General features: G+C 38.8%; 85 protein-coding genes and 5 tRNA genes (1 of these 90 only partly in view). 51 read left to right on the plus strand and 39 right to left on the minus strand.

The window, feature by feature from the left end; translation table 11 throughout:
- The first annotated feature begins 78 nt into the window (after nt 1–78).
- Both AC21OH_RS07250 and AC21OH_RS07255 read left to right on the plus strand, forming a co-directional pair.
- A complete protein-coding gene (locus AC21OH_RS07250) occupies nt 79–801 on the plus strand; it encodes a hypothetical protein (RefSeq protein WP_487370178.1) in 723 nt (240 codons plus the stop codon).
- Between the two features lie 27 nt (nt 802–828).
- Nucleotides 829–2,679 (plus strand): monovalent cation:proton antiporter-2 (CPA2) family protein, encoded by a 1,851-nt coding sequence (locus AC21OH_RS07255; RefSeq protein ID WP_487370177.1) that lies wholly within the window; start codon nt 829–831, stop codon nt 2,677–2,679.
- Nucleotides 2,680–2,891: 212 nt separating this feature from the next.
- On the opposite strand, the gene AC21OH_RS07260 is transcribed toward AC21OH_RS07255, so the two are convergent.
- A complete protein-coding gene (locus tag AC21OH_RS07260) occupies nt 2,892–3,842 on the minus strand; it encodes a DUF2628 domain-containing protein (RefSeq protein WP_487370176.1) in 951 nt (316 codons plus the stop codon).
- Nucleotides 3,843–4,073: 231 nt separating this feature from the next.
- Here AC21OH_RS07260 and trmB point away from each other — a divergent pair, with 231 nt between their 5' ends.
- The 12 genes from trmB to rlmKL all read left to right on the plus strand — a co-directional run bounded on the left by trmB (nt 4,074) and on the right by rlmKL (nt 18,849).
- Complete coding sequence (trmB, locus tag AC21OH_RS07265; RefSeq protein WP_487370230.1) at nt 4,074–4,859, plus strand: tRNA (guanosine(46)-N7)-methyltransferase TrmB; 786 nt, start codon at nt 4,074–4,076, stop codon at nt 4,857–4,859.
- Nucleotides 4,860–5,526: 667 nt separating this feature from the next.
- The gene (gene rlmH, locus AC21OH_RS07270; protein WP_487371641.1) at nt 5,527–6,015 is read left to right on the plus strand and encodes a 23S rRNA (pseudouridine(1915)-N(3))-methyltransferase RlmH; all 489 of its coding nucleotides are present in this window, start codon (nt 5,527–5,529) and stop codon (nt 6,013–6,015) included.
- Between the two features lie 456 nt (nt 6,016–6,471).
- Nucleotides 6,472–7,965 carry a cytochrome ubiquinol oxidase subunit I gene (locus AC21OH_RS07275; RefSeq protein WP_487371642.1) on the plus strand — a complete coding sequence of 498 codons (1,494 nt, stop codon included), beginning with the start codon at nt 6,472–6,474 and terminating at the stop codon, nt 7,963–7,965.
- Nucleotides 7,965–8,981, plus strand: a complete 1,017-nt coding sequence (gene cydB / locus AC21OH_RS07280; protein WP_487371643.1) for a cytochrome d ubiquinol oxidase subunit II — start codon at nt 7,965–7,967, stop codon at nt 8,979–8,981. Before AC21OH_RS07275 ends, cydB begins: the two co-directional genes overlap by 1 nt.
- Before the next feature lie 12 nt (nt 8,982–8,993).
- Nucleotides 8,994–9,167 carry a hypothetical protein gene (locus tag AC21OH_RS07285; RefSeq protein WP_487371644.1) on the plus strand — a complete coding sequence of 58 codons (174 nt, stop codon included), beginning with the start codon at nt 8,994–8,996 and terminating at the stop codon, nt 9,165–9,167.
- A 692-nt stretch (nt 9,168–9,859) separates the two neighbouring features.
- Nucleotides 9,860–10,615, plus strand: coding sequence for a DODA-type extradiol aromatic ring-opening family dioxygenase (locus tag AC21OH_RS07290; RefSeq protein ID WP_487370876.1), 756 nt, complete (start codon nt 9,860–9,862; stop codon nt 10,613–10,615).
- Nucleotides 10,616–10,794: 179 nt separating this feature from the next.
- Nucleotides 10,795–11,568, plus strand: a complete 774-nt coding sequence (queC, locus tag AC21OH_RS07295; RefSeq protein WP_487370843.1) for a 7-cyano-7-deazaguanine synthase QueC — start codon at nt 10,795–10,797, stop codon at nt 11,566–11,568.
- 294 nt (nt 11,569–11,862) lie between these two features.
- Complete coding sequence (locus AC21OH_RS07300; RefSeq protein WP_487370844.1) at nt 11,863–12,198, plus strand: hypothetical protein; 336 nt, start codon at nt 11,863–11,865, stop codon at nt 12,196–12,198.
- A gap of 493 nt (nt 12,199–12,691) precedes the next feature.
- Nucleotides 12,692–13,186: a peroxiredoxin gene (locus AC21OH_RS07305; protein ID WP_487370845.1), complete on the plus strand. Its 495-nt coding sequence runs from the start codon at nt 12,692–12,694 to the stop codon at nt 13,184–13,186.
- Between the two features lie 61 nt (nt 13,187–13,247).
- Nucleotides 13,248–14,792, plus strand: a complete 1,545-nt coding sequence (locus AC21OH_RS07310; RefSeq protein WP_487370846.1) for a dihydrolipoyl dehydrogenase — start codon at nt 13,248–13,250, stop codon at nt 14,790–14,792.
- Between the two features lie 216 nt (nt 14,793–15,008).
- Complete coding sequence (locus tag AC21OH_RS07315) at nt 15,009–16,187, plus strand: mechanosensitive ion channel family protein (RefSeq protein ID WP_487370847.1); 1,179 nt, start codon at nt 15,009–15,011, stop codon at nt 16,185–16,187.
- Between the two features lie 259 nt (nt 16,188–16,446).
- Entirely contained in the window at nt 16,447–18,849 is a 2,403-nt protein-coding gene (gene rlmKL / locus AC21OH_RS07320) for a bifunctional 23S rRNA (guanine(2069)-N(7))-methyltransferase RlmK/23S rRNA (guanine(2445)-N(2))-methyltransferase RlmL (RefSeq protein ID WP_487370848.1), read from the plus strand.
- A 596-nt stretch (nt 18,850–19,445) separates the two neighbouring features.
- Here rlmKL and prmC read toward each other — a convergent pair.
- Both prmC and AC21OH_RS07330 read right to left on the minus strand, forming a co-directional pair.
- Nucleotides 19,446–20,360: a peptide chain release factor N(5)-glutamine methyltransferase gene (gene prmC, locus AC21OH_RS07325; RefSeq protein ID WP_487370849.1), complete on the minus strand. Its 915-nt coding sequence runs from the start codon at nt 20,358–20,360 to the stop codon at nt 19,446–19,448.
- Between the two features lie 2 nt (nt 20,361–20,362).
- On the minus strand, nt 20,363–22,261 hold the full coding sequence (locus AC21OH_RS07330) for an AmpG family muropeptide MFS transporter (protein ID WP_487370850.1): 1,899 nt from the start codon (nt 22,259–22,261) through the stop codon (nt 20,363–20,365).
- Between the two features lie 306 nt (nt 22,262–22,567).
- Between AC21OH_RS07330 and AC21OH_RS07335 the strand changes: the two genes are divergently transcribed.
- Together AC21OH_RS07335 and AC21OH_RS07340 are read left to right on the plus strand one after the other, a co-directional pair.
- A complete protein-coding gene (locus AC21OH_RS07335) occupies nt 22,568–23,500 on the plus strand; it encodes a LysR substrate-binding domain-containing protein (RefSeq protein WP_487370851.1) in 933 nt (310 codons plus the stop codon).
- A 251-nt stretch (nt 23,501–23,751) separates the two neighbouring features.
- Entirely contained in the window at nt 23,752–24,753 is a 1,002-nt protein-coding gene (locus AC21OH_RS07340; RefSeq protein ID WP_487370852.1) for an LLM class flavin-dependent oxidoreductase, read from the plus strand.
- 123 nt (nt 24,754–24,876) lie between these two features.
- Here the strand turns inward: AC21OH_RS07340 and AC21OH_RS07345 are convergent, their stop codons facing one another.
- The 4 genes from AC21OH_RS07345 to mnmG all read right to left on the minus strand — a co-directional run bounded on the left by AC21OH_RS07345 (nt 24,877) and on the right by mnmG (nt 28,596).
- Complete coding sequence (locus AC21OH_RS07345) at nt 24,877–25,227, minus strand: hypothetical protein (RefSeq protein ID WP_487370853.1); 351 nt, start codon at nt 25,225–25,227, stop codon at nt 24,877–24,879.
- A 142-nt stretch (nt 25,228–25,369) separates the two neighbouring features.
- Nucleotides 25,370–26,356, minus strand: a complete 987-nt coding sequence (locus AC21OH_RS07350) for an AEC family transporter (protein WP_487370854.1) — start codon at nt 26,354–26,356, stop codon at nt 25,370–25,372.
- A 34-nt stretch (nt 26,357–26,390) separates the two neighbouring features.
- On the minus strand, nt 26,391–26,600 hold the full coding sequence (locus AC21OH_RS07355; protein WP_486536176.1) for a ChaB family protein: 210 nt from the start codon (nt 26,598–26,600) through the stop codon (nt 26,391–26,393).
- 67 nt (nt 26,601–26,667) lie between these two features.
- On the minus strand, nt 26,668–28,596 hold the full coding sequence (mnmG, locus tag AC21OH_RS07360) for a tRNA uridine-5-carboxymethylaminomethyl(34) synthesis enzyme MnmG (RefSeq protein WP_487370855.1): 1,929 nt from the start codon (nt 28,594–28,596) through the stop codon (nt 26,668–26,670).
- Nucleotides 28,597–29,197: 601 nt separating this feature from the next.
- Between mnmG and AC21OH_RS07365 the strand changes: the two genes are divergently transcribed.
- Together AC21OH_RS07365 and AC21OH_RS07370 are read left to right on the plus strand one after the other, a co-directional pair.
- On the plus strand, nt 29,198–30,667 hold the full coding sequence (locus AC21OH_RS07365; RefSeq protein ID WP_487370856.1) for a M16 family metallopeptidase: 1,470 nt from the start codon (nt 29,198–29,200) through the stop codon (nt 30,665–30,667).
- Nucleotides 30,668–30,893: 226 nt separating this feature from the next.
- Complete coding sequence (locus tag AC21OH_RS07370; RefSeq protein ID WP_487370857.1) at nt 30,894–32,429, plus strand: M16 family metallopeptidase; 1,536 nt, start codon at nt 30,894–30,896, stop codon at nt 32,427–32,429.
- Between the two features lie 149 nt (nt 32,430–32,578).
- Here AC21OH_RS07370 and AC21OH_RS07375 read toward each other — a convergent pair whose 3' ends face one another.
- Together AC21OH_RS07375 and AC21OH_RS07380 are read right to left on the minus strand one after the other, a co-directional pair.
- Complete coding sequence (locus AC21OH_RS07375) at nt 32,579–33,175, minus strand: hypothetical protein (protein WP_487370858.1); 597 nt, start codon at nt 33,173–33,175, stop codon at nt 32,579–32,581.
- 193 nt (nt 33,176–33,368) lie between these two features.
- The gene (locus AC21OH_RS07380; protein ID WP_487370859.1) at nt 33,369–34,241 is read right to left on the minus strand and encodes a D-Ala-D-Ala carboxypeptidase family metallohydrolase; all 873 of its coding nucleotides are present in this window, start codon (nt 34,239–34,241) and stop codon (nt 33,369–33,371) included.
- A 530-nt stretch (nt 34,242–34,771) separates the two neighbouring features.
- Here AC21OH_RS07380 and rodA point away from each other — a divergent pair.
- The 4 genes from rodA (at nt 34,772) to AC21OH_RS07400 (ending at nt 39,975) form a co-directional block, all read left to right on the plus strand.
- Entirely contained in the window at nt 34,772–35,914 is a 1,143-nt protein-coding gene (gene rodA / locus AC21OH_RS07385) for a rod shape-determining protein RodA (protein WP_487370860.1), read from the plus strand.
- A gap of 233 nt (nt 35,915–36,147) precedes the next feature.
- Entirely contained in the window at nt 36,148–37,416 is a 1,269-nt protein-coding gene (locus tag AC21OH_RS07390) for a putative DNA modification/repair radical SAM protein (RefSeq protein ID WP_487370861.1), read from the plus strand.
- A gap of 89 nt (nt 37,417–37,505) precedes the next feature.
- Complete coding sequence (locus tag AC21OH_RS07395) at nt 37,506–38,498, plus strand: TIGR03915 family putative DNA repair protein (protein WP_487370862.1); 993 nt, start codon at nt 37,506–37,508, stop codon at nt 38,496–38,498.
- Nucleotides 38,499–38,772: 274 nt separating this feature from the next.
- Nucleotides 38,773–39,975 carry a glycosyltransferase gene (locus AC21OH_RS07400; protein WP_487370863.1) on the plus strand — a complete coding sequence of 401 codons (1,203 nt, stop codon included), beginning with the start codon at nt 38,773–38,775 and terminating at the stop codon, nt 39,973–39,975.
- 646 nt (nt 39,976–40,621) lie between these two features.
- On the opposite strand, the gene AC21OH_RS07405 is transcribed toward AC21OH_RS07400, so the two are convergent.
- Nucleotides 40,622–41,773, minus strand: a complete 1,152-nt coding sequence (locus AC21OH_RS07405) for an endonuclease/exonuclease/phosphatase family protein (RefSeq protein WP_487370864.1) — start codon at nt 41,771–41,773, stop codon at nt 40,622–40,624.
- Between the two features lie 433 nt (nt 41,774–42,206).
- Between AC21OH_RS07405 and asd the strand changes: the two genes are divergently transcribed.
- The gene (gene asd / locus AC21OH_RS07410) at nt 42,207–43,352 is read left to right on the plus strand and encodes an aspartate-semialdehyde dehydrogenase (protein ID WP_487370865.1); all 1,146 of its coding nucleotides are present in this window, start codon (nt 42,207–42,209) and stop codon (nt 43,350–43,352) included.
- A gap of 404 nt (nt 43,353–43,756) precedes the next feature.
- Here asd and AC21OH_RS07415 read toward each other — a convergent pair whose 3' ends face one another.
- The 13 genes from AC21OH_RS07415 to rimO all read right to left on the minus strand — a co-directional run bounded on the left by AC21OH_RS07415 (nt 43,757) and on the right by rimO (nt 59,383).
- Nucleotides 43,757–43,885, minus strand: a complete 129-nt coding sequence (locus tag AC21OH_RS07415; RefSeq protein ID WP_486536187.1) for a methionine/alanine import family NSS transporter small subunit — start codon at nt 43,883–43,885, stop codon at nt 43,757–43,759.
- Between the two features lie 87 nt (nt 43,886–43,972).
- On the minus strand, nt 43,973–45,490 hold the full coding sequence (locus tag AC21OH_RS07420; RefSeq protein ID WP_487370866.1) for a sodium-dependent transporter: 1,518 nt from the start codon (nt 45,488–45,490) through the stop codon (nt 43,973–43,975).
- Nucleotides 45,491–45,835: 345 nt separating this feature from the next.
- Entirely contained in the window at nt 45,836–46,615 is a 780-nt protein-coding gene (gene lpxA / locus AC21OH_RS07425) for an acyl-ACP--UDP-N-acetylglucosamine O-acyltransferase (protein WP_487370867.1), read from the minus strand.
- A 127-nt stretch (nt 46,616–46,742) separates the two neighbouring features.
- Complete coding sequence (fabZ, locus tag AC21OH_RS07430; RefSeq protein WP_487370877.1) at nt 46,743–47,228, minus strand: 3-hydroxyacyl-ACP dehydratase FabZ; 486 nt, start codon at nt 47,226–47,228, stop codon at nt 46,743–46,745.
- Nucleotides 47,229–47,325: 97 nt separating this feature from the next.
- Nucleotides 47,326–48,390 (minus strand): UDP-3-O-(3-hydroxymyristoyl)glucosamine N-acyltransferase, encoded by a 1,065-nt coding sequence (gene lpxD / locus AC21OH_RS07435; protein WP_487370868.1) that lies wholly within the window; start codon nt 48,388–48,390, stop codon nt 47,326–47,328.
- Nucleotides 48,391–48,592: 202 nt separating this feature from the next.
- Entirely contained in the window at nt 48,593–51,085 is a 2,493-nt protein-coding gene (gene bamA, locus AC21OH_RS07440) for an outer membrane protein assembly factor BamA (RefSeq protein WP_487370869.1), read from the minus strand.
- 68 nt (nt 51,086–51,153) lie between these two features.
- Complete coding sequence (gene rseP, locus AC21OH_RS07445; protein WP_487370870.1) at nt 51,154–52,650, minus strand: RIP metalloprotease RseP; 1,497 nt, start codon at nt 52,648–52,650, stop codon at nt 51,154–51,156.
- Nucleotides 52,638–53,840 carry a 1-deoxy-D-xylulose-5-phosphate reductoisomerase gene (ispC, locus tag AC21OH_RS07450; RefSeq protein ID WP_487370871.1) on the minus strand — a complete coding sequence of 401 codons (1,203 nt, stop codon included), beginning with the start codon at nt 53,838–53,840 and terminating at the stop codon, nt 52,638–52,640. Before ispC ends, rseP begins: the two co-directional genes overlap by 13 nt.
- Before the next feature lie 185 nt (nt 53,841–54,025).
- Complete coding sequence (locus AC21OH_RS07455) at nt 54,026–54,835, minus strand: phosphatidate cytidylyltransferase (RefSeq protein WP_487370872.1); 810 nt, start codon at nt 54,833–54,835, stop codon at nt 54,026–54,028.
- A gap of 288 nt (nt 54,836–55,123) precedes the next feature.
- Nucleotides 55,124–55,906: a polyprenyl diphosphate synthase gene (gene uppS / locus AC21OH_RS07460; RefSeq protein ID WP_487370873.1), complete on the minus strand. Its 783-nt coding sequence runs from the start codon at nt 55,904–55,906 to the stop codon at nt 55,124–55,126.
- A 21-nt stretch (nt 55,907–55,927) separates the two neighbouring features.
- The gene (gene frr, locus AC21OH_RS07465) at nt 55,928–56,482 is read right to left on the minus strand and encodes a ribosome recycling factor (protein ID WP_487370874.1); all 555 of its coding nucleotides are present in this window, start codon (nt 56,480–56,482) and stop codon (nt 55,928–55,930) included.
- A 239-nt stretch (nt 56,483–56,721) separates the two neighbouring features.
- Nucleotides 56,722–57,447 carry a UMP kinase gene (pyrH, locus tag AC21OH_RS07470; protein ID WP_486536197.1) on the minus strand — a complete coding sequence of 242 codons (726 nt, stop codon included), beginning with the start codon at nt 57,445–57,447 and terminating at the stop codon, nt 56,722–56,724.
- A gap of 364 nt (nt 57,448–57,811) precedes the next feature.
- The gene (rimO, locus tag AC21OH_RS07475; protein ID WP_487370875.1) at nt 57,812–59,383 is read right to left on the minus strand and encodes a 30S ribosomal protein S12 methylthiotransferase RimO; all 1,572 of its coding nucleotides are present in this window, start codon (nt 59,381–59,383) and stop codon (nt 57,812–57,814) included.
- An 875-nt stretch (nt 59,384–60,258) separates the two neighbouring features.
- On the opposite strand from rimO, the gene AC21OH_RS07480 reads away from it, so the two are divergent.
- The 3 genes from AC21OH_RS07480 (at nt 60,259) to AC21OH_RS07490 (ending at nt 64,382) form a co-directional block, all read left to right on the plus strand.
- The gene (locus AC21OH_RS07480) at nt 60,259–61,662 is read left to right on the plus strand and encodes a two-component system sensor histidine kinase NtrB (RefSeq protein ID WP_487370816.1); all 1,404 of its coding nucleotides are present in this window, start codon (nt 60,259–60,261) and stop codon (nt 61,660–61,662) included.
- 202 nt (nt 61,663–61,864) lie between these two features.
- Nucleotides 61,865–63,814: a sigma 54-interacting transcriptional regulator gene (locus AC21OH_RS07485; RefSeq protein ID WP_487370817.1), complete on the plus strand. Its 1,950-nt coding sequence runs from the start codon at nt 61,865–61,867 to the stop codon at nt 63,812–63,814.
- Nucleotides 63,815–64,297: 483 nt separating this feature from the next.
- A tRNA-Leu gene (locus AC21OH_RS07490) sits at nt 64,298–64,382 on the plus strand.
- Nucleotides 64,383–64,588: 206 nt separating this feature from the next.
- Here AC21OH_RS07490 and AC21OH_RS07495 read toward each other — a convergent pair.
- Entirely contained in the window at nt 64,589–65,683 is a 1,095-nt protein-coding gene (locus tag AC21OH_RS07495; RefSeq protein ID WP_487370818.1) for a protein kinase domain-containing protein, read from the minus strand.
- A gap of 187 nt (nt 65,684–65,870) precedes the next feature.
- On the opposite strand from AC21OH_RS07495, the gene AC21OH_RS07500 reads away from it, so the two are divergent.
- The gene (locus AC21OH_RS07500; protein WP_487370819.1) at nt 65,871–66,752 is read left to right on the plus strand and encodes an ATP-binding protein; all 882 of its coding nucleotides are present in this window, start codon (nt 65,871–65,873) and stop codon (nt 66,750–66,752) included.
- A gap of 55 nt (nt 66,753–66,807) precedes the next feature.
- On the opposite strand, the gene AC21OH_RS07505 is transcribed toward AC21OH_RS07500, so the two are convergent.
- From AC21OH_RS07505 to AC21OH_RS07515, 3 genes are all read right to left on the minus strand, one after another.
- Nucleotides 66,808–67,986 carry a ribonuclease Z gene (locus AC21OH_RS07505; protein WP_487370820.1) on the minus strand — a complete coding sequence of 393 codons (1,179 nt, stop codon included), beginning with the start codon at nt 67,984–67,986 and terminating at the stop codon, nt 66,808–66,810.
- 104 nt (nt 67,987–68,090) lie between these two features.
- Nucleotides 68,091–69,383 (minus strand): adenylosuccinate synthase, encoded by a 1,293-nt coding sequence (locus AC21OH_RS07510; RefSeq protein ID WP_487370821.1) that lies wholly within the window; start codon nt 69,381–69,383, stop codon nt 68,091–68,093.
- 297 nt (nt 69,384–69,680) lie between these two features.
- Nucleotides 69,681–71,021: an ATP phosphoribosyltransferase regulatory subunit gene (locus tag AC21OH_RS07515; protein WP_487370822.1), complete on the minus strand. Its 1,341-nt coding sequence runs from the start codon at nt 71,019–71,021 to the stop codon at nt 69,681–69,683.
- Nucleotides 71,022–71,684: 663 nt separating this feature from the next.
- Between AC21OH_RS07515 and AC21OH_RS07520 the strand changes: the two genes are divergently transcribed.
- Together AC21OH_RS07520 and corA are read left to right on the plus strand one after the other, a co-directional pair.
- Nucleotides 71,685–72,071, plus strand: coding sequence for a DUF2237 family protein (locus AC21OH_RS07520; RefSeq protein WP_486536206.1), 387 nt, complete (start codon nt 71,685–71,687; stop codon nt 72,069–72,071).
- 8 nt (nt 72,072–72,079) lie between these two features.
- Nucleotides 72,080–73,288, plus strand: coding sequence for a magnesium/cobalt transporter CorA (gene corA / locus AC21OH_RS07525; protein WP_487370823.1), 1,209 nt, complete (start codon nt 72,080–72,082; stop codon nt 73,286–73,288).
- A gap of 101 nt (nt 73,289–73,389) precedes the next feature.
- On the opposite strand, the gene AC21OH_RS07530 is transcribed toward corA, so the two are convergent.
- Together AC21OH_RS07530 and folD are read right to left on the minus strand one after the other, a co-directional pair.
- The gene (locus AC21OH_RS07530) at nt 73,390–73,842 is read right to left on the minus strand and encodes a phosphate-starvation-inducible protein PsiE (protein ID WP_486536207.1); all 453 of its coding nucleotides are present in this window, start codon (nt 73,840–73,842) and stop codon (nt 73,390–73,392) included.
- Between the two features lie 159 nt (nt 73,843–74,001).
- Nucleotides 74,002–74,865, minus strand: a complete 864-nt coding sequence (gene folD, locus AC21OH_RS07535) for a bifunctional methylenetetrahydrofolate dehydrogenase/methenyltetrahydrofolate cyclohydrolase FolD (protein WP_487370824.1) — start codon at nt 74,863–74,865, stop codon at nt 74,002–74,004.
- A gap of 1,088 nt (nt 74,866–75,953) precedes the next feature.
- Here folD and AC21OH_RS07540 point away from each other — a divergent pair.
- From AC21OH_RS07540 to AC21OH_RS07555, 4 genes are all read left to right on the plus strand, one after another.
- Nucleotides 75,954–77,597 carry a sodium:solute symporter family protein gene (locus AC21OH_RS07540; protein WP_487370841.1) on the plus strand — a complete coding sequence of 548 codons (1,644 nt, stop codon included), beginning with the start codon at nt 75,954–75,956 and terminating at the stop codon, nt 77,595–77,597.
- A gap of 73 nt (nt 77,598–77,670) precedes the next feature.
- Entirely contained in the window at nt 77,671–77,802 is a 132-nt protein-coding gene (locus tag AC21OH_RS07545) for a putative transporter small subunit (protein WP_487370825.1), read from the plus strand.
- A 261-nt stretch (nt 77,803–78,063) separates the two neighbouring features.
- Nucleotides 78,064–78,137 (plus strand) — tRNA-Cys (locus tag AC21OH_RS07550).
- A gap of 118 nt (nt 78,138–78,255) precedes the next feature.
- Nucleotides 78,256–78,342, plus strand: a tRNA-Leu gene (locus AC21OH_RS07555).
- A 464-nt stretch (nt 78,343–78,806) separates the two neighbouring features.
- Here the strand turns inward: AC21OH_RS07555 and AC21OH_RS07560 are convergent.
- Nucleotides 78,807–80,054: an LD-carboxypeptidase gene (locus AC21OH_RS07560; protein ID WP_487370826.1), complete on the minus strand. Its 1,248-nt coding sequence runs from the start codon at nt 80,052–80,054 to the stop codon at nt 78,807–78,809.
- A gap of 214 nt (nt 80,055–80,268) precedes the next feature.
- On the opposite strand from AC21OH_RS07560, the gene hemB reads away from it, so the two are divergent.
- The 6 genes from hemB to argB all read left to right on the plus strand — a co-directional run bounded on the left by hemB (nt 80,269) and on the right by argB (nt 89,188).
- Complete coding sequence (hemB, locus tag AC21OH_RS07565) at nt 80,269–81,279, plus strand: porphobilinogen synthase (RefSeq protein WP_487370827.1); 1,011 nt, start codon at nt 80,269–80,271, stop codon at nt 81,277–81,279.
- Nucleotides 81,280–81,673: 394 nt separating this feature from the next.
- Nucleotides 81,674–83,707, plus strand: coding sequence for a UvrD-helicase domain-containing protein (locus AC21OH_RS07570; RefSeq protein ID WP_486536212.1), 2,034 nt, complete (start codon nt 81,674–81,676; stop codon nt 83,705–83,707).
- Between the two features lie 175 nt (nt 83,708–83,882).
- On the plus strand, nt 83,883–85,274 hold the full coding sequence (gene mgtE, locus AC21OH_RS07575; protein ID WP_487370828.1) for a magnesium transporter: 1,392 nt from the start codon (nt 83,883–83,885) through the stop codon (nt 85,272–85,274).
- A 31-nt stretch (nt 85,275–85,305) separates the two neighbouring features.
- Entirely contained in the window at nt 85,306–85,770 is a 465-nt protein-coding gene (gene dut / locus AC21OH_RS07580; protein ID WP_486536214.1) for a dUTP diphosphatase, read from the plus strand.
- A gap of 315 nt (nt 85,771–86,085) precedes the next feature.
- Nucleotides 86,086–87,996, plus strand: coding sequence for a phosphohexomutase domain-containing protein (locus AC21OH_RS07585; RefSeq protein ID WP_487370829.1), 1,911 nt, complete (start codon nt 86,086–86,088; stop codon nt 87,994–87,996).
- Nucleotides 87,997–88,276: 280 nt separating this feature from the next.
- On the plus strand, nt 88,277–89,188 hold the full coding sequence (gene argB, locus AC21OH_RS07590) for an acetylglutamate kinase (RefSeq protein ID WP_486536216.1): 912 nt from the start codon (nt 88,277–88,279) through the stop codon (nt 89,186–89,188).
- A gap of 188 nt (nt 89,189–89,376) precedes the next feature.
- On the opposite strand, the gene AC21OH_RS07595 is transcribed toward argB, so the two are convergent.
- The 4 genes from AC21OH_RS07595 to AC21OH_RS07610 form a co-directional block, all read right to left on the minus strand.
- Entirely contained in the window at nt 89,377–89,718 is a 342-nt protein-coding gene (locus tag AC21OH_RS07595; RefSeq protein WP_487370830.1) for a hypothetical protein, read from the minus strand.
- A gap of 204 nt (nt 89,719–89,922) precedes the next feature.
- A complete protein-coding gene (locus AC21OH_RS07600; RefSeq protein WP_487370831.1) occupies nt 89,923–90,285 on the minus strand; it encodes an arsenate reductase in 363 nt (120 codons plus the stop codon).
- Nucleotides 90,286–90,596: 311 nt separating this feature from the next.
- Nucleotides 90,597–91,097, minus strand: coding sequence for a hypothetical protein (locus AC21OH_RS07605; protein ID WP_487370832.1), 501 nt, complete (start codon nt 91,095–91,097; stop codon nt 90,597–90,599).
- Nucleotides 91,098–92,227: 1,130 nt separating this feature from the next.
- Complete coding sequence (locus AC21OH_RS07610; RefSeq protein WP_487370833.1) at nt 92,228–92,668, minus strand: barstar family protein; 441 nt, start codon at nt 92,666–92,668, stop codon at nt 92,228–92,230.
- Between the two features lie 1,199 nt (nt 92,669–93,867).
- On the opposite strand from AC21OH_RS07610, the gene AC21OH_RS07615 reads away from it, so the two are divergent.
- The 9 genes from AC21OH_RS07615 (at nt 93,868) to AC21OH_RS07655 (ending at nt 105,214) form a co-directional block, all read left to right on the plus strand.
- Complete coding sequence (locus AC21OH_RS07615) at nt 93,868–94,323, plus strand: TonB C-terminal domain-containing protein (RefSeq protein WP_487370834.1); 456 nt, start codon at nt 93,868–93,870, stop codon at nt 94,321–94,323.
- Nucleotides 94,324–94,829: 506 nt separating this feature from the next.
- Nucleotides 94,830–97,502 (plus strand): leucine--tRNA ligase, encoded by a 2,673-nt coding sequence (leuS, locus tag AC21OH_RS07620; protein WP_487370835.1) that lies wholly within the window; start codon nt 94,830–94,832, stop codon nt 97,500–97,502.
- 2 nt (nt 97,503–97,504) lie between these two features.
- Nucleotides 97,505–98,224, plus strand: coding sequence for an LPS-assembly lipoprotein LptE (locus AC21OH_RS07625; RefSeq protein WP_487370836.1), 720 nt, complete (start codon nt 97,505–97,507; stop codon nt 98,222–98,224).
- Between the two features lie 38 nt (nt 98,225–98,262).
- Complete coding sequence (locus tag AC21OH_RS07630; RefSeq protein ID WP_487370837.1) at nt 98,263–99,399, plus strand: DNA polymerase III subunit delta; 1,137 nt, start codon at nt 98,263–98,265, stop codon at nt 99,397–99,399.
- Between the two features lie 344 nt (nt 99,400–99,743).
- Nucleotides 99,744–101,207 carry a permuted SH3 domain-containing protein gene (locus AC21OH_RS07635; RefSeq protein WP_486536529.1) on the plus strand — a complete coding sequence of 488 codons (1,464 nt, stop codon included), beginning with the start codon at nt 99,744–99,746 and terminating at the stop codon, nt 101,205–101,207.
- 173 nt (nt 101,208–101,380) lie between these two features.
- Nucleotides 101,381–103,345 (plus strand): MacB family efflux pump subunit, encoded by a 1,965-nt coding sequence (locus AC21OH_RS07640; protein WP_487370842.1) that lies wholly within the window; start codon nt 101,381–101,383, stop codon nt 103,343–103,345.
- Nucleotides 103,346–103,743: 398 nt separating this feature from the next.
- Nucleotides 103,744–103,819, plus strand: a tRNA-Lys gene (locus AC21OH_RS07645).
- 216 nt (nt 103,820–104,035) lie between these two features.
- Nucleotides 104,036–104,111, plus strand: a tRNA-Lys gene (locus AC21OH_RS07650).
- A 554-nt stretch (nt 104,112–104,665) separates the two neighbouring features.
- Nucleotides 104,666–105,214 (plus strand): hypothetical protein, encoded by a 549-nt coding sequence (locus AC21OH_RS07655; RefSeq protein ID WP_486536528.1) that lies wholly within the window; start codon nt 104,666–104,668, stop codon nt 105,212–105,214.
- Between the two features lie 429 nt (nt 105,215–105,643).
- Here the strand turns inward: AC21OH_RS07655 and AC21OH_RS07660 are convergent, their stop codons facing one another.
- On the minus strand, nt 105,644–105,841 hold the full coding sequence (locus AC21OH_RS07660; protein WP_486536527.1) for an SDR family NAD(P)-dependent oxidoreductase: 198 nt from the start codon (nt 105,839–105,841) through the stop codon (nt 105,644–105,646).
- 320 nt (nt 105,842–106,161) lie between these two features.
- Between AC21OH_RS07660 and AC21OH_RS07665 the strand changes: the two genes are divergently transcribed.
- The 3 genes from AC21OH_RS07665 to AC21OH_RS07675 all read left to right on the plus strand — a co-directional run bounded on the left by AC21OH_RS07665 (nt 106,162) and on the right by AC21OH_RS07675 (nt 110,357).
- Nucleotides 106,162–107,013, plus strand: coding sequence for an aldo/keto reductase (locus AC21OH_RS07665; protein ID WP_486536526.1), 852 nt, complete (start codon nt 106,162–106,164; stop codon nt 107,011–107,013).
- Between the two features lie 189 nt (nt 107,014–107,202).
- The gene (locus AC21OH_RS07670; protein WP_487370838.1) at nt 107,203–109,470 is read left to right on the plus strand and encodes a PA5441 family protein; all 2,268 of its coding nucleotides are present in this window, start codon (nt 107,203–107,205) and stop codon (nt 109,468–109,470) included.
- 17 nt (nt 109,471–109,487) lie between these two features.
- Nucleotides 109,488–110,357, plus strand: coding sequence for a DUF3142 domain-containing protein (locus AC21OH_RS07675; RefSeq protein ID WP_487370839.1), 870 nt, complete (start codon nt 109,488–109,490; stop codon nt 110,355–110,357).
- Nucleotides 110,358–110,517: 160 nt separating this feature from the next.
- On the opposite strand, the gene AC21OH_RS07680 is transcribed toward AC21OH_RS07675, so the two are convergent.
- The 4 genes from AC21OH_RS07680 to AC21OH_RS07695 all read right to left on the minus strand — a co-directional run.
- The gene (locus AC21OH_RS07680; protein WP_487370840.1) at nt 110,518–110,709 is read right to left on the minus strand and encodes a hypothetical protein; all 192 of its coding nucleotides are present in this window, start codon (nt 110,707–110,709) and stop codon (nt 110,518–110,520) included.
- A gap of 345 nt (nt 110,710–111,054) precedes the next feature.
- Nucleotides 111,055–113,142: a catalase gene (locus AC21OH_RS07685; protein ID WP_487371097.1), complete on the minus strand. Its 2,088-nt coding sequence runs from the start codon at nt 113,140–113,142 to the stop codon at nt 111,055–111,057.
- Between the two features lie 394 nt (nt 113,143–113,536).
- Nucleotides 113,537–114,067: a DUF2726 domain-containing protein gene (locus AC21OH_RS07690; RefSeq protein ID WP_487371098.1), complete on the minus strand. Its 531-nt coding sequence runs from the start codon at nt 114,065–114,067 to the stop codon at nt 113,537–113,539.
- 197 nt (nt 114,068–114,264) lie between these two features.
- Nucleotides 114,265–115,343 carry the 3' portion of an SPOR and LysM peptidoglycan-binding domain-containing protein gene (locus tag AC21OH_RS07695; RefSeq protein WP_487371099.1) on the minus strand. The gene runs 322 nt beyond the window's last position, so 1,079 of the gene's 1,401 nt are visible here — the last part of the coding sequence; its start codon lies beyond the right edge, outside the window; its stop codon occupies nt 114,265–114,267.

The following is a 115,343-nucleotide window of genomic DNA, read 5'->3' on the forward strand; positions in this document are numbered from 1 at the left end:
AATGTCGTTAGTTATTAATGCTATATCGCTAGGTTATGATAACATGGTTTTATTACTCTTAATAACGATAGTACAATTATGTCAAGACGTTCCGCTCCATTTGTTGTTCCAGTAGATCTCGATTTAAGCCCTACATCAGAAGCAAGGGATACAAAGACGCGTCAGAAACGAGCCAAAGAACTACTGTCTACGCTTCAAGCCGATATTGCTGCTTTTAAAGAGAATCAATTTGCGCCCGACATCTTACGCCAAGTCCGTGATATGCCTATATATCAAGGTAATTACGATGAAGTAGCAGCCTATCATAAACGCTGGAAGCCGCTTATAGATAGAGCCATGCAGTTTTACCCAGCAGCATATCTACCTCCTGACAACCTACCACTACCCGCAAGTTTAGAGATACCTCAGTTTATTTATCACGTACAGCGTCTCCACTTGACCAAAACCCGCGCAAAAGAGTCCAAAAACTTTGGTTCTGTGGGAGCACTGATTGATAAATGTGGTGAATTCTCCGCTGAAGAATGTCTCCGCCTTGAACGCGTGTTTGAACAGGATGAAACGGCTCGTTTAGTCGCTCACCGTGAATTTATAGACTTAAGGGCTTATATATTTTGTCGCAATCATAAAGGCGAGATGTTAGATCCTGAGCGTGTGCGTTTCTATCGAACTGGACTGATTGTTCATGCCCTACCTGATTTTAAAATAGTTGACAGCCGTCAAAAACCGCGCAAACGACGCAACGATGCTTATACCCATCCGTTAGCTGATAATGGCGTTTGGAAAGTTTATAAAAAGAAATAAACTACCCTACCAGATAAAGGACTTTTAATGTTTGCAGCCTCTTTTTTACAACCAGGCTTAATGTTACAAGCGACAATATTCTTAGGTGCGGCACTATTGCTCGTACCGCTTGGCAAACGGCTGCATATCTCCACTGTGCTTGGTTACTTAATTACAGGGTTGCTATTGGGGCCCAGTGTATTTGATGTTGCGGGTGATGCAGAAAGCCTGCTACATTTTTCAGAGTTTGGCGTCGTAATGCTTTTGTTCGTCATTGGACTTGAGTTACAACCGTCAAGGCTTTGGGCGCTACGGCGTTCAATTTTTGTATTCGGTGGTCTACAAGTGGGTATTACTGGCCTATTATTGATGGGCTTATTATATCAATTTACCCAATTAAAATTAGATACTGCTTTTATAGTGGGCTTTGGTTTGGCGTTATCCTCTACCGCATTTGTGCTACAAGTTTTGAATGAAAAGCAGCAACTGTCTAGCACGCATGGTCGTGAAGCATTTACTATCTTGCTGTTCCAAGACATCGCCGTCATTCCTCTTCTAGCAGCCATCCCTTTTTTGTCAGGAATTAGAGAACAAAGCTATGACTTAATCTATTTCGCCAAAGTAGTCGCAGTCTTTGGGGGGCTCTTTTTTGTTAGTCGCTATGTCGTGCGTCCATTTTTTAAATTTGTGGCGCTAAGTGGTGCAAATGAGCTACTCACCGCAGTAGCACTTTTTATAGTGATGGGCGTGTCCATCCTTATGGGTCAGATTGGATTGTCCATGGCACTGGGTGCTTTTTTGACCGGAGTATTGCTCGCAGACTCTGAATATCGGCATGAGCTTGAAGCCAGTATTGAGCCATTTAAAGGTCTGTTATTAGGTTTATTTTTTATGTCTGTGGGAATGCTTACTGATGTTAAGCTTATTATGGAGCACCCATTCATTATCATTAGTGCCGCCCTGGCGCTAATGTTTATAAAGTTTGGGGTAATCAGTATTATTGCTCGGCTATTAGGCAATCGTCTACCTACCAGTATACGACTTGGGGTGACGTTAGCGCAGGGAGGGGAATTCGCTTTCGTATTATTCGGTACAGCAGCCAATCAAAACGTACTTAGTCAGGAATACTCAAGCTTACTGACGCTTGTTGTTACCATATCTATGGCCTTAACCCCGCTTGGATTTGTATTACTTGAAAAGTTTGCAGAGCCTAAATTTGCCAAACGTCAACCCACAAGAGAGTACGACAGTATTCCAGACCACGAGCACCCAGTGATTATTGCAGGGTTTGGGCGCGTTGGTCAGATTATTGGGCGCGTACTACGTATGCATAATATCGAATTTACAGCCATTGAAAGCTCAGCAAATCAAGTTGATTTTGTCCGCAAATTTGGTAACCAAGTGTACTATGGTAACCCGCAAAATCCGCAAATATTAAGAACAGCTGGTATAGATAAAGCTAAAATTTTCATCATTGCTATAGATAATGTTGAGCGATCTATCTCAACAGCGCAATACCTTCATAATCATTATCCTCATTTAGAAATCCTAGCCCGCGCCAGAAACCGCAATCACTATTATAGATTGCGCGATGCAGGGGTAAAGCACATATGGCGTGAGACCTATTTATCTTCTCTCGATATGTCAAAAGAGTCGTTAAAGCTACTGGGTATTTCAGCTGAAAAAGCGCGTGAGACCATTACAGCGTTTAGAGATTATGATGATAAGTTATTGGCTCAACAACAAGCCATATATGATGACGAAGCCAAAATGATTGAGTCTGTACAGTCCTCAATGATGGAGCTTGAAAGTCTATTTGATGCCGATCACACCGAAGGCAAAAAGCTTGATTTAGACGAAATTGAAACGGCGGTAGGTATAAACAAGCACCAATCATAAACGTTTAAACCAATAGTACTTTTAATCAATAGCATTTTAACCGTCGACCTTCTTAGAGACAGGTTCTAAGGTACTAAGGTGCTAAAGTACTAAAATGTAAAGGGAATAACGGCAAATTGATTGTAAAGGTATAGGGCAAGTCCCTATCAATCAGTTTAAGGTGTTGGTTCAAGTCGATTGCCAAAGTTATTTATTAGGTTTAAATTGAGATACTAGTCTTCACGGCATATTGAAGGCTTTTGTTTGTCATTTAGTGTAGTCATGCATCTCCATTCTTCGGTTTTATTAGTACTGGTACGGTACATGATATAGGTTTGATTGTTTAAATTTCGATTGGGGAATGGTACATTTTGAATGGTGGCGATAAGCACACAGCTGGTTTGTAGGTTACCTAAAGAAGGCGTACTTTGAGTCACATCAAACGTTAAGTTTGTTAAATTATTAATATCATTATCAAACTCTATATCTACAGGACAATAGCCTTGCGAGCTATAAAACTTTTCTAATTGAGTTGTTGCAATGCGCGTTTCAATAAAAGTATCTTGGATAATGCCATTTTCTTTAGGTTTCGCATACAGTGGTAAAAACTGTTGTTGTATCACCAGCAACGTGAATAAAAACATACCAAAAGCTATGGCCAAACCTACCACACTAACCCCGCCTTCACGCTGCAAGTGTTGTTTTTGTTTTTCAGGGTCACGCGGGTAATCCTGCAGAGCATCTGCAATTTCACGACGTGCCATGCGATAGTAATAAGCATCGGACCACCGCGCCACCATAAACGACCAAAATAACCATATAATTCCTGCAACACTTAGACGGAAAATCATTTGATAAGCATCAGGAAATGAAGACACAAACAAAAATTCAAAAAGACTAAGGATGATAGCGACATTCAACTGGACGAACGACCAACCTGCAACTGTATAAACGATACAGTCCATATAGCGCTTGCGGTATAATAACCAACCAAATGTGGCAAAAAAACCCGCCCAATGCCACTTAGCGGATAAATACCCTTGCTCATCAAATGCTTTAAAGCGTTTCAAATAATAAGACTGTGAACGTTTACCAATAAACCATTTATCAAGCTGTGTACGCTGCTCATCGCTTAGCTGTTCTTGATAAAAAGGTGGAGGTGACGTCTCTTCGATAAATAACATAACAACCTAATTGTAGTTATATGACAAATTCTGAATTGCTCTACTATACAAACTATAGGGTTAAACATCGTTTTATAAAGGGTTTGTGTTTATAATACGCCAAATCTAACCTTTTTTTTAGTTACTTTTTTATGTAAATGTTAAAGGACATACATTACCGATATGAGCACCGATAATTCAATAACGACCAAGCCATCTGAGCTTGAAAAAATCTCACCTAAGTCTCATGATATGGAGGTTAAAAATGTAGAATCACAAGACAGCACTATTACTACCTCAAGCAAAGATGAGGTGTTACATCGCCGTATGATTAATACATTTATGAAACGCCGTACTCATGTTAGTAAACATGCTGAACAAGCCTTAACCGATCCCGCTTATACTAAATATATTGTTAATACGACGGATGAAAGAGGACAAGGTATTGTCAGTGGTATTACAAGTTTACGTTCTTTATTTACCGATGCAAATCTAACGCCCAATGGTCCTGATGCTCCTTTGACATTCGAGATAGGCTTTGGCATGGGTGGGTCATTGATAGACATGGCAAAGGCTGATCCTAAGCGTAATTTTGTTGGGATAGAGGTACACGAGCCAGGTATCGGTAAATGTGCGTTTATGGCCAAAGAAGAAGGGCTTACTAACTTAAAAATCATCAATGGTGATGCCATTCAGCTAATGCAGCAGCTACCAGAAAATCATATTGATCGAATTCAGTTGTATTTTCCCGACCCATGGCAGAAAAAACGCCATTATAAGCGCCGGTTCGTTAGTCCTAAACGTATGGAGATAGTAACCCGCTGTTTGAAACAGGGAGGTTGGTTCCATACGGCAACTGATTGGGAGCATTATGCTTTTTGGATGTTAGACGTTCTAGATGATTTTGAAGGACTGACTAATACTGCTGGCAAGGGCAACTTTACACCGCGTCCTGATTTTCGGCCTAAAACTAAATTTGAACAAAGAGGTATTGAACGTGGTCACGGAGTTTGGGATTTAATATATATTAAAGATTGATCTATTATGGTTTGACTCTGACTTAAATAGATAGATAAATAAACCACAAAATGACCTCACTTATGTATTAGCTTATTAATCAGATTAACAATTAATAAAAGGATGTGAAACCTTTAAAAATTAAGATTTTATAGTTCAGTAACTTTAAAAAATTTTAATGAATATAATTTTTATACTTTATGAATGTTAGAAAATTATACGCGCATAGCTAACAATTATAAGGGGTTCAAAAGTTTTCCCCATTAACTGTGGATAACTTTGTGGATAACCGAGGCATTGACAAGTTTAAACCTACGGTATGAGGTAGATTGAACTAGATTGTATAAAATTTAAACAAAAAAAATATATAATAAAATCAATAATTTATAAACATATAATATTAATTATTAATTTTTTAAAATTAATTTTATTCTTTTATTAATCTATAAATTAAGTTTCACAGTGGCGTGAATATTATTTTGTTACTTGTGGATAAATGTATTTTACATTACTATTTAATTGTGATTTATAGACATATACAGAGGCGCTTTGCTTTAATTATCAAACTATTAGGAAGACTGATATTTAAAATATATACCCTATTAAGCAAGTATAATTTCTATATAGATCAATAATAATATTGACTTGCCGCTCACCCTTAAAACATCTTTCACATATAGAGGTTATAATGAAGTTACGCATCCTAAGTATAGGCTCAAAAATGCCCAAATGGGTTTATACAGGTTTTGATGAATACCATAAGCGTATACAACCGATGCTAACGACTGAGATATTAGACTTATCGCCTGCTAAACGCTCTAACAAACCGTCAGAAGTGAATCTAATTCAATACCGAGAGCAAGAAGGGTCAACAATTTTATCTGCCCATGCTTCTAATAAACGTGAAAAGCTATGGGTACTAGATGTTAAAGGCAAAATGATATCTACAGAACAGTTGGCTGCTAAACTAGACGATGCAATGCAGTTTGGGGATGATATTGCTATAGTCATAGGCGGTGCAGATGGGGTATCTCCTGAAGTTTTAGCCGCTGCAGATTTCAAATGGTCTCTATCAGCACTCACCCTACCTCATCCTTTAGTGCGAGTAGTTTTAATGGAGCAGCTTTATAGGGCCATGAGCATTAATAATAATCACCCTTATCATCGAGGTAATTAAGGTATGACCCTTATTGATATTCTACTGATTGTTGCTAATCTACTACTAATCTAATAATTGATAAGCTATAAATGACTGGCAAACATAGCCATTATAATTTCATATCGGGTTTAACACTTTTACTAATGTTAAACCCTATGTCATTAATATATTCTAGACGCCATTCTATTGATTCGAGCATCACATTCTATATTAGTTTTTAACTTTTAAAATGAACAAAATGAGTGTGTATTCGTGTATTAAGATTAATTAGGTTTATCGCGTGGTTCATCCTGCCTTTTTTAAATCCATAACTTTCAATATATAACCTTTTTCAACTTATAATTGTAGTTGCTAGCTATTAAAAGACGACTTAGGCAATCATCTTAGACATTACTAACGTAGGCTAAGCGAGTCTAAAGTCTTAATTATTTATAGCTATACTGGTCTTAACTTTATCGTACAACGGTGATCATAATGTTCTCTTTTTTAACCGAGTTAGACCCCATTCTTCTGGCTCGCATACAATTCGCCTATGTTGTCTCTTTTCATATTGTATTTCCAGCATTTAGCATCGGCTTGGCTTGTTGGTTGGCCGTACTCGAATTTCGGTGGCTGAAAACTGGAGATGCTATCTATGCTGAAGTGTATAAACATTGGTCAAAAATATTTGCTGTTGTGTTTGGTATGGGTGTGGTTTCCGGCATAGTCATGTCCTATCAGTTTGGGACTAACTGGGCTGTATTTTCAGACAGAACTGGTAACGTACTCGGGCCACTGCTTGCCTATGAAGTTCTGACTGCCTTTTTCTTAGAAGCCTCCTTCTTGGGAATCATGCTATTCGGATGGGGACGTGTTAGTAAAAGAATGCACTTTGTAGCTACAGCCATTGTTGCAATAGGCACGTTGATTTCTGGTTTTTGGATTTTGTCAGCGAATAGCTTCATGCAAACGCCTCAAGGGTTTTCTATAGGGGCGGACGGGCTGTTATATCCTGAAAGTTGGATGGAAATTATTTTTAACCCCTCTTTTCCGTATCGTTATGCACACATGATGACAGCAGCCTTTTTAACCACCGCTTTTGTAGTCGGTGGCATCGGCGCCTACTATCTACAGTCTAAAAAACACGCTGATCACCGCCCGCACGGTAAGGTTATGCTGGGCATGGCAATGATTATGGCGACGCTTATTGCGCCTTTGCAGGTGTTTATTGGAGATGAACATGGCTTAAACACCTTAGAGCATCAACCAGCAAAAGTAGCGGCAATGGAGGGTATTTGGGAAGATGAGCGAGGCGCTGCTTTGCGTCTTTTTGCGATTCCTAATCAAGACACCCAAAGTAACGACTATGAGCTATCAATTCCATATGTGTCTGGACTCATCTTAACTCACTCATTGGATGGTGAAGTAAAAGGCTTGAAGAACTGGGCGCCTGAAGATCAACCTCCAGTGCTCATCGTTTTTTGGGCGTTTCGTATCATGGTCGGTATTGGCTTATTGATGGTTGCGGTGGGGCTGATGAGCGCATACAACTATTTTAAAAAGCGGCATTTTGATAGAGATAATAAAGTATTTCATTACGCTTGGATGGCAATGACGCCATTAGGATTTATCGCATTGTTAGCTGGATGGTTTGTCACCGAAACCGGAAGACAGCCGTATACTGTTTATGGTGTATTGCGGACAGCGGACAGCGCATCACCCCTTATTAGCTCGCAAATTGCGACCAGTTTGGCAGGATTCATTATCGTGTATACTTTCATTTTTGGTTCAGCGACGATATATATTTTGCGTTTAATTGCATTAGGCCCACAACCTTTTGAAGATGTCGATGATGATAATTTCTTCGAACACTCAATCACAGAAGGTCAGGGTCGCACTTTAAGTGGCGATAGCAACCCAGAAGAACATACTAAAGAAGGTAAAGACCTCTCATCGCCCGCTGATGATAATGAAAAGGGATTACGCTAATGATGAATTTTGGTGATGTACTCGATTTACCACTCATTTGGGGCGGGCTTATCGCACTGGCGGTATTTGTTTATGTGTTACTTGATGGGTTTGATTTGGGCTGCGGCATCCTATTTCCCTTTGCAGGATCAGACAAAAACCGCAGTCGAATAATGAACTCCATAGCCCCTTTTTGGGATGGCAATGAAACCTGGTTGGTATTGGGCGGTGGCGGCTTGTTTGCTGCGTTTCCAGTCGCATATGGTATTATAATGACAGGACTGTATCTACCCGTTATCTTTATGCTATTCGGGTTAATCTTGCGCGGTGTTGCCTTTGAGTTTCGTTTTAAAGCCAAACAACGACGATATATCTGGGACTTTTGTTTTCATATTGGCTCTGTTCTAGCTGCGTTTATGCAAGGCGTCATGTTAGCTGCGCTGATACAAGGTTTAGAAGTTAAATACCGTTTATTTGCAGGTGGACAATTTGATTGGTTAACGCCTTTTGCCTTTGTTTGTGGTATTGCGATTATCATCGGTTACGCCTTATTAGGCGCAACATGGATGATTATAAAATCTGAAGATAAGCTACAAACATGGGCGCGTAAAGTCGCGTATTGGCTGCTTATTGCTCTACTTGTTGCGATGGGTGTGGTAACCGTGTCCATGTTCTTCTTAAATGTTGAAGCAACTTCGCATTGGTTTAAATTCCCAACGTTATTGTACCTTGCGCCGATGCCGCTGATTGCCATTGCGCTGTTTTTTGTTATGCGTAAAGACCTAAAGGGTGAGCGTGAATACCGTCCATTTCTATTGACGATTTTATTATTTCTGATGGGCTATATAGGTGTTTGTTCCGCAGTATTCCCTTATATCGTACCGTATGAGATGACGATGCATGAAGCGGCCGCTGCCGACACTTCACTGTCCTTTATGTTGATTGGTGCAGCTATTATGCTACCCATTATTTTGAGCTATACCGCTTATGGCTATTATGTCTTTAAAGGTAAGAGCTCGCATGAACACATGTATTAACAGGGCTTGTGTATGAAACGTATTAAAGAAAATTCTGAGGAGAGGTATTCCGCCTCTAATCCTAAACCCATTAAAGGACTGTCTAAAAAACAGTCCCAGTGGGTTTGGTTTGTGGGTCTTTATCTAACTGGATTGCTAACTGTTTTATTAATCGCTAAGCTAATAAAATGGGGTATGGGGATTTAAGGTTTATATACATATAAATAAATTATAGATCTTTAGTCGTTATTATTTATATAGTGGTTTAATTCAATGATTTAAAATCCAAGCTTGCAAATAAAGTTTTAAAGAGCTAATAGTAAACACTATTTCTAACTACTGATTCTAACTAAAGATATAGTTTCTTTATCAACTTCTTCTACGGGCGCTTTATAGTCTTGGCAATAAAGCATGTAAAGATTAAGTTACTCAAATATTGTTTAAACCAAAAATACTTCTACAAAATAATTTTCACATAAATACTCAGTAGACTCATAATTTAATAAACCCTACTCAAAACAGCCATTAATTAATTAATTTAAATATTAAATCTAATATATCTCAAACTGTAACTGACCAACATAAAAAGACTTTGACAACCTTTAAGATAATACCCTATTTAAAATGCTTTATCTTGACCCCATATTTTCTAGAAGACCAATTCTAATGCACATACTACTAATTCAAACCTAAAGACGAATCGTAGAGCGTTGGCTCGTGCAGAGTCGTCTAAAAGCACTTTTCCTAATACAGTACTATCTCATAATTATGATAGATCAATATCTATGTCTAGTAAAAAGAGAAAGACAATAAGAAAAAATTATATAGCATTAAGCAATCTAACGAAGGTTGTGCCGCTTGATGCTAGTGATGTGTTGGCGCCGCATAGTCCTGCCAGCATGTTACCCAGTTTATTTATATCTCACGGTGCGCCGTCATTCGCCCTAGATAGAAATACCAACACTAATGCTTTAGCACGAACCGGGCACAACTTACCTAAACCCAATGCTATCATTATCATGTCCGCACACTGGGTTAGCCGCTCTTTAGAAATATCAAGTAACCCTATGCCACCTACTTGGCATGACTTTTCAGGTTTTGATAATGCTTTATATGATCTTGAATATCCAGCCAAAGGTAATCCCAAACTTGCTGAATCTTTATCTCATCAACTAAACGATATGGGGATTTTAAATAGTTTAAATCCATTGCGTCCTTTAGATCATGGCGTTTGGGCACCGCTCATGCATCTTTATCCTTTAGCGGACATTCCAATCGTGCAAGTCTCATTGCCGCAGCATTATGACGCTTATGCTTGCTATCAATTAGGAAGTCTATTCTCATTATTAAGGCATCAGCAAATAATGATTATAGGTTCTGGTAGTATCACTCACAATTTAAAACGACTAAAATGGGATGCGTCTAGCGAAGACTTAGCCGCTAAAAATTTTAGGACGTGGCTTTTATCTCAACTCAAAACTGACATACCTAAAGCCTTAGAATGGCAAAATTTTGATAACATAACTGCAATCCATCCAAGCTCTGAGCATTTGTTACCTTTGTTTTTTGCCTTAGGGTGTGGTCAGCGAATGTCTGTCATCCATGAAAGTATGGCACACCATAGTTTAGGCATGGACATATATCGGTTTGACTAAGTCAATAATATAACGCTTTTGTATAGCAATGTCCGTATAATTCTACGGCTGTAAAATCCTATAACTATGGAATCTTAATAAAGCGTTCTACGATTTAAGGAGTAGTAAATCAGCGTTACCCCCTACTCTTTTTTACAACTTTAACTTTATAACATTGTATGATGTTCAGGACCCTAAATATGACGAATCTCGATACTTCTGCATCTCACACTAACAATCCTAGCGACCCATCACTATTAGATGCCTCACAAAATGCAGTGGTACTACTCTCTGGGGGATTAGACTCTGTGACTTGCCTGTATTGGGCGAAAGATAGATATGCTAAAGTGACTGCGGTGAGCTTTAATTATGGTCAACGTCATAATAGTGAGCTCGTTGCCGCTAAAGACATAGCCAAACAAGCAAAAGTTGATCATAAAATAATTGATATCGATATCGCTCAGCTAGGTGGCTCATCGCTTACTGATTATGAGTTAAGCGTACCCGATGGTGATGCTGACAAATTTCTAACCCATAATGATACGATTGATAATCAAGCCATTCCTAACACTTATGTGCCGGCGCGTAATACGATATTTTTGTCATATGCATTGGCTGTGGCGGAAGTTACCAACGCCAATCACATCGTCATTGGCGTAAGTTCAGTTGACTACTCAGGTTACCCTGACTGTCGACCAGAATATATCAATGCCTTTGAGACCATGGCAAATCTAGCCACTAAAGCAGGTGTAACAGGTCATAAACTGCATATTCAAACACCTCTACAGAAACTGTCTAAAGCGGAAACGATTGAACTGGGACATTCATTAGGCGTCGAATATGAACAAACTATTTCATGCTATAAAGCTGATGCACAAGGTAGGGCTTGCGGCGTTTGTGACAGTTGCACGCTTAGAAAAAGAGGGTTTGCTGATGCAGGACTACCGGACCCCACTCGCTATGCCGCTGTATAAGAAGGCTGCTATATATACAGGCTGTTTTAAATTAGTAGCGTTTAAGTTAGTACCGATTCAATTAGTAGCATTTAAACTAGTAACTTTAAAACAGTATCGTTTATAACCGTAGCGTTATTCAAATGGCACTCTATGTACGTTGTAACTAATAAGAAACATAACTTTGCAACCTTATATCAAATATAGTTATTATTTAATCGGTTGAATTGTTAAGGTTGTTACTCTATTTTAGTCTCACATATTTACTTTTCTCTTATGCAGCTAGTAGTAAATGAAACATACAGGATATAAATTATGACATTGTTTAATAAAAAGTTAGCTTCTCTTATTGTTTTAGGTTCTGTGATAGGAGCGCCTGCTCATGCGCTAGATATTAAACAAGATCAAATAGATAAGTGCGTAAGTGGCGTGCAAGAATACAAGATTGCAGATCGTTCTACTGCGATGAAGTTGTGTGAATGTCAGGTTAATGTAAGAGCAAATATGACACTTGGACAAATATGGGAAATTGAAAGCTATGCGCAGAGTGGCAAAAATCCTGCTACCCTCCCTTATGCCGCTACCATGCAACAAGAGCTTCAACAATGTACGACGGGGCTGACATTAAACCCACCTCAAAAACCGCAATAAGAATTAAATGGTTTTCATTTAACGGCAGCTTAAGTAGTTTTATCATATAAGCGATTGATCAAATGCATATTTAGTTAAACATGCTCTTGGACATAAGGTTTTGACTCTTGTATTGCTATGTAGATTGACAGTTGACTATCCTATACATTTTACTATCACATATTTGGTGTTATCACTAATATAGATACTTGAATTCACTTAAGTATTACGAAAGGAGACTGGCAACCGCCAGTCTTTTTTTATAGGATTATTTGCATGCTTGCAGTTAACTAAATTTTTTTTTGGCTCATAAAATTTAAAATCAAATGATTAAAATTGTATTACAAACCTTATTTTAATCTATAAATTCGTTTTAGTTGTCTTTAAGCCTTTGACTATTTTATATAAAGGCTACGTGCATAATGACTACTTGCTTAATAACTAGTTGCTTAATAACTAGTTGCTTTATCACTATTTTTTAGAGACTACTGCTATTATCACAAGGGAAATAATTATGGCAAAACCTACTGACGAAAACATTACTTTACCAGACTTTAGTATGCCCATGGTGCAAAGAATAAATGACGAGATGATTGAAAGTGAAATCAATTTAAAAGATTTAGTTGAAAACAATAAAAATGGTCTCATTCTCTATTTTTACCCCAGAGACAATACCCCTGGTTGTACTACGCAAGCAGTAGATTTTACCGATAAGCTTCAAGACTTTGATAAACTTGGGTATGACATTATTGGGGTATCTAGAGACAGTATTGAATCGCACAAAAAGTTTATTGAGAAAAAAGAATTACAAATACCTCTTTTAAGTGATTCTGATGAAAAGCTTTGCAAGCACTTTGATGTTATTAAAGAAAAAAATATGTATGGTAAAAAAACTTTAGGATTAGTGCGCTCCACCTTTGTATTTAATAAGGAAGGTAAGCTAACCCATGCACAGCGTAATCTTCGCGCTAAAGAGTATGCCGATAGATTAATTGAAACGTTATCTTAGACTGTAAATTTTAAACTAAATCAACGTTATACATTTTAAATAGATTAGGAAAATTATAAGAATGTCACAAACTATTGAAGACTCAAAAAATATACGTCATGTAGATGCTGCTGTCATTGGCGCAGGAACAGCGGGACACAATGCTTATCGACAAATAAGTAAAGCCACCGATAATGCAGTTATTATCAATGAAGGGATTTGGTCGACTACCTGTACAACCATGGGCTGTATGCCTAGTAAACTGCTTATCGCTGCAGCAGAACGGGCTCATCATGCCAATCATTCGAGTGAGTTTGGGGTGGAAGCAGAAGCGCGCATTAATGGTAAACAGGTCATGCACCGCGTTCAATCAGAACGGGACCGTTTTGCCGGGTTTGCGCTAGATAATGTGGAAAAATGGGATGAGAACAACAAAATTTATGGCCGTGCTGTTTTTAATGACGCAGGTTTAATCGAAGCCCATACTGCCACGGGTGAGGTACAATTAATTAAAGCAGATCATATTGTTATTGCTACCGGTTCAAATCCGTTTGTGCCAGATGGCTGGAAAGAGTCTCTTGGCGAGACGCTTATCACCTCAGATACAATTTTTGAATTACCTGACTTACCAAAATCAATGGCGGTCATTGGTGCAGGCGCTATTGGTCTTGAGCTGGCTCAAGCCATGAATCGCTTAGGTGTGGATGTGGTCATGTTTAATAAATCAGTACGAGTGGGCGGCCTAAGAGATGAGTCAGTCAATCAAAAAGCCATTGATTGCTTTTCAAAAGACCTTGATATGCACCTAGGCTCAAGTATTGACGGTATTTTTTGTGATAAGTCCTCTAACCCACCCATAGCAACTATTAACTATACGGATTATAATGGTAACGCCAAAACCTGGCAGGGAGAGAAGGTGTTGGTTGCAACAGGTAGACGCAACTCACTGCATACGCTTGGGCTTGAACATGTCGGCGTAAAGCTTGATGATAAAAACAAACCTCAGAATTTAGATAAGACAACGGGACAAATAAAAGACTCTAATATCTATATCGTTGGGGATGCCAATGCCTACATGCCTATTTTGCATGTATCAAGTAATGAAGGTTACTTAGCGGGTAAAGAGATTGCTCTTAAAATCAGCGGTAAAGCAGATAAATTAAGCGTTAGTGAAGCAATCGCTAAAAATCCTGATTGCGAAGAAGACAGTGACTTTTTAACAGACATTACCCCAGAGAAATCTAAAACTGCAGCGACTGCTATGACGGTCACTTTTAGTTCTCCGCAGATTATGAATATTGGTAAGTCTATTAAAGATATTAAAGATGATAACTTAACTTATGTGATTGGTGAAGTCAGCTTCGATAATCAAGGTCGCAGCCGGATTATGGGTGTGAACTGTGGATTACTACGCATCTATGCATGCCCTGAAACCAGTCTAGTATTAGGTGCTTCTATGGTTGGACCCGATGCTGAATATATGGCTCACATATTAGCCACGGCGGTAACAAATGAGGTGACTATTGATGGTTTGCTTGCCAGTCCTTTTTATCATCCTACAATACTCGAAGGATTAAGAACCGCGCTTCGTGATACTATCGGTAAAATTCGCAAGTACGAGTCTTAAATTCCATAAATCTTTAGTATGATAGTTTTAACTTAGTATAAATAAAAAACACTCCGAATTATTATTATTTGGAGTGTTTTTTTATATAAGTGAGTACACTTTCCCCTTAAAGTGTCCCAAGCTTTATCTAAATTTCAACTCTATCTAAATATATTGTATATTAGAGTTACTTAAACATACAATTTAGCACTTTTATCTTTTTCGACGGAACCTCCAATGGCTGAAAATGTTGGCTCAAAGATCGGCGCATTTTTTCAAGATATATTGCAAGATTTATATTCAAGCTTTTATATAGCTATCGGAGGCGACTTAGAAGGAGAGTCGCGCGACTGGGCTGGACATGGTGTTGAGTTAATTAGTACCCTTATTAAAGTATTCATTCTACTTGCACTATTAGGCGGCATATATTGGCTATTAATATACGTACTTAAACACAGCCGTGAGCGTTTTAAACTTTCGGAAAAACGCTTGAATATAGCGCGCTCGGCTTTACGCTATATTTGGGTCGTCAGTTGTGTGATAGCTATCATGAGTCAGACAGCTATTGAGCATGAAACAATAACTGCAACGGCTAAAGCCAGTATTTGGGCGGGTATTTATTACATACTGTGGACTTCATCCGATCATGTTATAAATAGAGTATTAAATCATTACGGACTAAATGCCTCGATTGAGCAGTTATTAAAAAACATTTTTTCCGTACTTATTATCGTTCTGGGTTTGGCCAGCGTCATGGCGCAATTTGGATTCGATATTGTCTCTATTGTAGCCGGTCTTGGTATTGTTGGTTTAGCAGTTGGTTTTGCAGCTCAGTCCACTTTAGCAAACTTTATAGCGGGCATTACTATTTTGCTTGAACAGTCTTTTCAAGTAGGTGACTGGGTAAGTATAGGTGACATCGAAGGCCGTGTTATTCTCATTTCGCTCAGAACGACACGCATTTTAACTCGTGATAACATCACGGTTATCGTCCCAAATGATACGGTTGCCTCCTCTCAAGTAGTCAACATCACTTCTAAAAACTTTATCCGTTTTGATATTAGAGCTCGAATAGCTCTTGAAGCCGACATTCAAAAAGCGCGTGACGTTATATTAAACGTTATGGAAGATAATGAAGACATACTAAAACGACCAGAACCTTCAGCGACTGTTGACCATATTAGTGATTTTGGCACTGTATTTATTGTTCGTTTTTGGGTGACGCCTGCGACAGTAGCACGGATTCCTAAATTAAAAGAATCTTTGCATGAATGTATCAAAACCAGTTTGCAACAAGCAAATATAAGTATTCCATACCCTCATATGCGTATACTCATGCCTAAGGATGTTTCCTATCCCATCGAAACCAAACCATTCGAGGTCACCACACATTTAAGTCAAGACAAAGACTCTTAAGACGTGTAGAGACACTACTAAATATGATAAAATCACACCTATTATCCTCTTAAAGACTATTCTACTTCTAAATCGCTATCGCTCATTTATTAAACTTTAAAAATCATTTTTTACGTCTATTTTTTAATGACTATACTATTAAAGCTTGCACTAATATATAGGCGGTTTTTTTAATAGTTGTATCTAATAGTATTGGTATTCAATTTCGATTTTAATGTTAAACAAATTTATAGAGCTACTTATAACGTAAAGGCCAAATATGCCCACCCCTACCCTCGAAAATCCTTCTGTATCAAACCATACCTGCTACGACATAATTATTACCTGTGCAGATGGCTTAGAAGCTCCTTTGCAAACAGAGTTAGACAGCTTTGATATTACCAGTGAGTTTAAAAGTACCGGCCGAATTGCGGTAAGCGCAAGCTTGGAGCAAATATACAAAATATGCTTGTGGTCACGTGTGGCATCGCGTGTCTTGCTGCCCATAAAAAAACGCAATATTAATGCTGAATATGACGTTGTAGAACAATTAAATGGCTTGGCAAAAACGGTAGATTGGACTCAGTGGTTTGGTCTAGACAATACCTTCGCCATCCGCATGAGTGTTGACAAGCGCGTCCAAGTTAGCCAGCAATTTGCCATGCTGCGTATCAAAGACGCTATCGCAGATACCTTTAGTGAAAAACTTGATGCCCGTCCCGATGTCGATAGTAACCAGCCTGACTTCCCTATTTATGCCACCGTCAATGACAAGCAAGCGGAAATCTTTTTGGACCTATCAGGGACCAGTCTGCATCGCCGTGGTTATCGTGTTGCCATGACCGATGCCCCGTTAAAAGAAAATTTGGCCGCTGGTCTGTTGTACACCGTAGGTTGGCACAAAACTAAAAACAGTTATAGTGCACTGATTGACCCCATGTGCGGCTCAGGCACCTTCATTATTGAAGCGCTACTTATGTATTGTGATTATGCGGTAGGTATTGATAAATCTGAGTCACAGTTTGGCTTTTATCATTGGCATGAGCATGATTCTGGGCTATGGGAGCAGTGCGTTATTGATGCCCAGCAGCGTTTTCATAATGGCTTAGAAAAAGCAGCAAGTGGGAAACTGCCTACCATCCTAGGTTTTGATGCCGATGCAGGCGCAATTAAAGCCACCCATAAAAACTTAATCGCAGCTGGGCTTCAAGATATAATTGAACACATTACTCTTGAAACACGACCGCTGTCGCAACTTAAAATTGCACTCGCTAAACCGCTACAAGAGCGTAAATTGAAACGTCCGTTAATTATTACCAACCCCCCATACGGCGAGCGTCTGGGCGATGTAGACTTTATTAAGCCCTTATATCAAGGCCTAGGCTTAACCTTACAGGATATCTTCAACAAGCAAAAATATCAGCCCCTGCTCGGTTTGTTGGCCGCCCATGTCGAGCAAGCTGATGTGTTGCCTATTGAGGAACCACAAACTTTACGCTGTCACAACGGCGCCATAACCGTTTATTTCCGTTATGGTCAGCTCATCCCGTCAGAGGGCTACAACCTTATCACTCGCTTTGAAAAAACTGAAATTAAAGTAGATGAAGCTCAAGATTTTGTTAATCGCCTCCAAAAAAATGTTAATCATCTCAAAAAACTGGCGGCTAAAGAAGACGTGACTAACCTAAGGGTATATGATGCCGATTTGCCTGATTATAAAGTTGCTATTGATGTCTATGGTGACTATGTGCACGTCCAAGAATGGGCGCCACCCAAGACCATTCCGCCAGAGACAGCCCGTAAACGCTTTAACCTAGCGTTAATGGGTATCCGTGAAGTGTTTGGTATTAACCGTGAGCAAGTGTTTATCAAGACTCGTGCCCGTCAAGTGGGTAATACCCAGTATGGTAACCCTGAGGGAAGCCCTTATAATAATAAGAAAGCGAAAAACGATACCCTTGAGCCGAAGAAAGACAATCGTAACCGCTATAAAGGCAATAAATTTCAGCAAGCTCGTGAAGAAGCAAAACGACAAGCGGCGCGTGAAGAAGCAAAAAAGAAACGTAAAATGCATGTGGTGTTCGAGGATGGCGCTTATTTTTACGTCAACTTTACCGACTATTTGGATACTGGTCTGTTTATTGACCACCGAAATATGCGCAGTATGATTCGCTCAGCCAGTCGTGGCTCCGATGTACTAAACCTATTTGCCTATACCTGTACTGCCAGTGTGCATGCCGCTTTAGCTGGTGCTAAATCGGTTACGAGTATCGATTTATCTCAAAACTATCTTGACTGGGGTAAGCAGAACTTCGCCTTAAATGGTCTGGACGTTAATACTTCAAAATATCAATTTATTGCCTCGGATATATTTGATTGGATTAAGGACAATACCGACCAGTTTGATGTGATATTCATTGATCCACCGACCTTCTCAAACTCGAAGAAGTTTCAGGGTACCTTTGATGTGCAACGTGACCATACGGCGCTTATCAACCGTGCTATGAATCGCTTAGCCAATGGAGGCGTGATTTACTTCTCAAATAACTTTAGCAAATTTGAAATGGATGAAGAATTATTTGAGCGCTATGATGTCATTGAGATTACCTCTCAAACAATTGGGTTTGATTTTAATCCAAAAAAACCAATCCATCATAGTTTTGAGATAAGACATAAATTATAGCTTTAACTCATTAGCGTAGTAGCTACGGCTACTTTTCGCTACTATCTTCTTGATTGAGCAATATTAGGTGTCTTCAGTATCGAGTGTCAACAATGTGGACTTATCATAAAATATCACACCGTTACTCCTCTTTAATCGAAAAGATCAGCCTTTTGGGTAATCATAAAAGCCATTTAGACAGTTTTTTTATTTAGGATTATGTAACTTTATAAAAAAAACAACCCCCGTTACAGTGATGACGGGGTTTTTTTTATTAGATTACTTTCTAATCAAAAGCAATTATTGCCTTCACTTATTATGTTTTTTAAATTGACTAGAGTTAGGAGCACCACTCGGCTCCCAGATTGGGTACGATGAAACGGGTTTACCTCTATGCTCTCTCAATGTATCTATGACTTGATCATTGTCTTTTATAGAATAAGGATTTTTTTTATTTATAGAACTATTCTTAAAGTAATCATATTTTTCATCTTTCATGATAGGCTTTTTCGGTAGGGAATGCGTTGACATACAACCAGTTAGTACTACGCTTGAAAATAAAAGGCCACTTAGTAATGAGCGTTTAATAATGAGTTCTCCTTCTATAAGCTATTGATTTATTTATTATATATAGCTAATGTTACTCTATCGTTACCGCCATAATCTTGGATGGTGTTTACGAGATTAAATCCATTTTTATTAAAAATTTCACGTACCTTATTACCTTGATCATACCCATGCTCAATAGCCAACAACCCATCATTTACCGAATAATCCTTGCCTTGGCATACTATCTGTTTAATATCAGTAAGCCCATTTTCGGATGCAACTAAAGCGTTTAGAGGTTCAGCTATAAGGTGGTTTAGGTGTTTATCATTTTCTACGATATAGGGCGGATTAGAAACAATAACATCGAATTTACGGTTGGGTTCAATGTTTGAAAACCAGTCACTTTGTACAAACGTGATATTATTAACGTGGTTACGCAGAGCGTTACGTTTAGCAACTGCCAGTGCTTGTTCTGAGTAATCAATAGCTGTGACTTGCCACTGTTTCGGGTATAGATTATCCAGCTCATGTGCCAAACTAATGGCAATACAACCTGAGCCTGTGCCTAAATCTAACAACTGTTTTGGAGTTTTAGAACCACCTGTTGCAAAATCTTTATTATTAACCTCAACCCAATTTAATACCTGCTCAACTAACACTTCTGTGTCAGGTCTAGGAATAAGCGTATGCTCATTTACTTCAAACTCTAGTGACCAAAACGCTTGCTTACCCGTTAAATAAGCCAATGGCGTGCCAGCCTGCATCTTAGCAATGCCTACTTCAAACTGTGCCTGCTCGTCGTCGGTTAGGACGTAATCCCTATCTGTGATTAAGAAGGATGCTGGTTTCTGTAGAACATGTAATAGCCAGTCAGTTACCCAATGGTTAGGCAATCCAAAGTAATCTTTACGTTTTATGTCATTAACTGTATTAACTTTAGCCAATGAATGCGCAAAATTAGAGTTAGCTTTATTGTTATTCACAATTAAAATTTGGCCTTGTTATTACTTGTGTCACTATTTTCCTCGTTTTCAACAATACTCTCCAAAACCTCATCTCCATAAATATCATCATTGCCTCCAATAACAATGTATTTATCAACCAAATAAATCAGTAGCAAAATGGGTATACCAATTAAGAAGGTGAACAAAAAGAAGAAAGGCCAGCTGGTATTTTCTACAATCGCTCCAGAGTAACCGCCTATGACCTTTGGAATTAAAATCATGATGGATGAGAAAATAGCATATTGTACTGCAGTAAATTTAATCGAAGTCAGCGCTGACAAGAAAGCAATAAATACCATACTGGCAAAACCTGAGGCGAGGTTATCAATTATCACCGCAAAGTACATATACTCTACGCTGCCTTGATGGTAAGTTAGCAGTATAAACAGCAAATTAGTTGATGATGCTAAAATAGCCCCTAACATCATGACTTGCATGATACGCATTCTTTGAGCCAACATACCGCCTAAGAAGCCGCCGACTATGGCCATGATGACGCCAACTAATTTTACGGCATCAGCAATCTGAGTTTTGGTAAAACCCATCTCTTGATAAAACACGTTTGAGATAACCCCAGCCACGATATCAGAAATACGGTATAGGCCTATTAAGGCAAGCAGCAACAAGGCTTTTTTGCCATATCTACGAAAGAAGTCGATAATAGGATTAATCCAAGTCGCCATCGCCACTTGTTTTTTCACCAAACCAACTTTTACCAATACAAAACCCGTCACTAACGCAAACGCCAGACCTCCCAGTAACCGTGTCGTGGCCATCATAAATGCTGCAAATGCATCTTCAAATTCAGGCAGCATTTGACCAATTAAGTTATAACCTAAAATAAACACGATTACAGACAGTATAAAAACCAAAACCAGTCTTAAGTAATCATTCTTAGATTCGGTGACGGTTGGGGCTTTATTAATAATTTTTGGCTGATTAATAAAGAAATACAGTAACAATAAAGGGGCAATGCCAATCGTAACGGCAAAATAATTCTTTAAAATAGGGTAAATAGCTAAGGGAACTAAAGTCGCACTACTGTCGGTTATGCGGTTATATAAAGTTTCTACCAAATATGGTAATCCAAATAACACGCCTGGAATCAATAAAATAGCTGAATACAATAAAAACAATTTTAAATTACGCTGCTGCTTATTGATTTGTAAAATCTCAGCGGTTGGTTCGTAACCTGCAAAAGTGGTCAGTAATGGCAATGTCATTATAACTGCCATTACATAATAGGTATTTCTCCATGCTCCATAACTATATTGTGCTTCGGTGGAACCAAAATATACCGCTAAATATAACGAGCCTGCCCCAGCGACAATCATTCCAATACGGTAGCCAGTCACATAAATGGACGAAAGTACGGGCTGCATCTCTGGCGGTGCTAATTCGATACGATAGGCATCAATAACAATGTCTTGAGTTGCCGCTGAAAACCCTAATAGCACTGAGGCTGCCGCCATTAAATGTAGTACATTAAGCTCAACAGGATTGACACTTGCCATCAAATAAATGGCCAAAATTATTAGCAGTTGCGCCACCACCATCCACGCCCGCCTACGACCCAACCAATTTGTCAATATAGGAACAGGGATAGCATCAATTAAAGGAGCCCAAATAAACTTAAACGCATAGCCCAAACCTGCCCAACTAAACATTGTGATAATGCTAAGCTCTATCCCTGCTTCATTTAGCCACAGCCCTAAACTAGAAAAAATCAGCATAATGGGTAGACCGGCTGCAAACCCTAAAAAGAACATAATAAGCACACGCAAGTCTTTAAACGCTTTTAAGGAATCAATCCAAGATTTTTTGGGTGAGGCCATATGCTCTGAAGAATTGGCAGATTTAGATGAGGTGGATACAGACATATTGAACCTATCATTATAAAACTATAAAGCCGTTATGTTACTTTAGATTTTTAAGCTTGACTAGCCGTATCTTTACAAGCTCTCTATTTAACCTGTACTTTGAATAACAAGCACTTTAAATATTCGTCATTTTGAATAAAAAGTACTTTAATTAACAAACACTTTAGCAAACGACTGCTTTATTCACTTTACGCCTTTAAATGTAGTAAATAGAGATTACTGACTAAATAGGGGTATAATGTGAGGCTATTTACGTTTTACCAAAAACCATACTAAAAGCAAAGCCTTTCAACTTAGGATATTTTTATGGCAATTGATGTCGTCGTTAACCAAAGACATTTACAAATTCAGCTGAAGCAATTAGAAACGGTATGGCATACCGTTATTAATGGCTACAATTTAAGCCAAGCAGCTCAGGTACTGCACACAAGCCAATCAAGTTTATCGAAACACATCTCTGCTTTAGAAAATCAGCTTAAAGCTGAGGTATTTGTGCGTCAAGGTAAACGATTAACTGGGCTAACCCCTGTAGGTGAAGCTTTATTGCCACATATTGAGTCTATATTTACTGAGATTCGAACCATTGAAAATATCAGTTTGGATTATAATAATCCACAAACGGGCACTTTGACTCTAGCCACCACTCACACCCAAGCACGCTATGTTTTGCCTGAGATTATTAAAAAATTTAAAGAGCAATACCCCAAAGTACAATTGGTACTACAGCAAGCTGATCCAGAAACCATAGCCAATATGGTTATCCGAGGCCAAGCTGATATTGGTATTGCAACGGAGTCTTTATTACAAAATTCTTATCTACGCTGTTATCGTTATTATGATTGGTCGCACCGTGTGATTGTGCCAAAAGACCATGAATTAGCCAATGATGAAGACATAGACTTACCTACACTTGCCAGCTACCCTATAGTGACCTATCACGGCGGTTTCACCGGTCGCGGTGTGATAGATCAAACTTTTCATGAGGCTGGACTAGATCCTGAAATCGTTTTAGCAGCTTTAGATGCAGACGTAATTAGTACGTATGTGGGCGCAGGTCTGGGAGTAGGTATTATTGCAGAGATGGCCTTTGAACCAGGTCATTATCAGAATCTTACCGCTATTCCTGTTGATCATTTTGGTCGCTTTACCAGTTGGATAGCAGTAAGAGACGATGCCGAAATAAGACATTTTGGTAAAGCCTTTATAAAATTGTGCCAACAGCAGTTTGACAGTAAATAACATTTAATTTAAATAAAATTAAAGTTTTAGACTTATTAATTAAAGATTAGTTACCTACTTAACTCTAATCAAATTTATTTAAACTCTTGAATCTATTAAGAGTTTTTTAATAAATTCATCAATATTTTTATTGGTTCATACTCATTGTTATGATTTATGAATAGCGTCATAATTTACTTGAAAATCAGGGGCTCAACAGTCATATCATTAGGTATAACTTAAATACATATGATAACGATGAGTGAATAACTATGACTACAATTCCTATTTCTTTTTTAGATTTAGCCCCAGTTCCTGAAGGTGAAACTACCGGACAAGGGGTCAGTTATACCGTTGATATGGCTCAAAAAGCAGAAGCTAAAGGCATGAACCGTTTTTGGATGGCAGAACACCATAATATGCCAGGTATTGCCAGCGCTGCTACCTCCGTACTATTATCACACATAGGTGCTAAAACCAATAAAATTCGTATTGGCTCTGGCGGCGTAATGTTACCTAATCATGCTCCGTTAGTTGTCGCCGAACAATTTGGTACACTGCAAGCTTTATACGGTAATCGAATTGACTTAGGTTTAGGGCGAGCACCTGGAACAGATGGTGCTACCTTTAGAGCACTGCGCCGCCAAATGCAAGATGCTGAACGCTTCCCGCAAGATGTTCAAGAGTTGCTATTTTTCTTAGGTAAAGACTCTGATAATAGTCCAGTACAAGCGTTCCCAGGTGCAAACAGTAATGTGCCAATTTGGATTTTAGGTTCCTCATTATTTGGCGCAACCTTGGCTGCAAAACTTGGTTTGCCCTATTCATTTGCTTCTCATTTTGCACCACGGATGATGACTCAAGCCATTTCGACTTATCGCGACAGCTTTGAGCCTTCTCAATATTTAGACAAACCTTATGTGATGCTTGCGGCCAATATGCTATTGGCCGAAGATGATAAAACTGCTGAGTATCACTTTACCTCTGCTCAGCAAAGCTTTGTGCGTCTGCGCCGTGGTGGTCGAGGTCAAGTCCCTGCACCCGTAGAGTCTATGGACAATATATGGAGTGCCCCTGAAAAGGCGACGGTCGATGACGCTTTATCGGTCTCTTTCATTGGTAGTGTCAGCACTGTTCGACCTCAAGTTGAGAGTTTTATTGAGCAATATCAACCTGATGAATTAATGGTGACAGCAAATATCTATGATCAGCAAGCCCGCTTAAACTTGTTAGAGTTAATACCTGAGCTAGGTGTTTTTGACCTAAAACCCTAAGCCTTCAGAACTTATGAATAAACTATAAACAAATAATTAAATTAAACCGATAATCATGTATCGGCTTTTTTAATGGTAATTTAAATTAATAGCTATTGAATTGCTATTGGACGAGCTAATAAATTACAGAACGCAAAACTCAACTTCGCTATTACTCCTACCCACCATTTTTAAAGTATGGGTACCGTTGCTTGTAGAGTCATAACTATAGTTTATCCCACCTTTATCCTTTAATGCCTGCCCGCTACTGTTTATTATCGACTGTACATGACCATCTGTAGTTACTATCAATTGTTGATTGTCTTCAAGCTCTAGTTGAAACAAGCTACCTTGGGTTAAGTCGCCTTCATACTTAACACAATCACTACCGGTTTCAAAGATCACTTCATGGGTAGGCATAGCTTGGGCTGAACATGCTAATAAAATACTGATAATAGCCAAACATATTTGTGGGCTTTTCGTTCTGAACATCATGTTAATAACACCATTAAAATTTGAATACTATTTATATAGCAACTATTTTTATAAATAGTTACTAAGTCATCACTTAAGCGACCACTGTATCTAATTACCATTTATATATAAAAAATCACAGATTCGACTTTCGATTTTAATTTTACATCCATCCTAAAGTTCTCAATACCGCAGCACCTATCGCCATACCAAACAAGGATACTACGGTGGTGAACGCTAAAATGTTTGCCGCAAGCACTTCATTACCGCCCATTGCTTTAGCCATGACGTAACTGGCGGCGGCTGTCGGAGAGGCTACCATCAAAAACAGTACCCCCATATGTACTCCTGTTAATCCAAAGCCGAAACCCACAGCTATCGCTAATAAAGGCGCTATAACAATACGCCCGATACTGGCCTGCATGGATAATCCTGAAAAGTTAAGCATGGATTTAACATCAATAGTGGCACCAGCACATATGAGTGCCAACGGTAAAGATATCGCAGCTAGAAGCTCTCCAGTTTTGGTAATCATGTCAGGTATAGCAGGAAAAGCCAGTAAAGATGACAACGCTTTGTAAGTAAAAGCCGTGATTAAAGAAATAATCAACGGATTAGTCAGCATCCGTTTACTTAGCATAATCACATAGTTTTCACGGCGAGCGTTTATTTTATTATCACCACTATCAATACTAGTTCGGCTAAGAGTAATCACAGCTAATATGTTAAACACCAAAGTCATGATACCCATATAGACGGCACCAATACTAACCCCATCCTTACCATAAGCATTAGCCACAGTAGCTAAGCCGATAATCGCCATATTACTGCGGAATACCCCTTGAACAAAAACGCCTTTGTCCTCAGCACGTTCAATAAATCGTTTGGCATAAACCTCAGCACCTACAAATAAAGTTAAGGTAGCCACCAATCCCGCTGATAATAGATTTATTTGTTGTGCCAGCTCAACCTCACTATGCACTATGCTAAAGAACAATAGCGCTGGCAGACCATAATTAAAAACCAGTTTCGAGGCTTCATCTATAAAAGGTTTGGTTAGTTGCCCTTTACGGCGCATGAAAAAACCCAACCCCATCAAAGCAAGGTTGGGTAAAACTATACTTAGAGCAAAAACAATGGCGTCAAGCATAATATAATCAAACCATTCTTAACAGATTGTTTTACTATTTATGATCTGGCTTTTTAACCCAGTTACCTTTGTCGTTTTTTTCATAAACTTCTTTAACCGCAGACCAAGCTGTAGCAAACCAACGAGATTCGTCATCATATTGTTCTGATGCACTATTAAACGCCGCTTGGAAAATCTCTTGCCCATGTTTAGGCAAGTTGTCTTTAACTTCATCAGGCAGATCAGACAGCTTATCGTATGGCATAATAGTACTCCTTTTAAATATTCTAAAACTTATCAGCTATATTATCGTCAGTTTTAACCCTATTAGATTAAGTGTTTATGGCTGACCTCCCTTTACGTTGTTTCTTTAAAGTCATGCCCAAAAGCTGTATAGCAGCAGGTGTCACACCGCTTATTCGGCTAGCCTGACCCAATGTTGCTGGGCGCACCTCTTGCAGCTTCTGCACAATTTCATTAGATAAGCCGGAAACATTATCAAAATTAAAATCATCAGGTAATTCAGTATTTTCCAAACGTTTCATCTGATCAATGTCTTCTTGCTGGCGATCAATATAGCCTGCATATTTTACCGAGATTTCAATTTGCTCACCCACATCGGGGGCGACATCTGCGCCAGTAACTGCTGCAATATCATCAAAGCCGACTTTAGGACGTTTCATTAAGTCATAAGCAGTGGCTTCTTTAGACAGCCGCTCTCCGGTTTGTTCAGCAAACTTTTTACCAAGCTCATTATTTGGTGTCGCCCACATATCTTTAAGTCGTGCTGATTCAGTAGCGATAGACTCCATTTTTTGTTCATAAGCCGCCCAGCGAGTATCACCTACCAGACCTAATTTACGTCCAATTTCGGTTAGACGTTGATCGGCATTGTCTTCGCGTAACAGGAGTCTATATTCTGCACGACTAGTAAACATTCGATAAGGCTCTTTGGTACCATGAGTGATTAAATCATCTACCAATACGCCTAAATAGGCTTGATCACGACGTGGCGTCCAGCTGTCCATCACGGGATTCTCTTGAGTCGCTAAGGCGGCATTTACACCTGCCAGCAGTCCTTGGACCCCAGCTTCTTCATAACCGGTAGTGCCATTGATCTGACCTGCAAAATATAAGCTATCAATAGACTTAGTTTCTAAGGTAGGCTTCAAGCTTTGCGGGTTAAAATAATCATATTCGATAGCGTAACCTGGACGGGTAACATGTGCATTTTCAAACCCAGCCATGGTACGGATAAACTCAATCTGTACATCGAATGGCAGGCTAGTCGAAATACCATTAGGATACAACTCATTGGTGGTTAACCCTTCAGGCTCAACAAATATTTGATGGCTGTCTTTATCAGCGAAGCGATGAATTTTATCTTCAATGGACGGACAATAACGAGGCCCCACCCCTTCAATGGTTCCTGAGAACAAGGGAGATCGGTCTAAATGCTTACGAATAATATCGTGAGTTTTGGCATTGGTATGCGTGATATAGCAATTCACCTGATCAGGATGCATATCGACATTACCCAAAAAGCTCATGACAGGCATGGGTGTGTCACCAGGCTGAACTTTCATCACACTAAAATCAACGGAACGCGCATCAATACGCGCCGGTGTCCCCGTCTTTAATCGTCCTACAGGCAGTTTTAGTTCACGCAAGCGTTCAGCAAGTTTGATTGAAGGCTGATCCCCTGCACGACCTCCTTTCGCATTATCCATACCGATATGAATAACACCGCCTAAGAAGGTGCCTGAGGTCAATACTACGGTCTTGGTATTAAAAACAATACCGGTAGAAGTTACCACAGCATATGCTTTCCCATTTTTTACCAAGATATCATCAGCCCCTTGTTGGAATAAATCCAAATTAGACTGGTTTTCTAAAGTATGGCGAATGGCAGCTTTATATAAAATACGGTCTGCTTGAGCACGGGTAGCACGTACCGCAGCCCCTTTACGACTATTTAACACTCGAAACTGGATACCCGCTTTATCAGTCGCCAGTGCCATTGCCCCGCCAAGCGCATCAATTTCGCGAACTAAATGCGACTTGCCGATGCCCCCTATAGCAGGGTTACAACTCATCTGACCCAAAGTCTCAATATTATGGGTTAATAGTAACGTCTGGGCACCCATACGTGCAGCGGCTAAGGCGGCTTCGGTTCCGGCATGTCCGCCACCGATGACGACAACATCATACGATTTGGGATAAGTAATACCAGCGGTATTTGATGTAGTAGTAGATGACATAAAGACGCCTCGTCTGCTGTTTATAGCAATTACTGGGTAGAAAAAGTATTGATTGAAATTACTAATTGAGAATTAATTATTTAAGAGTACTAAATTTTAAGTGCTAATATAATGACTGATATATATCTTAATTATGTAAAAGCCATTTAATTTGAAGTAACAGATGATTATAACAAAATAAGCCGTTTATCTGGAGTCAATTTTTTATCTTTCAATAGTTTTAACACTTTATTGAAACCACGCTATCAATAAGGTTTAACTTGTTAGAATAAGTTAGTTATAAATCCAATTGGTAAGCGAATTAGCGAATTTTTTACCCAAAATTTTCACTCCGTTCTAAAGAATCTATCGGTATGCCCTAATTAAAGTTATCTATTTGTATTTTAAGTTGCCTTTATTCTGTATACCTTGAAATAATAAGCACCATGAATAGAATTAACATTATGTACTGTAGTTTGAACTTCAATAATTGTTAAAATTACAATTGCAGTTTACAAACAATTTATATTTATGATATTAAATGCGAGATTTTAAAGCCGCTGACTGATCGCGTACCACCCTATTACTTGTATATTAAAATAATTTTTTCACTGAGGAAGGTATGAATACAAAAAAAATTAAGACTTCAATATTAAACAAAGCCCCTATAACGACTGTTAAGAACTTAATAGCTGCAAGCTTAACTATTACAGTCTTAAGTGCTTGTAACAGCTTCCCTTCCTCATCTCACACTTCTAATGTACATAACTTAGTAAGCTCCAATGAAACTCAATATCCAGCAGACGCGAATCGCCATGAATATCTTTTAGATAATGGTTTAAAAGTCATTATTAAAGAAGACCATAGAGCGCCAGTGGCCATGACCCAGATTTGGTACGGTGTGGGCGCTACTGATGAACCGGAAAATAAAGGCGGTATCTCACACTTATTAGAACACATGATGTTTAAAGGCACTGAAAAGGTCTCTGGTGCTGATTTTGACCGACTAATAGCTAAGTTCGGTGGCAATCACAATGCTTTTACCAGCTATGACTACACCGGATATTACGAAATGTTCCCCGTTAATCGCCTTGAGTTGGCCTTGGAGCTCGAAGCGGATCGCATGACCAATTTACGCTTTGATAGGGATGAGTTTGTTCAAGAGTTTGCTCAAGAGCGCAATGTGGTTATGGAAGAGAGGCGTCAACGCACTGATGATAACCCCTTAGCCAGAGCCTTTGAGAAGTTTCGCAAATTAGCCTTGCCAGACAGTCCTAAGGGCGAGTCGGTCATTGGTCCTATGCAAGATATAGCCAATACTGAAATTAGTGATTTAAAAGAATGGTATGAAACATGGTACGCACCCAACAATGCCACATTAGTGATAGTCGGTGACGTCACACCATCAGATGCCATTAAGAAAGTTCAAAAATACTTTGGTCATCTTAAATCCAAACCAATACCTAACCGATCTTTACTTAGACAGCCAGGTTGGCGAGGCTATCAACAACAAACCATCGTAGAGTCTGTCAATATTCCTACCTTAATAATGGGATTTAACGTCCCTACGCTACCCATTGCGCTTGCAACTGATGTCCCCGAAGAAGACGCTTATGATTTACTCATGCTGCAATATATTATGGATGGCGGTTATGCGGCGCGCTTCGAGAAAAACTTAGTCCGTAGCCAAGGTGCATTGGCGTCAATAGGGTCACATTACGACCTATTCGAACGAGGCGACAGCTTGTTCTTGATTCAAGCGACGCCGCGTCAAGGCATCAGCCTGCAACAAGCTCAAGACATTATCTTGAAAGAAGTCTCTAATCTTAAAACCGAAACCATTAGCGATACTGAGCTTGAGCGTGCCCGTAACAATGTGGTGAAAGGTTTAATCTTTAGTCAAGATAGCGTTTCTGGACAGGCATCCACCATAGGTAGCATGCAGTCTCGTGGCTTAGATGACCGCATAATAAACATATTAGAAGACAAATTGAAAGCAGTCGATAGTGACCACATTAATGCGACTGCAAAAAAATACTTAGTTGCTGAAAACTTAACTGTGATGCATGTAGAGCCTTCAGAAAACCGTTAAATTTAGAACCTGTATTCTTAAGCTAACTTTAGGATATTTTTAGCATAGAATGCGTCACTACAAGACAAAGTTTAGTTGAATAGTCATTCTATTTAATCCAAATTTTAACGAAGTATTGGCGCATTATAGGCATAAATAGTCAATTGTAGTTTGTGAATATAGGTTCTTACAACTAATTCATTATTTGAACTCTTTTTACTTATAACAACCTTGGATTAAAATTAGAATGAAAAAACTTACCTCAGCCCACCATTTTGATTTACGACGCTCAAGATCGTTATTAACGTACACCATCATTGTTTTAAGCTCCCTATTAAGTATAGGTCAAGCCTATGCAGATGCAGGCCCTATAATCACAGGCGAACATAGTAATACTAATGTAGACATCGCTGAACCCATAGCTGCCTTAAATACCCTTGAGAGCTTAAAAAACACCGAAAAGCTCGTCATGGAAATACCTGAGTTTCAGCATTTTACGACTCAAAATGGCGTACCTGTGATTTTCTTCAAAACCAATCAACTGCCTATTGTTGATGTTGATTTACGATTTAATGCAGGCAGTGCTCGCGATGAAAGTATACGTGAGGGCAGTTATGGACTTGCAAACATGACTGCCAATCTATTATTAAAAGGCACATCACAGTTGAATGAAACAGAGTTTGCTGAATTAATAGAACAGTTGGGCATTGAGCTTCAAAGCTCAGCATATAAAGATCAATTTGTTATAAGCTTACGTAGCTTATCGGATGACAGCCATCTAGAACCTGCAATAAATTTACTAAGCCGAGTATTGAATGAACCAAGATTTGATGACTCGGTACTAGAGCGCACAAAAGCCCAGCAAGTTCTGGCTTTAAAACAAATGCAGCAAAATCCATCTTTTGTTGCCAGTAACACTTTTAGTAATGCTTTGTATGGCTCCCATCCCTATGCGCATTCCTCATATGGCACGGTTGACTCCATACCAACGCTAAGTATTAATGATCTACAAAAGTTCCATCAAAAATATATAGTTGCTAATAACGCCACATTGAGTCTAACAGGGGATTTAACAACCGCTCAAGCTAAAGCCATCGCCGAGACAATCACTAAAGATTTACCAATAGGAGAATCCGCTGACAAGCTCCCAACCCCTACGCCCATCGCTGACAGTAAATGGATACATGTGGACTATGATAGCGATCAAACCTCAGTTTTAATTGGCCAATTAGGCTATAAATTAAAAAATAGTGAAGCGGATATAAAACGCAACACCAATTTTAGTATCGGCAATGAAATACTAGCAGGTGGTGGGTTTAATTCCAGACTTATGGGTAAGGTACGCAAAGAGCTCGGTTATACGTATGGCATCAGTGGTGGTATGACTGCCATGCAAACCAATGGCCCCTATGCTATTCGTTTTTCAACGCGTAATGAAAAAGCTGATGATGCTATTTATGCAACCTTACAAACGATTAATAACACGCTTGAAAATGGTGTCAGCCCAGAAGAATTTACTATTACCAAGGAGAGCTTAATAAATAGTTATCCTATGAGCTTTTCAAGCAATAAAGGCATCAATCAAATGCTAGGGCTACTTAACTTTAATAACTTACCTGATACCTATGTAACCAATTATATAGACCGTATTGAAAGTGCCAATATTAATGAGGTGAACCAAGTGCTTAAAGAAACTTTAACGCCAGAGAAATTTATCATTGTGACTGTTGGCAACCCTGAGATAGCTAAAAGTTCACCATTGCACGACTTAAAAGAAGAGTAATTGATTAGAGTATTGTAGATGATTTACTCAAAATTTTTGATTGCATAAAAAAGACGCCAATTTAATTAGGCGTCTTGATTTTTATTTATATAACAACAAAATTAAGATAACGACGTTATGCTGATGGTTACAATTTATTATGAACACATTTAAATTAACGTGTCTTCAATAGTGATGATCATATCATCGTCCATAGGCTGAGAACGGTACTTATTAGTATCAAATTCAAAGCGTATCACATGTTTGTCTGAATGTTTGATTCTATAAGACCCATTTTCGAAGTCATGGAATGAAGGTTTTAGCAGTGTCGCCTTAATATCATCAGTGAATAATTCAATACGAACATTCTCACCTTTATCAGCATATAAATAATAATCACAGATATTATCAACAGGGTTTTGAGTGATACGTTCAATCGAATCATTTGTATTGTTTTCTATCATAAGTTGATCGCAGGCGATGTCATCTTGATAAGATTGAAACCTATCGATGTTGATAGTTTGTAGATTCTGCGTATTTTCAATAGGTTTGATTCGACCAATGGAAGCCATTCTTTGATTGACATCCAAGGTCGTAACCAAATCGGACAATTCGGATGCTTGGCTATTGGAAATATCCTTCCACTCACCCTGATTGGAGGTAGTAACGCTTTCAAAGAAACTCTTGTGTTCATCACATGAGGCGAGTAAAACAGCTGCTGCGCATATGGTTATTCGGCCATAATAGGATAGTGAATTTAGCTTCAATTCGAACCTCTTAGTTTGCTAGTACGGTTTGCTAGTGCGGTTTGCTTCAATCGGTGATTTTAATCGGCATGTATTAATCGATGTTTATCAATTTATGCATAAAGACAGTCATGATGTACTATACTAAGCCAAGTTAAGACTTTGATAAAATATACAGCGCGTATTATACCGTTAAAGATTACAAAATTGTAATTTATAAATACCGACAATATGAATCATACGAAGCATTAGAAGCGCCCCACAAGCGATATCCCTGAGTGTCTATATGTACCGAGCCTGTCGCATATAAGCCGAGTCCAAAATCAAAAGATTGTCCTTCCATATTCCAAAACTGACATAATTTATCTTGCATTGGATTAATATACCATGGCTGCCCATCATACTCAGGCACCCATATATCTATAGCTCCATTTGTCATGTGTTTACTAGCTCGGGCCCCGCCGGCGCATGAATTAAGTGATGGTGAACGATATACGGAGCGTATTTGAGTCGTCTGCGGCAATACGCCTTTTGCTTTAAGCGTATCATACAATGTGAGCGTATTGATCATATTAGACCAAAGCTCACGCGGCGGTAGCTGATAAGGTTCATACCCGCAGCGCTCCCAACTTCGCGCTGTTGTCAGTAATTGCTTCATAGGTGGTACAGCGTACATTCCGACATAACTGGCCAAATAGCTTTGGTATTGAGCCACTTGATTGGCACGGTATGAGGAAACACTCAACCATTGATCAAAACTTAAGTTATCAAATATTATCCCGCCTTCTGAGGGATATGGTGTATTGCTTTGCTGACCTCGACGGGTTCTTTCTTCAATTATTAATCCATATCCAACATAGCGCTCTTCTTTATCCGTTATCAATGCATCAATCGCATCATTAGTATTGTTGCTTTTGGAACTATGATTTGAGCTTTGCGTATTTGGATACTTCGTATTAGTTGGGGTGCGATTTACCTCATGATTATTTTTAGTAGGCGCTGAGGTACACCCAGCAACTAGTATTAAAGCCGCTGACAACATTGAAAGCATTGACTTGTCTGTGTTATTTAAAATAGGTTTTAGCATAGTAGGTTTTGGCTTAGTAGGGTTGAGCTTAATAAGAATAAATAATGTGAGTTTACAGATCAGAGCAATTACAAGCTTAACCTTCCATAACTATTAGCTCTAACTATGAACAATAGCTTTGAACAATAGCATCAATAGCGAATCAAAGTAATTTAATCGCTATAATGTATATTTGCTATAGAGGGTCAACTAAGTATAGGATGGCTTATTATGGCATTATAAAATTAACCTTAAAATTATCTTCTATTCGATACTATCAAATTTTGTCCAGCCACGCTAAAATATAGCGCCCAAGATATTACCAGACTATTGCTCTAGTTTAGATAATTTGCTAATAGCGTATCTTAACGCCTAATGTTTAAACTTAGAACAGTGTGTATAAACTACAATAGTGCGAAACTGGCTTTAATTCACTTCGTTGGTTTAATTATCTATGACAGGCAAAACACCTTATGCCTACGGTCCTTGTCGTATAAATGCGAATGGACTTATGCATCCTATATAAGCTGACTCAATATAAACTTTCCCCTATGTCAAAGCAACAACAGTATCGGTTTTCTAGACAATCTCATCACTTTGGTCGTGATGATACGGTAAGCATCTGGGAACGGGTGCATATAGACCCTTGGTTAATGATCCTATTATTAACCATCTGTTTTATTGGGTTGGCTATTTTATATAGTGCGTCTACACAAGATGTTTCTATGGTTACCCGCCAAATGGTCAGTTATGGTATAGCCTTTGGCGTCATGATTGGCATGGCTCAAATACCGCCTGGGGTATACCGTGACTTTACCCCTATTTTTTATATCTTAGGTATTTTCTTACTGATCGTTGTAGAGCTGATTGGTGAAGTGAGGATGGGTGCACAGCGCTGGATTAGGATTCCAGGCTTTGGTAGCGTACAGCCTTCTGAGTTTATGAAGCTTGGGCTACCTATGATGTGTGCATGGTATTTATCTAGGCGAGAGTTACCACCAAATATAGTCTCAGTGGCAACTACCCTTGCTATTATTTTGGTACCTACTCTACTTATCTCAAAGCAGCCTGATTTAGGAACCTCTCTATTGGTTGCGGCCAGTGGAATATTTGTTTTGTTTTTATCAGGCTTACCTTGGTGGATTATCGGTTCAGCGATTGGTTTGATGATTCCGGTTGGATGGGCAGGTTGGAATTTTTATATGCTCGACTATCAAAAGCAGCGGGTGATGACCATGTTTAACCCCGAGGCCGATGCACTAGGAGCAGGATGGAACATCACTCAATCAAAGACTGCTATCGGCTCAGGGGGATTGACGGGTAAAGGATATTTAGAAGGCACCCAATCCCAGTTAGAATTTTTGCCCGAGGGACACACAGACTTTATTATTGCCGCCTTTTCAGAAGAATTTGGGCTGGCAGGTGTGAGTGTATTGATATTTCTTTATGCATGTATACTTGTCCGTTCATTGTATATTGCTGCCGTTCATCTCAATACCTATGGTCGTTTGTTAGCAGGCGCTATTAGCATGTCTTTTTTTGTATATATCTTTGTTAATATTGGTATGGTAGGCGGAATCTTACCGGTAGTTGGCGTACCTCTTCCCTTGATAAGTTATGGTGGTACTGCGGTGATTACCCTTATGGCTGGATTTGGTTTACTCATGTCTATCTATACACACAATACTAAATAGCTATTATTCTAGACAGCCCCTAATTAATTGCATCATATTTTTTAAAACCAAATCTATTAGTCATATCCCTAAAGACGCATGCTTTAAATGTAATTTTATAGACTACATTACCAATTTATACCTATTCTCACGACACTCACCGTCGTTTATAAACTATCTAAACCCTTTTATAACATACGTTTAGCCTAATTTTTGCTATTATAACCATCTATTGGTAACTGGTTTAAATGCTTATGGCTACAATCAATTATGAAAGACTTCAAGGTAAACTAAATATACTTGCAGACGCTGCTAAATACGATGTGTCATGCTCATCATCAGGCGGCAAACGTAAGAATCAAGGCGGTGGTCTTGGCGATGCCTCCAAAACAGGTATTTGTCATAGCTATACCGAAGATGGACGCTGCGTTAGTTTACTCAAAATCTTATTAACCAATCACTGTATTTACGATTGTGCGTATTGTACGTCTCGACGTAGTAATGATACGCCGCGCGCTGCTTTTTCTGTTGAAGAAGTGGTTGAACTTACTATGCAGTTTTATCGCCGTAATTATATTGAAGGATTGTTTTTAAGCTCTGGTATCTTTAAAAGTGGTGATTACACTATGGAGCGACTGGTTGAAGTTGCCAAATTATTACGTACGCGTGAGCGCTTCAATGGGTACATCCATTTAAAGACCATTCCTGGCGCAAGTAAAGAGCTCTTGTATCAAGCAGGCTTATACGCCGACAGACTCAGCGCAAATATTGAAATCCCTACCAAGTCTGGCTTGGCACTATTGGCACCTGAAAAAAGCCATGATGAGCTCAAAGCTCCAATGGAGACGGTTAAAGAAGAAATTATTACGATCAAGGAGAGTCGTAAAAAGCACAAATCTGCCCCTAAATTTACCCCTGCTGGGCAAACCAGCCAAATGATTGTCGGTGCCAGTAACGAAACAGATCTGCAAGTTATTCAATTATCCAGTCATTTTTACAAAAAGTATGACCTTAAACGTGTTTATTATTCAGGCTATGTACCCATGTTGTCGGATAACCGCTTGCCTGCAATTGGTACGCCTGTGCCTATGGTGCGTGAAAACCGATTATACCAAGCGGACTGGTTAATGCGATTTTATGGCTTTGGAGCGCATGAAATTGTAGAGCCAGACGACCCTTTTTTAGATTTAGAATGCGATCCAAAACTCGCGTGGGCCATACGTCATCGCGAACACTTCCCGGTTAACATTCAAAAAGCGCCCTATGAAGCTATCGTCCGTATTCCGGGTATAGGTATCAAGACAGCTAAAAAAATCGTTAAAGCACGTAAATTTAATCAAATCACCTTAGATCACCTTAAAAAAATGGGCGCTGCGGTTAATCGTGCTAAGTTCTTTATCGCAACCTCAGGGAAGAATGAACATTTAGCTCATCTTACACGTGATAACTTTAGAGAATACGTGTTGGCGCAAACCCAAACCAAATTTAACGATGAACGTAGTGGACAACTGGCTTTATTTTAATCCAGCTTTTATTTTAATCGCACTCTATTTATACAGGCTTTATTTAAGCAGAATTTAGCAATACAGACTCACTATACAAAGAGGTGTCGATGAATAACTCTACAGCGTCAAACTTTGGTTCTTTAACCAGTAGTGAATCATCAACCATTAGTGCTTCATCGTCCAGTAGTGCATCATCGACCAAAGATACGTCTTCAAATAGTAGGACATCGTCCAAACACAAAGCTGCGAACTCAAAGCTGCCAGTTCATGTTGAGCCAACTATTATCGTTTATGAGCCAAGCTTTGAAGGTTGGCTCAGCGCTGTGTTTTATATCTATGAGCATAAGCTTCAGCATGCGTCCTACCTAAAGCTTATTGATAAAAGTGATTACACGCCCTCATTAATTGATACTGCTGTCTATGCGCCTCTTGACGACACCAAATCCGCACGTGTGTTAAAAAAGCTAAATGCTCTATTTGGCCGAAGAGGAATGCGTCAATTATTATGGGGGTTTTTATCTGAAAAAATCGATATAGGCTCTACTTTGTTTAGTGTCGTGAAGTACGCTATCGACTATCCACAGCGTCAAGTATTACAGGATTTAGGTAATTTAGATGTGTTAGAGCTGGCTCAAACCGTTAAATCCGTTGGCCGGGAAAAGCACCGTATGGAAGCTTTTGTTCGGTTTGAGCATACAACTGAAGATGTCTATTTTGCGCGCGTAGAACCTGACTTTAATGTGTTACCTCTCATAGGTGAACATTTCCGCCAGAGGTATCAAGACCAGCATTGGGCGATATATGATATACGTCGAAGTTATGGTATCTTTTTTGACATGACGTTATCTACAGCTACTAAGCCTGCTCCCCTTCAAACTATTACGGATATTGATGACGGCGTCATCTCTAATCCAAGTAGTGTTTATAGTGAACAAGAACAGCAATATCAGAGATTTTGGCAAGGATATTTTACGAATGTTAATATCAAAGAGCGTAAAAACCCCAAACTCCATAAACAGTATTTACCGCAGCGCTACTGGAAGTATTTAAGTGAAAAACAGGTACTACCTAATGCAGAACACTTAGCTAAAAAACGCTGATTTTAGATGAAGACAGATCTTTGCATTGTTTTAATAATTTGCTGTATAAATTGTTCAGACTATTATTTATTCAGAATAAAAACTGCTCAGAAAATAATTTTTCAATATTACAATTATACAGAAAAGCACGCACAGCTTTTATAAAGTGCTATTATATTCAAGTTGAGTGAAGCTTTATTTAGCTGACTATATTGCCATTATATATATAGATTAAATAAATGCGCAGTTCTATATCTAATACATCCATACTTATTTAAAAAGCATCGTTACTATTATGAAAGTTATGCGTCTGCTCTCCTCCCTAAAGCACGATGAATCCGAACGGGGAATATTCCATTTGGGTCGTGCGCTGGTAAAGCGCGGATACACCTCTATTATCGTCTCAGCTGCTAATGAAGATAATGACTTGGTTAAACGTTTAGAACGTGACGGCAACATCTATCATCAGTTAACGATTGAAAAAAAATCATGGCTTGCACTGCGTCAGATTTATCCGCTACGCCGCTTAATTGAGCAACACCAGCCAGACATAATTCATATACACTCACGAACCCCTGCTTGGATTCTTCGTTGGGCATTAAGGGGCGCAAAATTAAGAACACAGCCTAAGCTTGTCTCGACCATGTATGGCTTTTATCCAATTAATGGCTACTCTCGGGCAATCTTAAATGTAGATAGAGTTATTACAGTTTCTGACAGCGTGACAGACTATTTGCTAAATGCGCTGAATGAAATTAAAATGCCTCCCAAAGTGATTACTCGTATATACCGCGGAGTTGATACCCGCAAATTCCCCTATCGTCACAATCCGTCAGTATATTGGCTTCGTAGTACATTCGCCGAATATCCGCAACTTGAAAATAAAAAATGGCTACTATTTCCCACCGTTATTGGATCAGAATACGGTCAAGAATGGCTGATTGACGTGGTTGGCAACTTAAAAGAAGAGTTCCCCAATATACATGTTATTATCATGGATGAAGAGTCTAAATCCTCAGTGCTGCATGAAGAGTTTGTACAGCGTATCAATGCATTAGAGCTCTATGATTTCTTTACTTTTATTGGAACAAAACGCAATGATATGCGTGAGTGGTTAGCAGCATCTAATGTGGTATTAGCACTTGCTGATCAGCCTGAATCTATTGGTATTAATATTATTCAAGCTGTTCATTTAGGTACGCCTGTTATTGGCTGGAACAGAGCGGCATTTACAGAGATTTTAGAGCCTTTATACCCTCAAGGTTTGGTACGAGATTATAATGCGTTTGCACTATGTAAGGTGATTAGCAATCAGTTAGAAAATGCTATGCGACCCTATATCACCGATCAATTCACCATCCAACAAATGATTAAAGAAACCCTTGAGGTTTATACGACATTATACGAGTCAAAGCAGCTTAAATCTTATCCGACTGACTCTTTTGAGACTAAGATGGAGGTTAAAAATGATCGTTCAGATGAATTGCTTGAAGGATAAATCAATAGGTTTAAGATAGGTGTTTTGAGCAAATTAGTTGCTTAATCGTTGCTATGTGGTTGTTATCTGGCTGTCAACTGGGTGATATAAGAAGCTGTCAAATTCTGACCTATAAACCGTATAAATAATTTCAAGTCACAATAGGGATAAATCTGCAAAGTTAATCAAAATATTAACTTTTGAAGATACAGACTGTATAGCCAACTTTCTAATAGGCAACATATTAAAATCTAGACAAGAAAAAACCCAAGTCTAGGGCAGAGACTTGGGTTTTAGGCGCGTTTTATAGTTATTATATTTAGACTCATCCTAAGTCGTATTAGCTTCCATAACACTAAACTCATATATAACCTTACAGGGCAATAAAGTCATTTAGTTAAGCTTAGCTAGATGGCTTCATCTATAAATTATGCTGCTAATTCAACACTGCTATCCCTGACATCCATGTGTTGATGAGCCTATTGTATGCTTAAGCTTAATGAGTGACTAGCAGCAAAAAACTCATTTTAATGTAAGTAAATGCTTACACCGCTAAGCTATTGAAATTCATAGTATTTATCCAATACAAGCTGTTCTTTTAAACATAATTGAATTTCGCAGGCTCATTATTAACTTAACTCACTATTTACGTTAAGTTATTGCCGAGTTATTGCGGCGATATCGCGATTGATACTGCTGGCACCGTATCTAAGTCTTTGTCACTACGTTTTGATGTTTCTTTTATTCCCTCAACCTTACCCTCTTCTATTTTATCTTCAGTATTTTGTTTGTCTTGTTCACTAGCCACTGGGGCGTTTTGTTCTTGCTCATTCTTGGAGGAAGGTTCGTATTGTAAGGTAGTTAAAACAGGAAAATGATCCGACCCAATTGAAGGTAATCGTTCAATATCCACTAACGTAAAGCAAGCGCTATGAAAGATGTGATCTAGCGCCCAGCGTAAAAAAGGATAATTGACATGAAAAGTGTTGATAAAGAATCGTCCGATGCGTGGATCTAATAGCTCCGAAATACGCTGGAACATTCGGGTAGTTTTAGACCAAGCCACATCGTTTAAATCACCTGCCAATATCGCCGTTTGACCGTGTTTCTTAATATGGCGTCCTACCATTAATAGCTCGGCATCACGCGTGGTAGATTTGTCCGCTTCTGTGGGACTTGGTGGCATGGGATGTAGACAATATAGCCATATAACCTTCCCATTACGTAAGCGCAGCTGAGTGTGAATTGAGGGAATATCATCTACTAATAAGAACTTTACTTGAGGATTAATAAGCTCAAGCTTAGAATATAAATGCATACCGTATAAATTATCCAGTGGTACTTTGACAGTGTATGGATAATCTGTTTCAATCGCGCTCAAAGCATCTTGCCATTTCTTATCTGACTCCAGTGTGATCAAAACATCAGGCTGTCTTTGCTGAACTAAATTAACTAAAGCAGCGGTGTTGTCATTAGGGGTGAGTACATTAGATACCATGAGCTTGAGCTGTACAGGGTTTTCTTGAGGGGCAGCTTCTTTGACTTCTTTTTTCCACAATCGTGTGTACGGTAATACCATGCGTAGCTGGAAAACTATTGCACCTACTAAGCCTGTTATTAATAACAGATCGATAAGTCCCCATATCGGTACGAAAATTAATAGTCCTATTAATCCAATAAAACCAAGTACCAATATTTGAATTCTTGGAAAATCAACTCCACGCACCCACCAATGATCAAATGGCAACAATCCCCAGGCACTGACAAATATCACCAGACCAGCAAGAATTTGAAGAATCAAATATATGATATCGAGCATAGTTTAAACCAACTTATGATATAGGATATAGATAGGTACAAGTTATCAAACACTTCTCAAACAATTTTGAAGAAAAATCGATGCAATACTTTATCATACTAATCCTGTTAAGTTTCAAAAACTGAAAGTCAACTTTTTAATTGCTTATCCCTCAAAATAAACTTTGTTAAGCGATAATATTTTGTAATAGAGAACCAAGTAAAATATTGCTATTTAATTTAAATATTTTGCATCTATCTATTGCATTTTGCGTAATATAAAGGCAAGGTAATCGGTTGCGCGTACAATAAACATATTTTACAACAGTTATAATCATCCTATAAGAAATAGTCATCCTTTGAAAAGAATAAATGGCTAATCAGACGTTATCTAAAGCAACATTTCGAAGTTGAGCGATTATAATGTTATTTCAGTTCAATAAAAGGGGTAAGTAATGAGTCAGTTAACAGTAGGTCTAGTTGGATGGCGCGGCATGGTAGGTTCTGTACTTATGCAGCGCATGGTAGAAGAAAATGATTTTTCGGGTATAACCCCTATTTTTTTCTCAACCAGTAACGCTGGTGGTGACGCCCCTACTTTTGACGGTAGTATCACGTCTACAGACAGTAAGACCTTAAAAGATGCACACGATTTAGATGCCTTACGTGCTTGTGATGTCATCATAACTTGTCAAGGCGGTAGCTACACCGACGCCGTAAATGGTCCACTACGTGAGACTGGTTGGAATGGTTACTGGGTAGATGCTGCAAGTAGTCTACGTATGGCAAATGACAGCGTCATAATTCTAGACCCTGTAAATCGCTCTGTTATAGATGAGGCACTTACAAATGGCACCAAAGACTTTATTGGTGGTAACTGTACAGTTTCTTTAATGTTGATGGCTATCGGTGAGCTATTTAACCGTGGCTGGGTTGAATGGGTATCGGCCATGACCTATCAGGCAGCAAGTGGTTCAGGTGCTAATAATATGCGTGAACTTATCAATGGCATGGGCATTCTAAGAGATTCAGTCGCTGATGAGCTTGCTGATCCTGCAAGTGCGATATTGGCAATTGATAAAAAAATAGCATACACTCAACGTAGTGAGGACTTCCCTACCCAATATTTCGGTGTGCCACTAGCGGGTAGCTTGATTCCGTATATTGATAGTCAGCTTGAAAACAAACAATCTCGTGAAGAGTGGAAAGGCGGGGTTGAGACCAATAAAATCCTTAATAATGAAGGTGCAGACATTATCCCTATTGATGGATTATGTGTGCGAGTTGGCTCTATGCGTTGTCATGCCCAAGGCTTGACTATCAAACTTAAAAAAGACATTCCTTTAGAAGAAATTGAGGCAGCGCTAAAAAACAGCGGCAATGAATGGTTGGATTTTGTTGAGGATGATAAAGACGCGACTATGCAGCGCCTGACCCCTGTGTCAGTAACTGGCACGCTTACCGTTGCTCTAGGTCGTCTACGTAAGCTAAATATGGGACCAGAGTACTTAGGAGCGTTTACCGTTGGTGATCAACTCTTATGGGGCGCAGCAGAGCCATTGCGTCGTATGCTGAATATAATTCGTGAAACAAATACTTAAATACAGTCAGCTAAATACTAAACGGTTTCAATATTAACATCGCTTAGCCTACTCTAGTAGTACTTGTACTCTGTTGCCTTGTAACCATTTTAGATTTTTTAGCCTATAAATTATTAAGTTTTTAATTTATTGAGTTAATCTATACTCAAAAGCCGCCAACTGAATACAGTTGGCGGCTTTTTATGATTTCAAAATTATCTTTGAAACTATTAGGGGCTGTATAGAATTACTTAATTAGGACTGCTGATAGCTACCAATTAATTCAAGCTGTGTTCTAAACTAGGCGTAAACCGCCGGTAATGCCCGAAGCGTATTGGCCCTTAGCTAGGTTTACAATAACGGTTGGGGAAATTTTTGCATCAGCCTTACAGTTACATGAATCAATTCTATAAAACCCCTAAATATTAATAGTCATCCGGAAGCTTATCCATAGAGATATCCGGATTCTTCATCAGATGAATGGTAGCGAGAATCAACCCGCCCCATATTAAAACCATTGAGAAAATCATAAATATGATTGCTGAAGTTGTCATTACGTTCTCCAAAGAACAGTATTCAAATTTAATTCGCTAATTTTATTCGCGATTTATTTATGCTTTATTTATGTAAATAAAAGGCAATTAATTTAAAGTACGATTTTTATCGTCTTCTGCGTCATTTTTGCCTCTAATACTACTAAGTACTATAGCACCTAAAGCGAAGAATACGATCACACCCCAACCAAATAATAATAGAATAGGGGTTGAATAACCCTCATACGGCTCTTGGACTAAGCCAATTAGCTTCATACCCAGCGCTATGAACAGTACTGTTGGTGTAATAACAGTCAACATAAATACCCAAGCACCACCTAGTTTAATACTAGAAACGCGGTTAATATGCTCCAGTAATCCCGGTATCTTACGACGATTAAACCAAGTAATCCAAACTATAGACATTAAGCCACCAGCAACAATACCGATATTATTTGCAAAATGATCGACGACGTCTACCAAGACTAATGAGCTTCCGGTTGAAAAACCAGCAATAGATATAATAGCAGCAATACCTACGATAACGCTCACAGCCTTTCTACGTGACCAAACGAATTTATCTTGGAAAGCTGCTATAGGAACTTCTAGAATACTGACAAGAGAGCTAATACCTGCAACGACTAATGAACCAAAGAATAAGAATCCAACCATATCACCTGCCGAACCCATTGTAGATATGATTTTAGGAAATACAAAGAAGGCCAAACCAACACCGCCACTTGCCACATCAGCTACATTTTGTCCTGTTGCTTGTGCCATATAGCCAATAGCCGCAAAAATACCAATACCAGCAAATAACTCAAATGATGAATTGGCAAAACCAACTACCATGCCAGCACCGGTTAGGTTTGTATTTCTTTTAAGGTAGGACGCATAGGTTACCATAATACCAAAGCCAACAGACAACGAGAAAAATACGTGTCCATAAGCCGCTAACCACACACTAGGGTCTTTCATTCTTTCCCAATTTGGTTCAAAAAATGCATTTAAACCAATTTCTGAGCCGGGTAAATTAACCGCTTTATATACCATGATACTGAATAAGACTAACAGTAATGGAATACAAATCTTATTAGCTATCTCTACCCCTTTACGAATACCACCTGCCATAATAAGGTAGGCTAATACCCATACAATCACCAATCCAATGAACATGTTTGGTACAAATTCAGCAGTTAAGCCACCGGTATGGTGAATAAAGTCACTGACGAAAAAGTTCGTGGTATCTTCTCCCCATTTTTGACCGAATGAGAAGACCATATAACTGCCCGCCCAAACAATAACGGCTGCATAATATATCGCGATAACAAAAGAGACGAGTGTTTGCCACCAGCCAACAAACTGTGCCGATTTAACCATTTTCTTGTAAGCACGTGGCGCTGCAGCACGGTATTTGTGACCGACAACATAATCTAAAAATAGTAAGGGTATCCCCGCTGTAAATAAAGCAATTAAATATGGCACCATGAATGCCCCACCACCATTATCGTAAGCCACATAAGGAAAACGCCATATATTTCCTAAGCCGACAGCAGAGCCGATCGCTGCGATAATAAATGCAGATCTTCCTGACCAATTTTCTCGTTTAGCTTGTTGATGCGCCATTTAAGGCTCCTTAAATGTATTCAAGTAATAAATACGAGTTGTATTCTTTATACCAAAGTAATTATTGATAAATTATTAAACATTAGAGAGTTACAGTAAGTTACTCTAGCATTATTTTATGTAACTTATATAACTAGGTAGTTTCATTCACTGCTTTATAAAAGTCAAGTTATATAGTCAATCAATCCTTAAAGAAAAAATTTCAATATAGTAAACTTTCCAATCATATCGATTGATTTAAGTTCTATAAAAGTGTTAATGAATTTTAAAATAATTAGTTTAATATTCGTATAAAAAAAAGAACCTTAATATAAAATTAAGGTTCTTTTAGAGGATCTTTAGATGTTAACGGGTAATACCTCGTTTACTTGTTTCTAATGAATTGATAAGCAATTGCACCTTAGGCTCATGCGGTAAGTGCTCTGTCTTTAGGATTTCAATCGCTTGCGTGGTGGTTTTTCCAAATTTAAATATAAGCTTATAAGCATCGCGTAAAATATTAATCGTTTGTTTTGACCACCCTTTTCGGCGCATACCTTCAATATTCAAGCCATGCGCTTTGCTAGGATTCCCTGATACAAGCGTTAAAGCGGCGACATCTTTTAAAATAATGCTACCGCCACCGACCAGACAAAAATCATCCAAATGACAAAACTGATGAATACCTGCATTACCCCCGACAATAACGCCATTACCTATATGCACATGACCTGCAACACCAACGTTATTGGCCAGAATATTACCGTTCCCTATCACACAATCATGCGCAATATGAGTATTCACCATAAATAAATTATTACTGCCAATTTTGGTAATACCCCTATCTTGTATTGTGCCTCTATGAAAGCTACAAGACTCGCGGATTGAATTATTATCTCCTATCTCAAGCCATGTCTCCTCACCGTCATACTTTAGATCCTGACAATCCTCTCCGATACTGGCGAACTGATAGATTTCATTGTTTTGACCAATTCGGGTGTTTTTGGTAATAACGACATGACGTAATAACTTTGTTCCAGCGCCTATGGTGACTTTATCACCCACTATACAGTAAGGCCCGATTACAGCAGACTCATGGATTTCAGCAGATTTTGAAATAATAGCTGTTGGGTGTATTTGTGTCATCTACAGAACCTGTTTGGAAGTTGAAGGAGTTGCAAGAATCACATAAATTTTGAGGTTATTCAACCGCTTAGAGTTACCGCATTTTACGTTTAAAACTATGTGCTATAGAGGGTTATAAGTGATGTCGTTAGCACGGTTGTTGACTAATAATCAACTCAGCAGTAGCGGCGACTTTACCATCAACAAGTGCTTTTGACTCAAACTTATATATATTACGTTTATGAGTTATGAGCTTTGAAGTTATAGTCAACACATCTCCAGGTACGACAGGGCGTTTAAAGCGAACTTTATTCATACCGGCAAACAAAAACATAAAGCCATCTTCAGCGGTTGTGTTATCGGTAATGAAAGCCAATATTCCAGATACCTGCGCCATCGCTTCGACAATTAAAACCCCAGGCATGATAGGCTCCTCAGGGAAATGGCCTTGAAAAAAGGGCTCATTAATCGACACGTTTTTATAACCTATTATCCATTCACCAGATCGACATTGTGTTACTCTATCGACCAACATAAAAGGATAGCGATGGGGCAAATAGCGCTTGATATTGTCGTAATATAAGGGCAATTGAATATTTTTATTTAATAGCTCGGCGTTATCTTCCTCTGTCATTATCCACTCAAGGACTGACTCTGGATTTTGGATATCAGAAGCTTTCACTGTTTTATTATTATCTTGATTCATGAAAACAACACACCTTCAAAATGAGTTATTGGCTATCATCTCGTTTGCCTAACTGTTTAAGCTGACTTAAAGAACGACGCCATTCATGAGCAGGCATCGCACCAATACCTGAAGAATAAACCCCTGGCTTACCAATCGTTTTAGTTGCCATTGTCATGCCTGTCAATACAACATCATCGGTGATAGTAAGATGACCCGCTACGCCTGCACCGCCGCCAATCATGCAGCGTTTACCAAGTGTCGAGCTACCCGCTAAGCCTGCGTTGCCTGCCAACGCACTACCATTACCGATAACAGTATTGTGACCAATCTGAACTAAATTATCGATAATGACATGATTGCCTATTACCGTATCCTCAACCGCACCTCGATCAATACAAGTTTGGCTACCAACACGTACCCCATCCCCTATGATAACTTTACCAAGTTGGACGATACGTACCCATCCCTCACTAGCGGTATCAGCTTTAGGTGCATATCCGAAACCTTCAGAACCAATACTAGCCCCTGCATGAATACGCACGTCATTACCTATTTCACACTGGTAAGCGACGTATACGTGCGGGTAAATTTCGCAATTTCTACCGATGCTAACGTACTCATCGATATGAACATGTGACTGCAAACGTGTGCCATCACCAATGGTTGAATGTTCGCCGACAATGCAGTAAGCCCCAATACGCACACTGCTACCTAAAGTAGCCGTCTCAGCCACTATAGCAGTGGGATGAATAAATGCTTCATTCAAAGCAGAGGCAGGATTAACCGTGGCTTTGAGCAAATGAGTAACACTTGCATAGGCCAAATAAGGAGAGGTTACCTCAACCGCAATACTCTCTGCTGGAACCTTATCACGATGATCAGCAGACACTAAAATAATACCTGCTTTGGCCGTTGGTAATGCATCCGCATATGCTTTGTTGGATAAAAAACTTAACTGATCTGAGTTAGCTTTATCTAAGCTACCGATACCATTTATCGTCCGCGCCATTTGCTGCGGTGTAAACTCTTCACTATTTAGAACCGGTTGTTCTAAAGCGATGCACTCAACTAGTTGAGCCAGACTAATATTTGGCGTCGGTATTGTCATGGTTATTCAGTGGTCCTTATAGGCTTTATTGATCATTTATCCAAAACATTATGAGTATGTACTATTGATATGATAGCTATATTAGTTTGAAAGCTCTATTAATTTGGAAGTCCTATTAATTTGAAAGTGCTATTAATTTGAAAGTGCTATAGGTCTAAAAGCACTACAAATTAAAAGCACTACAAATTAAAAGCACTATAATTTAAAAAGTACTACCAATTTGGAATTGAACTTCATCGGTTTGGTCACCATCTTTATTATTAAAAGGTTTGGCATAGCTTATAGAAATAGGTCCGATAGGTGTGAACCATGTCAATCCAGCACCAGCACTATAACGAACTTCATTGTCTTGTATAAGAAGTGGCGTACCATTAGGATCTTCTTCAAACTCTAAAGTTTGTTCATTGAATGTGACACGAGCATCTTCTTTGTCCGTAGTATCGAATACTTGACCGCCTTCGACAAATACAACGGGACGAACTTGATCTGCCCAGTCTCCTTTAAATGGCATTGGTAAAATAAGCTCTGCGCCAAAAGTTGCTAAAGCATTACCGCCAACCTCTTCTGCATTGCGAGTGGTATAAATACCGTCTAAGAAGCTCTGTTCATCTTGTTCATACAAATCACGGCGTATAAAGTATGGAGACTGGGGTCCTAAGCTTGAGTTCTCATATCCTCTGACTGAGCCATAGCCCCCTGCATAAAAATTCTCATAAAAAGGTAAATCATTACCATAGCCTAGTTTGGCGTAACCTCGCGCGATGAAGTCTTTAGGCAGTGGGTAATATACATTCCCCTTATACACAAGCTTTTGATAAGTTTGGTCACCGAACCCTAAAGTTGCGTTGACGGCGTGGCTCATTCCTTTAGAGGGGAATACAGGACGATCTAGTGTACTGTAATCCCAGCCTAATAATACATTATAAGTATCATAATCATTATTGAAAGTGGCTGAACCTACAGGATCTATAAGCGCACCCGTATCATCATAGACTGGATACGTCTTAATACTGCCGTCATTATCTAAAAGGTCTTTAACATTTGATAGACCCATGAATCTACCACCACGAACTTCAGTATTGTCATAATTAAAGCCTGCACTAATGCGTTTGGTCTCATCGATTGGATAGCTATAATTAAGTGTCGCACCGTAAGAATCTAGTACGTATTCACTGACATTTCGATCATCGTATTTGGTCTTACGATAATATCCGCTGATACCCTGAGAGACACCATTTTCAGTGAAGTATGGGTCAGTATAACCAAGACTATAAGAGTCACGGGTTTCTGATCGTGCTAATGACGCATTAACTCGATTTCCTGTTCCTAAGAAGTTTTTCTGGCTAAAGTCTAGCTGAAAAGTTACCCCGCCGCTTTGAGAATAACCTGCAGCGACAGTAGAGCTACCAGAGGGCTGCTCTTCGACAGTAAAGTTAACATCTATTTGATCTGGCGAATTGGGTACGGGTTTAACATCTACGTTAACTGTTTTGAAAAAGCCCGTTCGCATTAAACGCACGCGAGAGCTTTGTATTTTATTATTTGAAGCAAGCGCGCCTTCTAATTGCCTCATCTCACGTCTAAGTACTTCATCTTTAGTCTTGGTATTACCACTAAAGTTAATACGGCGGACATATACAGGACGCGCAGGGTCTATATAGTAATCTATATCAACCGTTTTGGTATCTTCGTTAATACGCGGTACAGGACGTACTTGTGCAAAGTAATAGCCATCATCACCATATTGATTGGTCAGCTGTGCAGTGGAGGCATTAAGCTTAGCTTGAGAATACTGTTCGCCCGCTGCAAAGGTGATTTGTTCGGCGAGTACTTCGGTGTCGTAACTAGGGTTACCTAAAAAGTTTACTTTACCAAATTTATATTGATCACCTTCGGTGATACTTATCTCAATAAATACCTTGTCTTTGTCTTCATTAATATTTAAGGTTGCATTATCCACTGCAAAGTTAACAAAACCTTCGTTTTGATATAAAGCTTTTAGGTTCTCTAAACTTGCTGCAAGTTTCTCTTTGGCATAGCGATCGGACTTAGATAATAGACGAGTCCATGATGCTTCTTTAACCGCAAAAACGTCTTTTATGTCTTCACTACTAAAGTAGTCATTACCAATGATATTAATATCGACAACTTTAGCCGCCTTACCCTCTATGAACCGAATAGTTAAACTGACACGATTACCATCAAGTAGCTCTTGATCTACCTCAATATCGCTATTGTAGTACCCTTGACCGATATACTGTTGTTGCAGCTCATTTGCAACATTTTGAATAGTAGACTGTTTAAGAACCTGACCTACAGAGATACCCGCATATTTAAGCCCTTCTTCAAGGCCTTCTTCAGGTATGAGTTTATTACCTTCAAATTTGATTTCGGCGACTATTGGACGCTCAACGACATTAAATATAAGCTTACCACCCTCACGCTGGGCTTGAATATTAGCAAAATCACCAGTCGCATATAATGCCTTGATGCTTTGCGCTAAGTCGTCTTCAGTAGTGACTTCGCCGACATTAGTCTGAAGTAATGGATACAAACTTTCAGGTGTTAAGCGTTCAAGACCTACAAATGAAATATCTGTAGTGACCACCTCGGCCGCCTGTGATGGAACAGCCATAATAGCAATAATTACTGGGGCGGCTACTATTTGAGCCATTTTATATAAAGACGATTGCATACATTCAGTCCGTAGTTCAGAAACTTAAAAAATTAATATATTCAAATCTTAATAGGTAACTTATTCTATTAAAAATATCTACTAAAATCATTAGTAATAGCCAGTATCATAAACCCTATCAACAACAAAAAGCCAAGATTAAAACCGATAATTTGCACTTTTTCAGGCACAGGCTTTCCTTGAATAAGCTCTATCAAGTAGTACATAAGATGCCCGCCATCTAACACAGGTATGGGTAGTAAATTTAACACCGCAAGGCTTAAGCTAATAATTGCTGCGGTACTAAGTACCCGCTCCCAGCTTATATCAAAGCTTTGTTTGGTAATAACTGCTATGCTAATAGGTCCGGATAGATTCTCAAGTCCAACTTTACCTGTAATCATTTTTCCCATGGACTTTAATGTCATAGTCGCTAACTGACCAGTTTTAGAAAAAGCCTTACCTACTGCACTGACAGGACCATAGGATACCATTGATTTGTACTCATCAGGCACATTTATCTCTATAGGGTTGACGCCTGCCCCGATTTGACCATAGCTCTCACCAGCGTTACCACGCTTAGCTTGTGGCATTACCTTCAAGTCTATCTCTTTTCCATCGCGCAATACGGTGAAATTTAATAGCGTTTCAGGATTGTCTCTAATTATACGGGTCGCTGCCAACCAATCGTCTATAGGAGTCTCATTTATAGCCACTATCTTATCCCCGACTTGCATTCCTTGACGGATAGCGGCTCCATCTGGGGTAAGCTGTCCAATTTCTGGGTCGATGTGAGGCTGCCATGGCAAGATACCAAGACTGGTTAATGTGTCTTTGCCTGATTGAGAGCCTTGCATAAAATCTTTAACGGGTATTTCTACCTCTTGAATAGAAGGTGCATTTGATTTATTCGCTGCAGATGACCCCTCATCCACAGTTGCTGTATCAAGGGGTGATGTATCAAGAGTTACTGTGTCAGGATTTGATGATTCAGGACTTGATGAGTTTAGAGTTGATGTGTCTTGTAAACTCACGCCTATCGTCCCAGTTTCTCCCATCCGATCAGCCAAGCGGTAGTTAATCTCTTCCCACGTTTGAACCGTATGGCCATCTACTGCAATAATTTTATCACCCACCGGTATGTCTACTACCGCGGCGGGAGAATCTGATAATACAGACCCTATACGCGTGTTAAGCTGCTCGCTGGGGACTAAAAACAGTACCCAAAATAGCGCTATTGCTATCAAGAAATTCATGGCCGGACCAGCAGCAACGATGGCTATCTTCTTTAAAGGATGCTGATTGTTAAATGCTAAATGCTTTTCTTTATCTGCAACTTCGCCCTCGCGTTCATCTAGCATTTTTACATAACCGCCTAATGGCAATGCAGAAATGCGATAATCGATACCTGATTTTTTACTGGTCCAGCTTGCAAGCTTGGGCCCAAATCCTATGGAATAAGTTAATACTTTCACTCCGCACATTCTGGCTACAATATAATGTCCCCATTCGTGTAAAGCCACTAAGGGACCCAGTACCACAATAAATGCTAAAACAAATAATGCTAATGTAACTAACCCCGACATTTTTTAACCTCTTGCTGCGCTTGTACACGCGCTAATTTATCAATATCCATAATGTTTTCAAGACTATTAATAGGCGTGTTGTCATGCCCAAGCTTGTCTAATACACGAGCATTAATCAAGGCAATATCCGTTAATGAAACTTGCTGTTGTATAAAAGCATCTACTGCCACTTCATTAGCAGCGTTTAACACAATAGTTGCACACTGACCTAATTGCATAGCCTCACGCGCTAATTTTAAACAAGCAAACTTCTCTAAATCAGGCTTTATAAATTCTAAATTAGATAACGCATATAAGTCTAAAGAAGTCACCCCCGCATCTATTCTATGCGGAAAAGCTAAAGCGTGGGCAATGGGCGTACGCATATCCGGCGAGCCCATTTGCGCAAGAAAGCTTCCATCTGTATATTCAACTAGAGAATGCACAATACTTTGCGGATGAATGACGACATTAATCATAGACTGCGGCAAGTTAAACAGATGACATGCTTCGATCAGCTCTAACCCTTTATTCATCATCGTCGCAGAATCTACTGAAATTTTCTTACCCATCGACCAATTAGGGTGTTTGACCGCTTCACTTACACTAGCTGACTGCATCTGTGCGAACGATTTATTTAAAAAGGGTCCACCAGACGCAGTCAACCATAACTTCTTGATACCGTATTGCGCATCGTGAATAGCGGTATTTTCCTGCTGAACTTGCGGCGGCAAACACTGAAAAATAGCGTTATGCTCTGAGTCTAATGGCAATAATGTTGCACCACTGTCTTTAACAGCTTGCATCATTAAATTACCTGCCATCACAAGTGCTTCTTTATTGGCTAATAAGATTCGCTTGCCGGCTTCTGCCGCCGCCAATGTAGAAGCCAAACCTGCTGCACCCACAATTGCTGCTACTACCGTGTCAACTTGGGTATCTGTTGAGATGTCAATTAATCCCTCTTGACCACCAACAACACAGCAATTAAGACCTGCATTAGTTAATCTATCGCTAAATTGTTTAACACTTTGCTCAGGCACACACACATACGATGGCTTGAACAGCTGGCATAAATCAAATAATTTGTCTAGGCGGCTATGACCCGATAAGGCATACACTTCATACGTATCGGTATGGTTTGCAAGGATGGATAAAGTGCTGTCACCTATGGAGCCAGTTGCGCCTATCACGGCTATACGTTGAATCATAAACTGCCTTTAGATATGTAGGTGTAATATGTCGTCAGTTTCAAGCGATAAAGTTAATTGGCTAAGTAAAGTGACTAAATTAAATGATTAGGAAAAATAGTTAAGTTAAGCGACTAAGTTTATATAATAAGATATGCAACTAGATTCATTTAGCGTTCAGACTTATTTAAAGCATGTGTATGCCATCAAACCGTAAACATATTAAGCTGGTTTAATAACCAAAACCCCAACGCAAATATTGGCGTGGCCGCAAGTAACGAATCTATCCTATCTAATACGCCACCATGACCGGGTAAAATAGTTCCAGAATCTTTGACCCCTGCGCGGCGTTTAAGCATGGATTCGAACAAATCACCCAATACTGACGCTAAAATAGTCGCTAAAGACAATAATACGAACATAAGTAACGTCATGCCACTTAGCTCTAACTTAAAAAAACTAATTCCCAAAACCACGGCCAAACCGGTAGCTAGACCACCGAATAAGCCTTCAATGCTTTTATTAGGTGAGACATTGGGTGACATTTTTCGTTTGCCTAATTTGCGCCCAACGAAGTACGCCCCACTGTCTGCACACCATACCAATATAAATACATATAATAACCACCAAGCAGACTGATCCCATAGGTAGAACATGGCAGTAATGGCGCCAGTTAATATCACCATACCCATAATCGATAAACGTTTGCCATACCAGCTGGTTGAATTAGGGAATTTTAAAACCCAAGAAAAAGCCATTAACCAAATTATTAATGAGGCGACCCACCAGGCTGGCCAGGATTTTGGAACCAATATACTTATCATAGTTACTGTTAACACTATGATCACGAATAGCACGGGAATGCGCCACTTTGGCATAAGCTTGGTCCATTCATGCGCAGCAATGGTAACACCAGTGGCTAAAAGGGGGATGAATAAATAAGGAGTATCACTTGCAAACATTGCAACAGCGACAATTATGACCAGAATTATAGCCGTTTTTATGCGTTTCCACATACTAGTGCATCCTTTATATGGCATCTGTATGTACTTAAATTATAAATACATCGCAATCTGCTCTAATGTGTATCTAATGATATGCTTTTTAATACTCTTTATTGGAAGTGTTTTAACCACTCCCCTATTGGCGATCACTGTATTAGAATACCATGTATTGAATATCGCTCATTTTAAGCTTCACGCTCATTGGAACCTTAAAGCTTAACGCTCATTGGAACCTTAACACTCATTGTATGACTCAATAAACCCTAAGCATTTATAAAAACCTCTAGGATATACAAACCTTTATGAAGTCGTTTCAACTTGTTCACTGGTTTTACCAAAGCGGCGCTGACGATGTGAAAAATCAATGAGCATCGTATTAAGCTCGTCTGGTTTAAAATCTGGCCATAATGTTTTGGTAAAATACAATTCAGCGTAAGCGGACTGCCATAATAGAAAGTTAGACAATCGATATTCCCCGCCTGTACGTATCATCATATCGACATCAGGGACATCAGACAGTTGAATGTGATGGCCTAATATGTGAGTATTCACATCTTTTGCAGCCAATTGGCCTTGTTCAACTTGATAAGCAAGCTGCTTTGCAGCATTCGCTATATCCCATTGTCCGCCATAACTGACTGCAATCACCAATGTCATGGCTGTAAATCCAGCGGTTTTATTTTCAGCATCCGTCATGAGCGCCTGCAAATCACTATCAAGCTGACTTCGCTCTCCAATAAAGCGCATACGAATGTTGTATTTTTTCATTCGCGGCATTTGTTCATTAATCGTATGAGTCAGTAGCCGCATTAACAGCGCAACCTCATCATCGGGTCGTTCCCAATTTTCACTTGAAAAAGCAAATACGGTTAATACGTCGATGCCAACTTCAAGGCAATATTCTACAAGCGGGTCTAACGCATCTTTACCCGACACATGACCTTGGCCTTTTGGCATATTGTGAGATTTAGCATAACGATTGTTGCCGTCCATAATAATTGCAATATGGTTTGGCAACACTGTAGGCACACGCCTATTAGCGTGCCTCTCATCTGTATTTGTAGCGTGCTCATCTTCTGTCATAACGGTATTCACTACGTGGTATTAAACTTCCATCAGCTCACTTTCTTTTGCTTCAAGCTTGCTATCAATAGTATTGATATATTTGTCAGTAAGCTTTTGAATTTCGTCGCTAGCACGGCGCTCTTCATCTTCGCCGATTTCTTTTTCTTTTGCTAAGTCTTTAATATCATTTAGCATATCGCGGCGCACATTACGGATAGACACACGACTGTTTTCAGCATCGCTTCGTGCAAGTTTTTGCATGTCGCGGCGGGTCTCTTCTGTTAATGCTGGCATAGGCACACGAATCACATCGGCAGTCATAGGATTTAAACCCAAATCCGCTTCTCGTATCGCTTTGTCTACAGCTTGAACCATTGAACGTTCAAATGGCTGAACTAACAAAGTGCGAGAGTCTTCTACATTTACGCTAGCAACTTGATTCAACGGCGTATCAGCTCCGTAATAATTTACCATCACACCTGACAGCATACCTGGATGAGCACGGCCTGTACGTACTTTACTAAAAGCAGTTTCCAATGCTTCTAGCGTCTTTTTCATGCGGCTTTCGCCTTCTTTTTTAATATCATTAATCATAAAAATCTTCCTTACCTATTGGTTTAAGCTATTTGTTTTAAACTATTTATTAAAGTCTATATATAATTAAACTGAATCTAAATTAACTGGATTTGATTTAACTAAATGACAATTTAACAGATAGAGAAATTTGGTTGCAAATAATCAAGGGGGTGTTTCAAAGCCCGCTTTTAATCTCTTAATCTCTCAATTTCTAAATCTCTCAATCGTTTAATTGTTTAATACATTCATGCAGGTTCTTAATGAAACACGCGTGTGCCTTCATTTTCGCCCATAATCACATTCAATAAAGCATTGGGCTTATTCATATCAAATACTTGTAAAGGAACGTTGTGTTCACGGCATAAAGCAATCGCTGTTAAATCCATGACACCTAGTTTTTGCTCTAAAACCTCATCAAAGGTTAACGCATCATACTTTTTTGCATCGCTATGTTCGCTTGGGTCTTTGTCGTAAACGCCATCAACTTTAGTTGCTTTTAATATAACGCCTGCTTCAATTTCGATACCTCTGAGACACGCTGCTGTGTCGGTGGTGAAAAATGGATTACCCGTTCCTGCCACAAAAATACAAACGTCATTATTTTTTAAATAGCGTATCGCATTACGGCTACTATAGCTCTCTGTCACTTCACCAATGGGAAGTGCTGACATCAGACGGGTATTAATGTTACGGCGCTCCAGTGCATCACGCATTGCCAGTCCGTTCATCACGGTGGCAAGCATTCCCATTTGATCGCCAGTAACTCGTCCAACCAAACCTTCTTTTTGCAGTTGGCTGCCTCTATATAAATTGCCACCACCGACAACAATGCCGACTTGAACCCCAAGACCGCATAAATGCGCTATGGACAAACTCATTTTATCCAGTACCGAAGTATCGATACCCATGTCTTTACCACCCGCTAAGGCTTCGCCTGATAGTTTGAGTAAAATACGTGAATACTGTGGATTTTTATCAGACATATGACACCTTATTATTTATCAAATGAGTATTGATTTAACTGTTATTTTAATAGGTTTAACGTGTATCGAGTGTTTAACTATGTCTTATACCATCGATTGAATTAATTTCAAGCCCATCATAGCCATGACTCTATAGCATGTTAAATGCTGTAGAGTTTACCAAAAATAGCCTGTTTCTTATAGCGTTAAATTTTTCAATTTTAACATAGACCAATCAAACCACACTCAACTAGGCTGTCAACAACGTAGTCAACTTATAGCAATAAACAACAAATTTTAATGAGTTAGCACACAACTAAATGCCGTATCGTTAACAGCTTATTAATTGAATGTTGTTTGATTAAATGATGTTTAATTAAATGCTCTATTGTTGAATGTCATAGGACGCAAATAAGTCGTATTCGCTTGCTTCGTCAACAGTAACCGTGATCATGTCACCAATGCTTAATGCAATTTTGCCCGAGTGGACAATATTGTCTACGTAAACGTGTCCATCTATCTCTGGTGCGTCCGCATAACTACGACAAATGGCAATATAATCATCCGTATCGATATCATCGACCAAGACGGTCATGGTTTTACCCACTTTATCTTGCAGTTTTTGTTCAGAGATTTGCTGCTGTACTTCCATAAAGCGCTCATAGCGTTGCTGCTTAATCGCTTCAGGGACTGGATCTGGTAGTTCATTGGCAACTGCGCCCTCAACTTCTGAATAGGTAAAACACCCAACGCGATCTAATTTAGCTTGTTTTAACCACTCTAATAAGTATTCAAAATCCGCTTCAGTTTCTCCCGGGAAGCCTACGACAAATGTAGAACGGATAACGATATCTGGATTTATCTCACGCCATTTATAAATGCGCTCAAGTGTATTTTCACTGTGTGCGGGGCGCTTCATTAATTTTAAGATACGCGGGCTGGCATGTTGTAACGGTATATCCAAATAAGGCAACAACCCCCCTTTATCGTTTGGCTTAGCCATAAGCTCGACTACCTTATCAACATGCGGATATGGATAGACATAATGCAGACGTACCCATACATCAAGCTGTGACATTGCTTGACACATATCAAAGAATTTGGATTTTAGGGGCATACCATTCCAAAAAGACGTGCGATATTTTAAATCAAGCCCATAAGCAGAAGTATCTTGAGAGATGACTAAAAGCTCTTTAACCCCTGCTTTTTTGAGTGAAATCGCCTCATTCATCACGTTATCTATCGGACTCGAAACCAAATCGCCTCTTAAGCTTGGAATAATACAGAAGGTACAGCGGTGATTGCAGCCCTCAGATATTTTTAGATAAGCATAGTGACTTGGGGTTAGCTTAACTCCTGCTTCGTTGATTAGATCTATTTTGGGATCATAGTCTTTGGCATCAGACAGTGCTTTAGGCATAGGCGCATGCGTAGATACTGCGGTGACCACTTCTTGATAAGCATGTGCCCCCGTTACTGATAATACCGCAGGATGCATTTTCTGAATTTTTTCAGCATCTTTTCCCAAGCAGCCTGTGACGATAACTTTTCCATTTTGATTGATTGCTTCGCCGATGGCATCTAGGGACTCCTGAACGGCGGATTCAATGAAACCGCAAGTATTTACCACGACCAAATCTGCACCCTCATAATCGGAAGCTACTCGGTACCCTTCACGTGTCAGTTCGGTGATGATTCGTTCGCTATCGACAAGCGCTTTAGGACAACCTAATGACACAAACCCTACTTTTGGCGCTACATTGATAGTCGTGCTGAGTATTTGTGTATCTGACTGCTGAGCGCTTTGTTGCACGCTTCGGTTTTGATTGTGATTGGCTTTATGGTGATTGGCTTTAAGATGATTAGCTTTAGATGGTTCTGAAATTTTTGAACCAATTTGGGTAGATGGGTTGGGATTGAACATTGAAACCGATGTATCGGTAGTTTGGCTTGGCATAGATAAATACTTCTAAAGATAATGTATTAATGATTTGATGAGTCATTCACTATTAATAGTTAAAGACTAAGCAAACAGCGAATCGAAAAATAGCAATTAGCAATTAGCAATTAGCAATTAGCAATTGGTTAACTCTAAATGGATAGCTTTAAATCGATAAGTGTAATTATTAAAGTGTAACTATTAAGTAGTCTTAATATGGCTCATTTAATTTATGGCCTATTATACTAAAGCCTAGCCATAATAGTCACACTTATATATGGCGACACGGAACAAATACAAACAGATTAGCTGGAAATTAGACACAGTTTGGCTAAAATATAGCCATTTTTAGACCATAACTTATTTCATTTGCAAATAGGTAAATGCTTTAGTACTAGTAAATATTTACACATCCCTTAAAGCCATACAGGTGCACGAAGCTTTTTTTAATATAGATTATATTGCATTATTAATGCACCTTATTGATTTAAAATCAATAAATTATTAAATAACCAAACATATATTTCATCAAAATATATCATTCACCATGTATTTTGCACTATTATATAACATAATATCATTTATGCACTATTTTTGTTCATTTCTAAAGTATTATTAGATTATATTGTCTTCAATTTTGGACTAGCGATTGGTATCAATATTGCACCTTGAAGAATAGTGGATTACCTAAAACCTTCACACGGTTTTATAACTTTATTATTCTAAAAATTGACAAGCGCCGACGTCTGTATCAAATAAAAATTAAATTAGTCCACATAAATTATTATTTAATAATTGAACGTATATACCACGCTGATAATTTGAAGATCAAACATTATTTATTTTAAACAGTCAGTATTAATATAATTAGCCTTTATTTAAAAAGAAACATTATGCAACCGAACAACGCACTGCTAATTTTACAAAATCTATATACCAGTATCATATGGGTGGATAGTGATTTCAAAATTTCATGGGTAAATCTGCAAACTGAGCAACTATTTGCCGTTAGTAAATCTCGCATGATCGGACAAACTATATTCGATATGCTCATTCCAACTGACAGCATTACGCCCTCTAGTAAATCAAAAAAGAAAGCCCTAAGAGATAAAGCCAAACAAAAAGGATTAAACACTAAGGATCTTAAAAGTAGAGACCTAAATAGTAAAAAATTAAATGGCAAAGCTTATAAAGAAGATACTTCAGTAGAGTCAAACTCGACACAAGACCGAATAAATGATCCTGATGACCCAATTCAAAAACTTATCACTCAGTTCAATAACGCCATAACTTACCAACAACCTTTTATAAAGTATGGCCGTATTATAAAAGGTATCAGCCACCCAATATACGTTCATTATAGCGTGACACCCGTCGAACAACATGGAAGTACGTCATTTATCATAGAACTCTGGGAAGGTGACCGCTATAGTCGCTTTGATCGTGAGCATCGATTACAAGAGCAACATGATGTCTCTCGTGAAATGCTTAGATCTGTGGCACATGAAGTAAAGAATCCATTGGCGGGTATTCGCGGTGCAGCTCAATTGTTAATAAAACAAACACGCGTGCACCAAGCTATTGACAACGAAGGCGAGTCGAACAACTCAATAACCGACAAATCATTTGAGCGACTAACTAACCACCCCGCTAAAGTCTCAAATAATACAGTATTGGTGAATGCCAAAAAACTCAGTACTTATGCCAATATTGTCATTAGTGAAACCGACCGTTTGACCAATCTTATAAAACAATTATTAGGATTGAACACACTGCCAGAACTACAATCAATCAATATCCACGAACCCCTCGAACATGTGGTATTGCTTAACCTGACACAGCATCCTGAAGTTAGAATACTTAGAGATTACGACTTATCTATACCAGAATTAATCGCTGATAAAAACCAACTGATTCAAGTATTTTTAAACTTGGTCAATAATGCGTGTGAAGCCATGCTAGAGCAAGATCAATCTATTCTAGCGGATGATTATAGACCCGAACTCACTTTATCTACGCGTATCGAACATCAATATACCATTGGGCGAGCGTTTCATCGCCAAGTCATAAAAATAAGCATCTGTGATAACGGCGCGGGTATAGATCCAGATTTAATTGACCGTATTTTCTTCCCTCTAGTGACAGGGAGAGCAAGCGGAACAGGATTAGGGTTAGCACTCGTTCAAGAGATCATTCATCGACATGAGGGCGCAATCGAGGTGAACTCGCAACCTGGACACACCCAGTTTGATATCTATTTACCTTTTGCGCCGCAAGATAACAAAAAAACATTGTAATTTTTAGACACCCTAAGTACTTGATTTCGCCTTAGACGCTTAGACGCTTAGACGCTTAGACACTTAGACACTTAGACACTTAGACATTTGAACACTTTATTGGACTCTAGGCACGTAAAAAACAAGCAAAACATTTTTTGTTCAACAAAGCATTCTAATAAAAATATTGGATTTTTATAATAGGTATAACAGGAACTAAGCCATGACTACGAGTAATACCATTTGGTTAATTGATGATGACCCCGCCTTGAGATTAATACTTGAAGATACGTTTAATGATGCCGGTTTAATCGTACAGACGTTTTCAAATGCTAAAGGCGCGTGGGCGCGATTAAATGATATATTAAATGGTCATGAATCGCGTGATATCCTCCCAGATATTGTACTTACTGATATCCGTATGCCGATGATGGATGGCTTATCCTTTAGCGACTGGATGCATAGTAACTTTCCTGAGTTACCCGTTATAGTAATGACCGCTCATTCGGACTTAAAATCAGCGATAGACAGTTATGACACAGGCGCTTTTGAGTATTTACCAAAGCCATTTGATTTAGATCATGCTGTATCGGTGGTCAATAAAGCCATTCAATCTAATCCTGTTAATAACGCCCCTACGTCTACATCAAATAATACTGATCAGACCGATGTTGCCGCTACAAGCAAGCATTTAGACGTTAGTGCTGCTAGCAGTGACAACACCGTAATATCCCAACCTAAGTCTGAAAATAAAACGCAGAAGACGCCTATACCTGCTCCTAGCCGCAAGAACAAGAAAACGCCTAACGATTCAAAAACAACCATCATCGGACAGTCTTCAGCAATGCAGACCGTGTTCCGTGCAATTGGTCGACTGGCGTCTTCACCGATTACCGTCTTAATCACTGGTGAGTCTGGTACCGGTAAAGAATTGGTTGCAGGCGCGCTTCATAAAAACTCTCCACGTCATAAAAACCCCTTTATCGCTCTAAATATGGCGGCCATACCGCATGAGCTTATAGAGTCGGAATTATTTGGGCATGAAAAAGGCGCTTTTACAGGGGCTACGACCCAGCGTCCTGGACGCTTTGAACAAGCCAATGGTGGTACTTTATTTTTAGATGAGATTGGTGACATGCCCTTTAGTACGCAAACACGGCTATTGAGGGTATTGGCTAATGGTGAATTTTTTAGAGTGGGCGGACAAAAGCCCATTAAAGTAGATGTTCGAATAATTGCGGCCACACACCAGAACCTTGAAGTATTAGTAAAAGAAGGAAAATTTAGAGAAGATTTATTTTATCGCTTAAATGTCATTCGTCTGCCACTACCACCTTTGCGTGCTCGTCCCGATGATATCCCAGAATTGACCGACTTTTTCATGCAGCGTGCCGCTGAAGAGATGGGTACAGAAGTGAAGCAGCTATCTGATGATGCCTTAGCACTGATGCAGAGATTTACATGGCCTGGCAATGTACGTCAGCTTGAAAATGCGTGTCGCTGGATCACCGTTATGGCGACAGGCGATATATTAACCGTTAGTGACTTGCCTCCGGATCTTATTGAATTTGCAAATCAGTTGCAGCAGCAAGCTGAATACCAACTATTGCGTAATGATGCTCAAATCTCAGAAAGCACAATGAGTGCCAATGATAGCAACCTTAACGCACAATCTAATCAACATTCAAGCTCTAATTTAAAGTCACCTCCACAACTGCCCTCACATCCTGCTCAAGCGCAAGGCGCTCAGCCTCATAATTCCTTCTGGGACCAAGCGAACAGTCTGCCCAATTTACCAAGCTCAATCACGCCTACGCACTTTAATCCATCTTCATCGCACGTTCAGCAAGAAACAACTGCTCAGTATAATGGTACCGAAAACAGTCCTCAAAATGGTCTTCACAATAGCGTGCCATCCAATCAAACTAACAACAACGCTTCAAGCGCCTTACAATGGCAAAATCAGTTATATAACTGGGCAGACAATGCGCTCAACCAAGGCCAAACTGAAATTTTGCAACTCGCTACTCCAGAGTTTGAAAAGATATTAATCAAAGTAGCTTTAAAGCATAGCCGTGGACGTAAGGGTGAAGCTGCTGATTTGTTGGGATGGGGACGCAATACGTTAACCCGCAAACTCAAACTTTTGAATTTATCTGAGACTAATTATTAATGGGTCAACAATCAGATGGGTTAACGATGAGCAATAGGCTAACAACGCTCTTTAAAGTATGATGTATGTTTGAGTATTGGCTTCGCTTTCAAAATAATATAGCTTTAACCGAGCGAAAACCTTGTTTGCGGCAAATTATTTATAAAGAGTTGAATGGCGTATTAGGGCGTATCCCTATTTGAAAATTAAATAATTTATGGTCTAAAAATGGCATTATTGTCGCCAAACTGTGTCTAATTTCTAGCTAATATGCTTATAGTATCTTCAAAATTATTTGTGTTTGACAAAAATCTATCCCAATTTTAGCCTCACAATCCAAATAGGGACACGACCTAAATAAAAATACTTAAAAAACTTAAAAAAAGCTTGCCAACTTTTTTAAATTGTATATAATAGCCAACCACTGAGACACACTAACCCAGTGAGTATCATTTAAGATTTAAGCGATTGAATTTTAAAGTATGGTACTGGTAATAAATTAATGGGGCTGTGGCGGAATTGGTAGACGCACCAGATTTAGGTTCTGGCGCCGAGAGGTGTGAGAGTTCGAGTCTCTCCAGCCCCACCATTTTACGGTTAGTCAATCTCATATCAAATATTAAAACCCGCTTATTAGCGGGTTTTTTATTGCTTAAATTTTTATAACTACGTTTATTGTACAGATATTGAACGGATACCTTTTTAACAGTATTGGTTTTATTTGTTTAGCTAATTATTTGTTTTTGCTAATAACTAGTTTTTGCTAATAAATTGGTCCAGCTAATTATCTCCGGTTTAGACCATAAAGTCAGCATGCTGCTCTAAGCATTCAATAACCTCATCCATGTTAACCATTCTATTTTTTAAATGTTTAGCCATAAGTTTGTCTATTAACGGCTGCATGATCGCCCACTCATTGGGTAAAATAGGTATAGACGTCTGGCAATGCTGAATTGCCCATTTGTGCATTATATCGTTATCACCATGCTTGTTATTTAAGTCATAAGCTGTGTAAGGACGATATCCTACCAATATCTCATACATTGAGATTCCGAAGGCATAAATATCACTTTGAATACTCTTTGGTTTACCTTGCCAACATTCTGGTGCTAAATAAGCCGGAGTACCTGCTAAACTTTGATTGCTTTTATCATATGAATTGTGCGTATCAAGGGATGTTACATAGCTAAAGTCATTTAGATAAGTCACAAATACCAATGATTTATTTTGTTTTAAAAAATGACTGGTATTAATGTAGGTTGAAGGGGAGGATTTAGTATTAAATTGCTTCGTACCAGCTTTTACTGGTTGATAGAGCTGCGTATTTAATAGCCGCTGCTTATGGCGTAATCCATTATGGCGCTTTACATCTAACAAAACATTACTTGGTTTGATATCCCCATGAATCCATCTTTTAGTATGTAAACACTGAATAGATTTACCCATTTGTACAACCAGATTTAGCCGATTTCGGCTTGATATTTTATTTTTAGACAAATAATCCTTCACACTACCTAATTTAAAATACGGCATTAATATGGCACTATAGTCAAACGGTGTTTGTTCTATTAGTACAACACGTCGAGGTAATATACGATAATGGGATATGCCGCAGTCTGAGTTAATGCAAGATTGCTTTAAAAGATCGATATTAGTTATCTCATTATCTAAATCTGTTAATAAAAGCTCATTGGTATGAGTCAGTTGCCACTTAACCACGTAAGAGGTAGCAGACTTATCTACGCGGCTAAGTCCTTGGACGTTTGAATTTATACTCGCTGTGTCATAACTTAAACGCAGATATTTGACATTTTTAAACCCCTGTTCACACAGCAGTTGATTGACAGTCTGTATAATAGTGTCTTGAGATTTTATAGTGGTTAATTCCATATTTAGATGATTTATAAGTTTTTATTATTTAATAGTTTTTGATAAAAGTTTAAAACTCTCAAAATATCATTGCTATAAGCTTTTAACTCGCTTTTGAACCTCTCTTAACCGCTTAACCGCTTAACTATAACGCACTTTCATACCCCGAATCTTTTTTAGATTTATTTTCATTTACGGTTTTATAGATATGGCAACTTCAATCAATACCTTAACTCTTGACGATACCCTTGCTCAGCTACTTGCTGACTATTTAAGACAGCATACAACACCTCCGCTTTATATTGAAAGTGAGCAATTAGCTTATCGTTGGGTCGGTGGTCAAAAAGGCATATTAGAACCGATCAATGTGAGCTCAAATCTGTCTTTAGACGATTTATTAGGCATTGATACTCAAAAACAAAAGATTGTTCAAAACACCAAACAATTTTTGGCAGGACATCCCGCCAATCATGTACTAATGACAGGGACAAGGGGGGCAGGCAAATCCTCAATGATTCGCGCCTTGTTAAACGAGTTCAAAGACGAAGGGCTGCGTATGATTGAAGTGTCTCGTGATGATTTAAAAGCACTTGATAAAATACGTCAAGCCATTAACGACAATGCTAATAATGACTGCCGATACATCATATATTGCGATGATTTGGCGTTTAATGGTCAAGATGAAAACTATCGTACCTTAAAAACAATTTTAGATGGTGCTTTAGATTCAGAGCAAGATGAGCTATTGGTATATGCTACCAGTAATCGCCGTCATCTACTCCCCCAGCTGATGAAAGACAATGTCAATATATACGATGGTCAAACCGATGAGGTCAACCCTTATGAAGCGATCGATGAAACCGTATCATTATCAGATCGCTTTGGATTGTGGCTCTCCTTCTACCCTATGGATCAATCGACATATCTGCAAATTGTCGAGCATTATCTTAACGCTGAAGGTATAGAGTGGCAGGATAATATTCGTAAGGAGGCGTTGCTATGGTCATCTAGCCGTGGCGGGCGATCAGGTCGGATAGCCTATCAATTCGCAAGACATTGGATTGGCAGCTCGCGATTAAAACAAAGCTAAATGTATTTGGAGATGTATAACCTGTTCTACGCGAAAGCTCTTAATAATGCTTAGGCTATTTACTTATAAATGGTAATTGTTTAACCCCTTTATCACTAACTTCATAGCGTGCAAAATCACGGGCAAGCCATAGATTGCCGTTATAATATTGCTTTGCTTCTTGACGGATATCAGCCATGTTATCTGTCTCAGACTCTGGATCATCAAAGGACTGATAGCGGGCGCTAAAATGCGTCAATATAAGATTTTTTATATTTACTGATTGGGCAAATCTTGCAATACACTTTACAGTAGTGTGCATAGGATCTATAGCTTTTGGACGCGATTGAATTTTATCAGCTATCGCCTGTGTATAGGTGGCTTCGTGCACCAATAAATCAACATCATTTGCAGCGTGCGCTAGTAACTCAGGGTTGTCGTTATCCCCTGCTACAATAATCTTTAAAGTTTTAGTCATTCGGCTAGTGTAGTCGATTGAATTTAGAATAGTGCCATCCTGCAGCGTGACGTCTTCACCAGATTGTAGCCTACCCCACACCGATGTCGGTTCGATACCTTCTCTATTCAACTTATCGATATCAAGCTTAATTGTTTGAACTGTTTGAGTAAGCTTGAAGCCATAGGAATCCACCCGATGTGATAACTTAGTAACATATAAGTCAATTTGATGCGTACTTAAAAAATTAAGCGAGAAGGACTGGTCAGAATTTATCAGGTTTTCAATGGAAATAAATGTTATGTCGAAGGGAAGATATAATTGCGTCGTGAGCTTGACGGCGTCAATAAACTCAGCGATCGCTTGAGGTGCAATAATAGTCAGTGGAGACTGCCTACCCGACATTGCCATACTGGCAAGTAGACCTGGTAATCCATAACAATGATCGCCATGAACATGCGTGATACATATTGCTTCGAGTTTATGTACACTGAGGTTTGTTTTAAGCAGTTGATGCTGTGTTGCCTCCCCGCAGTCTATTAATAGCCATTTTCGGTGCTTTTTACTTTGTTGGCTACTCCGCGACGCAAAGGGATTTAAGCATTCAATTGCTAACCCTGTGACATTACGATGTTTGGTAGGAACACCGGCTGATGTTCCTAAAAAAGTCAGATGAAGCATATCGTTGATAACCTCATCATTAACACCCTCATCATTAACACCCTCATCACTAACACCCTCATCATTAATAACCTCGATAGCAATTATAAAACAAAGGGATATGTAGCCTAAACTCATATCCCTAAATGGTTATTAATACCTATTAGATCATTCGTATTAAGTAATTCGTATTAAGTAATACGTATTAATTAATACCTAGTAAGCAATGTTTTTAATAATGCTTATGTGGCGTCATACGGATCACGTAGAACGATGGTTTCTTCACGGTCTGGACCTGTCGAGATGATGTCCACAGGACAGTCTATTAACTGCTCAATACGTTTGATATAGGCTTTGGCTTCTTCAGGTAAGTCTTCATATTTGGTAATACCTACGGTTGATCCTTCCCATCCTGGCAAAGTCTCATATTTAGGCGTTACTGATTCATAAAACTCACCATCATGAGCACCCGCACATTCCGTTTCTGGTAATTCGTAGCCGATACCAATGCGTATTTCGTCTAAACCATCTAATACATCAAGCTTAGTTAAGCAAATTCCTGACAATGAATTTAGAACCACCGCACGGCGCAATGCTTCAGCATCGAACCAACCACAGCGGCGAGCACGGCCCGTTGTCGCACCAAACTCATGACCGACTTTGGCTAGATGAGCGCCCACATCATCAAAGAGTTCGGTTGGGAACGGACCACTACCTACTCGTGTGGTGTAAGCTTTGGTGATCCCTAGTACATAGTCAAGATACAAAGGGCCGATACCTGTACCCGTTGAGACGCCGCCTGCGGTAACACTTGAGCTGGTAACAAACGGATAAGTACCATGGTCGATATCTAACAGCGTACCTTGAGCGCCCTCAAACATGAGGTTTTTGCCAGCAAGGCGTAACTGATTTAGCTCTTCAGTCACATCACAAACCAAACCGGTCAGCTCTTTTTTCCACGCTTGACACAGCGCATACGTGTCATCAAAGTCGATAGCATCAACTTCATAGTACTGAGTAAGCTGGAAGTTATGATAATCAATAAGGTTTCTAAGCTTTTCTTCTAAATCGTTACGGAACAAATCAGCAAGCTTAATAGCTCTGCGAGCCACTTTATCTTCATACGCTGGACCAATGCCGCGGCCTGTAGTGCCAATCTTGCCTGAGCCGCGTTTTAATTCACGCGCTTGATCTAGTGCAATATGGTACGGCAGAATCAATGGGCAATTTGGTGAAATTCTTAAGCGCTCACGAACGGGGACATTATTATCCTCAAGCTCTTTCATTTCAATAAGTAAAGCTTCTGGCGAGAGTACAACACCGTTACCGATATAACAGGTCACCCCTTCACGTAAAATGCCAGACGGTATTAAATGTAGTACGGTCTTTTTACCATCAACAACTAGGGTATGGCCTGCGTTATGACCCCCTTGAAAACGAGCAACTGCGGAGGCTTTTTCGGTCAGTAAATCAACAATCTTACCTTTACCTTCATCGCCCCACTGGCTACCTAGTACTACAACATTTTGTCCCATAACAAATCCTTAACCGCTTCAATTAAACTAAAAAACTTTGGAAATACTTAAATTATGAAAATGATAATTTTTAAAAAAACATTAACTTTAAATAAAAAAATGAAATAAAAAACGAATATGATTAATAAAATAGAGTATATGTTCTGTATCTTATTAAGTTACTATCCTTTTTTTTGTGACTATTATTTTTCGAGTGACTATCCCTTTGCACCTAATAATGAAGGATTACAACGGTTTAAAATTAATATAAATTTTTAAGCAATAACAAGATATTAATTTCAAACAGGCTAACCTACCTCAAAGTGCTTGTAATACCCAATCATTGTTTTCCAAAACAAGAATATGAGTTACTCCTTTTGGCTTGTCCTCTTTGCTTAAAGGGCGAATCACTCTATAACCCTCAGCACGAAGTTCAGATATTTTTGTATTTAGTGTATTCAAATCTTGATGTAATTTATCTCTATTATCGCCAATACCACTACTATTATTGGTTGCTCGATTGCGCATATTTTGTATTTCAGCAATATCATCGAAGTTTACCAATATTAGCTTCGTCTCATTTATGCTAATTAAACGCTGTAAACGCGTCACTTCTACGCTAAACCCAGTTGCGCTACGTGAAGGTATTTCTTCTGCTAACGTATCAGACGAATGCTGACCTGTTATAAAGCTGTGGCTATTAAAACGCCCGCCCCGAACCACGGCTTGAGACTCATTGCCGAAGTATCCATTAAACACGATGCCGGTATGATAATGATAACCAAGCTCTGTAATATCTACGCTCACATTACCGCCAAGATCGCCGCTAATATAAGCCGCCATAACTTGCACATCTTTGATGGCATCATTAATGACAGAGTCTTTATTTGCCGCATCGGATAAAGCATCTTTTAGCGCTTGCATGTCATGCCCATATACGGCCAAGTGATAAAAATCATTACCCATAGGCAAATCACTACAGACATTTTGTAGTTCAGGTAGTGCTTTATTGGCATATAGATTAATAAGCGCTGATGCATCATTGTCAGATAAACCTGCCAGTTCCTTGAGACGAGCAAATATAGCTACGTGGCCTATATCGATGTGTAGCTTTTGCTTTAAATCTAAAGTATCGAGCAAACAATAAAGAACCTCTATAAGTTCTAAATCTGCATCTAAACTGTCGCTTCCAAAAATTTCAGCTCCCAATTGAAGCGGTGTACGTGAGCCGAACAAGCCATTAGGCAGGGTACGAATAACATGACCTGCATAGCAATAGCGGGCTATTTTATCCGCTTTACTGAGCTTATTTAAATGCGCATCTATACGGAGTATTTGCGGAGTAATATCAGCTCTCACACCCATCAAACGGCCTGAAAGTTGGTCAATAATCTTAAAGGTTTGGCGTTTTAAGTCTTCTGATGCATTGCCAAGCAAAGATTCGGTAAATTCAATCATTGGCGGGCAAATGAGCTCATAACCACGATTTACTAATAAACGGGTTAACTTATATCGCAGCCATTCTTGTTTTTGAGCTTCGTTAGATAACAAATCACTAACACCATCTGGCAATAGCCAAATATTTTCAATATCTGAAACCTGTGACAGCTTATCCGCGGTTTTATTTTGAACATTACTGGAGGGTGAACTATCAGACACGAGTAATCCTTGTTTGGAGACATCAGAGTGTGTGTATTGAGATTTATTAAATATATCTTAGGTACACACCGCATTTGGATGCCATTACCAAATCGCTAGTTAAAGTGTTTTAGGTCTTATGATATGTAACCGACCCTATTTACTCATAATTATAAATGTAGTTTGAACAAGGCACTTATTAAAGTATTACCTTTTATAGTCGCATATTAATCGCATACGGGTGTTGCAATTAATAAAATAATTCAAGTCATACCGAATTTTAAAATTAACATATCGAGAAAAACGAGTGCAAACGTTACAAGTAGTAGGTTCAGCGGATTTGGCAGCGATAGGTTGTTTTTTAAGAAAAGGTATAGCTTGTTTTATTCGACTCAATCTTAATTCTATTTGAAACAAACCCTTAGTCTAGCATAGCTCTCTTGTTTCGACTAGCCAGACTATAAACAATTATTAAGTTCTGTTGTGAAAGTAAGCGTAGCTTAAAACGTGTTCTTTAAAAATATATAAAGTCATGATTTGCATCAATTTATAGCTCAAACAGATTCAAAAATTTATTGGCCACTGCATTTACTATAAATGTCACATAGAGGTTATGTTAAAATCAAAGCATAGTTATATTTATAGTAACATTTGTCTTACCCTATTTTTAGAGCACTTATATATATGTCTTCAAATCATCCAGACCCTTCACTTAATCAAAGAAACGTATTAGGTACTGCCCTATCTAGTTGCTGTTTTGATCCTATTACAGGTTATTATCGTAATGGCTTTTGCCATACTGGGCCTCATGATGTCGGTCAACACACGGTCTGTGCCAAGATGACGAGCGAATTTTTAAACTTTTCGGTCAAAACCGGTAACGATCTTGTGACGCCGATGCCAGAATATGGCTTTAGTGGCCTTCAACCTGGCGATTATTGGTGTGTATGTGCTTTACGTTGGCTTGATGCATTAGATCACGGCGCCGCACCTCAGATTAAACTTGAAGCATGTCATGAAAGCTTATTAGATTTAGTCGACATGGATACTCTTAAACATTATGCATTATAGTTATCAGCATGCCTCATTCTAATCAGTCTAAGACTACGGATTATCAGTATGCCAAGTCTTTGGAAGCTGATAACTTAATGCAATCTAGGCAGATCTTACAGTCGACAAAGCCTGAAAGTTTTGCAAACGATCATGAAGAAAAGCAAACCTCTGAGCTGTTGTCATCAACCATGCCAGTATACGATCCTGATGCCGAACGTGTTGAGGATTTTGAACGTTCAGGCATCAATGAAATTGTCAATTGTTGTGTATATTCTAGAAAATCAGGTGAGTTTATACAGGAAATTGAACTCGATGATGTTGCAGATCAACTTGCCAACAAGGATCATTTTATCTGGCTAGGTCTTTATGATCCCAATATAGATACTATCCATAAAGTAAAAAACGCTTTTGATATTCATGAGCTGGCATTAGAGGATGCGTTTAATGAAAATCAGCGTGCAAAAGTCGAAAATTATGGACAAGACTCTATATTCGTCGTTGTGCGTACCGCTTATTTAGCTGAAAATACCATTCATTATGGTACGACCTCAATGTTTATGGGTAATAACTACATTATTTCCATTCGCACAGGAGCATCCCACTCTTATGCCCCTGTACGCGCGTATTGTCACAAACGCCCTGAAAAAATGCGTATGGGCCCGGTATTTGTATTACACGCCATCCTTGATTATGTCGTAGATAGCTATTTACCTATTACCGACAGCTTGGCTGAGTACTTAAAAGAGCAAGAGCGCATTATTTTTTCATATAACTTTAGCAAAAATACGTTGCAAAGCCTTTATACATTGAAGTCTCAATTAGTACATATGCGCGCCGTTATGTTACCCGTTCAGGACATATGTAACTTTTTTATCAATCATAAAAAGACAGAGCTTGCTGCTTCATTTCCTAATGCAGCCAAACCATATTTTAGAGATATCAATGACCATTTACTTAGGGCATTAGATGCGGTAAATGGACTTAATGAGATGTTGAGTGTCGCTATGGATACTTATATGGCTATGGTGAATATGGGGCAGAACGAGGTCGTGCGTAAGTTAGCAGCGTGGGCGGGTATACTTGCAGTGCCAACAGCGGTTGCAGGTATCTATGGCATGAACTTCGATATTATGCCCGAATTACATTATGAATATTCATACTACATCATTCTGGGTTTGATTTTTTTGACGTGTTTAGTGCTATATCGCCAATTTAAGAAGTCAGGTTGGCTATAACTTAATAACATTTTAGATGTCTTACTATTGATGACCAGACACTAATATAAGCTAAAATTGTCGCCCTAATAAACATCTAATGTTTTGACACAATCTTATGTTTAATGGTCTTTATCGCGCACTTTTTTATGATTATCTTCGGGTCGTCCAAACTGATTTGACGTCCATGTCAGCAGTACAATAGACAGGCTTAGCACAAAAATAGAAACAGTAATGGTCATCAATAGCCACAAATGATAAGTATCGGACACGGCTTGTACATCCACAACCAAATGTCGTGATAATGCAGTAATGGCGATATAGATAAGAAACTGGACAGGCAAACGATGCGTCTTAAAATAAATCCCAATCATTGCTAATAATTCTAAATAAATGAATAGCATCAAAATATCTTTTAAAGCAGCTTTGCCTTTTTCTAAAATCCCAATAAACTCAGCACCTGCTGCCCATATTACAACAGCACATATCACTAGCAATACAACATAGTGACCAACATCTACCATCAACTCGCCAAAGCTTTGAACTCGATCGTGCCATTTTTTATTATCAAACATTCAAAGCCCCTCTAAGTTTCACTTAATAGTTTGATGCAATCGTAAGAAGCCCGTCAGAAATCATTCTTGTTTTGATTAAGGCATTATAGCTAGTCAAGCTAAGCTAATCGCATTTAGCAAATAGATTTTAGCAAATCGATTTTAGCTAAACGGGTATAACTACATAGCTGCCGCTTTCTCAGCCGCCTCAACAGTCTGACGTATTAAGGTATTAATTGTCATAGGTCCTACGCCTCCAGGTACAGGTGTATAAGCTGATGCAATTGAATCAATACCCTTAAGCTCAATGTCGCCCACACCGCCCTCATCCGTTGGGTGAAAGCCTGCATCTACCACAACTGCGCCCGGTTTGATCCACTCCTTTTTGATCAGTTCAGGAACACCTACCGCACCAACCACAATATCCGCACGCCCAACATGGTCTGATAAGTTTTGAGTTCTAGAATGGCAGGTCGTTACTGTACAGTTCGCATTCAATAGCATTTGTGCCATAGGCTTACCCAAAATAGCACTTCGCCCTACGACTACTGCATGTTTACCTGCAAAATCAATGCCATTATGGTCTAATAAATACATAATACCTTGCGGTGTACATGAGCCATAAGCGGGCTCACCCATACTCATACGCCCAAACCCAAGTGAGGTAACGCCATCCACATCCTTGGCCAAATCAATGGCATCAAAGCATGCGCGTTCATCAATTTGTTCAGGTACTGGATGTTGTAGCAAGATACCGTGTACGTCTGGGTTACGATTTAACTCATTTATCTTATTTAAAAGCTCATCTGTCGTCGTTTCTTCTGGCATTTCTACACGCATAGACTCCATACCAACTCGTTTGCACGCATTTCCCTTCATGCGAACATACGTTGCTGAAGCAGGATCACCCCCCACTAATATGGTCGCCAATATAGGCGTACGACCAGTATTCTTAATGAGAGCAGAAACGCGTTGACTAAGTTCTGTCTCAATTTGTTTAGCAAGTGCTTTACCATCGAGACGTGTGGCAGTGGTTTGGGTCATATAAAGCTCCATAATCCAAAAATTTTATACGGTAAATTTATAATACTAATAGTGTATTAATAGATCTTTTCTTATTCATTAAAGGTTATGCATTTCAACTTTGCTTTTTATACGGTTATTGTACCCTATGATCTTAAAATAATCAGACCTTGTAAGTACATTAATAGCGGTTTTTTATCATTAGCTATGTTTATCGATAAATGGGTATCTATGAATGAGCACCTATAAATACATACTTATAATTCAAATTTTTTAATAAATCAAAGCTATCAATTCGATAGATGTAATTTGAAATTTATACAGATTTAAGTTACTCTATGTTTCGCAAATTTTGCTGTTCATACCTGTTTAATTTGTATTCAAATGATTTTTATTAAACGGATTAAGTCATATTTATTATCAGATTATGAATAGCTAAATAGTATCGGCCGATGCCATAAAGACCTCGATGTCTTAGTATTTGCATTAGCCTCAATTTGGAAAGCCCATATTGGTTTATTTAAATCATCGTATTTATTTTAACTTGTTATATGCATTGGGTATTACCTTTGTCAAACTTATAAGATAATTGAAGACTACTATCTTATTACTTTCAATAAAATAAAAAACATTACCACAATTTTGAGAAGAAGATATCTCTTAAAGGTGTGCTTTTTATGTGAATTTATACTTTATGTGAACGTCAATTTAAGACTAACTTAGACTCTGAGAATTAGTTAGATTCTGAGAATTTGATGTAACAAATTTGATATTGCGTTTAATATTGTGTTTGATATTACGTAAAGTTTTATACATTTGCTCTAGCTTCAGTTCTTTCCTTAATAGCTATTTAGTAGCTTTATGCTTAGTTTCTTTATACATCGGCATCGCTATGCATTATCTTAGATTGATATGCTGATGTTACAACTGGCCTGTCCTATTACACCATAGTACAGGCATTTTTTTGTCCAAAATATGAGCCAAAAGTTTTTAGATATGAATTGAAGCTGGACTTAAATAAGGATGGTGACATTAGAAATATGTAGATCAACCACAGTCATCATTTTTTCTTAAATTTTATTAAGGAGAATGATTTGCAAGCTCAAGAACTGTTTCAATTTTCAGCATGGGCTATCATCATTATGATGCTGGCTTTTTATGGGGGGACTTATTTACTCTCATTAGTGATTAAGAAGGAAAAAGAAAACACCTCAGGCTTTATGGTTGCTGGTCATGGGGTTGGGTTTGGTATGGGCGCTGCTAGTATGACAGCGACCTGGATTTGGGCGGCGTCTTTTTATGCCGCAGCGACTTCGGGTTATAAGTATGGATTATCAGGCCCTATTCATTATGGATTTTGGGGCGCACTGATGATTCTATTCATATATCCATTTGGTATGCGCTTTCGCCAGTTAGCTCCTAATGGTCATACCTTAGGTGAATTAATTAATGCTCGACATGGATCATCTAGCCAATTGGTCTTAGCAGTCTCAAACCTGATGGGTAGTTTAATTAGCTTGATGGTCAATTTTACCGCGGCAGGTGCTTTGGTTTCGGTATTATCACCTTTATCCTTCCAGACGGGGGTATTTATCGCTGCTGTCGGGGTTCTTAGCTATACCCTAACTTCAGGCTTTCGCGCTTCAGTATTTACTGACTTTGCACAGCTGGTAGCTTTAATGGCAATCGGTGTGGTAATTATTCCAGCGGTCTTATTAGCTATGGGCGGCCCGCAAGCCATGGTAGATGGTCTACCAAACTTAACTGCTCAGCAGCAAGATTTCTTCTCATCAGAAGCTTTCTTACATCAAGGAGCCCCATACTTTGTGGCTGTATTGGCTTATGCGATAGGTAACCAGACCATTACCCAGCGCTTATTTGCAATTGATAAATCTAAAATTAAAGCCACTTTCTTTACTGCAACCGTAGGCTACGCAGGTATTGTGATTGGTTTAGGAATGATTGGTCTGATGGCATTGACCGTAGGTATACAGCCGCTTGATGGTGATATGAATAACTTAATCCCGCAAATGGTAAGCACATACCTTCATCCTGTATTTATTGCCTTGTTTTTTATATTGGTTATTGGGTCTCTGTCATCTACTGCTGACTCAGACTTATCGGCGCTTTCAACCATTATGATGGCAGATGTATATGGTAAAAACATAGCCAAAGACAATCCAAATCCCAAAAAAATGATGATTGTTGGACGTGCCACCATGGTAGTGGCAACTGCTTTAGGTTTAATTTTTGCCAGCCTAAAGCTGGATATACTTGTCATGTTGGTCTTCGTTGGTGCGCTTTGGGGCGCCGTGGTCTTTCCAGTTATTGCTAGCGTATTTTGGGATCGAGTAACTAATCTAGCTTTTACCGCTTCTGTTATCGTGGCATTATTATTCTTCAGTATTGCTCGTTTTGAGCTATTGCCTATTGAAGGCGGTATTGCCTTAATGTTTGAAATCTTTGCAAGCGTTGGCGCTGCGGTAGTTATAGGCTTAATGATATTTGGCTTTTTCGGACGCAAATTAGGCATCATCGCCGCTTTTATAACGTTAGTATTAATGCTTATCTACGCCACAGGGTTCCTTCGTGATTATGAGGTATTATTATCTTCATTAACTGCCTATGGTGTCAGTACAATAGCTTGTGTCGCATTGAGCTTACTGAATAAAGAGCGCTTTGATTTTGATTTAATCAAAGAGCGTGTCGGCAGCTATGACAAACCAAACACGCAAGAATCATCTTCATCTTGATTACCGTTTGAATTGTCACTGTACATAGTTTTAAATCATATTTTATTTGTATTCTAAATATAAGGAGGTAAATATGAGCACATTTGCTTACGGACTGTATATTTTAATTTGGCCTGCAATAACTTTAGGTGTATTGATTCTGATTTGTACTGCCACCTATCGAGATGCTAAAAAAGCGAAAGCACAGAATAAAGAAATAGTTTAACCATTACTGATAAACGGTTAATTTGTTGGATCATTCAAAGCATACTTTGTTTAGTTTACGAATATAGTTTAAGTATCATATTTAGTTTTATGTTTTAATTACTATGTTTATAGACAATCTAAGTATGCTTTTTATTTTGTTCAATCTATTGAATAACGTTAATAGCTTTGAGTATAAACAAAATAACTTATATAATTTAAATATAGTCGTTTATAACCCTTGTAATTTAATTTCAATTTGCTATTATAGTTCACCTCAAATGGCTGGGTGGCAGAGTGGTTATGCAGCGGATTGCAAATCCGTGGACGCCGGTTCGATTCCGACCTCAGCCTCCAAATTATTCTTAAAGCTTTTATATGTTTGAGAAAATAAGTGTTGACGCATATTGATTTTATGATAATATACGCGCACTTAATGAGTTGCTAAAGTTTAGCAATTTAGTTTAAAAGTTTTGCCCGGGTGGTGAAATTGGTAGACACAAGGGATTTAAAATCCCTCGATCGCAAGATCGTGCCGGTTCAAGTCCGGCTCCGGGTACCATATTTTAGTTATAAGAAGAAAGGCTTCCAAGCAATTGGAAGCCTTTTTTTGTTTGGGTGTTTTGTGGGTTTTAAATACCCGTATAATACCCAAGATGACATGAGTATTAGACTTAAATACTTATAGGATTATAACGCATAGTAACTTCTTACAATCAGTCTTAGCCCGATTATAAATGTTCACACTAGTTTGATTTACATGGTCGAATAGTAGTTATTAATAAGAACTAAGGGTAGCTTGTTAGAAAACTCAAACTGTCCATTTAAATAAAAATTATCTACATCTGCACTCTTTACTAGATATATTAATCAGACTTCCGCTTTTTAATAATTTTATATATGTACCCCATTGCAATACCTAGTATTAGGCCTACTATTCCAAAAAATGTAATATGCGCTGTTAGTTCAGTTAAAATATTCATAAGCTCTCTTAGATTTATATTTAAAAAAGTATTAAGTATTGTATTAAGCCCTATTCGAAGCCCACAATCCTTCAGGATAAATATGCTGAGCCTCAATAGTAGGATATCCGCTAAACTTAAGCTGCAATGATTCGTTATCTGGCGTTAAAGTACATACCGAACCTAAGGGAAAGCTATGCTTGCCAGCCACATGCCCAAAAGGCATTCCTGTAAATACAGGCAAGCCTGTGATACGCTTTAACTGCTTTATAACTACCCCCATATCATATCGAGCATCATAACTGTCTTCTCCCGTACCACTAAATGCGCCCAATATAATGGCTTGTTGATTCTTAAAGATACCTGCTAAATACAGACTATACAACATACGCTCTACTTGATAGGGCTGCTCACCAACCTCCTCTAAAAATACAATACCTCCGCTTGGACTTGGCAGATAAGGACTTCCTACCAAAGCCGACATCACACTTAAGTTGCCACCCCAAAGGACACCTGAGAGAGGTCGCTTTAACAACGAATACTGCTGCTCCGGTAAGGGTATAACTAAGTTTGGGTTGGTAATGGCATTAACAAACGCTTGGCAGCTCACTTTATCTGGTTGTTTTTTGCCAAACTCGCTGTACAACATCGGTGCTGATAAGCTACTCATATTACCTTGTGCCAATAAAGCACATTGAAGCGCAGTCACATCACTAAAGCCTGCAAATATAGTCCCCTGCTCTTTAAGAACATGCCCAAGCGATATCCAGTCAATATGCTCAAGTAAGCGAATAGCACCATAACCACCTCTTATAGCCATCAGCATTTTAGGGGCTGGTACCGCACCAGTTGCAATGTTCTGTAAGTCGCTAGCCCGCTGCTGATCCGTTCCGCCAAAGCGTAGATACTGTCTGCGCATTATGTCGGGATTTTGAATATCAAAACCAGCACAAGCTAACCGCTTTACGCCTAATGTGTTTCTGGACTCATTCATCCCAGCATTAGAGCTTGCAAACAAACGAGTGGAAATGATGGGTGTACGGCATTTAATATTATTGTTCTTTAAGTTATCGTTCTTATTTTTATTGTGATTTAGGTGATTAAGGTCATTAGAGTTATTAGGATTAGAGTTATTAGGATTATTGTTATTAAACAAACTCTTATCAGAAGATGTAAGCGTCTTAGTGTTTGCCTTTTTTGGATAACTTCCCAATATACTCAAGCCACCGATACCGAACGCGATTAGCTTTAGAAATCGTCTACGGTCTAAACTTGTTGTATTAAGCTCTATAGAGTGTTGCGAATCACTCATACTCACCTCAAATCAATGAATTAGATATATCTTGTATCATATCTAAAACCCAAAACCTAGTGTTGTCTACGTTATAATATTGGAACAAAAAAACATAAGTTATTCTAGTCCATGTTCCTAGTCACTGTTTAAATCTTAATATTAACTTTAATGACTTTAATTGTATTTAGGGTCATTTTAATATCATTTTAATATCATTATTATAGGAATTATTATGAGTTATACATTCAATCGTACCTATCCTCATACCCGTTTACGTCGTTTAAGAGTTCACGATAATGTTCGCTCAATGATACGTGAAGTTGAGCTACATCCTAAACACTTTATTGCTCCTGTCTTTGTATTAGAAGGTGAAAATCAGCGTGAGGCCGTGGCTAGCATGCCAGGTGTCGAACGGTTATCAATTGATCTATTAATAGAATACGCCAAAGAGCTACTTGCTGAGGGTGTAACCACAGTTGATATTTTCCCTGTAATCGATAGCAGTTTGAAAACTGAAGATGGCCGTGAAGCTTATAATCCTGATGGATTGACGTGTCGTGCGGTCCGTGCGCTAAAAGAACATGTGCCCGAGATGGTTGTTATGACAGATGTGGCATTAGATCCTTATACCACACATGGTCAAGATGGGTTAATAGATAACTCAGGCTATGTTATTAACGATGAAACAGTTGATGTTTTAGTGGAGCAAGCACTGGCACATGCGCGTGCTGGGGCAGACATCATCTCCCCGAGTGATATGATGGATGGACGTATTTTGGCTATGCGAGAAGCACTAGAAACAGAAGGTTTTGCGAATACGGCATTGATGGCATATTCTGCTAAATATGCTTCGGCATACTATGGCCCTTTTCGCGATGCTGTCGGTAGTGCAGGTAACTTAAAAGGCGGTCATAAAAAACAATATCAAATGGACTTTGGAAATCGAGCAGAAGCGTTACATGAAGTCGCTATGGATATAAATGAAGGTGCTGATATGGTCATGATTAAACCCGGTCAGCCATATTTAGACCTCATACGTGAGGTTAAAAACACCTTTGGTGTGCCAACTTTTGCCTACCAAGTATCTGGTGAATATGCGATGCATAAGGCTGCGATTGAAAATGGATGGTTAACCGATGCTGTTATCCTCGAGTCTCTTATTGGATTTCGCCGTGCAGGTGCAGACGGCATCTTAACTTATTTTGCCTTAGAAGCTGCTAAACAGTTGAATGCTTTAAGATAATTCTTATTCATTACTTTAACTGAACTTGTGTAGACCCCTTCCCTAATCTATTGAAGATTGGGGATTTTTTATTAAAAAACAACAATCTGGCTGTCATCTATGCCAATCGTATGGTCAAAGAACTTTAAAGTAGTCACAAGGCAACCAAGTGCAAGTACTACTAGGGTAAGCTTAACGAGGTTAACACCGTGACTCTTTATAAGTTCGCCGACTATCGTTTATTGATTATGTCTTAGCTTATTATCTTAATCATTTTAGTTAAGTTAGTTGTGATTTCATATTGAACCCCTATAATAACCACTCGGTAAAAATTGAAGAACTTTAGCAATTTATTGTAATTATGGATTGGTTTGTTAACCGATTCTATTTTAATGCGTGAAGATAAAGGTGTGCCATGAGTAAGCTTAATCCAAAACAACAAGAGGCGATGACGTATGTATCTGGCCCCCTTCTCGTATTAGCAGGTGCAGGCTCTGGGAAAACTTCCGTAATTACTCAAAAAATCGCCTACCTTATTGAACAAGGCAATATACCCGCCGAGCGAATCACTGCCGTAACGTTTACCAATAAGGCTGCTCGTGAGATGAAAGCGCGTGTCTCCACGCTACTGCCAAAAGATAAAATGCGCGGCTTAACCGTCTCAACTTTCCATCAGTTCGGTTTACAATTCTTACGATACGAGTTGCTACATACTCCTTTAAAAGGCAACTTCTCGATCATGGATGCCGATGACAGTAAGCGCCTACTTATGGAGCTTATGATGCGTGATAACTTATCAGGTGCAGAAAGCCGTGAACTGGTTGCCAAAGCCATCAAGTTTATATCAGATTGGAAAAATGATTTGATTGAACCTGATAAAGCGCTAGAAACATTGGATGACCCTGAAGACACCATATTCGCTAATTTGTACGCCCTATATGAGCGAAATTTAAGAGCTTATAATGCCGTAGATTTTGATGATTTGATTGTCTTGCCGGCCAAAATATTGCGTGAAAATCAGCAGCTACGTGATAAGTGGCAAAACCGCATCCGCTATTTACTGGTGGATGAATACCAAGATACCAATACCGCTCAGTATGAGCTCATTAAACTCATTGTAGGTACGACGGGCAAATTTACGGTGGTTGGTGATGACGATCAATCCATTTATGCGTGGCGCGGCGCTCGTCCCGAAAATATGGCGTTATTAAAAGAGGATTTTCCAAAGCTTAAAGTCATTAAGCTTGAGCAAAATTATCGCTCAACCAACCGTATCTTGAACGCCGCCAACACGGTCATTATGAACAATGAGCATTTGTTTGATAAAGCTTTATGGTCAGATAAAGGACAGGGTGAAAAAATACGTATCATCAACTGTCGTAATGATGATGATGAAGCTGAGCGCGTCGCTAAAGAGATTGTCGCGCATAAACTGCGTAATGGTAATGAGTGGGAACAATATGCGGTTTTATACCGCAGTAACTTTCAAGCGCGTATGCTAGAAGCTCAGTTACGTCAGTTCCAAGTACCGTATCAACTATCAGGGGGTCAATCCTTCTTTTCGCGCAGTGAAATTAAAGATGTCATGGGTTACTTACGCCTCATATTAAACCCTGAAGATGACAGCGCTTTTTTGAGAATTGTAAACACACCTAAACGGGGACTTGGTCCTGCCACGCTTGAAAAACTAGGATTATTTGCTCAAGAACACAGCATTTCGCTTTTGGCAGCTTGTACCCACGGTGGTCTACCGCATGTACTGCCTACAAAAGCCTATAGTACGTTAAAAGATTTTGGAGATTTTATTGAGCATTACACCCGTGAGCTTGATCAGCACCCTGACCCTGTGCCGTTAGTGCGTCAGATGATTGATGAGACCGGTTATATTGATTTTGTGCGTAGTGATGCTAAGACACCACAACAAGAAAAGAACCGTTTGGATAACATTGAGGTTCTTTATACTAGTATCCAAGCGCTTATCAATCGTGCAGATGACGATGATGATAAAACGATTGATGCCGTCATACGCAAACTGGTCTTGCTCGATATGCTTGAACAGCAACAAGAAGAAGAAAATACCAACAAAGTAAATCTAATGACCCTACATGCTGCAAAAGGACTTGAGTTTGACTATGTTTATATTATGGGGCTTGAAGAAGAATTATTACCACACCGTAACTCAATTATAGGAGAGTCGATAGATGAAGAACGCCGACTCATGTATGTGGGTATAACGAGGGCACGCCGCGAGCTTACACTAACGCTTGCAGCTCAGCGTAGAGGTGGTGGACAGATGCGAACCACAACCCAAAGCCGCTTTTTAGAAGAGATGCCAGAAGAACATCTTGATTGGCCTGCAAATGCCAAAAAGAAAAAAGCCGAGCGTGATCCTCAGCTTGTTGCGAATGAATATATGGCGAACATTAAAGCTTTATTAAAGAAGAAATAATGAGGACGTGTCCCTATTTGAGCTAGAATTACCCTATATATTCACAAACAAAAAATTAAGAATATTGTAAAATACACCTTTAATGGCAGGATGCAATCCTGTCGTTTTTATTTGTATTATTTATTCTTTCGTATTCGGGTCTATTGATCTTTATATCTCTACTCTGAGGGCGTCCATGACCATACATACTGAGCACAAGTCTAAATATGAGACCCTGTCAGATAGCTACGACAGTGCAGAAGGCAAACTGATTTATTTGCAAGGACTCGTTGCGGATAAAGACCGCGATTCGATGTCGGAGTTTTTAGAAGATCAAACTGAGTATGAGATTGCTAATCTTCTAGAATCTTTCCCAAGCGATCATCGGCGTATAATTTGGCGTCAAGTACCTATTGAGCTTAAAGGCGAGGTGTTGGCTGAAGTTGATGATGATATCCGTTCCTCACTGATGAAAAACATGCAGGCGGGCGAGATTGAAACGCTTGCAGAAGATTTGGACGCACAGGATATTGCTGAGATTTTAGATACGGTTGAAGAAGACGTCCGTACAGAGGTAATGTCAAGCCTTGACAATGACGTTCGGCTACAAGTTACTAAGTTAAATACCTATGATGAGAATGAAGTCGGTGATTATATGGATCCCGAAACCATTCAGATTCAAGGCAATATTACCCTGACCCAAGTACAGGAATTCTTGCGTCAAGATCAAGATTTGCTAGACGATGAAGACCAAGAATTAATTGTTGTAGACGCCAGTCATCAATTATTGGGACTGTTAAGCTTGGTAGATCTGATCAAGTACCCACAGCATACGCTGGTTGAACGTTGGATCGACCCTGCTATAACCATTAACGATCGTATGGATATTCAAGACGCGGCCGCCATATTTAGGGCAACAGATATTCGCTATGCCCCTGTAGTTAATGGATTTGGTGAGCTGGTCGGTCAGCTCAATGCTGATGATATTATGGAAATCATACAAGATGATGTCGATAGTACAATGAAGCACTTAGCAGGTGTGAGTGATGATGAAGAGTTATTTGCGCCTGTATTACGAAGTGCTAAAAGTCGCAGCGTATGGCTAGGCATTAATCTGTTAACAGCGCTATTGGCAGCTGTTGTAATTGGTCAATTTGAGGCAGTTTTGGCACAAGTTGTGTCACTGGCAATATTAATGCCTGTCGTCGCGAGTATGGGCGGTATATCCGGCAGCCAAACCTTAACCGTGGTTATACGCGGATTAGCAATGGGTCAAATCGCTGGTTCCAACCGATTGTGGCTGTTAAACAAAGAGCTTTGGGTCGGGGCGATAAATGGTATTATTTGGGCAGTTATCATGTCGGCGATAGCACAGCTATGGTTTAATGAACCACTTATTAGTATTGTTATAGGTTGTGCCATTGCCATAAATATGACCGCAGCGAACGTGGCGGGTATTAGCATCCCACTCATGCTTAAACGTATGAATATTGACCCTGCACTTTCTGCTTCTGTTATTTTGACAACGGTAACAGATATTGTAGGCTTTATGTCCTTCTTAGGACTAGCAAGCGTTTTGATACTATAAATCTATTTAATACTTAACGACTGGAACACTCATGAATTCTGTACAAGTAAAAATTCTAAACTCAAAGATAGGTAATGACCCTAAGTTTCCGATGCCAACCCGTGCGACAGATGGTTCAGCAGGCATTGATTTGCGGGCTTGTATTGATGAGGCTATTACAATTAAAGCGGGTGAAACCAAACTCATTGGGACAGGTATGGCAATCTACATCCAAGATCCAAATTATGCTGGTATAATTTTGCCACGCTCTGGGTTAGGTCATAAGCATGGAATCGTACTGGGTAATCTTGTTGGGTTAATCGATGCAGACTATCAAGGTGAGCTCATGGTCAGTATTTGGAACCGCAGCGAAGAGGATTTTATTCTAAAGCCAGCTGAACGTATGGCTCAATATATGGTTGTACCCGTAGTACGCCCCTCATTTGAAATAGTGGCGTCATTTACTGAAACCAGTACACGTGGTGAAGGTGGGTTTGGTCATTCAGGGCGAGAATAATCAAATATCATCAGATATTATCAATTATTGTATATACAAATTATGTATAGTATGTATTAATAAACTATTTAATTTAATTAAATATTAAGTTATTTTTATTATTAAGCTTAATTTTCGTTCTAAAACGTTATGTATAAATCACTCTAGGCGTAATCGTCAGAACGTTAAGATTTTAATATGTTGTTAATTAGGCGTTTTTGAATAGCTTATTAATTTGATATTTTTGGCTTGATAATCTATTTACTTAACAATAATTGTATTTGTAATAAAAATGTAAGATTATAATTTATCTTATATTGGAGTCATATAAAGCTGATGCACCCATTTAAAGCGCAGCATGGTTTATTTAAAGCTTACGACATTCGTGGTGATGAAACGTTATTCACCCAAGCTTATATCGAGGCTTTAAGTCATGACTTCGCAAGATATTATGCCCTAACTGCAAAAGCGAACACCATAGTTGTGGGTTATGACGTGCGTCACGCCAGTCAAAGAATCGCTGAATGTATGGCTAAGCACTGCACCAATTGGAATCTAGAAGTTATATGGCTTGGTCTTGTTACCACACCGATTATGGCCTTTTGGGCTAATCAATATGAAGGGCATGGCATAATTGCGACTGCTAGCCATTCAGAAAAACACATATGTGGATTAAAGTGGCTTATCGCTAGCGAGTCTCCTGATGAGCAGTGCATTCAAGATATATACGAGCGATTACAAACTCATCAGATCAATAAGTACGCTGCTAAAAATAAATGCAGCACTGTTAATAGTTTACTAAATACAGCTGCTCCATACGTTACCGATTTACTAGAGAATCAGCAAAACGTCACTACTAGCCATATCACTACTTCATATGTTAAAAAGCTAGTTGCGTCCCAAGTTGCTCAAACCTATATTGATAGCGCCGTTGCGGCAATAGAGTCCATTAATGCTATCCGCGCTCCCAAGCATTGTGCTTTGCACAGTCACATACCTGCAAAACCCATTTATCATCCTATACCTAATCTTGAGCCTACCCGCCTACCTAATCCTCTACCCTTAACCGATATGGTCTCAGCGCATAAACCTTTACAATCTGATTTTAATTACAATTCTTTAAATCCTAATGCTCAAACAAGGTCTGAAGAAAGTACATCTTCGAAGCCTAAACGTTTTAAAATCGTTATTGATTGCTTAAATGGTGCCACAGGACTTTTTTCAAAAAACTTCTTCTCCCAACATGTTGATTTATTTTCCGAAGTAATTGTTTTAAACCAAGATGCTAATGGGGATTTTCCCAAAGGTAATCCAGACCCGATGGAAGCTCATCGCCTTGAAGAACTCAGCCGTTCAGTAATTTATCACCAGGCGGACTTGGGACTGGCTTTTGATGGCGATGGTGACCGGCTCATGGTATTAGACAGTAGTGGCAAACCCTTACTACCTGATCATCTACTGTATCTTTTGGCACGAGTATCAATAGAAGATAACGCACATCAAGCTATAGATCCGAGCGTAATATTCGATGTCAAATGCTCCCATCATTTACCAAGACTTATTGAGCAAATCGGTGCCATACCGCAAATGAGTAAGACAGGAAGCAGTATCTTACGCCGAGCCTTACAACATAAGCCGCATAAGCAAAATAACCAGCATAAACCTTCAAAAATCGAAACAACACCCTGCGTGTTATTCGCTGGGGAATTATCAGGCCACTTCCTGTTTAACGACGGTCATTTCCTACTTCATGACGATGCGATGTATGCCGCTTTACGTTTAATAAACTGGTTACGATATCAATCACAGCTCGGTCTTCCTGATAGTCTAACTGAAATAGTTGACGCGCTTCCTACTATGGTCAGTACATCAGATGTTTACTTACCACTACATCGCTATAATCATGCTAACATCGCTAACAGCCCCATAACCACAAATGAGACAACCCATAAACGGACAACCGCATCTGCACCTATAGTCAAAAAACTCTCTACTCTTTGTGATACCCTCAAAACTCAAAACTATTTTAAATCTCAAGGCATTACGTTAACCTGTATTGACGGATTAAGACTTGATTTTGAACATGGGTTTGGCATTATTCGGCCGTCCAATACTAGCAATAGTTTGACCGTTCGCTTTGCTGCTGATTCGCATACTGACCTTAATGAAATTAAAGCGTATTTCGTTGAATTGTGCCAACGTATCGACTTAGAGCTTGCCAAAGAAGTCGCCCATATTTCTGCGTAAAGTGTGCAGGGTCTCAGTATCAATATTATCTTCGAATGGATAAATTTGAAACATAAATGGTTATGCCTCATGATTTAACCCTTTTTAATCTATCTTAGCGCTGCAAACCACTCCATTTGATAATCAAATAAAGTAGCTAATTTTAAAAAACCAATTTTAAAATAGCTAATTTATGAAGGCTTTACCTTATAATATAGCTTATGTATTAAAATCATCTTAATAAGACCATTTAATTAAGAATTTTTTCGCAATGAATCAACTTTCTGCAAAAGAGCCCTCTATGTCATTAAATTTAGCTGAAGCCAAAACCACCGCTGAAGTGTTAACCACTGCGTTACCTTATATTCAACGTTTTGAAGACAAAATTATAGTTGTAAAATATGGGGGTAACGCCATGACAGACCCTGTTCTTGAAAGCTCATTTGCGCGAGATATTGTACTGCTTAAAACAGTTGGCTTACATCCAGTCGTCGTGCATGGCGGCGGGCCTCAAGTAGATAGTTTGCTAAAAGAGTTGGGTCGTCAGTCAGATCGTATTGATGGTATGCGCGTCACTGATAAAGCGACGATGGATGTGGTTGAAATGGTCTTAGGCGGTAGTGTTAACAAGTCAATTGTCAGCCTCATAAATCAGCATGGCGGCCGCGCCATCGGACTTACCGGTAAAGATGCCAACCTAATTCTGGCAAAAAAGCTATTTATGAGTAAAGCTGATGAAAAGGGTGTCAATCAAGACATTGATTTAGGGTATGTTGGGGATGTCGTTAGTGTCAATAAAGATGTCATTATGATGCTCATTAGATCCAATTTTATTCCTGTTATAGCGCCTATTGGGGTTGATGAAGCTGGGGACAGTTACAACATCAATGCAGATTTGGTTGCGGGAAAAGTCGCTGAGTTTATAGGGGCTGAAAAACTAATGCTGCTGACTAACATCAAAGGTGTTATGGATAAAAGCGGTCAGGTTATGACCGGACTTACGCCTAAAAAAGTCGATACGCTTATAGAAGACGGCACCATTTCTGGCGGTATGATTCCGAAAATACAATGTGCGCTGGATGCGGTACGTGGAGGCGTAAAAAGTGCGGTTATTGTGGATGGCCGGGTTCCGAATGCCACCTTACTTGAAATCTTTACTAATGAAGGGGTGGGTACCTTGATTAGCCGAAATCTAAAAAAAGCGTTAAGTTAAATAAAAAAACCCAAGCTAAATATGATTTAGCTTGGATTATTAAATTTTTTAAAATAGCTATGCTATTTCCACTTAGTTATCTAAGATAAAGACAGTCAATACGGCTATTTTGCCTATAGTAATATTATTAATATAGTAACTAGCCACCTTTTATCACATACAACATATATCGAGCCTTAATATAGACACTAGTACGCACAAATCTCTATAGAGCTTCTGGAATCATTACCATAGACCTTAATGTAATGCTCTCCTCTTCTTTGTGTGCGATATGAGGTAGCATAATCTGCTGGGCCGTTATCATAATGTGAATGATTGCCTACCAATCGACCAGAGGGTCCCTCAACATAGGCAACGTTCACTTGGTCATTACCGTCATTTAGTATGACTAACTCTTGATTAGCATTTAGATACAATTTAAAATTCTTTCCATTTTTCATATTACTGCTATAGCTTCCGCAGTAATTATCACTGAAAAATTGTACATTTGTAACAGACTCTGTAGCACTCGCGTTAACTGCTGCAAACATAGCCCCTAATCCTAACATACTTATCATTAATAAATTTTTCATCATTCATCCTTAATGTTTTAATTGATGTTCTAAACTCTTTGGGTTGATGGGTTAAACGTTGGTTTTATATTATGGCAAAATATTTCGCGATAATTTAAGTGTAGACCGTATTTTTGTATATATAAAGAATAGTTGATGAAAATAGCATGGATATTAAGACGACTAAAATGTATCCTCAAACATATCTGAATCGTACCCACATAATATAATATCTTGATGCTCATCTGAGCCTTCCACTATAGGGCGTTTAATCATACTGGTATTTTCAACCAACAATTTAATGGCTTTATTAACATCTGAATCGGCGGCAGCTTTTTGATCGTCAGTCAGTTTACGCCACGTTGTGCCCCGCTTGTTTAGAACTTTATCTATACCCAGTTCATCAACCCAACGTTGCACGCTATCCCTGTCTATACCTTGTTTCTTGTAGTCATGAAAGTCGTAAGCGACGCCCATGTCATCCAGTTTAGTAAATGCTTTTTTCATGGTGCCACAGGCTTTGATGCCGTAGATTGTGATGGTCATAATTTATACCTATTAAAACGCAAGTACTTAAAGTACTTTATTAAACTTAGTCGTTATGATGAAAGCTCTAATCCAGCTGTAGTATGAATGGCTCATTAATTCAATACGCTCATAATAAAGTTCGAAGCTGAAGTAGATAAGCACTAAGGTGGACTACAAATATGAAGCTAATCCGTTATAAGTTATTCAGAAAAGTAACACTAAGATAGTTTAAGTTTTATGATGTTGAAGTATACGCTAGAACTACAGCTGATTAATCAAATATTTAGCCAAGTACGGTAGTACTTTTTTAACTAAACATAAAAACTACGTTAAAGTTCATAATCAAGCTCAAGATGATTTGGCCATGGTAATTCGCCCCTGCCATATTCCCATCCTTTACCAGCATAATAGACAAGAATTTTATTGTGAGGCAAAAAGACTTCTAATGTATCTTCCTCTTCAATATCTGCTAAAAACTCTATGCGAATGCCGTTATCAAGTACTATAGCTATATCATGAGTATTTAGAACTATAACTTCTACTAACTTTCCGAAGTCAATTTGTTGTAGTATGCAATCTGTCTCTTCATAGTCATAAATATCGTTAACTCCTTCAAGAATTACTTTATTACCTTGCAAAATCCGCCATAGTCTATGATAACAACTAAAACTCCATTCACCATAAAAGGGATCGACCAGTTTAGGTTTATGATGAAATACTTTATTACCAAAATCTATACTTATGCTATTACCAAAACGCACTCGCTTTCGACAACATACTTTTCCATAACCATGTTCAATGAGAGGAAGTATTTCTTCAAATTTATACATAATCAAAGCCTTGTTATAAAAATTTCATTATGGAACTTCGATTATTTAAGCCAAATTTACAAGGGAGCACCCTTTGTATCATACAGATCGTGAGCATCTTGTCTAATTTCTTCTTTAGTTCTATATCCAACTCAAGATTTTTTCATATCTTGAAACTATCTGTTCTGCTCTGCCTAAATTTTTCCGATTCTACTACCTACATCTTTTGTATAATTTTATGAAGCTTTGTTCTTAGAGAAAATACCTTTAGCTCCTTCAATACCACTATCAACCTTATATACAACTAATAACGCCATAGTTCCTACGACAGTTTTTGAGGAGTCTATAATTTGCTAAATCTGCACTATTTAATAGTCACCATCTAAGCTTGGGTATATAACATTATCTATTAACATCTCGCCAACTATAGCGCCTAAAACACCAACATCATAGTCTTGTTTTTTGACACTGGCCGCGACACAGCCTATACCTGTTTGTTAGTAATAAGACTACAACTGTATATTTCTCTGGTTTTTAACAAACTTGTCATTATTAGAGGCTCTAAGATATGCTTTTGGGTTTTGTTTGAATTAATTGGAAGAATAATTTAATAATGCTTAGTGTTAGAACCAAGCATTAGTTGTTAGTTACTATTTCTACTAGATTTAGTTCCTTAAGAACTGGTTAGATCACCAATAAATACAGAGTTGGTTAATACTAAGTTGTATGTTTCGTTGACTAATAGGATTAATGATTTATTTATGTGACTAAAGGCAAAAGATTTTAAGACCTATTTCTCTAGATAAATTGAGTATTAAAGGTATAACTTATAATATGAAGCTGGTTTAAAAGCCCAGCTTACGCTTGCTATCAATTAGACTTTGTCACTGATATCGGTACGGCATGGCTGAGTAAAGATAGTTACGATAATATTTATTTGGATCAAAGATAAAGCAACAGGTAAGGCAGTGACAGAGGTAGTACGCACCACGTCACCGTCTTCGCCAAGAACGATTTCTTATCCGGTAATTATTAATAAGTAATTGGACGAATCCATAGAAATAACTATGGTATACGAACAGAGTTATTTTGGTCTAAGGTTATAAAAAAGTTGAACATTTAAGATTGCTTTTTTTTATTGTGTCTATGGGCTAATTTAAGATTAATATTATTCTCGGTCTTGAATCTGTTAATGCTTCTAAAAGATGTACATCATGAAAAGTTATCTCGCTCCAATTTATCATCATTAATTTACTCGAAATAGATTTTAAATATGCATCATTAAGTGTATTCAACATTTTTTGTGATAAAATAGGATGCTTTTCTACAAATCGCTTCCAGCCAACTAGGTAAACATCTTTCCACTTCAACCAATTGTCGTTCAAATAATCTGATACAACATCTGAAAGGGCATCTAAATTACTTCCTAACCCTTGTTTAGTACTAAATGATGCATTTAAAACATAAGCGACTGCCAATACAAAATCTTTTTCAGAAACACACTCTTTCAAATTTATAATAACATTCTGATCGCTATCCAATTGGTTTTGATAAGTATCGTCCCAATCATCTTCATTCCAAAAGTTTATCATTTAATCCTCCCAAATGATTCATAATGAGGCTGTTATAAGGCAATTGTTTTACTTTAGAGTACCCTAGACTTATTAGTAGCTTGAGTTGCATTTGAAGTTTTACTAATAACTATACAACTACTATGTACCTAACTTCCAAGCTTAACAATATGATAAGTAAGCAAATTGTCGACTTCGAGTTTATATACAATATCTGTTTGATTTTGCTGAGAATGGTTCAAGTTCTATCCGAGATAAGCAGTACAAGGCTGCTAAGGTAACTAATAAATTGAATCTTAATATTAAAGCATAGTACAAGGGGATGTTAGCCAAGGGTAAGTGCAAGCCATTGGTGAGTGCCTAATGTTTGAAAGGTTAAAGTCGCAATTGAATTAGCTGTGGATGTTAATTTTTGATGTTGGCTTTTATAGAATCTAAACTCCTTCTAATCAACTTATCATCTGGGTCAATAGCTAGCGCATCTTCATAACACTTTTTAGCGGATTCTAACTCCCTGATTTCAATTAACAAAGCACCTTAATCAATATATGCGTCGACGAAATCTGGTTCTATTTCAATTGATTCTTGGTAGTATTCAAAAGCTTGAACGAGGTCGTCTTCACTTAAAAATTTAGAAGCCCATAGATAGTAATATCTCGCTATCCTATAATCACCATCTTTTTTATAGGCTTGTTCATAAAATTGAATGAAGCACTATAGTTCTTTTTATAGAACTCTGCATTTCCTTCGCATTCTAAGAGCGCAACATCTGGTAGATTTGAATTTCTTAGCAACTCATATCACTTTTGTGTATTATTATTTTTGAACACATTAGTTATCTCATTTACTGAATTTTTAATATTACTTTTTATCATAAATTTTCACTCAATATTCTTAGATAGTTTAATGAAATCTTAAAATATACTATAAAGAACTGTAATATCGTTCAAACGTTGTAGTCATATTCTAAATAGACAAGTAAAGATATATATGTTGAATGAATTTTATTATAATGAGAAATTATATTTATCTTACTCTTTATAGACATAAGAATATTGAATTATTCATTAACTCTTTCAACTTAATGATACTGACACTATAAGAATCAAACTAAACTTATTGATTCCACAAATGATAAAATCATCATCAAATTCCATAAACTAAGAAATTTTCTATTTTTAATAAATCTTCTTTATCTTAGTTAATTAGGCTCAATAACTATGTTAAATATTAAAACTAACAAGAGCTTTATCTCTAAAACTTTAATCACAAGCTTATTATGCTCTATTGGATTATTAACTAATATTCATGCGCAAGCTGAAGAGACTGCCAGCAAGGTTGATAATACATTTGAACGAATAGACACCAACGCTGGTCCAAACACTGGGTTGAATAAAAATAATAAAGATAGTAACCATTCAAGGGATTCCGATATCGTTACAGACCTAGCGAACCTTATCCTTAGATTCTGGACTCCTCCCTTATATAGTGAAGGGTCTAAAGTATCTGTAACTATTGACGTTAGTAGTAAAGGAGACGTATTAAGTGTTATAGCACATACAAGTGATGAGGCTCTAAAACATTCAGTTGAAGAAGCTATCTATAAATCAAGCCCTTTAACACCACTTGATGGTACTAATTTTAATAAAATCAAACTCAATTTTGTGGTTCAGTAAACAATAAAATCATTCTTAGAATAACAGTGATTTTCGCATACTGTATACTTTACGGTTATATATTTATTTTCAACCAACGTAAACCCAAAGCTCACTATAAAATACACTTAACCGAGCGGGCTTTTTAGCCTCGATTGTAGCGGTAGCTTAGTGGATTGGGTGGCTAACAGCGCCTTGCACAAGGGGGGTCTCTTGAATGATGGAACACCATTGTGTTTAGGCGCTGTGCCACCCAAACCGCTAACTACAAGCGTAAAGCGAGAAATAGCTGCCTATTGTAAAGCTACTTATTATAAATCGACATATTATAGATAGTCACTATATGACACAGCAATAACAGACATGTTGGATAACACCGCTATTGCTGAATATATCAGATGCCCCCCATCGCAATTTATGCCAATTTACGCTATCCTATCTTATCTAAATTTTATCCTGATTTATTAAGCGTTTATTCGTGACGCTTACTGCCTTTTTTAAAGAAACCATTTAATATAGAGCCGACTATGAGTAACACTGTAACACCTGAACAACTTGATTCAGCGTCCAACCCCAACCATTACCATCCGCAGCAAATCGAAGCCGAACAACAAGCCAAATGGGCTGCTGACAAGCGCTTTGAGGTTAGTAATGACGTTAGCGAAGATGCCAATACCCGTTATATGCTGTCTATGTTCCCCTACCCTAGCGGCAAACTGCACATGGGACATGTTCGGAACTATACCATCTCAGATGTACTCAGTAGGTATTATCGCTTAAAAGGTGATGAAGTATTACAGCCTATGGGCTGGGATGCTTTTGGCATGCCTGCAGAGAACGCGGCCATCTCCAATCAAGTGGCACCTGCTAAATGGACCTTTAACAATATAGACAACATGCGAGGTCAGCTCAAAACGCTTGGTTTGTCTATCGATTGGTCGCGTGAATTTGCAACCTGTACGCCAGAATATTACCGCTGGGAGCAGTGGTTCTTTTTACAGTTATATAAAAAAGGCTTGGTATACAAAAAGCTTGCCACGGTAAACTGGGACCCAGTTGACAATACCGTACTTGCTAACGAACAAGTTATAGATGGCAAAGGATGGCGAAGCGGCGCACCTGTTGAGAAACGCGATATTCCAATGTATTACTTCAAAATCACAGACTACGCTGATGAGCTTTTAGATGATTTAGATAAGCTTGAAGGTCAGTGGCCAAGTGACGTAATCACCATGCAGCGCAATTGGATTGGGCGTAGCCAAGGTATGGAAGTTCACTTTCCTTACAATAATAGAGATGATGACAGTACGCTTGATGTATTCACTACCCGTCCTGACACCTTGATGGGTGTGACTTATGTTGCGGTTGCAGCTGAGCACCGTTTGGCAAAACTTGCGGCAGAAAAAGATCCAAAAATTGCTGAATTCTGTGAACAATGCAAAAAAGGCTCTGTTGCTGAGGCCGATTTAGCCAAAGCTGAAAAAGTAGGTATGGATACTGGTCTAACCGTGACGCACCCCTTAACAGGGGAAGAGATTCCTGTTTGGGTTGCCAACTATGTGCTGATGAGTTATGGCTCTGGAGCTGTGATGGCAGTACCTGCTCATGATGAGCGTGATTATGAGTTCGCAACCAAATACAATTTACCTATCAAAACTGTTATTCAAACCCCATCTGACCATGAGGGCGCGTATATCGAACGTGGTCAATTGGTCAACTCTGATGAATTTGATGGCTTAGACTTTGATGGCTCATTTGAAGCCATGCTTGCAAAGCTTGAGCCACAAAATCTTGCAAGTCGTAAAATCCAATATCGTTTGCGAGACTGGGGGGTATCACGTCAGCGCTACTGGGGCTGCCCTATTCCAATGATTAACTGTGAGTACTGCGGTAATGTGCCTGTAGAAGAGTCAGATTTGCCCATTGAATTACCGACTGATGTTGTACCTGATGGCCGTGGTAACCCACTCAAAAACATGCCTGAGTTTGTGAACACAACGTGTCCTAGATGCGGTGGTCCTGCCGAGCGCGAAACTGATACGTTTGATACCTTTATGGAATCGAGCTGGTACTACGCCCGTTTTGCCAGCCCGAATGACGACACGCAAATGGTTGATAAGTCTGCCGCTGATAAATGGCTGCCTGTCGACCAATATGTGGGCGGGGTTGAGCATGCGGTGATGCACCTGCTGTATGCCCGTTTTTATCATAAGCTGATGCGTGATGAGGGCTTGGTATCAGGTGATGAGCCATTCAAAAATCTATTAACTCAAGGTATGGTACTGGCAGGTACGCTATATCGAGACAATGATGATGGCAGTAAGACTTACTACTTTGCAGATGATGTCGACATCAGTGTAGATGAGCGTGGACAGCCTGTTAACGCTACCTTAAAATCAGATGGTAAGCCTGTTACCATTGGCAAAATCGAGAAGATGTCAAAATCAAAAAATAATGGTGTCGACCCGCAAACTACCATTGATGAATATGGTGCTGATACCGTGCGATTGTATACGTTGTTTGCAGCTCCAGCTGATCAAACCCTTGAATGGTCAGATGACTCATTAAAAGGCCCTTACAACTTTTTGAAAAAAGTATGGCGTTCGGCTCAAGATCACATGAATGCGTTATCTGATAATGAGCTGACGGTTGCTGCATTGCCAAAAGTTAGTGATATAGATAAAGCACAGTTAAATAGTAATGCCAAAAACTTACGCCGTAAGACCCATGAAGTTATTGCCAAAATTGATAATGATCTTGGTGACCGTTTGTCCTTGAATACGCCTGTTTCAAGCTTGATGGAGCTTGCTAATGAGCTCAGTTCATTTATCTCAAAGAATAAGCAAGTTAATGCCGAAGCAATGGCGGTACAACATGAAGCATTGATAGCGCTACTCATCATCTTATCGGTCTATGCACCTCATATTTCAGAACATATTCTTGAAAAGCTGGGCGTTGATACTCAAGCTCTGACTTACCCTAGTTTAGATGAATCTGCCTTGGTACAAGATACCATCACCATGGTGATTCAAGTTAACGGTAAGGTACGCGGGAAGATGGAGGTGGCTCCAGACAGTGATGCTGAAGATCTTAAGGCACAAGCCAAAGCGGTTGAAAGCGTTGCTAAATACTTAACTGGCGATATAAAAAAAGAGATTGTCGTACCGAACAAACTCGTTAATATCGTTGTGGTGAGTTAAAAATGCCTAACTTATCCGCACACATCCAAAATAGAGCCGCTAAGCTTAAAAGCTTAGCGGCGTATGGCTTGATAGGGGCGCTACTCGTCTCTCCTTTATTATATAGCGGCTGCGGCTTTCATCTACGAGGTTATGACTCTCAGATGAGCTATGCAGTTGGTAATACTGTCTTAAAAATTGGGAATGATGCCAATAGTTTGGGCTTAAAGCTCCCTTTACAAGCGCGATTACACTCTGTAGGGATTGATGTTATTGATGACATTAACCTTGAGATTAATAACAGCGATAACCTTTACACGGGGTCTATTGAAGTAAACAACTTGAGTTTTAAACGCTACGAGCTGGTTGGGGTTTTAACCGAAATCAGATTAGTACTATCGGCTGATGTGGTTTATAGAACTCTAATGAACACGGAAGGCGACCTAAGCAAAACAGGCAAACCAGTTATCGTTAAAAATAACATACAGGTAGAGCGCAGTTATCAATTTGACGAAGCCTCCGTTAGTATAGATGATAAACAAGGTGATCAAATTCAGGATTGGCTGTACGAGAGCATGGCACAGCGTATCGTTGATCAGTATGTGGCGTTGAGCTTACCGAGGGTTGCGCCAAAAGCTGTACCAAACACTGACTCGTCGAGCGTTTTAAATCAAGACCCCGACTCTTCGTCAGGTAATATAAATGACAAAGGGTTTATAGAATCCACTCCACCTAGCCCATAATAGGCCATACTTGGCCACCTATACGTACACAATAATCTATGAAAGGTTCATTTTTAGACGTCTATACCAAATTAAAACAAGGCAAGCCTGCTGATGTTAATGTATCAGGTCTTTGGCTAGCACATGGCGATGAGCCGCTTTTACATCAGTGGTTAGCTGATGCGATGCGCCCCATTTGGCGCAGTCAAAACTTATCTATTCAGCGTATTGAACTGGTATCGGCTAAGACGTGGCAAGATGTATTGACTGAATTGAATAGTTTGTCGCTGTTTGATGATGCTACCGCCGTTATTGTCACAGGCAATCACAAACCTGACAAACACATGCAAAGTGAGCTTGAATCTTTTGCCATTGAAGCAAATTCAGCTACCAATCAAAACTGTGTGTTATGGTTAACCGCTAAAGTCGACAATCGTTCTCAAAGTAGCAAATGGTTTGCGCCGTTTGCTAAGTATGGCAATATCATTGATTGTAATCTTTACAATGAAAATCAGCGTCAACTAATCTTGTCAGTACATGCGCATCATTTAGGGTTAAACTTAACTCCAGACGCTTGGCAATTTTTAATGGTACAAACAGAACACCATCTGCTCAGTGCTTATCAAGCTTTGTGGCGTCTGTCCTATTTGTTTGCGCCTCAAATAGCGGCGCAAATAGAGCAGTCTGGAGCAATGACAGACGCTACCCCATCTGCCCAATCTATCAACTCAAATTCAAATGGCGCAAATACTTCACAGCCCGATATTCAAGCTATCAAACCTGTCACCGTTGATGTTGATGCACTACAGAATGCGCTTGTCAGTGGTGGTCAGTACACTGTCTTTGATTTGTCAGATGCTATGTTATCCGGTAATGCCTCGCAGGTTGTACGCATTATAGAACAGCTTAAAAGTACAGAAGAACCTACCCCATTGGTATTATGGGCGGTCAGTAAAGACATGCGTCTTATTATGCAGCTGTTAAGTGGTGAAAATCCAAGAGAGCTAGGTATATGGAGTAGCAAACAGTCTGTATATCAAGCCGCCTGCCGTCGTCAAAACCCTCAAAGTATTTCCGATTGGCCAGACTTATTATATCAATGTGATAAAGCAGTAAAAGGCGTCATTCGCCAGCCTGCCTGGGAGCTACTATTGCAAGCTGCTTTAAGAGTTAGTGGATATAAGTTGTTTCACTAAAGCGTTAATAACATACAATACCAAATAATTATTCCGAGTAACTCTTTTCTTAATTCAATTAGTACCTTTTCCTATAGCACCTTTCCTACAGTTTAACTTTCAAACATTATTAATTAAATTTTTGTCCTATCCTATTGCTTTTAATAAATTAATTTTGGTAACTTTTCTTAAACTTTATGTCCTAATCTTTGTGCCACAATAAGGTATTATAGTTTAAGAAGTCTAAAATGGTGACAAGGCAACCGAGTGCAACTACTGTTCACGTAGGCTTAACGATGTTAACCCCGTAACCTTTTAGTTGTTTGCTTACTATATTAATTCAAAAATAGGTTTTGGACGGTAGTATGGTACTAAATTCAAATCGTATAAACCGCAATGCTCTCATAAAATGGGGCCTTATAGGGCTGGTTATCCTTGCTCTGGCGCTATTTTTATATAACAAGTTTAAGCCCAAAGAAGAAACTCCAAACTATATCACTGCCACTGCAAATATTGGCGATATTGAAAGTAACGTGATGGCGTCGGGTAAAATTAAAGCCTTAAACACGGTTGATGTTGGCGCACAGGTTTCAGGAGAAATAACTAAGTTATATGTTGATGTGGGTGATGAGGTTACAAAAGGGGATTTAATTGCCCAGATTGACCAAGTGGCTCAAAAAAATAATCTTTCAAATCAGCAAGCTACTTTAGAGCAAGGCCAAGCTGCGCTACAAAGTGCCAAAGCCAGCTATATAAGTCGTCAAGCCGATTTACAAAGTGCTCAAGCGGATCTTGCCAGTCGTCAAGCCAATCTTAAACAAGCCATATCCGACTATGATAGGTTGCGCCCGTTATTAGCGATCAATGCTATTAGCGAGCAACAAGTTGATACCGCAAGAACGACTGTTGAAACTGCGCAAGCAAGTGTAGATAGTGCCAAAGCCGCTATCAAAACCGCGCAAGCAGCTTTAATAACCGCCCAATCTGATATTGTAAGCAGTGAAGCTGACATTCGTAAAGCACAAACCAATTTAGACACTGCTACGACCGATTTGGGATATACCACTATTCGTGCACCTATGGATGGCACCGTGGTCGCTGTTGAAGCAGAACAAGGCGCAACGGTCAACGCCAACCAAACTGCCCCCACTATTGTCACTTTAGCTGACTTATCTACCGTACGTATCAATGCGCAAATCTCTGAAGCTGATGTTATTAATGTTAAAGCTGGTATGCCAGTTTACTTTAACACCATAGGTGATGCCGATAAAAAATATGATGCGGTATTAACTGCTATCGAACCGGCCCCGGAAGAAATCAGTAGCACCAGCTCTACCGATTCTGCAATTTATTATATTGGTTATATCGAAGTACCCAATCCTGATCGTAGTTTTCGTATTGATATGACCGCGCAAGTGTACATTGTGATAGATAAAGCCAGTGACGCCTTATTAGTGCCTTCTGCTGCTATTAAAACAGGATTACCGCCTCGAACTCCGAGAGAAACTGCTAACGCTGATGGAGATAAGCCCACAGCTAATCCAGCCGATGCGCCTACTGATAAAAGCGCTGATAAAAGTGCTGACAAAAGTGATGATAACCTTGACGCAGAACAAATTGGTGCCAAACCTAATGCTAATAGTCATTACGTCCGTGTATTACATGATGATGGCAGTGTTGAAAACAGAGTGGTTGAAGTGGGTATCGATAACCGAGTCAATGCGCAAATATTAAGCGGTGTTGAACAAGCAGAGACCGTAATTATCGGTGAAGGTAGTGGTCAAAAAGGATCTACGAGTAAAACACCGCGTGGGCCACCGCGTATATAAACAACCACATAAATAACGCTTGCTATAACCGATTTTATTGAAGATTTGATATGATTAATATTGACCAACCTCTAGCGAGTACAGCGGAACCGGCTAATTCCCCTGTTGAAGTGTCTAATCATAGCACCCCAGGCAGTGGCAATAGTGAGAGCACCGCTAAAGGCAATCCTATCATGCAGCTTACCAATATCACTCGGGACTTTCCTGCCGGTGAGCAGACCATTCGAGTATTACACGGCATTGACCTTACTATTAATCAAGGTGAGATGGTCGCTATTATTGGACAATCAGGCTCTGGTAAATCGACCTTGATGAACATTTTAGGTTGCTTAGATAAAGCGTCTAATGGTGACTATCTTATTTTTGGTAAATCGGTTAACCAACTTGATGCTGATGAGTTAGCCAAACTGCGCCGTGAGCATTTTGGCTTTATCTTCCAGCGCTATCACTTATTGGGTGATATTGACGCACAAGACAATGTGGCTGTGCCCGCCGTTTATGCAGGCATGGATACCAAACTTAGATCAGAGCGTGCTGAACAATTATTAACCGATCTAGGTTTGAGCGATAAAACCCAAAATCGACCCAACCAATTGTCAGGTGGTCAGCAGCAGCGTGTGTCTGTTGCTCGGGCGCTTATGAATGGCGGTGATGTTATCCTTGCCGATGAGCCAACGGGTGCCTTAGATAGTAAATCGGGGCAAGATGTCTTACAGATTTTAAAAAATTTAAACGCGCAAGGTCATACCATCATTATGGTGACCCACGATCCCAGTATTGCCGAAAAAGCAGAACGCGTTATTGAATTAAAAGATGGCCGTGTCATCGCCGATTATCGCAATGAGCAATTAAGTCGTTTAGCGCAAAACACGAATGTCGACAGCCCTTCTAGCATCTTACATAAAAAGCAAAAAAGTCGTATTGGCTCATTTATAGATAGGTTGTCAGAAGCATTTAGAATGTCTGTACTAGCAATGCGTGCCCATAAAATGCGCACTATATTAACGATGCTAGGTATCATTATCGGTATCGCCTCTGTCGTCTCTGTCGTAGGTTTAGGTCAAGGCTCTCAGCAAAAAATCCTATCCAACATTAGCTCTTTAGGTACCAATACCATTACCGTGTTGGGTGGCTACCCCTATGGTGACCCCAGACGTCAATATTACGATGACAATCTCACTCCTGAAGATGCACAAGCGGTCGCCAATCAACCTTATGTCGCTAGTGTAAGTCCTCAATTAGATACCAGCTCAAGCGTACGCTATAGAAATATAGAATCTTCAGCAAGTATCAGCGGTGTTGGTGAGGATTATTTAGAAGTTACAGGCGAAACTTTGGCGATAGGTCAATCTTTTGAGAGTGATAGCATTTCATCACGAACTCAAGATTTGATTATAGATAATAATGCAAAAAGCACGTTTTTTGCAGACGTTGAAAATCCTATTGGCGAAGTATTACTTATCGGCAATGTACCTGGAAGAGTCATCGGTGTATTAGAAGGAAATGACTCAAGCTTTAGGCGCTCTACTGATACGCCAACTATTTATATGCCCTATACCACGATGATGTCTCGTATGATTGGCGGCAATACGATTGAGCAGTTTGTAGTGTTGATAAATAGTGATGTGTCGACCAGTGTGGCTGAAACCGCCATTTCAGAACTCATCGAAAGCCGGCATGGCACTGATGACTTTAGAACCCGAAATTCTGATTCAATTCGCCAAACGATTGAGTCAACCACAACTACCATGACGCTATTGATATCGTCTATCGCTATTATCTCACTAGTAGTGGGTGGTATCGGGGTTATGAATATTATGTTGGTATCCGTAACTGAACGTACCAATGAGATTGGCGTACGCATGGCGGTAGGTGCGCGTCAAAGCGATATTATGCAGCAGTTTTTAATTGAAGCGATATTGGTGTGTATACTTGGGGGTGGATTAGGCGTTTTATTGGCATTTGCCATTGGTGAAGGTATCAATAGTATTGGCTCTGATAGCTTTAGCGTTATTTACTCCCCTACCTCAATTATTGCTGCCTTTGTATGCTCGACATTGATTGGGGTTATTTTTGGGTTTATCCCTGCTCGTAATGCAGCAAAACTGAATCCTGTTGAAGCGCTCTCAAGAGATTAAGTCTAATGTCGATTCCATTTATTGACTAAAATATGTCACTTTTTGATGATCGCTAACAGCGCTGATTGCTAATAAAAAAAATAAATTTAGACTTGCATTCTTAGTTATGATGCGTATAATGTGCTCTCACGTTAAAGAGGTACAGCAACTTCTTTAGCGTATTTTTAAACTGTTTGATAGTTAAGTTTAAGGTTAGAAACTAACAAAAAATTGTTTAGTTTTACCTTGCAGTAATATGCAAACCTAGCTTGGATATCGAGTTTTTTGAAAATTCTATTTAAAGAATTTTCATTGCACTCGGGATGAAACAAGTTTTGTAGTAACCTCTTTAGAAAATCCCCTTTAAGGAATTTTCTCTTGCGAGACTAAAATCGTATACGATTTTTTAACGTCTCTCAGGGCCGATAGCTCAGTTGGTAGAGCAGTTGACTTTTAATCAATTGGTCCCGCGTTCGAGTCGCGGTCGGCCCACCATTTTTGTTAAATTTTTAGGAAAGTTTTTATTTAAAATTTTCTCTTGCAGTAACCTGCAAACCTAGTTTGGATATCGAGTTTTTTGGAAATTCTATTTAAAGAATCTTCCTTGCGCTCGGGATGAAACAAGTTTTGTAGTAACCTCTTTAGAAAATCCCCTTTAAGGAATTTTCTCTTGCGAGACTAAAATCGTATACGATTTTTTAACGTCTCTCAGGGCCGATAGCTCAGTTGGTAGAGCAGTTGACTTTTAATCAATTGGTCCCGCGTTCGAGTCGCGGTCGGCCCACCATATTCAGTAATTTAGTAAAACCCCGATCAAACGTAGTGTTTATCGGGGTTTTTCTTTGTGTGCTAACTATTAGTTTGTACTCATTAATCTTATATGCCGCTACTTAAAATCATACCGCGTACTCGTACTTAATATAATAAAAGTTCTAAATTCTTACTCACATCGTTCAAATATTCATCTGTTTATAATATTTTAAACTCCGATAAACTACCTCTAATCTGACCTCTAAAGGGTTATCTTTAAATTCAAACCCTATAAATCCCCATATTGTATGATTTACTATACTCACTATTATCTAAAGCCAGCTTTAGTGTTAAAGTATAACTAACGGTATGAATGTATTTATTTAAGTATATTGCGTTTTTATATAGATGTAACTACCTATGAGTCTTTTAAACAGACAACAGTTGGTATTAAAAGTTGAAAAATAAAGTTCGTTAAAATAAAGTCCGTTAGTGTTTTAAATCATATGTATGGGTATGTATATAATGACTTTGAGCATAAACATGTCCGTATCACCCTTTCATTTATTTTAATCATATAAGGTACTAGTTATGCTAAAAAATAACACGTCAATAATGATATTAACGTGCTCTTTGTTGATGACGGGATTAACAGCATGTGATGCAGATGAGCCTTTACCACCTGAATCTCCAGAAGCTCAAGGAATTACAGGGCAAGGCATTGTCACATCACCAGATGCGTCAACAATTGCTGAAAATACCGATGAGTCTAGTAGAGATGCAGATTATCAGAACATTGTAAGACATGGTATGGAAACCCAAACTAAGCTAGCTTGTGGTGATATCAATGAAGCTGAATATAAAGAAAGAGAACAAAGAGGCTTAAATGATAGTGAATTTACTTCACTAGAAGAATACGATTATCTACAGGCCTTTTCAGAAGGTGTCAGTGTGATTAATACACGTTATGAACAAGACCCTCAGATGAAACAACAGGATTGTGCTCATATAGCTAATGCTACGGCTTCATCTAATGCGGTATCTGGCGAACCTAATGATAATAATCAGGTCATTGAAAGTAGTGAAACGAATAACGATCTGACTCATGATGCAGAAGCCAATCATGACATGACAAACTAAAACCAAGGTTAATCGTTAATATATCTTTAAGCAAACATAACACCGTTATTTCAAACTATTATCTATTAGAAGATTAGTGGCTGTACAAAATTGATTAATTAGGACTGCTGATAGCTACCAATTAATCAAAGCTGTGTTCCAAACTAGGCACACACCGAAGTTAATGTCCGAAGCGTATTGAACCTTAGCTAGGTTTGTAACAACGTCTAGGGCGATTTTAGCGACAGCATAACTCGAGCACAGCTCTCGCCTTGCGAACGTGAGCGAGGATATAGCAAAGCATTGCTTTGCCCGAGCGCAAGACGAGAGCTATGCTCGAAGTTAAGCAGTGCTTTGCTTAATCCGTTCTCAGGGCGGCTATTTTATCCAATATATTGTGACTTTTAATAATTAACGGCTCTTACTTAGAATGACTAAGGGTCAAAAATTTCACTGCATATTAGACAAATCAGCAATAAATCCATCAATATTATTATTGCTAGTTGTCGATTTTATCTCTGCGATAACCTCATCAAGTTTAATGCGATCACGTCCATGCAAATATAGTTGATGACCCGCTTGCGCTAGTTTAATTGCAGTTAGTTTGCCAATGCCATCAGTAGACCCAGTAATCAATATAACTTTCATCTTATTATCCTTACATAATCTTACGCTTTAAAATTAATCTCATAACGCTCATCTACATATTAGTATGACGTTTTTCTTATAATAGAGCATATCAACTGTTACTGATAAAGCCATTATTTGTCATAACTAATATTGCAAATAATCTATATTACAAACCACTTATATTTTTAAAAGCTTATATTGTTAAAAGCTTATATTAGTAATAGCTTAAATAAGTAATAGAAATAGATAAAAGCTGAAAATATTTAAAGATATTCTACTAATAGAATGAGTAGAACTTAAATAAGAACATATGAATAAGCGTATAAAAAGGATAACTTATGAATTTCATTAAAAATTATCAAACTCGTACCGTCGGTCAAGCTTATATTCCTGCCTTAGGGTTTGGCACATGGCAGACCACTGATCAGAACTGTATAGACATCGTCTGTCAGGCGCTACAAATGGGCTATGAACATATTGATACGGCTCAGGCATATCATAATGAAGAACAAGTAGGTGCCGGACTCAAGAAATCAGGTGTTTCTCGAGATAAATATTTTTTAACCACTAAAGTCTTCCCTGATGATATGCGCTTTGAACCACAGAATTTGGTAAAGTCGGTACATACCTCACTAGAAAAACTGGGCGTGGACTATGTCGATTTATTACTTCTGCATTGGCCGGACGCTCGTGTTCCGTTATCAGAGACCATGCCAGCTTTAGCAGAGATGCAGCATCAAGGACTAACCCGTCATATCGGTGTCTCAAACTTTAATATCAAATTATTAATTGAAGCCAAAAAATATAGCGATGTGCCTATTGCGGTAAATCAGGTAGAATTTCATCCATTTATTCATCAAGATACCCTGCAAACCTTTATGAATAATCACCATATTCCACTAACCGCCTATTCACCATTAGCGCGTGGTGATGTGTTTGATCACGATACGATTAAGGCAATTGCAGACAAACACAATATCAATCCTGCTCAAGTATCACTGGCTTGGATTTTATCGGATAAAAACCGTATTGCTATTCCTAAAACCAGTACCGCTTCACATTTGCAAGGAAATCTTGATGCACTAAACGTACAACTAGACAATGATGATATCCAAAAGATTAATAAACTATCGCGTCGTGATGGACGTAAAATTGAACATCCAAATTATACGCCTGAATGGGATGATTAAAGGTATGAAGAATTAAACTATGAAGACAAAATGTCTAAAAATCATTCATATCACAGTATGACTGCAATTTTGTACCTATCTGTTACTACTATAAGAAGATTGACATCAAGGTTATATAAATTCAGTTTTTAAAACAAAACCCTGATATGATTCCAATTAATAACAAACAGAGTATTCAATGGATAGCTCATGAATCAAATGGTAGAGCGTTTAAAAACCGCTTTTAGTCCTTTATATAAAGCCAAAACTAATGTATTAATTTTAACCGCTTTATCAAGCAGTCTAATAGGAATTCCGATAAGCTCTAATGCTGGAGGTGGTGAATATTGTGGTTCTAATTTTTCATTGGATAATCGTATCTATAATGAGTGTAAGATTAACTTCCCTACGCTTGATACTGGTAATGACACCCAAGCCAACCTATATTTATTACTTGCGGATAAAGGATTAATTTATTTTGATACCACAGACTTTGAAGACTCTTATAATAGATATGTATATGACTATCCTTTACGTCTTAATACTTTAAAGAGCTCAGCGGTAAATATAGCCAAAAATCCTAAGCAAAGTTTTTTGGCTCAATCAGAAACCAGCCATTATGCCGAATATTGTAATAGCTTCTATACGGGTATTGATGCACTTAAGAATGCGCTAGAGGTTGATCCAAGCTTAACAGTAAAAGAAAAACAGCAGTTATTACAATTTCGTCAAGCCATTAGAAGTGAGTGTGCAGATTCCTTTAATCATGAAGCATTAGTAGTTAATGACGTCAGTTTCCCCATAAAATGGTCTATCCATGCTCAGCCTTATGCAGATTACATAATGGCCAATCAGTTATTCTATTTGGGGAAACCATCAGATTTTTACAGTGCTCAGACAATTTATCGCAGTTTGTCTTTGTTAAAGACTAATAACAATCCTGGTCTGTCTTGGTTGATTGATACTTCCAGCTATATGTTAATTCGTACAGGTATTAATCGCATGTTTAGACAAGGATCCGAGGACTATAATTATAAGCCTGAAAGAGTTGATCCTAAAGTAATAGCTACAACGCAAAATTCAATTGATAACTACCTTGATAGTTTTAGAGATGGGCATCATGTGGCTTCAGCGCGTGGTTTACAACGCCGACTTTATTGGTTAACGGGACAACAGGATCAATTGATAGATGAAATTGAATGGCAAATAAACCATCCAAAGTCAAAACTATTTAATCTAAATAGTCGGTTATTACCTGAAGAGATAGAACGTAGAGTCTTTTTTTTAAATTACGATAAACCCTTAGATATTAATAAACTAGAAGACCCAATTTTAATTACAAGTTTTGCTTTATATAGACTAAGACCTGAAGATAGCTTTTTTTCAATAAAACCATTAAGACTTAATGATATTGAACAATTAAAACCCAAATTTAAAGACCGGATGGATCTTTACCGTTATTTAAGGGCTACCTATTATATGGTGCAACAAAATAACCCAAGACGTGCCTTAAATTATCTTCCTACTGATACACCTAAAGGTAATATGTCATATGCTGAGTTTAGTCAATATGCTTTAAAAGCGCGAGCATTGCAGGAATTGGGTAGCGCAGATAAAGCAAATCAACTCTGGAACCAGTTACACCACCTCCCCAAACTGCCATTTCAGGACAGATTGACAGACCTTGCCATCGTTTTACAAGCGGATCTTACCAATGAATACAGTGAATTATTTGGCAATAAGGCGTCTATAAAATCAAAAACATTAAAAATGCGAATAATAAAATATTCTGCAGATTCTGAACTACTACAACAAATTGCTAATAGCTATCCAGCCACTGATATTATAGGTGCAGAAGCTCGTTATGCTTTACTATCAAAATCATTACTGCATGGACGTTATGCCGATTATTTGAAGTATAAACACTACTTACCTAAAAACTATCAACAATATTTAGGCTATGACAGTGAGGACGAAACTTTATGGTATATGCCTAGATTCAGTGATTTTAATTGGCAAGGTAAAAATATTAGTAGCAATATAAACTGTCAAGATTTAACCACAACCGTTATCAATCTTAAACAAGACCCAGAAGACCGACTCCAAAATATTTGCCTAGCTGAATTTATACGTGACTCAGATATTGTTTATCATTTTAAAGATTATGATAAAGACTATCAAATTTCTTATGCAACTCACTCGAACTACCGTTATCCCTACTTAGGAGATATTCCAAACCGTTTCAAAGGTAGGAAACTGAACCGATTGGATATGTATAAATCCATATTCGCGACTAATAAAAAAGACGAACTGTCAGCTTATGCCCTACATCGTGCCCTAGGTTGTTTTGCCAGCTCCGGTAATAACCATTGTAGCGATGAAGAGGTAGATATTTCAGTCCGTAAAGCTTGGTTTAAGCGTTTAAAATCAGACTTCAAAAATACAAGCTGGGCTCAAAACCAAAAATATTATTGTTAAACCCAAAGGATTATTTTTTGATAATAGTCGAGCAAAAGTCTAAAGCTTTATTGTTACTTAGTGTTTTACTAATAATTTTTATGATTGTTGGGTATTTTAGCAATAAGGCTTCTAAAGCCCAAGGTATAAGCAATTCTTCTAATAACTCAGTTAATAACTCATCTAATACTGAAGATGCTGTTATTAAGAATGCTATTAATACCGATACGGTTAAAGCAAAGCATTATGATCAGTTTTGGATATGGACACCACCTAGAGATGCTGCAAAGATAAGTCAAGCTCGTACGCTATATCTATTACAAGGCGAAATCCGACCTGATGACCTTCCCTATTATCACTCCAAAGCTAAAAATAGTTTGCAGAATAACGCTCCTGCAACCCTAATGCCGCAAGGGTTAGGGGTACGCACCTTAAAAGGTAGAAATATCTGGCTGGTTTATCGTGCGACCAGTAGAGAGTGGTCTGGTGAGGTTATGACACAGTTAATTCATCGCCTTGACAAATGGCAACGGGCAGGAAATCAGGTCATGGGCATCCAAATTGACTACGACGCTCCGACCTACAAACTAGATAAGTATGCCAAACTTTTAGCTGATATTCGCAAACAGTTGCCAGCTAAATACCAGTTGAGCGTAACGGGATTACTTGATTGGTCAAATCAAGCTGAAGAAGCTCAATTTATGCAACTAAATCATACGGTTGATGAATTGGTGGTTCAGACCTATCAAGGCACAACCACTCTATCGAATTATGACCGCTATTTAAAAAAGCTAAAGTATTTACCGTTTGATTTTAAAGTTGGTATTATCGAAGGTGGTGAATGGCATGGAGCAGAATATTTACAAGATAATCCACACTTTAAGGGCTATGTGGTTTTTTTGCGTTAATTATCTAGGTCTTTTTTTAAAACTAGGTTCTTAAAATTTTCTGTTGCAACAACCTCCTCAATCATTGAGGGAAACTTCTTGATTATCTTCGCGCATCATTAATTGGCAAACATATTGTAAATCTAATATTTCATTAACTAAGCTTATTATTTAAAGAATACTATGAACAGTTTTTCTGTTGATACAGCTTATTCAAATTATCTTGACGTTCGTCAACAGCTTCAATAGCTTCTTCAGTATTTTGATGTGTCCCAATTAATGCGGGCCAGAACAATACAGCAGCAGCTACATTTTTGCCAGTTACGGTACGCTCTTTACGAGTCTGTTTTTCAAAAATCTTGAGCTTCCTCAATCACGTTTAGAATTTGTGAACATGGTAAACGATTGTACGTTGATTTATTAGTCTCAACCACATGTGGTGATAAACACCTTTGAAGCAAAATTAAAGCAAACCCTAATGTGAAATGAATAAATTTTAATTTAGATAGGTTTACCTTGGTATTTGATGTTATTAAAGGTTAACTATTATTCTCTATATATAAAGATTTATTATTGATATTATTTTAAGGGGTTAAAACTTTTATATTATGACAGAACATTTAAGTATAAAAAAACCAGCCATAATATTATGACTGGTATTTTAATCTAAACCGTTTTATTTAGCTTTATACTAAGCCTAATTCTAATTAATACTTAACTATGCAAGATCACGAACCTGTGGCGTACGTGCCCATAGTCGTGTCTTAGCATTTTCAATAAAGCCATCAACATCATCAAGCGGCGTTACAAACTCATCTTTCTTAACGGGCAGTTTGCTTAAGATGAATTCTTCAGTCGCAGGGCAATAGGCAATTGCTTTAAAGTTGTTAAAGGCATCTGTAAACCAATCTAATGCTGGCGCATGGGTTGCAAGTTTTTTGGCTACATCTGGCATGATGATACTGACAACCGCGTCAAATATAACTGATGGGGCGCCATGAATGATCTCATCAGCTTGAATACGTGTGTTGTCATCGAGCACAACCTCTTTGGTTGGTGCAACGATTTTAACCATCGCGCCCTCCGCCTTAGCTGCATTTTCAAACTTCTGAATTTCCTCTTTACTTGAACCTGCACCAACTAGGATACCCACTTGTCGACTTTTTAGAGTATTAGGCGTAATGCCAATAGTCTGTACCGCTTTTGATTTTTCCATGTCAATAATAGGCGCTTGTGCTTCAGCAGGCTCTGGAAGTTCCATGCCAAGATTGTTAGCCACACGACTTGCTAGGTCTTCATCGATGTTTAATAAATGACTTAATACCCGTGTACGTACGTGCGCGGTATCAACTTTGCTTAGCTCGAAGGTATAGGCATCAACGATATGACTTTGCTCAACTTCGGTTTGACTCTGCCAAAACATACGTGGTTGACTATAATGATCGGCGAAGCTTTCAGCACGGATGCGTCCTTTAACGCCATCATCACATTTTTCTGCAAATGATTTAAAGCCGATATCAGCATTAGCACGAGGCTTATTAGGCTCTAGACTTTGTGGTTCATACAAGGTGCGACCTTTAGGGACTTGCATTTGCATGTGACCGTCTTGCTGATTATGAGCAAACGGACATTTAGGCGCATTAATAGGGATCTGAGCAAAGTTTGGCGAACCTAAACGTGATAATTGAGTATCAAGATAGCTATGCAGGCGACCTTGCAGTAACGGGTCATTACTAAAATCAATACCTGGTGGTAAGTGAGATGGACAGAAGGCTACCTGTTCAGTTTCAGCAAAGAAATTGTCAGGATAGCGATTTAAAACCATTTTACCAATGATTTTAACAGGAACCATTTCTTCAGGAATCAGTTTGGTTGCGTCTAAATGATCAAATGGAAACTTCTCAGCTTCTTCTTCAGTGAATAATTGAACACCGAATTCCCATTCTGGAAAATCACCTGCGCCAATCGACTCAAATAAATCACGACGATTATAGTCAGGATCTGCACCAGAGATTTTAACAGCCTCATCCCAAGTTAGCGACTGAACACCTAGTTTTGGTTTCCAATGGAAACGGACAAAGGTACTCTTACCTTCAGCATTGATTAAACGATATGAATGAATACCAAAACCTTCCATCATGGCAAGGCTACGTGGCAATGCACGGTCACTCATTAACCACATTACATTGTGCAAGGTTTCAGGACTTAGAGATACAAAGTCCCAAAAGGTATCATGTGCTGAGGCAGCTTGCGGGAACCCACGGTCAGGCTCAGGTTTTACAGCATGAATAAGGTCTGGGAATTTAATGGCATCTTGAATAAAGAAAATAGGCATATTGTTACCGACAATATCCCAGTTGCCTTCAGACGTATAGATTTTAACCGCAAAACCGCGTACATCACGTGGCGTATCTTTTGAACCTTTGTTACCGGCTACGGTTGAGAAACGAGTGAATAATGGCGTTTGTTTACCAGTTTCAGTCAAAATTTTAGCGGTAGTGTATTTTTCTAAAGATTCTGTTAACTCGAAGTAACCGTGAGCACCGGAACCACGCGCGTGGACAATACGCTCAGGGATACGCTCATGGTCGAAATGGGTGATTTTTTCACGTAGTACAAAGTCTTCTAATAGAGTTGGTCCGCGAGGATCACGCTTTAAAGAGTTTTGATTGTCAGAGATGACCACGCCTTGTTGAGTGGTTAGGTTTGGAATATCACCTTCGGCTTGATATTGCGGTTCACCGCCATTACCAGCGACTTGGTCTAAGCTTTTTACTGGGTCTGAATGGTCTAAATTGTCTTTCATTGCCGTGTCCTTTTAGGATAGGTATTTGCTAGAATTTTATTTATGATGTTACATTAACGAATCGATTAAACTAGGTAGTATTTGTAGTGATGGCTTACATATAACTTAAATACTACTCCTATTTATATTAAACAAAGATTGGCAACAGGCTGTTTGTATTTGGTTAACTCTTTATAAGACAAAGTAACTTTTTATTTGAAAAATCATTTATTTATAGATCTGTAATTTTAGAATAACTTTTACTTATATAATTTTAATTAAAACAAATAGTTTTTATAGAAAGTCTTAGTACATAAGTAGCGTTTAGTTAACCGATAAATAAGTTGTTTAAGCAACATGGAATATACTTTAATTGAATATAAGTAGTTTAAGTTTAGTTCTCTAGTGATATACATTATTTATAATACTTATTTAATACCACCTCAATATCATTACGAATAATCTCAACACTAGGCATACGCTCTGCATGAAAACGTAGTATAGGAATACCAGCACTCGCCAATGCTTTGTCTTTTTTCTCATCTGCCTTATTTCTAGACTTACTGTTATGCGTCCAATCATCTAACTCTATGGCTAGAAGTGTTGTTTGAGCATCACGGTCTACCAAGACATAATCAATACTCTGTCTGCATATTCGGTTAAACCAAAAGGCTCTCTCACTTCCTGCCTCTTCGCTTGGTTCAATAACTCGTGATAATTGAACCTGACCGAACACCAGATATTGAGGGACAGCCTGTTGCAATTTATTAAAAAATATAACCTCGGTATCCGTCATAATGGGCATGGGAGTAAATGGCCAGATGGGTAAATCGTCACCTTTCACAGGTTTGTTTTTTTTATTCTCTAAACGACGTTGTCCAATCACACTCATTACGATGATGAATGCGACAAGTAACATGGTTCCAAATAACAATAAGTTCACCACTACACTTCCAATTTAATCATTATAATATTTATAAATGGCGCTAATTACGTACAACCAAATAGATTTATAAACCCCTGTTTAATAACAGATTATTATGCGTTTTGATGACTAAAAAAACTATAGAGATATAAAAAAACACGACAAGCAATGTCGTGTTAATTTTTAAATAGCTGGTATTTAAATCATGCCGCTGTCTATTAGCGCCAATATAATACCCACGCATTATCAACCCCGGTGCGAGAATCAGCATTAATTTTATCTTTTAACGCCAGCGCCGCATCTTTACCTTTTTCAGGTCCTACTATTACTCTGACACCACGGCTGGTTTGGCTTGTACTGGCAGAGTATCCTACTGATTTTAATTGCTCTACGATCTGATTTGCTTTTTCTTGATTGTCAGCTAAAGCCACTTGTACGCCAAACGTACCTTTGGCTTCGCCTCTAGCAGCTTCACGTCTTGCTTCAGCTAATCGGTTTTGAGCGTCTCGTTTTTGCGCGACATTATTTTTGCGTTGTTCTGCCTCACGCTGTAGCCTAGCCACTTGTTTGCGAGAAGGGATTTTAATCTCTTGTCCAAGACGCAAGGTAGCGTTACTACTCATACCATTTGCTTCAGCTAGCGCCTCCACTGGCATATTGTATTGACGCGCTAACTTAATCAGTCCATCGCCGCGCTCGACTTTATAATTGAGCGTGCTGCTCGGCGCTCTATTAGAACTAGAAGCGCTACTCGTTTCGCTCTCATTAGACTGACGTGACTGCGTCGCTTGTTGTTGATTACGTGACGTACTATTTTGACTTTCGTTATATTCTCGAACCAATCTGTCTATCTGACCTTGCGACGGCACTTTCAAATTTTGACCTATGCGTAGTGTTGCATTGATAGACATATTATTTGCTTGCGACAGCGCTTCCAATGGTACGTTATATTGACGTGATAGTTTTATTAAGCCATCACCACGCTTTACAGTATGGTTTTGAGGTGACCTAGGTGCTTGTTGACGCGTTTGATTTTCAAAGTTATTTTGCGTACGGGTTTCTTGCTCGGTGGTACTTCGCTGAGCATTTTGCGAAGCCTGAGGAGTTTGAGTAGCCGTCCTATTAGCTTGGTTCAATTCAACCGAGCGATTATTCTGAGTGGCTTGTGCACTGGTTGTTTCAGAAGTAGGTGTTTGTGCAGGTCTAGGCGTCACGACAGGACGAGCAATCGTAGTTCCAGATTGGGTCTGCTCAGGTTTTTCTTCGATGATGGGTTCAGCTGCGTTACTTCGGTAAA

Source organism: Psychrobacter sp. CX10, from assembly GCF_057621575.2.

Coding starts and splice junctions, on each gene's coding strand:
- AC21OH_RS07250 (WP_487370178.1), top strand. CDS start 79: ATGTCAAGACGTTCCGCTCCATTTGTTGTTCCAGTAGATCTCGATTTA.
- AC21OH_RS07255 (WP_487370177.1), top strand. CDS start 829: ATGTTTGCAGCCTCTTTTTTACAACCAGGCTTAATGTTACAAGCGACA.
- AC21OH_RS07260 (WP_487370176.1), bottom strand. CDS start 3,842: ATGTTATTTATCGAAGAGACGTCACCTCCACCTTTTTATCAAGAACAG.
- trmB (WP_487370230.1), top strand. CDS start 4,074: ATGGAGGTTAAAAATGTAGAATCACAAGACAGCACTATTACTACCTCA.
- rlmH (WP_487371641.1), top strand. CDS start 5,527: ATGAAGTTACGCATCCTAAGTATAGGCTCAAAAATGCCCAAATGGGTT.
- AC21OH_RS07275 (WP_487371642.1), top strand. CDS start 6,472: ATGTTCTCTTTTTTAACCGAGTTAGACCCCATTCTTCTGGCTCGCATA.
- cydB (WP_487371643.1), top strand. CDS start 7,965: ATGATGAATTTTGGTGATGTACTCGATTTACCACTCATTTGGGGCGGG.
- AC21OH_RS07285 (WP_487371644.1), top strand. CDS start 8,994: ATGAAACGTATTAAAGAAAATTCTGAGGAGAGGTATTCCGCCTCTAAT.
- AC21OH_RS07290 (WP_487370876.1), top strand. CDS start 9,860: ATGTTACCCAGTTTATTTATATCTCACGGTGCGCCGTCATTCGCCCTA.
- queC (WP_487370843.1), top strand. CDS start 10,795: ATGACGAATCTCGATACTTCTGCATCTCACACTAACAATCCTAGCGAC.
- AC21OH_RS07300 (WP_487370844.1), top strand. CDS start 11,863: ATGACATTGTTTAATAAAAAGTTAGCTTCTCTTATTGTTTTAGGTTCT.
- AC21OH_RS07305 (WP_487370845.1), top strand. CDS start 12,692: ATGGCAAAACCTACTGACGAAAACATTACTTTACCAGACTTTAGTATG.
- AC21OH_RS07310 (WP_487370846.1), top strand. CDS start 13,248: ATGTCACAAACTATTGAAGACTCAAAAAATATACGTCATGTAGATGCT.
- AC21OH_RS07315 (WP_487370847.1), top strand. CDS start 15,009: ATGGCTGAAAATGTTGGCTCAAAGATCGGCGCATTTTTTCAAGATATA.
- rlmKL (WP_487370848.1), top strand. CDS start 16,447: ATGCCCACCCCTACCCTCGAAAATCCTTCTGTATCAAACCATACCTGC.
- AC21OH_RS07330 (WP_487370850.1), bottom strand. CDS start 22,261: ATGTCTGTATCCACCTCATCTAAATCTGCCAATTCTTCAGAGCATATG.
- AC21OH_RS07335 (WP_487370851.1), top strand. CDS start 22,568: ATGGCAATTGATGTCGTCGTTAACCAAAGACATTTACAAATTCAGCTG.
- AC21OH_RS07340 (WP_487370852.1), top strand. CDS start 23,752: ATGACTACAATTCCTATTTCTTTTTTAGATTTAGCCCCAGTTCCTGAA.
- AC21OH_RS07345 (WP_487370853.1), bottom strand. CDS start 25,227: ATGATGTTCAGAACGAAAAGCCCACAAATATGTTTGGCTATTATCAGT.
- AC21OH_RS07350 (WP_487370854.1), bottom strand. CDS start 26,356: ATGCTTGACGCCATTGTTTTTGCTCTAAGTATAGTTTTACCCAACCTT.
- AC21OH_RS07355 (WP_486536176.1), bottom strand. CDS start 26,600: ATGCCATACGATAAGCTGTCTGATCTGCCTGATGAAGTTAAAGACAAC.
- mnmG (WP_487370855.1), bottom strand. CDS start 28,596: ATGTCATCTACTACTACATCAAATACCGCTGGTATTACTTATCCCAAA.
- AC21OH_RS07365 (WP_487370856.1), top strand. CDS start 29,198: ATGAATACAAAAAAAATTAAGACTTCAATATTAAACAAAGCCCCTATA.
- AC21OH_RS07370 (WP_487370857.1), top strand. CDS start 30,894: ATGAAAAAACTTACCTCAGCCCACCATTTTGATTTACGACGCTCAAGA.
- AC21OH_RS07380 (WP_487370859.1), bottom strand. CDS start 34,241: ATGCTAAAACCTATTTTAAATAACACAGACAAGTCAATGCTTTCAATG.
- rodA (WP_487370860.1), top strand. CDS start 34,772: ATGTCAAAGCAACAACAGTATCGGTTTTCTAGACAATCTCATCACTTT.
- AC21OH_RS07390 (WP_487370861.1), top strand. CDS start 36,148: ATGGCTACAATCAATTATGAAAGACTTCAAGGTAAACTAAATATACTT.
- AC21OH_RS07395 (WP_487370862.1), top strand. CDS start 37,506: ATGAATAACTCTACAGCGTCAAACTTTGGTTCTTTAACCAGTAGTGAA.
- AC21OH_RS07400 (WP_487370863.1), top strand. CDS start 38,773: ATGAAAGTTATGCGTCTGCTCTCCTCCCTAAAGCACGATGAATCCGAA.
- AC21OH_RS07405 (WP_487370864.1), bottom strand. CDS start 41,773: ATGCTCGATATCATATATTTGATTCTTCAAATTCTTGCTGGTCTGGTG.
- asd (WP_487370865.1), top strand. CDS start 42,207: ATGAGTCAGTTAACAGTAGGTCTAGTTGGATGGCGCGGCATGGTAGGT.
- AC21OH_RS07415 (WP_486536187.1), bottom strand. CDS start 43,885: ATGACAACTTCAGCAATCATATTTATGATTTTCTCAATGGTTTTAATA.
- AC21OH_RS07420 (WP_487370866.1), bottom strand. CDS start 45,490: ATGGCGCATCAACAAGCTAAACGAGAAAATTGGTCAGGAAGATCTGCA.
- lpxA (WP_487370867.1), bottom strand. CDS start 46,615: ATGACACAAATACACCCAACAGCTATTATTTCAAAATCTGCTGAAATC.
- fabZ (WP_487370877.1), bottom strand. CDS start 47,228: ATGACAGAGGAAGATAACGCCGAGCTATTAAATAAAAATATTCAATTG.
- lpxD (WP_487370868.1), bottom strand. CDS start 48,390: ATGACAATACCGACGCCAAATATTAGTCTGGCTCAACTAGTTGAGTGC.
- bamA (WP_487370869.1), bottom strand. CDS start 51,085: ATGCAATCGTCTTTATATAAAATGGCTCAAATAGTAGCCGCCCCAGTA.
- rseP (WP_487370870.1), bottom strand. CDS start 52,650: ATGTCGGGGTTAGTTACATTAGCATTATTTGTTTTAGCATTTATTGTG.
- ispC (WP_487370871.1), bottom strand. CDS start 53,840: ATGATTCAACGTATAGCCGTGATAGGCGCAACTGGCTCCATAGGTGAC.
- AC21OH_RS07455 (WP_487370872.1), bottom strand. CDS start 54,835: ATGTGGAAACGCATAAAAACGGCTATAATTCTGGTCATAATTGTCGCT.
- uppS (WP_487370873.1), bottom strand. CDS start 55,906: ATGACAGAAGATGAGCACGCTACAAATACAGATGAGAGGCACGCTAAT.
- frr (WP_487370874.1), bottom strand. CDS start 56,482: ATGATTAATGATATTAAAAAAGAAGGCGAAAGCCGCATGAAAAAGACG.
- pyrH (WP_486536197.1), bottom strand. CDS start 57,447: ATGTCTGATAAAAATCCACAGTATTCACGTATTTTACTCAAACTATCA.
- rimO (WP_487370875.1), bottom strand. CDS start 59,383: ATGCCAAGCCAAACTACCGATACATCGGTTTCAATGTTCAATCCCAAC.
- AC21OH_RS07480 (WP_487370816.1), top strand. CDS start 60,259: ATGCAACCGAACAACGCACTGCTAATTTTACAAAATCTATATACCAGT.
- AC21OH_RS07485 (WP_487370817.1), top strand. CDS start 61,865: ATGACTACGAGTAATACCATTTGGTTAATTGATGATGACCCCGCCTTG.
- AC21OH_RS07495 (WP_487370818.1), bottom strand. CDS start 65,683: ATGGAATTAACCACTATAAAATCTCAAGACACTATTATACAGACTGTC.
- AC21OH_RS07500 (WP_487370819.1), top strand. CDS start 65,871: ATGGCAACTTCAATCAATACCTTAACTCTTGACGATACCCTTGCTCAG.
- AC21OH_RS07505 (WP_487370820.1), bottom strand. CDS start 67,986: ATGAGTTTAGGCTACATATCCCTTTGTTTTATAATTGCTATCGAGGTT.
- AC21OH_RS07510 (WP_487370821.1), bottom strand. CDS start 69,383: ATGGGACAAAATGTTGTAGTACTAGGTAGCCAGTGGGGCGATGAAGGT.
- AC21OH_RS07520 (WP_486536206.1), top strand. CDS start 71,685: ATGTCTTCAAATCATCCAGACCCTTCACTTAATCAAAGAAACGTATTA.
- corA (WP_487370823.1), top strand. CDS start 72,080: ATGCCTCATTCTAATCAGTCTAAGACTACGGATTATCAGTATGCCAAG.
- AC21OH_RS07530 (WP_486536207.1), bottom strand. CDS start 73,842: ATGTTTGATAATAAAAAATGGCACGATCGAGTTCAAAGCTTTGGCGAG.
- folD (WP_487370824.1), bottom strand. CDS start 74,865: ATGACCCAAACCACTGCCACACGTCTCGATGGTAAAGCACTTGCTAAA.
- AC21OH_RS07545 (WP_487370825.1), top strand. CDS start 77,671: ATGAGCACATTTGCTTACGGACTGTATATTTTAATTTGGCCTGCAATA.
- AC21OH_RS07560 (WP_487370826.1), bottom strand. CDS start 80,054: ATGAGTGATTCGCAACACTCTATAGAGCTTAATACAACAAGTTTAGAC.
- hemB (WP_487370827.1), top strand. CDS start 80,269: ATGAGTTATACATTCAATCGTACCTATCCTCATACCCGTTTACGTCGT.
- AC21OH_RS07570 (WP_486536212.1), top strand. CDS start 81,674: ATGAGTAAGCTTAATCCAAAACAACAAGAGGCGATGACGTATGTATCT.
- mgtE (WP_487370828.1), top strand. CDS start 83,883: ATGACCATACATACTGAGCACAAGTCTAAATATGAGACCCTGTCAGAT.
- dut (WP_486536214.1), top strand. CDS start 85,306: ATGAATTCTGTACAAGTAAAAATTCTAAACTCAAAGATAGGTAATGAC.
- AC21OH_RS07585 (WP_487370829.1), top strand. CDS start 86,086: ATGCACCCATTTAAAGCGCAGCATGGTTTATTTAAAGCTTACGACATT.
- argB (WP_486536216.1), top strand. CDS start 88,277: ATGTCATTAAATTTAGCTGAAGCCAAAACCACCGCTGAAGTGTTAACC.
- AC21OH_RS07595 (WP_487370830.1), bottom strand. CDS start 89,718: ATGTTTGCAGCAGTTAACGCGAGTGCTACAGAGTCTGTTACAAATGTA.
- AC21OH_RS07600 (WP_487370831.1), bottom strand. CDS start 90,285: ATGACCATCACAATCTACGGCATCAAAGCCTGTGGCACCATGAAAAAA.
- AC21OH_RS07605 (WP_487370832.1), bottom strand. CDS start 91,097: ATGTATAAATTTGAAGAAATACTTCCTCTCATTGAACATGGTTATGGA.
- AC21OH_RS07610 (WP_487370833.1), bottom strand. CDS start 92,668: ATGATAAACTTTTGGAATGAAGATGATTGGGACGATACTTATCAAAAC.
- AC21OH_RS07615 (WP_487370834.1), top strand. CDS start 93,868: ATGTTAAATATTAAAACTAACAAGAGCTTTATCTCTAAAACTTTAATC.
- leuS (WP_487370835.1), top strand. CDS start 94,830: ATGAGTAACACTGTAACACCTGAACAACTTGATTCAGCGTCCAACCCC.
- AC21OH_RS07625 (WP_487370836.1), top strand. CDS start 97,505: ATGCCTAACTTATCCGCACACATCCAAAATAGAGCCGCTAAGCTTAAA.
- AC21OH_RS07630 (WP_487370837.1), top strand. CDS start 98,263: ATGAAAGGTTCATTTTTAGACGTCTATACCAAATTAAAACAAGGCAAG.
- AC21OH_RS07635 (WP_486536529.1), top strand. CDS start 99,744: ATGGTACTAAATTCAAATCGTATAAACCGCAATGCTCTCATAAAATGG.
- AC21OH_RS07640 (WP_487370842.1), top strand. CDS start 101,381: ATGCAGCTTACCAATATCACTCGGGACTTTCCTGCCGGTGAGCAGACC.
- AC21OH_RS07655 (WP_486536528.1), top strand. CDS start 104,666: ATGCTAAAAAATAACACGTCAATAATGATATTAACGTGCTCTTTGTTG.
- AC21OH_RS07660 (WP_486536527.1), bottom strand. CDS start 105,841: ATGAAAGTTATATTGATTACTGGGTCTACTGATGGCATTGGCAAACTA.
- AC21OH_RS07665 (WP_486536526.1), top strand. CDS start 106,162: ATGAATTTCATTAAAAATTATCAAACTCGTACCGTCGGTCAAGCTTAT.
- AC21OH_RS07670 (WP_487370838.1), top strand. CDS start 107,203: ATGAATCAAATGGTAGAGCGTTTAAAAACCGCTTTTAGTCCTTTATAT.
- AC21OH_RS07685 (WP_487371097.1), bottom strand. CDS start 113,142: ATGAAAGACAATTTAGACCATTCAGACCCAGTAAAAAGCTTAGACCAA.